The organism is Leisingera sp. M527, from assembly GCF_025141525.1.
In the GTDB taxonomy this organism is placed as follows: domain Bacteria; phylum Pseudomonadota; class Alphaproteobacteria; order Rhodobacterales; family Rhodobacteraceae; genus Leisingera.
Map to the genome: position 1 here is coordinate 2,287,665 of NZ_CP081037.1, position 112,799 is coordinate 2,400,463.

Annotated in this window: 108 protein-coding genes, 2 tRNA genes and 11 pseudogenes (2 of these 121 cut by a window edge); 80 read left to right on the forward strand and 41 right to left on the reverse strand. The window is 59.8% G+C overall.

Annotated features, from left to right (window positions below; translation table 11 throughout):
- The 4 genes from K3555_RS11385 to K3555_RS11400 all read left to right on the forward strand — a co-directional run.
- Positions 1–18: the end of a DUF1326 domain-containing protein gene (locus K3555_RS11385; RefSeq protein WP_260005168.1), read on the forward strand. 624 nt of this gene lie to the left of the window's left edge; the window shows 18 of its 642 coding nt (coding positions 625–642); its start codon lies beyond the left edge, outside the window; its stop codon occupies positions 16–18.
- Positions 19–25: 7 nt separating this feature from the next.
- Positions 26–850 carry a DUF2182 domain-containing protein gene (locus tag K3555_RS11390; RefSeq protein ID WP_260005170.1) on the forward strand — a complete coding sequence of 275 codons (825 nt, stop codon included), beginning with the start codon at positions 26–28 and terminating at the stop codon, positions 848–850.
- Between the two features lie 146 nt (positions 851–996).
- Positions 997–1,833 carry an alkaline phosphatase family protein gene (locus K3555_RS11395; protein WP_260005171.1) on the forward strand — a complete coding sequence of 279 codons (837 nt, stop codon included), beginning with the start codon at positions 997–999 and terminating at the stop codon, positions 1,831–1,833.
- Between the two features lie 68 nt (positions 1,834–1,901).
- Positions 1,902–2,459, forward strand: coding sequence for a DUF4453 domain-containing protein (locus K3555_RS11400; RefSeq protein ID WP_260005173.1), 558 nt, complete (start codon positions 1,902–1,904; stop codon positions 2,457–2,459).
- Here K3555_RS11400 and K3555_RS11405 read toward each other — a convergent pair.
- The 4 genes from K3555_RS11405 to K3555_RS11420 form a co-directional block, all read right to left on the reverse strand.
- Positions 2,456–3,391 (reverse strand): alpha/beta hydrolase, encoded by a 936-nt coding sequence (locus K3555_RS11405; RefSeq protein WP_260005174.1) that lies wholly within the window; start codon positions 3,389–3,391, stop codon positions 2,456–2,458. The genes K3555_RS11400 and K3555_RS11405 overlap by 4 nt on opposite strands.
- A 116-nt stretch (positions 3,392–3,507) precedes the next feature.
- The gene (locus K3555_RS11410) at positions 3,508–5,400 is read right to left on the reverse strand and encodes an acyl-CoA synthetase (RefSeq protein WP_260005180.1); all 1,893 of its coding nucleotides are present in this window, start codon (positions 5,398–5,400) and stop codon (positions 3,508–3,510) included.
- Between the two features lie 207 nt (positions 5,401–5,607).
- Positions 5,608–7,407: an ABC transporter transmembrane domain-containing protein gene (locus tag K3555_RS11415; protein WP_260005183.1), complete on the reverse strand. Its 1,800-nt coding sequence runs from the start codon at positions 7,405–7,407 to the stop codon at positions 5,608–5,610.
- Between the two features lie 167 nt (positions 7,408–7,574).
- Positions 7,575–7,648, reverse strand: a tRNA-Gly gene (locus K3555_RS11420).
- A gap of 173 nt (positions 7,649–7,821) precedes the next feature.
- Between K3555_RS11420 and K3555_RS11425 the strand changes: the two genes are divergently transcribed.
- On the forward strand, positions 7,822–8,535 hold the full coding sequence (locus K3555_RS11425; RefSeq protein ID WP_260005184.1) for a CbiX/SirB N-terminal domain-containing protein: 714 nt from the start codon (positions 7,822–7,824) through the stop codon (positions 8,533–8,535).
- Positions 8,536–8,640: 105 nt separating this feature from the next.
- A tRNA-Cys gene (locus tag K3555_RS11430) sits at positions 8,641–8,714 on the forward strand.
- Between the two features lie 230 nt (positions 8,715–8,944).
- On the opposite strand, the gene K3555_RS11435 is transcribed toward K3555_RS11430, so the two are convergent.
- The 12 genes from K3555_RS11435 to K3555_RS11490 all read right to left on the reverse strand — a co-directional run bounded on the left by K3555_RS11435 (position 8,945) and on the right by K3555_RS11490 (position 24,833).
- Positions 8,945–10,558 (reverse strand): AMP-binding protein, encoded by a 1,614-nt coding sequence (locus K3555_RS11435; protein ID WP_260005185.1) that lies wholly within the window; start codon positions 10,556–10,558, stop codon positions 8,945–8,947.
- Between the two features lies 1 nt (position 10,559).
- Positions 10,560–11,720 (reverse strand): acyl-CoA dehydrogenase family protein, encoded by a 1,161-nt coding sequence (locus K3555_RS11440; RefSeq protein ID WP_260005186.1) that lies wholly within the window; start codon positions 11,718–11,720, stop codon positions 10,560–10,562.
- Between the two features lie 91 nt (positions 11,721–11,811).
- Positions 11,812–12,618, reverse strand: a complete 807-nt coding sequence (locus tag K3555_RS11445; RefSeq protein ID WP_260005188.1) for an enoyl-CoA hydratase family protein — start codon at positions 12,616–12,618, stop codon at positions 11,812–11,814.
- Positions 12,615–13,067, reverse strand: a complete 453-nt coding sequence (locus tag K3555_RS11450) for a MarR family winged helix-turn-helix transcriptional regulator (protein ID WP_259985037.1) — start codon at positions 13,065–13,067, stop codon at positions 12,615–12,617. Before K3555_RS11450 ends, K3555_RS11445 begins: the two co-directional genes overlap by 4 nt.
- Positions 13,064–13,789 (reverse strand): SDR family NAD(P)-dependent oxidoreductase, encoded by a 726-nt coding sequence (locus K3555_RS11455; RefSeq protein ID WP_260005189.1) that lies wholly within the window; start codon positions 13,787–13,789, stop codon positions 13,064–13,066. Before K3555_RS11455 ends, K3555_RS11450 begins: the two co-directional genes overlap by 4 nt.
- Positions 13,786–16,080, reverse strand: coding sequence for a bifunctional salicylyl-CoA 5-hydroxylase/oxidoreductase (locus K3555_RS11460; protein ID WP_260005195.1), 2,295 nt, complete (start codon positions 16,078–16,080; stop codon positions 13,786–13,788). The genes K3555_RS11455 and K3555_RS11460 overlap by 4 nt, the downstream gene beginning before the upstream one ends.
- Positions 16,081–16,256: 176 nt before the next feature.
- Positions 16,257–18,497, reverse strand: coding sequence for a phosphoenolpyruvate--protein phosphotransferase (ptsP, locus tag K3555_RS11465; protein ID WP_259985043.1), 2,241 nt, complete (start codon positions 18,495–18,497; stop codon positions 16,257–16,259).
- Positions 18,498–18,768: 271 nt separating this feature from the next.
- On the reverse strand, positions 18,769–20,007 hold the full coding sequence (locus K3555_RS11470; RefSeq protein ID WP_129370346.1) for an aspartate kinase: 1,239 nt from the start codon (positions 20,005–20,007) through the stop codon (positions 18,769–18,771).
- Between the two features lie 179 nt (positions 20,008–20,186).
- The gene (locus K3555_RS11475; RefSeq protein ID WP_259985047.1) at positions 20,187–21,635 is read right to left on the reverse strand and encodes a TrkH family potassium uptake protein; all 1,449 of its coding nucleotides are present in this window, start codon (positions 21,633–21,635) and stop codon (positions 20,187–20,189) included.
- Between the two features lie 47 nt (positions 21,636–21,682).
- The gene (locus K3555_RS11480; protein ID WP_260005197.1) at positions 21,683–22,474 is read right to left on the reverse strand and encodes a hypothetical protein; all 792 of its coding nucleotides are present in this window, start codon (positions 22,472–22,474) and stop codon (positions 21,683–21,685) included.
- Between the two features lie 290 nt (positions 22,475–22,764).
- Positions 22,765–23,868, reverse strand: coding sequence for a GTP cyclohydrolase FolE2 (folE2, locus tag K3555_RS11485; RefSeq protein ID WP_259993772.1), 1,104 nt, complete (start codon positions 23,866–23,868; stop codon positions 22,765–22,767).
- A 110-nt stretch (positions 23,869–23,978) separates the two neighbouring features.
- Positions 23,979–24,833, reverse strand: coding sequence for a LysR family transcriptional regulator (locus tag K3555_RS11490; protein ID WP_260005198.1), 855 nt, complete (start codon positions 24,831–24,833; stop codon positions 23,979–23,981).
- Between the two features lie 109 nt (positions 24,834–24,942).
- On the opposite strand from K3555_RS11490, the gene K3555_RS11495 reads away from it, so the two are divergent.
- From K3555_RS11495 to K3555_RS11505, 4 genes and pseudogenes are all read left to right on the forward strand, one after another.
- On the forward strand, positions 24,943–25,731 hold the full coding sequence (locus K3555_RS11495) for a 2OG-Fe(II) oxygenase (RefSeq protein ID WP_260005199.1): 789 nt from the start codon (positions 24,943–24,945) through the stop codon (positions 25,729–25,731).
- Positions 25,728–26,978: a Xaa-Pro peptidase family protein gene (locus K3555_RS11500; RefSeq protein ID WP_260005200.1), complete on the forward strand. Its 1,251-nt coding sequence runs from the start codon at positions 25,728–25,730 to the stop codon at positions 26,976–26,978. The genes K3555_RS11495 and K3555_RS11500 overlap by 4 nt, the downstream gene beginning before the upstream one ends.
- 388 nt (positions 26,979–27,366) lie before the next feature.
- A complete protein-coding gene (locus K3555_RS24985) occupies positions 27,367–27,558 on the forward strand; it encodes a transposase (RefSeq protein ID WP_409201694.1) in 192 nt (63 codons plus the stop codon).
- A gap of 351 nt (positions 27,559–27,909) precedes the next feature.
- Positions 27,910–28,029: pseudogene (locus tag K3555_RS11505) on the forward strand (integrase); the annotation flags it as partial.
- A 60-nt stretch (positions 28,030–28,089) separates the two neighbouring features.
- On the opposite strand, the pseudogene K3555_RS11510 reads toward K3555_RS11505, so the two are convergent.
- A pseudogene (locus tag K3555_RS11510) lies at positions 28,090–28,737 on the reverse strand (hypothetical protein); the annotation flags it as partial.
- 235 nt (positions 28,738–28,972) lie between these two features.
- Between K3555_RS11510 and K3555_RS11515 the strand changes: the two are divergent.
- Positions 28,973–29,104 (forward strand): transposase, encoded by a 132-nt coding sequence (locus tag K3555_RS11515; RefSeq protein ID WP_259985061.1) that lies wholly within the window; start codon positions 28,973–28,975, stop codon positions 29,102–29,104.
- 514 nt (positions 29,105–29,618) lie between these two features.
- Here K3555_RS11515 and K3555_RS11520 read toward each other — a convergent pair.
- Positions 29,619–31,085 (reverse strand): annotated as a pseudogene (locus tag K3555_RS11520) (IS1182 family transposase).
- 198 nt (positions 31,086–31,283) lie between these two features.
- Between K3555_RS11520 and K3555_RS11525 the strand changes: the two are divergent.
- From K3555_RS11525 to K3555_RS11540, 4 genes and pseudogenes are all read left to right on the forward strand, one after another.
- Positions 31,284–32,177, forward strand: a pseudogene (locus K3555_RS11525) (transposase); the annotation flags it as partial.
- Positions 32,178–32,515: 338 nt separating this feature from the next.
- Entirely contained in the window at positions 32,516–33,856 is a 1,341-nt protein-coding gene (locus tag K3555_RS11530; protein ID WP_260005201.1) for a rhomboid family intramembrane serine protease, read from the forward strand.
- 2 nt (positions 33,857–33,858) lie between these two features.
- Positions 33,859–34,446 carry a hypothetical protein gene (locus K3555_RS11535; protein WP_259985067.1) on the forward strand — a complete coding sequence of 196 codons (588 nt, stop codon included), beginning with the start codon at positions 33,859–33,861 and terminating at the stop codon, positions 34,444–34,446.
- Positions 34,447–34,526: 80 nt separating this feature from the next.
- The gene (locus tag K3555_RS11540) at positions 34,527–36,074 is read left to right on the forward strand and encodes a polyamine aminopropyltransferase (protein ID WP_260005202.1); all 1,548 of its coding nucleotides are present in this window, start codon (positions 34,527–34,529) and stop codon (positions 36,072–36,074) included.
- A 422-nt stretch (positions 36,075–36,496) separates the two neighbouring features.
- Here the strand turns inward: K3555_RS11540 and K3555_RS11545 are convergent.
- Positions 36,497–37,127: pseudogene (locus K3555_RS11545) on the reverse strand (tyrosine-type recombinase/integrase).
- Between the two features lie 271 nt (positions 37,128–37,398).
- Here K3555_RS11545 and K3555_RS11550 point away from each other — a divergent pair.
- Both K3555_RS11550 and K3555_RS11555 read left to right on the forward strand, forming a co-directional pair.
- Entirely contained in the window at positions 37,399–38,286 is an 888-nt protein-coding gene (locus tag K3555_RS11550) for a site-specific integrase (RefSeq protein WP_260005203.1), read from the forward strand.
- Between the two features lie 12 nt (positions 38,287–38,298).
- Positions 38,299–39,492, forward strand: coding sequence for an IS91 family transposase (locus K3555_RS11555; RefSeq protein ID WP_260005205.1), 1,194 nt, complete (start codon positions 38,299–38,301; stop codon positions 39,490–39,492).
- A gap of 575 nt (positions 39,493–40,067) precedes the next feature.
- Here K3555_RS11555 and K3555_RS11560 read toward each other — a convergent pair.
- Both K3555_RS11560 and K3555_RS11565 read right to left on the reverse strand, forming a co-directional pair.
- Positions 40,068–40,265, reverse strand: coding sequence for a hypothetical protein (locus K3555_RS11560; RefSeq protein WP_260005206.1), 198 nt, complete (start codon positions 40,263–40,265; stop codon positions 40,068–40,070).
- Between the two features lie 15 nt (positions 40,266–40,280).
- A pseudogene (locus K3555_RS11565) lies at positions 40,281–41,108 on the reverse strand (IS110 family transposase); the annotation flags it as partial.
- A gap of 461 nt (positions 41,109–41,569) precedes the next feature.
- Between K3555_RS11565 and K3555_RS11570 the strand changes: the two are divergent.
- Entirely contained in the window at positions 41,570–45,487 is a 3,918-nt protein-coding gene (locus tag K3555_RS11570) for an Ig-like domain-containing protein (RefSeq protein WP_260005209.1), read from the forward strand.
- Between the two features lie 215 nt (positions 45,488–45,702).
- Here K3555_RS11570 and K3555_RS11575 read toward each other — a convergent pair.
- The 4 genes and pseudogenes from K3555_RS11575 to tnpA all read right to left on the reverse strand — a co-directional run.
- A pseudogene (locus tag K3555_RS11575) lies at positions 45,703–46,015 on the reverse strand (integrase core domain-containing protein); the annotation flags it as partial.
- Between the two features lie 20 nt (positions 46,016–46,035).
- Positions 46,036–47,601, reverse strand: a complete 1,566-nt coding sequence (gene tnpC / locus K3555_RS11580; RefSeq protein ID WP_260005211.1) for an IS66 family transposase — start codon at positions 47,599–47,601, stop codon at positions 46,036–46,038.
- A 68-nt stretch (positions 47,602–47,669) separates the two neighbouring features.
- Entirely contained in the window at positions 47,670–48,023 is a 354-nt protein-coding gene (gene tnpB, locus K3555_RS11585) for an IS66 family insertion sequence element accessory protein TnpB (RefSeq protein WP_260005213.1), read from the reverse strand.
- On the reverse strand, positions 48,020–48,457 hold the full coding sequence (gene tnpA, locus K3555_RS11590) for an IS66-like element accessory protein TnpA (protein WP_260005214.1): 438 nt from the start codon (positions 48,455–48,457) through the stop codon (positions 48,020–48,022). The genes tnpB and tnpA overlap by 4 nt, the downstream gene beginning before the upstream one ends.
- A 209-nt stretch (positions 48,458–48,666) precedes the next feature.
- Here tnpA and K3555_RS24990 point away from each other — a divergent pair, with 209 nt between their 5' ends.
- Positions 48,667–48,903 (forward strand): IS3 family transposase, encoded by a 237-nt coding sequence (locus tag K3555_RS24990; protein WP_409201695.1) that lies wholly within the window; start codon positions 48,667–48,669, stop codon positions 48,901–48,903.
- A 47-nt stretch (positions 48,904–48,950) separates the two neighbouring features.
- Positions 48,951–49,664 (forward strand): annotated as a pseudogene (locus K3555_RS11595) (integrase core domain-containing protein); the annotation flags it as partial.
- Between the two features lie 56 nt (positions 49,665–49,720).
- Here the strand turns inward: K3555_RS11595 and K3555_RS11600 are convergent.
- Together K3555_RS11600 and K3555_RS11605 are read right to left on the reverse strand one after the other, a co-directional pair.
- Positions 49,721–50,580 (reverse strand): annotated as a pseudogene (locus tag K3555_RS11600) (IS5 family transposase); the annotation flags it as partial.
- Positions 50,525–51,283, reverse strand: coding sequence for a transposase (locus K3555_RS11605; protein WP_260005215.1), 759 nt, complete (start codon positions 51,281–51,283; stop codon positions 50,525–50,527). The pseudogene K3555_RS11600 and the gene K3555_RS11605, both read right to left, overlap by 56 nt.
- Before the next feature lie 379 nt (positions 51,284–51,662).
- Between K3555_RS11605 and queC the strand changes: the two genes are divergently transcribed.
- From queC to K3555_RS11635, 6 genes are read left to right on the forward strand one after another with little or no spacing between them, the layout of a single operon-like run.
- Positions 51,663–52,364 carry a 7-cyano-7-deazaguanine synthase QueC gene (gene queC / locus K3555_RS11610; protein WP_259993779.1) on the forward strand — a complete coding sequence of 234 codons (702 nt, stop codon included), beginning with the start codon at positions 51,663–51,665 and terminating at the stop codon, positions 52,362–52,364.
- A complete protein-coding gene (gene queD / locus K3555_RS11615) occupies positions 52,364–52,729 on the forward strand; it encodes a 6-carboxytetrahydropterin synthase QueD (RefSeq protein ID WP_260005216.1) in 366 nt (121 codons plus the stop codon). Before queC ends, queD begins: the two co-directional genes overlap by 1 nt.
- Positions 52,726–53,433, forward strand: a complete 708-nt coding sequence (gene queE / locus K3555_RS11620) for a 7-carboxy-7-deazaguanine synthase QueE (protein WP_260005218.1) — start codon at positions 52,726–52,728, stop codon at positions 53,431–53,433. The genes queD and queE overlap by 4 nt, the downstream gene beginning before the upstream one ends.
- 16 nt (positions 53,434–53,449) lie before the next feature.
- On the forward strand, positions 53,450–53,914 hold the full coding sequence (gene queF / locus K3555_RS11625) for a preQ(1) synthase (RefSeq protein ID WP_259985085.1): 465 nt from the start codon (positions 53,450–53,452) through the stop codon (positions 53,912–53,914).
- Complete coding sequence (locus K3555_RS11630) at positions 53,911–54,132, forward strand: hypothetical protein (RefSeq protein ID WP_260005220.1); 222 nt, start codon at positions 53,911–53,913, stop codon at positions 54,130–54,132. The genes queF and K3555_RS11630 overlap by 4 nt, the downstream gene beginning before the upstream one ends.
- 21 nt (positions 54,133–54,153) lie before the next feature.
- Positions 54,154–54,840: a hypothetical protein gene (locus tag K3555_RS11635; protein WP_259985087.1), complete on the forward strand. Its 687-nt coding sequence runs from the start codon at positions 54,154–54,156 to the stop codon at positions 54,838–54,840.
- On the opposite strand, the gene K3555_RS11640 is transcribed toward K3555_RS11635, so the two are convergent.
- Positions 54,817–55,566 carry a helix-turn-helix transcriptional regulator gene (locus tag K3555_RS11640; RefSeq protein WP_259993786.1) on the reverse strand — a complete coding sequence of 250 codons (750 nt, stop codon included), beginning with the start codon at positions 55,564–55,566 and terminating at the stop codon, positions 54,817–54,819. The two genes, K3555_RS11635 and K3555_RS11640, sit on opposite strands and share 24 nt — an antisense overlap.
- Before the next feature lie 85 nt (positions 55,567–55,651).
- Here K3555_RS11640 and K3555_RS11645 point away from each other — a divergent pair, with 85 nt between their 5' ends.
- Entirely contained in the window at positions 55,652–56,218 is a 567-nt protein-coding gene (locus K3555_RS11645) for a GPW/gp25 family protein (protein WP_260005222.1), read from the forward strand.
- 102 nt (positions 56,219–56,320) lie between these two features.
- Here K3555_RS11645 and K3555_RS24995 read toward each other — a convergent pair whose 3' ends face one another.
- From K3555_RS24995 to K3555_RS11660, 4 genes and pseudogenes are all read right to left on the reverse strand, one after another.
- On the reverse strand, positions 56,321–56,503 hold the full coding sequence (locus tag K3555_RS24995; RefSeq protein ID WP_409201696.1) for a hypothetical protein: 183 nt from the start codon (positions 56,501–56,503) through the stop codon (positions 56,321–56,323).
- A gap of 6 nt (positions 56,504–56,509) precedes the next feature.
- Complete coding sequence (locus K3555_RS11650; protein WP_260005223.1) at positions 56,510–56,893, reverse strand: transposase; 384 nt, start codon at positions 56,891–56,893, stop codon at positions 56,510–56,512.
- Between the two features lie 48 nt (positions 56,894–56,941).
- A pseudogene (locus K3555_RS11655) lies at positions 56,942–57,691 on the reverse strand (IS3 family transposase); the annotation flags it as partial.
- Positions 57,686–57,916: pseudogene (locus K3555_RS11660) on the reverse strand (transposase); the annotation flags it as partial. The pseudogenes K3555_RS11660 and K3555_RS11655, both read right to left, overlap by 6 nt.
- Between K3555_RS11660 and K3555_RS11665 the strand changes: the two are divergent.
- The 3 genes from K3555_RS11665 (at position 57,879) to K3555_RS11675 (ending at position 60,404) form a co-directional block, all read left to right on the forward strand.
- Positions 57,879–58,133 (forward strand): DUF4376 domain-containing protein, encoded by a 255-nt coding sequence (locus K3555_RS11665; RefSeq protein WP_260005224.1) that lies wholly within the window; start codon positions 57,879–57,881, stop codon positions 58,131–58,133. The pseudogene K3555_RS11660 and the gene K3555_RS11665 overlap by 38 nt on opposite strands.
- 177 nt (positions 58,134–58,310) lie before the next feature.
- Complete coding sequence (locus K3555_RS11670) at positions 58,311–59,198, forward strand: site-specific integrase (protein ID WP_260005203.1); 888 nt, start codon at positions 58,311–58,313, stop codon at positions 59,196–59,198.
- 12 nt (positions 59,199–59,210) lie between these two features.
- The gene (locus tag K3555_RS11675) at positions 59,211–60,404 is read left to right on the forward strand and encodes an IS91 family transposase (RefSeq protein ID WP_260005205.1); all 1,194 of its coding nucleotides are present in this window, start codon (positions 59,211–59,213) and stop codon (positions 60,402–60,404) included.
- 590 nt (positions 60,405–60,994) lie between these two features.
- On the opposite strand, the gene K3555_RS11680 is transcribed toward K3555_RS11675, so the two are convergent.
- From K3555_RS11680 to K3555_RS11690, 3 genes are all read right to left on the reverse strand, one after another.
- Complete coding sequence (locus tag K3555_RS11680) at positions 60,995–63,403, reverse strand: protein kinase domain-containing protein (protein ID WP_260005228.1); 2,409 nt, start codon at positions 63,401–63,403, stop codon at positions 60,995–60,997.
- A 562-nt stretch (positions 63,404–63,965) separates the two neighbouring features.
- Positions 63,966–64,631, reverse strand: a complete 666-nt coding sequence (locus K3555_RS11685; protein ID WP_260005230.1) for an acyl-homoserine-lactone synthase — start codon at positions 64,629–64,631, stop codon at positions 63,966–63,968.
- 61 nt (positions 64,632–64,692) lie between these two features.
- Positions 64,693–65,310: an autoinducer binding domain-containing protein gene (locus K3555_RS11690; RefSeq protein ID WP_260005231.1), complete on the reverse strand. Its 618-nt coding sequence runs from the start codon at positions 65,308–65,310 to the stop codon at positions 64,693–64,695.
- Positions 65,311–65,402: 92 nt separating this feature from the next.
- Here K3555_RS11690 and K3555_RS11695 point away from each other — a divergent pair, with 92 nt between their 5' ends.
- The gene (locus K3555_RS11695) at positions 65,403–65,564 is read left to right on the forward strand and encodes a hypothetical protein (RefSeq protein ID WP_259999712.1); all 162 of its coding nucleotides are present in this window, start codon (positions 65,403–65,405) and stop codon (positions 65,562–65,564) included.
- Here the strand turns inward: K3555_RS11695 and K3555_RS11700 are convergent.
- Entirely contained in the window at positions 65,526–65,870 is a 345-nt protein-coding gene (locus K3555_RS11700; RefSeq protein WP_129370535.1) for a helix-turn-helix domain-containing protein, read from the reverse strand. The genes K3555_RS11695 and K3555_RS11700 overlap by 39 nt on opposite strands.
- A gap of 851 nt (positions 65,871–66,721) precedes the next feature.
- Between K3555_RS11700 and K3555_RS11705 the strand changes: the two genes are divergently transcribed.
- From K3555_RS11705 to K3555_RS11905, 41 genes are all read left to right on the forward strand, one after another.
- Positions 66,722–67,012 carry a hypothetical protein gene (locus K3555_RS11705; RefSeq protein WP_260005232.1) on the forward strand — a complete coding sequence of 97 codons (291 nt, stop codon included), beginning with the start codon at positions 66,722–66,724 and terminating at the stop codon, positions 67,010–67,012.
- A gap of 128 nt (positions 67,013–67,140) precedes the next feature.
- The gene (locus K3555_RS11710; protein ID WP_260005233.1) at positions 67,141–68,034 is read left to right on the forward strand and encodes a ParB N-terminal domain-containing protein; all 894 of its coding nucleotides are present in this window, start codon (positions 67,141–67,143) and stop codon (positions 68,032–68,034) included.
- On the forward strand, positions 68,034–70,166 hold the full coding sequence (locus tag K3555_RS11715) for a transposase domain-containing protein (protein ID WP_260005234.1): 2,133 nt from the start codon (positions 68,034–68,036) through the stop codon (positions 70,164–70,166). The genes K3555_RS11710 and K3555_RS11715 overlap by 1 nt, the downstream gene beginning before the upstream one ends.
- Positions 70,167–70,230: 64 nt before the next feature.
- Positions 70,231–70,974 carry an AAA family ATPase gene (locus K3555_RS11720; protein WP_260005235.1) on the forward strand — a complete coding sequence of 248 codons (744 nt, stop codon included), beginning with the start codon at positions 70,231–70,233 and terminating at the stop codon, positions 70,972–70,974.
- Positions 70,971–71,843 carry a hypothetical protein gene (locus tag K3555_RS11725; protein ID WP_260005236.1) on the forward strand — a complete coding sequence of 291 codons (873 nt, stop codon included), beginning with the start codon at positions 70,971–70,973 and terminating at the stop codon, positions 71,841–71,843. Before K3555_RS11720 ends, K3555_RS11725 begins: the two co-directional genes overlap by 4 nt.
- Positions 71,843–72,217 (forward strand): hypothetical protein, encoded by a 375-nt coding sequence (locus K3555_RS11730; RefSeq protein WP_260005237.1) that lies wholly within the window; start codon positions 71,843–71,845, stop codon positions 72,215–72,217. The genes K3555_RS11725 and K3555_RS11730 overlap by 1 nt, the downstream gene beginning before the upstream one ends.
- A 110-nt stretch (positions 72,218–72,327) precedes the next feature.
- Positions 72,328–73,008, forward strand: coding sequence for a DUF3164 family protein (locus K3555_RS11735; protein ID WP_260005241.1), 681 nt, complete (start codon positions 72,328–72,330; stop codon positions 73,006–73,008).
- Positions 73,009–73,031: 23 nt separating this feature from the next.
- Complete coding sequence (locus tag K3555_RS11740) at positions 73,032–73,286, forward strand: hypothetical protein (protein WP_260005242.1); 255 nt, start codon at positions 73,032–73,034, stop codon at positions 73,284–73,286.
- A complete protein-coding gene (locus K3555_RS11745; protein ID WP_260005244.1) occupies positions 73,286–73,738 on the forward strand; it encodes a gp16 family protein in 453 nt (150 codons plus the stop codon). The genes K3555_RS11740 and K3555_RS11745 overlap by 1 nt, the downstream gene beginning before the upstream one ends.
- Complete coding sequence (locus tag K3555_RS11750; protein WP_260005246.1) at positions 73,735–73,998, forward strand: hypothetical protein; 264 nt, start codon at positions 73,735–73,737, stop codon at positions 73,996–73,998. Before K3555_RS11745 ends, K3555_RS11750 begins: the two co-directional genes overlap by 4 nt.
- The gene (locus tag K3555_RS11755; protein ID WP_260005247.1) at positions 73,985–74,377 is read left to right on the forward strand and encodes a helix-turn-helix domain-containing protein; all 393 of its coding nucleotides are present in this window, start codon (positions 73,985–73,987) and stop codon (positions 74,375–74,377) included. The genes K3555_RS11750 and K3555_RS11755 overlap by 14 nt, the downstream gene beginning before the upstream one ends.
- A gap of 92 nt (positions 74,378–74,469) precedes the next feature.
- The gene (locus tag K3555_RS11760) at positions 74,470–75,354 is read left to right on the forward strand and encodes an N-acetylmuramoyl-L-alanine amidase (protein WP_260005249.1); all 885 of its coding nucleotides are present in this window, start codon (positions 74,470–74,472) and stop codon (positions 75,352–75,354) included.
- The gene (locus tag K3555_RS11765) at positions 75,351–75,881 is read left to right on the forward strand and encodes a hypothetical protein (protein WP_259985130.1); all 531 of its coding nucleotides are present in this window, start codon (positions 75,351–75,353) and stop codon (positions 75,879–75,881) included. The genes K3555_RS11760 and K3555_RS11765 overlap by 4 nt, the downstream gene beginning before the upstream one ends.
- Positions 75,878–76,189: a hypothetical protein gene (locus tag K3555_RS11770; protein WP_260005250.1), complete on the forward strand. Its 312-nt coding sequence runs from the start codon at positions 75,878–75,880 to the stop codon at positions 76,187–76,189. Before K3555_RS11765 ends, K3555_RS11770 begins: the two co-directional genes overlap by 4 nt.
- Entirely contained in the window at positions 76,189–76,545 is a 357-nt protein-coding gene (locus tag K3555_RS11775) for a DUF2730 domain-containing protein (protein WP_259985134.1), read from the forward strand. Before K3555_RS11770 ends, K3555_RS11775 begins: the two co-directional genes overlap by 1 nt.
- The gene (locus tag K3555_RS11780) at positions 76,545–76,841 is read left to right on the forward strand and encodes a hypothetical protein (protein WP_260005251.1); all 297 of its coding nucleotides are present in this window, start codon (positions 76,545–76,547) and stop codon (positions 76,839–76,841) included. The genes K3555_RS11775 and K3555_RS11780 overlap by 1 nt, the downstream gene beginning before the upstream one ends.
- A 3-nt stretch (positions 76,842–76,844) precedes the next feature.
- On the forward strand, positions 76,845–77,411 hold the full coding sequence (locus tag K3555_RS11785) for a DUF3486 family protein (protein ID WP_259985137.1): 567 nt from the start codon (positions 76,845–76,847) through the stop codon (positions 77,409–77,411).
- Positions 77,408–79,090 (forward strand): hypothetical protein, encoded by a 1,683-nt coding sequence (locus K3555_RS11790; protein WP_260005253.1) that lies wholly within the window; start codon positions 77,408–77,410, stop codon positions 79,088–79,090. Before K3555_RS11785 ends, K3555_RS11790 begins: the two co-directional genes overlap by 4 nt.
- The gene (locus K3555_RS11795) at positions 79,090–79,269 is read left to right on the forward strand and encodes a hypothetical protein (protein ID WP_260005256.1); all 180 of its coding nucleotides are present in this window, start codon (positions 79,090–79,092) and stop codon (positions 79,267–79,269) included. The genes K3555_RS11790 and K3555_RS11795 overlap by 1 nt, the downstream gene beginning before the upstream one ends.
- On the forward strand, positions 79,269–80,915 hold the full coding sequence (locus tag K3555_RS11800; protein WP_260005257.1) for a DUF935 domain-containing protein: 1,647 nt from the start codon (positions 79,269–79,271) through the stop codon (positions 80,913–80,915). Before K3555_RS11795 ends, K3555_RS11800 begins: the two co-directional genes overlap by 1 nt.
- Positions 80,899–82,149: a phage minor head protein gene (locus tag K3555_RS11805; protein WP_409201656.1), complete on the forward strand. Its 1,251-nt coding sequence runs from the start codon at positions 80,899–80,901 to the stop codon at positions 82,147–82,149. Before K3555_RS11800 ends, K3555_RS11805 begins: the two co-directional genes overlap by 17 nt.
- A 72-nt stretch (positions 82,150–82,221) precedes the next feature.
- Entirely contained in the window at positions 82,222–82,713 is a 492-nt protein-coding gene (locus K3555_RS11810) for a phage virion morphogenesis protein (protein WP_260005259.1), read from the forward strand.
- Between the two features lie 116 nt (positions 82,714–82,829).
- Positions 82,830–83,924, forward strand: coding sequence for a phage protease (locus K3555_RS11815; RefSeq protein WP_260005260.1), 1,095 nt, complete (start codon positions 82,830–82,832; stop codon positions 83,922–83,924).
- Positions 83,921–84,301: a capsid cement protein gene (locus K3555_RS11820; RefSeq protein WP_260005261.1), complete on the forward strand. Its 381-nt coding sequence runs from the start codon at positions 83,921–83,923 to the stop codon at positions 84,299–84,301. Before K3555_RS11815 ends, K3555_RS11820 begins: the two co-directional genes overlap by 4 nt.
- A 20-nt stretch (positions 84,302–84,321) precedes the next feature.
- Positions 84,322–85,299 (forward strand): capsid protein, encoded by a 978-nt coding sequence (locus tag K3555_RS11825; protein WP_260005262.1) that lies wholly within the window; start codon positions 84,322–84,324, stop codon positions 85,297–85,299.
- A 10-nt stretch (positions 85,300–85,309) separates the two neighbouring features.
- Positions 85,310–85,606 carry a hypothetical protein gene (locus K3555_RS11830; protein ID WP_260005264.1) on the forward strand — a complete coding sequence of 99 codons (297 nt, stop codon included), beginning with the start codon at positions 85,310–85,312 and terminating at the stop codon, positions 85,604–85,606.
- Between the two features lie 61 nt (positions 85,607–85,667).
- Positions 85,668–86,096, forward strand: coding sequence for a gp436 family protein (locus K3555_RS11835; RefSeq protein WP_260005265.1), 429 nt, complete (start codon positions 85,668–85,670; stop codon positions 86,094–86,096).
- Complete coding sequence (locus K3555_RS11840) at positions 86,096–86,524, forward strand: hypothetical protein (RefSeq protein ID WP_260005272.1); 429 nt, start codon at positions 86,096–86,098, stop codon at positions 86,522–86,524. The genes K3555_RS11835 and K3555_RS11840 overlap by 1 nt, the downstream gene beginning before the upstream one ends.
- Complete coding sequence (locus tag K3555_RS11845; RefSeq protein ID WP_024090508.1) at positions 86,521–86,661, forward strand: hypothetical protein; 141 nt, start codon at positions 86,521–86,523, stop codon at positions 86,659–86,661. The genes K3555_RS11840 and K3555_RS11845 overlap by 4 nt, the downstream gene beginning before the upstream one ends.
- Positions 86,662–87,597, forward strand: a complete 936-nt coding sequence (locus K3555_RS11850; protein ID WP_260005273.1) for a phage tail tube protein — start codon at positions 86,662–86,664, stop codon at positions 87,595–87,597.
- A 20-nt stretch (positions 87,598–87,617) separates the two neighbouring features.
- The gene (locus K3555_RS11855) at positions 87,618–87,947 is read left to right on the forward strand and encodes a hypothetical protein (RefSeq protein ID WP_260005275.1); all 330 of its coding nucleotides are present in this window, start codon (positions 87,618–87,620) and stop codon (positions 87,945–87,947) included.
- Positions 87,948–87,967: 20 nt separating this feature from the next.
- Positions 87,968–88,309, forward strand: coding sequence for a DUF1799 domain-containing protein (locus K3555_RS11860; RefSeq protein WP_260005276.1), 342 nt, complete (start codon positions 87,968–87,970; stop codon positions 88,307–88,309).
- A 32-nt stretch (positions 88,310–88,341) separates the two neighbouring features.
- Positions 88,342–90,723 (forward strand): phage tail length tape measure family protein, encoded by a 2,382-nt coding sequence (locus K3555_RS11865; protein WP_260005280.1) that lies wholly within the window; start codon positions 88,342–88,344, stop codon positions 90,721–90,723.
- On the forward strand, positions 90,723–91,376 hold the full coding sequence (locus tag K3555_RS11870; RefSeq protein ID WP_260005282.1) for a hypothetical protein: 654 nt from the start codon (positions 90,723–90,725) through the stop codon (positions 91,374–91,376). The genes K3555_RS11865 and K3555_RS11870 overlap by 1 nt, the downstream gene beginning before the upstream one ends.
- Before the next feature lie 2 nt (positions 91,377–91,378).
- On the forward strand, positions 91,379–91,972 hold the full coding sequence (locus tag K3555_RS11875; protein WP_259992479.1) for a hypothetical protein: 594 nt from the start codon (positions 91,379–91,381) through the stop codon (positions 91,970–91,972).
- Positions 91,972–92,376: a DUF6950 family protein gene (locus K3555_RS11880; protein WP_260005283.1), complete on the forward strand. Its 405-nt coding sequence runs from the start codon at positions 91,972–91,974 to the stop codon at positions 92,374–92,376. Before K3555_RS11875 ends, K3555_RS11880 begins: the two co-directional genes overlap by 1 nt.
- The gene (locus K3555_RS11885; protein ID WP_260005284.1) at positions 92,373–96,473 is read left to right on the forward strand and encodes a DUF1983 domain-containing protein; all 4,101 of its coding nucleotides are present in this window, start codon (positions 92,373–92,375) and stop codon (positions 96,471–96,473) included. The genes K3555_RS11880 and K3555_RS11885 overlap by 4 nt, the downstream gene beginning before the upstream one ends.
- Positions 96,474–96,486: 13 nt before the next feature.
- On the forward strand, positions 96,487–97,536 hold the full coding sequence (locus K3555_RS11890) for a pyocin knob domain-containing protein (protein WP_260005285.1): 1,050 nt from the start codon (positions 96,487–96,489) through the stop codon (positions 97,534–97,536).
- A 10-nt stretch (positions 97,537–97,546) separates the two neighbouring features.
- A complete protein-coding gene (locus tag K3555_RS11895; protein ID WP_260005287.1) occupies positions 97,547–97,879 on the forward strand; it encodes a hypothetical protein in 333 nt (110 codons plus the stop codon).
- Positions 97,876–98,298 carry a DUF4376 domain-containing protein gene (locus K3555_RS11900; protein WP_260005288.1) on the forward strand — a complete coding sequence of 141 codons (423 nt, stop codon included), beginning with the start codon at positions 97,876–97,878 and terminating at the stop codon, positions 98,296–98,298. The genes K3555_RS11895 and K3555_RS11900 overlap by 4 nt, the downstream gene beginning before the upstream one ends.
- Positions 98,299–99,338: 1,040 nt before the next feature.
- The gene (locus K3555_RS11905; protein ID WP_260005290.1) at positions 99,339–100,286 is read left to right on the forward strand and encodes a hypothetical protein; all 948 of its coding nucleotides are present in this window, start codon (positions 99,339–99,341) and stop codon (positions 100,284–100,286) included.
- Between the two features lie 1,155 nt (positions 100,287–101,441).
- On the opposite strand, the gene K3555_RS11910 is transcribed toward K3555_RS11905, so the two are convergent.
- The 5 genes from K3555_RS11910 to K3555_RS11930 all read right to left on the reverse strand — a co-directional run bounded on the left by K3555_RS11910 (position 101,442) and on the right by K3555_RS11930 (position 105,840).
- Positions 101,442–102,350 (reverse strand): XamI family restriction endonuclease, encoded by a 909-nt coding sequence (locus K3555_RS11910; RefSeq protein WP_260005291.1) that lies wholly within the window; start codon positions 102,348–102,350, stop codon positions 101,442–101,444.
- Positions 102,347–103,543 carry a DNA cytosine methyltransferase gene (locus K3555_RS11915; RefSeq protein WP_260005292.1) on the reverse strand — a complete coding sequence of 399 codons (1,197 nt, stop codon included), beginning with the start codon at positions 103,541–103,543 and terminating at the stop codon, positions 102,347–102,349. Before K3555_RS11915 ends, K3555_RS11910 begins: the two co-directional genes overlap by 4 nt.
- Before the next feature lie 497 nt (positions 103,544–104,040).
- Entirely contained in the window at positions 104,041–104,670 is a 630-nt protein-coding gene (locus tag K3555_RS11920) for an acyl-homoserine-lactone synthase (RefSeq protein ID WP_260005293.1), read from the reverse strand.
- A 47-nt stretch (positions 104,671–104,717) separates the two neighbouring features.
- Positions 104,718–105,308, reverse strand: a complete 591-nt coding sequence (locus tag K3555_RS11925; protein ID WP_260005294.1) for an autoinducer binding domain-containing protein — start codon at positions 105,306–105,308, stop codon at positions 104,718–104,720.
- A gap of 187 nt (positions 105,309–105,495) precedes the next feature.
- Positions 105,496–105,840 carry a helix-turn-helix transcriptional regulator gene (locus K3555_RS11930; RefSeq protein WP_260005295.1) on the reverse strand — a complete coding sequence of 115 codons (345 nt, stop codon included), beginning with the start codon at positions 105,838–105,840 and terminating at the stop codon, positions 105,496–105,498.
- A 162-nt stretch (positions 105,841–106,002) separates the two neighbouring features.
- Here K3555_RS11930 and K3555_RS11935 point away from each other — a divergent pair, with 162 nt between their 5' ends.
- The 8 genes from K3555_RS11935 to K3555_RS11970 form a co-directional block, all read left to right on the forward strand.
- Positions 106,003–106,299: a hypothetical protein gene (locus K3555_RS11935; RefSeq protein WP_259992434.1), complete on the forward strand. Its 297-nt coding sequence runs from the start codon at positions 106,003–106,005 to the stop codon at positions 106,297–106,299.
- Positions 106,300–106,618: 319 nt separating this feature from the next.
- The gene (locus tag K3555_RS11940; protein WP_260005296.1) at positions 106,619–106,909 is read left to right on the forward strand and encodes a hypothetical protein; all 291 of its coding nucleotides are present in this window, start codon (positions 106,619–106,621) and stop codon (positions 106,907–106,909) included.
- 128 nt (positions 106,910–107,037) lie between these two features.
- The gene (locus tag K3555_RS11945; RefSeq protein WP_260005297.1) at positions 107,038–107,928 is read left to right on the forward strand and encodes a ParB/RepB/Spo0J family partition protein; all 891 of its coding nucleotides are present in this window, start codon (positions 107,038–107,040) and stop codon (positions 107,926–107,928) included.
- Positions 107,928–110,060, forward strand: coding sequence for a transposase domain-containing protein (locus K3555_RS11950; RefSeq protein ID WP_260005300.1), 2,133 nt, complete (start codon positions 107,928–107,930; stop codon positions 110,058–110,060). The genes K3555_RS11945 and K3555_RS11950 overlap by 1 nt, the downstream gene beginning before the upstream one ends.
- Positions 110,061–110,124: 64 nt before the next feature.
- Positions 110,125–110,868 carry an AAA family ATPase gene (locus K3555_RS11955; RefSeq protein WP_259985113.1) on the forward strand — a complete coding sequence of 248 codons (744 nt, stop codon included), beginning with the start codon at positions 110,125–110,127 and terminating at the stop codon, positions 110,866–110,868.
- Entirely contained in the window at positions 110,865–111,737 is an 873-nt protein-coding gene (locus K3555_RS11960) for a hypothetical protein (protein ID WP_260005301.1), read from the forward strand. Before K3555_RS11955 ends, K3555_RS11960 begins: the two co-directional genes overlap by 4 nt.
- The gene (locus tag K3555_RS11965) at positions 111,737–112,111 is read left to right on the forward strand and encodes a hypothetical protein (protein ID WP_260005302.1); all 375 of its coding nucleotides are present in this window, start codon (positions 111,737–111,739) and stop codon (positions 112,109–112,111) included. The genes K3555_RS11960 and K3555_RS11965 overlap by 1 nt, the downstream gene beginning before the upstream one ends.
- Positions 112,112–112,221: 110 nt before the next feature.
- Positions 112,222–112,799, forward strand: the 5' portion of a protein-coding gene (locus K3555_RS11970) for a DUF3164 family protein (protein WP_260005303.1). The gene runs 103 nt beyond the window's last position; 578 of the gene's 681 nt are visible here — the first part of the coding sequence; the start codon lies at positions 112,222–112,224; the stop codon falls past the right edge of the window.

Below are 112,799 nucleotides of genomic sequence, written 5' to 3' on the forward strand. Positions count from 1 at the left end.
GTTGAGCGCGCGGCCTGAAACGGCCATGGCACCGGTGCTGCGCATAAAGGGAACAGCGGAACGGTTGGCGCGCCACGACCAGGCAGTGGTGCTGGGCGCCGTGGCCATGATCGTGCTGCTTAGCGTGCTTTACACTGTTTTCGGCGTTGGCATGACCATGACCGCGGTAGAAATGACACGGATGGCCGGACCGATTGGCGCACCGATGCAGATGGGTGCGAACAATGCCTGGACGCCTGCCTTTGCCGGGCTGATCTTCCTGATGTGGTGGATCATGATGGTCGCCATGATGACCCCCAGTGCCGCGCCTGTGCTGCTGCTTTACACGGCCATCAAAAAAGCCGGCTCCAGACCGCAGCAGGCACCGCTGCTGAGTTTGGCGTTTCTTGGCGGTTATCTGCTGGTTTGGGCCGTTTTTTCAATTATCGCCACCAGCTTGCAATGGTGGCTGGAATCGTGGGGCCTCTCTGATGGTCCCATGATGTCGCTCAGCAGCCGCGCGCTTGGCGGTGCGTTGTTGCTGGCGGCGGGCGCCTATCAGTTTACCCCCTACAAGCACGCCTGCCTATTTCATTGCCGGATGCCGGTACAATTTCTGACCGCGCATAACCGCACAGGTTTGGCTGGTGCTGTACTGATGGGCGCCCATCACGGCGTTTTTTGCCTCGGCTGCTGCTGGGCGTTGATGCTGCTGCTGTTTGCCGGCGGCATCATGAACCTCTACTGGATTGCCGGGCTTGCGCTGTATGTGCTGGCGGAAAAGCATGTCCGCAACCCGCGCCTGTTTGCCAGCTCCACTGGCGGGCTCCTACTGCTTGCCGGCGTCTATGTCCTTGCCACCGCATTCTAAGCCCGGCCCGGCCCCTCCCCGGCAAAGCAAGGAAACTTCCCGCTGAAATGCCGGTTTCTGACCATCCTTTCGTTTTTTGAATGGCAATTCAAGAAACCGTCACGATGATACGGCACCAAGGTCTGCGCGAAAAAGGGATTCGGCGAATGGACAACAAACTCCTGCTCATCATTCTGGACGGTGTGCCGTGGCGCAACTTCCGCCGCCTGTTCGGCAACCTCGAAGGCTGGGTCGACAGCGGCGATGCCCGCGTCTGGAAACTGCGCGCTGTGCTGCCGTCGATCTCGGCCAGCTGCTATGCCTCGATCCACACCGGTGTGGCGCCCGCCATCCATGGCTGCACCGGCAACGCCAATGTGTTCCGGCTGAAGGAAAAGGACGTATTCTCCCAGGTGCGCGAAACGGGCGGCGTGACGGGGGCTGTTGCTCACAGCTACTGGTCGTCCTTCTTCAACCGGCACCCGTTCGACTACGTGCGCGACATCGAATACGATGAACCCGAAAGCAAGACCATCAACCATGGCCGGTTTCATTCCATGACCGGCTACGGCAAAGATAATCAGATGACCCCGTCGGATGTCGATCTGTTCGGCACCCTGACCAACCTCTGCCTGCGATTTGGCCTGGACTACGGGATGCTGCACACCTGTACCCTGGACAGCATGGGCCACCGGTTCTTCCATGATTGCCAGGAAATGGACCACGCCTGTTTCGTGATGGACGAGATGCTGGCCCCCTTCATCACCCGCTGGCGCGATCTGGGCTATGAGGTGATCGTCACGGCAGACCATGGCCAGGACGAGCGCGGCCACCATGGCGGCCGCGGGCCGCTGCAGCAGGAAACAGCACTGTATTACTTTGGTGATGCCGGAGGCCCCGATCATGACGCCGTGATCGACCAGCGCCAGCTGGCGCCGACCATCCTGAAACGTCTGGGCGCACCCATTGCCGGCACCATGAAGGCAGAACCGTTCCTGAAGTAACGCGAATTCGGCGGTTGTGTGCTAGAATGGTCCTCAGCCGCTGTTTTTATTCGTCAGGAAAGATTGCCATGAAATCCTTTGCTGCCGCGCTGTGCATGCTGGCGTCCCCGGTTCTGGCCAGCGATGCCTGTCACGACCTGTGGTTCACCAGGAACGCTGTTATCGACCGGGCCGGGTATTGTTTCAGCTCGCCGCTGGGCCGGGCGGTGTTCAACAACGGCGATTGCATCGGCAAATCCGTATCCCTGCCGCCGCACGCCGGGCGGATGGTGGCATTGGTCAAGGAAATGGAGGCGCGGTTCGGCTGCCGGGTGAACAACAAGCAGACCTATCTGGACCTGGACGATCTGTTCCTCAGGCACCAGCTGTGGGACCTGCCTGTGCGGGACGAGTTTGAAAGCGCTTGCCTGGGCTGGCTGGGTCCGGTGACCGGCCTGCGCGCGGGACACCGCCCGGAGGCACCGCTGGTCGGTCAGATCGTTGCCGGGGATTATGTCAGCTATTCGCACATCCCGGTTGGCAGCTGGACCTATGTCACAACCTCCGGTCCGGACTGGCAGGCAACCAGCGGCGGCTGGCTGGATACATCGCTGGTTCAGGAGCAATGCCGCGAGGTTGCCGGCTAGGGCGCCTCGTCATCGTAGCTCCAGATCCCCTGCCCCAGTGCCTCGATCGCGACCGAGATCCGCTCAAAACTGTCCCGCGCCCGGCCCACGCTGTGGCGGGCGCGCAGATACCCGTGGATCAGGCCCGGCTCGTTGATCCAATGCGCCTTGCCGCCGGCCTCCTGAACGCGGTCGCTGTAATCGCGGGAGTCATCGCGCACCGGGTCGCAATCAGCTGTCACCAGCACTGTCGGCGGCAGACCTGCAAAATCGCTGTCGGCAAGCGGTGTTAACAGCGGGTCATCCTGCGGCGCCGCGCCATCGGTTCGGATATCCATATAAAACAGCACATCCTCGCGGGTCAGCATCGGCGCTTTGGCGTGTTCGATATAAGACCCCTGGTTCACATCGCCGCCAAAGGCGCCATAGATCAGCACCTGCCCCAGGATTGCCTCTGTCCGGCCCCGGGCATGGGCGGCAACCGCAGCGCACAGGTTCGCACCGGCGCTGTCACCGGTCAGGACAATGCCGGTGCCATAAGCGGCCTCCACCCATTCTAAAGCGGTCCACGCGTCCTCGAAACTGGCCGGGTGCTTGTGCTCCGGCGCCAGGCGGTAATCCACGGCCACTACCCGGTAACCGGTCTGGGCGCAGATCTCGGCGCAGACATCGTCATGGCTGTCGAGCCCGCCAACCACAAAACCGCCGCCATGGCAGAACAGCACTGTGCGGGTGGGATCGCCTGCGGTGTAGACCCGGACCGGCACCCCGTTAGCCGAGGTGTCCATGACCGAAACCACATCCGGACGCGGCACCCGGAACTCGCGTGCCATGGAGTCATAAATCAGGCGCTGCTCTTCAATGGACATCTCAACGGCGTCATCAGGGTAGTGCTCCCCGGTCTTCTGGATAAAGTCCCAGGTCTCTTCGTCGATCAGCCGTTCATAATCCATCCGCGAGCCTCCCTGCGTGTCTGTTTTCAGAGCCTAGGCAGAGATTCCCGTAAATGGAATGCCTGAATGAAAAAGCGCCCCTGAGGGCGCCTTTTATCTCACGTTTACAATCAGGTTCAGCCCGCCGCCGGCTCCCAGGGCCGGGTGAAGCTGGCCAGGACACCGGAAATTTCAGGCTCGGCACTGCCGTTGGCCGCCACCTGGGCCACCAGACCGCGTTTTTTGTCGTCAGTCACGCTGACAACCCGCGCGGCCAGACCGGCCTTTTCCAGTGCGCCGTTGTAAACACGGGTGATCGCATGTTTGCGCAGATCCGGCTTGAATACCTTGCCCACGGCGGTTTTCGGCAGCTCGTCCAGCACCGTCATATGCTTGGGGATCGCCGCCCGCTCATGCACATGGATCTTGCAGTACTCAAGCAGTTCCTCCTCGCTGACCGAGGCGCCGCCCACCAGCTCAACAAAGGCGCAAGGCAGCTCGCCCGAGTGGGCATCCGGCTGGCCGATAGCGCCGGCAAATGCCACCGCTTCATGGCCCAGCAGCGCCTCTTCGATCTCGGCCGGATCGATGTTGTGGCCGCCTCGGATGATCAGATCCTTGGCACGGCCGGTGATCCACAGGTAGCCATCCCCGTCAATCCGCCCCAAGTCGCCGGTGCGCAGGTATTTGTCCTGATAGTAGAGGTCCACGTTCTTGTCGGCTTCGGTATAGGTGCTGCCGGGGTAAACGCCGGGATTGGAAATGCAGATTTCCCCCACCTCATCGACACCGCATTCCAGCGGGCCGTCGGAGGTCTGCTTGACGATCCGCACGTCCGTATAGGGCAGCGGGATCCCAACCGAGCCAACCTTCTTTTCACCGCCCGGAGGGTTGCACGAAACCAGGCAGGTCGCCTCGGTCAAACCGTAGCCTTCGACAATGGTCACACCCGATGCCGCCTCAAACCGCTTGAACAATTCCATCGGCATCGGGGCCGAGCCGGAAAACGCCGTTTTCACCGAGGAGATATCAGCGTCCACTTCCCGCTGCATCAGCGCCGAAACAGCGGTGGGCACGGTGATGATAAAGGTGATCTTCCAGCGTTCGATCAGCTTCCAGAAGTTGTCGAACACCCCCTCGCCCCGGTAACCTTGGGGCGTCGGGAACACTACATGCGCCCCCGAGGACACCGCCGCCATCATGATCACATGCACTGCAAAAACGTGGAACAGTGGCAGCGGGCACATGATGTTGTCTTCTTCGGTGAACAGCAGTGTGTCCCCCAGCCAGCCGTTATAGATCAGGCCCGAGTATTTATGCTGCGCCACCTTGGGCATTCCCGTGGTGCCGCCGGTGTGGAAATAGCAGGCAACCCGGTCGCCGTCGCTGTCGGCGAAATTCAGCGTTGCGGGATGTTTTGCCATCTCCTTGGAGAAATTCAGGTAATCCGCATGGGCCGCTTTGGCCTGATTGTCCAGCTTGGGACGTATCAACGGCACGATCCAGGATTTCGGCGGTGTCAGATAACGGTTCAGGTCCACTTCCAGAACCGTGTTCACCCCAGGTGCATGGCGCACCGCCTCAGCCACCTTCTGGGCCACATCGGTTTTGGGGAAGGGCCGCAGGGTCACCACCACCTTGGCCTTGGTCTCGCGCAGGATCGAGGCGATCTGCTCTGGCTCCAAGAGCGGGTTGATCGGGTTCACGATCCCCGCCACAGCACCGCCGAGCATGGTCACCAGCGTCTCGTGGCAGTTGGGCAGCACATAGGCGACCACATCCTGCTCTCCGATCCCCAGCGCGCGGAACATATTGGCCGCCTGGCTCACCTGATCCTTCAGCGTGCTCCAGGTCAGGGTTTCCGCCTTGTCCCGGGGGCCGGAAAAAATCTGATAGCTGACCGCGTTGCTGTTCGGGAACTTGCCCGCGGTCCGTGACAGCAGCCCATACAGCGTGGCCGGCAGATCCCGCGCCTCATACGGCATTTCGTTCTGCAGCGCGTCGCGGTCTGCGACTCCGGAAAATCCCATAAATCTCCTCCCCGTTCCCCCAATGAATGGGGTGTTCTGTTTGCGCCCAGACTATTGCAAACGCGCAATTGCGCAAGCACCGCAACAGGGTCACGCCAAGGCAGTTTGCGGCATGACGTGGCGCCATTTTGCTGCGATTTGCGGTTTTCCAAACAAAAACACCCCGGAACCAGTCCGGGGTGCAGGGTTTTCTTCAGGAATTGGCGTTTACTCCGCTGCCAGCCCTTCGGTGAACTGCAGCTTGGCCAGGCGCGCATACAGCCCGCCTTGCGCCACCAGCTCATCATGGGTGCCGGTGGCCACAATCCGGCCCTGATCCATCACCACAATCCGGTCCGCCTTTTTGACCGTTGCCAGACGGTGCGCCACAATCAGAGTGGTGCGGCCTTGGCTCAGCTCGTCAACCGCGGCCTGCACCAGACGTTCGCTTTCGGCATCCAGCGCCGAGGTCGCCTCGTCCAGCAGCAGTACCGGCGCATCGCGCAGGATGGCTCGGGCAATGGCAATCCGCTGTTTCTGGCCGCCCGACAGCATCACCCCGCGCTCGCCGACAAAGCTATCATAGCCTTCGGGCAGTTTCGAGATGAAGTCATGCGCGGCGGCGGCTTGGGCTGCAGCTTCGACCTCGGCATCCGAGGCTTCTGGCCGGCCGAACCGGATGTTCTCGCGGGCGGAGGCAGCAAAGATCACCGGATCCTGCGGCACCAGCGCGATGTGATGGCGGAACTCATCCCGCTGCAGCGCTGTCAGCGCCACACCATCCAGTTTCACAGCACCCTGGTTCGGGTCATAAAACCGCTGCAGCAGCTGAATGATGGTGGTCTTCCCCGCGCCGGACGGTCCGACAAATGCAACAGTCTCGCCCGGCTTTACCGCCAGAGACACCGCGTCCAGCGCCGAGACATCGGGGCGCGACGGATAGCGGAACGACACATTGTCGAACTGGATTTCGCCCTTGACCGGCGCGGGCAGCACCTGCGCCGCAACCGGATCCAGCACGGTATCCTTGGCGTTCAACAGCTCAACCAGCCGCTCGGTTGCGCCGGCAGCGCGCTGCAGCTCGCTCCAGATTTCCGACAGCGCTGCCACCGAGCCAGCCACCAGCACAGCATAGATCACAAACTGGATCAGGGAACCCTCGGACATAACACCCGCGCGCACATCATTGGCGCCCATCCACAGCACACCGACAACGCCGGAGAACACCAGAAAAATCACAATTACTGTCAGATAAGCACGCGTCTGGATCCGGCGGCAGGAAACAGTATAGGCGGTCTCGGTCATGTCGCCGAATTTCAGGCGGCTGGCGACCTCATGGGTAAAGGCCTGCACGGTCTGCACCGCCCCCAGCGCCTCGCCAGCATTGCCTGAGGAGGCTGCGATCCAGTCCTGATTTTCCTTGCTGATCGCGCGCAGACGGCGGCCCAGCACCAGAATCGGGACAATAACCGCCGGCACGATCAGCAGCACCATCATCGTCAGCTTGGCCGAGGTCAGCAGCATCAGCACCATGCCGCCCAGGAAAATCAGCAGGTTGCGCAACGCGATCGACACCGAGGACCCCAGCACCGACTGGATCAGCGTTGTATCAGTGGTGATCCGGCTCAGCACTTCGCCGGTCATGACCCGTTCGTAAAACTCCGGGCTCATGCCGATCACCCGGTCGAACACCGCCTTGCGGATATCGGCCACCACCCGTTCCCCCAGCCGGGTCACCAGCGCATAGCGCACACCGGTGCCAGCCGCGAGCAGCGCAGCAATTCCCAGCGCCGCGCCAAAATAGAGGTTCAGCAGTTCAGAATCCGAGACCCGGAAATTATCCACCACCCGGCGCACCGCCAAAGGCAGCGTCAGCGACAGCCCTGCCGTCATCACCAGCGCGCAGGTCGCAGCAAGCATCAGCAGACGGTATGGCCGCATATACGGCCACAGCGCCGACAGTACGCCAATTTTACGGGAGCCTTCGCGCTCCTGTTCCGCATTCGGGGCCGCTTGTCTCCGCGCCATTCCGGATCCTTCTGCACTTTGGGCTGGCGGGTATGAAACCCCGCGCATTCGCCAAGGTTCATGGCCCTGCAGGCTCCGCGCGTCAAGCGCTGAGCCGTTTCAAAAAGCACATGAAAGCGCGAACGTCCCGCGTCACGGTGTAACAGAATGGCAATCGGGGGAAGATCTGGAGCGGGTAGCGGGAATCGAACCCGCACCTTAAGCTTGGAAGGCTCTTATGATACCATTTCACCATACCCGCTCAGAGTGTTTGCTGATTTAGGTGAAGCGCCCGGGAAGGTCAACCTCCCTGGTTTCGTTTCTCGACGCGCCGCAGAAAAAATCCATCCAAGCCTTGCAGTGTTCCCGGCAAGCCCCCCAAATATAGGAACAATCCTGCCAGCTTCCGCAATTCCAACGATCCGGACCTCCGCCTTGACAAAGATCACGCGCACCGCCGTTATAACCGCCCATGGCCAGCCTTCCGGCCCTGCTCCGGCAGAGGCCGCCCTGGCTGGTCTCGCGGCAGAAGTTGCGGCGCATCTGCCGGACTGGGATGTGCGCTCCGCCACCCTCGCCACGCCTGGGCGGCTGGAGCGCGAAATGGCCGAGGACGCCGTGGTCTATCCGTTTTTTATGTCGCAGGGATGGTTCACGGCCAAGGTTCTGCCGGACCGCCTTAAGGGCCGCAGCTACCGCATGGCACCGCCTTTCGGTCTGGATCCCGCCCTTCCCGCCCTCGCGGCACAGGCCGTCCGCCAGACCGTCACAGACCAAAGCTGGCCGCTGGCAGAAACGCATCTTCTGCTTGCCGCGCACGGCTCTGCCCGCGGCCCCAAAGCGGCCGAGGCAGCAGAAGATTTTGCCGCCCACCTGCGTCCCTTGCTGCCCGGCTGCACACTCTCGCCCGGCTATGTGGAACAATCCCCGCGGATTGAAACCGCCGCAACCGCATTATCTGTTCGCTCCATTTGCCTGCCTTTCTTTGCCCAGGCCGGCGATCATGTGAAACAGGACATCCCCCAAGCGCTCGAGGCTGCGGGGTTCAAGGGAATTCTGCTGCCCGTCGCTGGCGCGCTGCCCGGTATTCCAGCCCTGATCGCCGAAGCCATCCGCGCGGCTGCACCCGACCAAAGTGCGGGCAGCTGAGATTTTTCCTAGCCGGAAAGAAAAGCAGTTTTTGGCCCGGACAGAGGCAATACACCTCTTGCACAGTCTGCAAGCATGTGATTAATCACGCCCTACACCACGGCTGGCGAGTTGGCGGAGTGGTTACGCAGCGGATTGCAAATCCGTGTACACCGGTTCGATTCCGGTACTCGCCTCCAAACAAAATCAATGACTTGCGTCATCCCACACCTCCTTCACCGCCATTTTTGAAACAACCGTTGAAACTTTCACGTTTCGGCCTTGCTTCGTTCCATCTGATTTCTTGCCTCTTGAGCGCGCTTCGCGAGCTCCCTTTGCCGGATCGGCCCACCGTACTTTTTCAGCATCTCGACGCCTGACGGCTGCATGGCAGCCGTCGGCAGGATAAGCACTGGGAAATCCCTGGAAGCTAGGCTTTCAGCCTGAACCGCTGGATTTTTCCGGTCTCGGTCTTAGGCAGTGCCGAGGTAAACACCAATGAACGCGGATACTTGTAAGGCGCTATTTCCGCCTTCACGTAATCCTGCAGCAGCTTGACCATTTCATCCGACGGCGCCAGCTCATCGGCCAGCACCACATGCGCCTGCACAATCTCGCCCCGCGCCTCATCCGGGACGCCGATCACCGCGCATTCCACCACCGCTTCATGCGCCAGCAGGGCCGCCTCTACCTCAGGTCCTGCAATGTTGTACCCGGAGGAGACGATCATGTCATCGTTGCGGGCGGCAAAGTGCAGATACCCGGCGTCATCCCGGATAAAACTGTCGCCGGTGATGTTCCAGCCGTCTTGCACGTACCCAGCCTGCCGGTCATCGGCCAGGTAACGGCACCCTGTGGGTCCCCTGACGGCCAGCCGCCCGATCTCGCCGCGCGGGGCCTCGTTGCCGCTCTTATCCAGCACCCTCACCTGATAGCCGCCCACAGGCTTGCCAGTGCAAGCGGGCCGGTGGTCGCTGAACCGGTTGGTGATGAAGATATGCAGCATCTCTGTCGCCCCGATCCCGTCCAGCATCGGCTTGCCGGTTTTCTGCATCCACTCGTCATAAACCGGTGCGGGCAGGGTCTCCCCGGCCGACACTGCCGCCCGCAGCGACGACAGATCCGCCCCCTCCTCCATCGCCCGCAGCATCACGCGGTAAGCAGTCGGCGCGGTGAAGCAAACCGTCGCCTTGTATTTCTCAATGATCTCAATGAGGTTCGGTGGCGAGGCATTTTCCAAGAGCGTCGCCGCAGCACCAAAGCGCAAAGGGAAGATCGCCAGCCCGCCCAGGCCGAATGTGAAAGCCAGCGGCGGCGAGCCGACGAACACATCCTCCGGCTGCACATCCAACACTTCGCGGGCATAGCCGTCAGCGATGATCAGCAAATCACGGTGGAAATGCATGGTTGCCTTGGGTGCGCCGGTGGTGCCCGAAGTGAAGCCCAGCAGGGCCACGTCATCACGCCCCGTTTGCACCGCCTCATAGGCCACGGGTTTTTCCAGTGCCAGCCGGTCCAGTTCAGCATCGTGATTGGACGTGCCGTCAAAGCCGACAACCGTTTTCAGGAATTCTGAATCCTTGGCGCAGGCGACCAGCTCGTCCTTCAGCCTTGTGTCGCACAGCGCATGGGACACCTCGGCCTTATCGACGATCTTGGCCAGCTCCCCCTTGCGCAGCATCGGCATGGTGTTGACCACCACCGCGCCCGCCTTGGTCGCCGCCAGCCAGCAGGCCACCATCGCCGGGTTGTTGGCCGAGCGGATCAGCACCCGGTTGCCGGGCTGCACCCCCAGATCCTCGCTCAGCACATGCGCCAGCCGGTTGGTCCAGTCCGCCAGTTCCTTGTAGGTGCGGTAGCGCCCGTTGCCGATCAGCGCAGTGCGGTCGCCGAACCCCTTTTCAACCATCGCATCGGTCAGCTCGACCGCGGCATTCAGGTGTTCCGGATAGTCAAACCCCTCCAGCAGAAACTCAGGCCATTGCTCCGCAGGCGGCAGGTTGTCCCGGGCAAAACTGTCTACATGCGCGGTTGGTCCCAACATATCACTCCCCTCCCTGAAAGGCACCCATCGCCTGGCGGGCGATCACCACCCGCTGCACGTCCGAGGCCCCCTCGTAGATCCGCAACGCCCGGATATCGCGGTACAGCTCCTCGACCTTCTGGCCCCGGCGCACGCCGTCTCCTCCATGCAGTTGCACTGCCTTGTCGATCACAGATTGCGCCTGATCAGTGGAAAACAACTTGGCCATCGCCGCCTCCCGCGTGACCCGCGCGGCCCCGGAATCCTTGGCCCAGGCGGCACGGTAAACCAGCAGCGCAGCGGCATCCACATCCAGAGCCATATCGGCAATGTGCCCCTGCACCATTTGCAGATCAAACAGCTGCGCGCCCTGCACCTGGCGCTGTGTCACCCGCGCCAGCGATTCATCTAGTGCGCGGCGGGCAAACCCCAGCGCCGCCGCCGCCACGGTGGAACGGAACACATCCAGCACCGACATCGCAATCTTAAAGCCAGCACCCGGCTGGCCAAGCAAAGCCGATTTCGGAATCCGGCAGCCGCTGAACCGCAAGGCTGCCAGCGGATGCGGCGCGATGGTTTCCAGCCGCTCCGCCACCTCGAACCCAGGCAAGCCCGCCGGCACGACAAAGGCACTCAGCCCCTTCGCCCCCGGCGCCTCGCCGGTGCGGGCAAACAGCGTGTAGATATCGGCAATCCCGCCGTTGGAGATCCAGGTCTTTTCACCGTTCAAAACGTAATGATCGCCATCCAGCGTCGCCGTCATGGTGGAATTGGCCACATCCGACCCCGACTGCGGCTCAGTCAGCGCAAAGGCCGATATCGCCCTGCCCGCCCGCGTCAGCGGCAGCCACTCCTGCTGCTGCGCTTCGGTCCCGAACAACGAGATCGCGCCGGTCCCCAGCCCCTGCATGGCAAAGGCGAAATCCGCCAGCCCGTCATGGCGCGCCAGCGTCTCGCGGATCAGGCACAGGCTGCGCACGTCCAATTTCCCGCCGGCCATCGCACCGGAATGCTGCGTCCAGCCACCCGCACCCAAAGCTGCGACCAGCGCCCGGCAGGCCGCATCCGTGTCCGAATGATCAATACCCTCCAGATGCGCTCCGGCCCAGGCCTCCAGCTCCTCCGCCAGCGCCTGGTGCCGGTCCTCAAAGAACGGCCAGTTCAAAAACGACTTGTCCGCCATGGCGCGGCTCTCCCTGTTTCACCTTTGTCCAAATACTCCCGCCGGAGGCTCCCGTACCCTCCTCCGGCACGCGGCCTGCGGCTCAAGCGGCTCAGTCGCCCTCGAACACCGGTTTTTCTTTATTCACAAAAGCATGGAACGCACGCTCGAAATCCGCCGTCTGCATGCAGATCGCCTGCGCCTGCGCTTCAGCCTCAATCGCCTGTTCGATCGACATCGACCATTCCTGCGCCAGCATGGTCTTGGTCATCATGTGGCCAAAGTTCGGGCCTGCTGCGATCCGCGCCGCCCAGGTTTGTGCCTCCGCCTCCAGAGCGTCCGGCGCCACCAGCTTGTTATGAAATCCCCAGGCGTGCCCCTCTTCGGCATTCATCGACCGCCCGGTGTACAGCAGCTCCGCCGCCCGCCCCTGGCCTATAATCCGCGGCAGGATCGCACAGGCGCCCATATCGCAGCCTGCAAGCCCGACACGGGTGAACAGAAACGCAGTTTTGGCCTCCGGCGTGGCAATCCGGATGTCCGAGGCCATGGCGATAATTGCCCCTGCGCCAACGCAAACCCCGTCAATCGCCGCAATCACCGGCTTGCCGCAGGTCACAATTGCCTTGACCAGATCGCCGGTCATCCGGGTGAAGGCCAACAGCTCCTTCATGCTCATCTTCGTCAGCGGCCCGATAATGTCATGCACATCGCCGCCCGAGCAGAAATTGCCGCCATTGGAGGCAAAAACCACCGCCTTGACGCTATCGTCATAGTGCAGATCCCGGAACCAGTTGCGCAGCTCTGCGTAACTGTCGAATGTCAGCGGGTTCTTCCGCTCGGGCCGGTCCAGCGAGACTGTGGCAACGCCATCCTCGATCCGGCACAGAAAGTGCCGCGGGTCCGTGTTCACCTTCATGCCTTGCCTCCCTCGTCCAGCCGCCGTGCCACCGCGTCCAGGCTTTCGGCAATTGCTTGCGCCTCATCCGTTGCAAGCCCGTCAAAGGCCGCATTGATCCAACCCTCATGCGCCTCTGCCTGACGCGAGAACTCAGTCTGGCCCGCCGCCGTCAGCCGCACAAGATTGGCGCGCCGGTCGCCCTCGACCTTCTCGCGCTGCACATGGCCGTCCTCGACCAGACGTTCAACGATTCCGGTCACGTTGCCGTTCGACACTTTCAGAACACCTGACAACTCACTCATTTTCAGCCCTTTTTCATGCTGCATCAGCGCCGCCATCACATCAAACCGCGGCAGCGTGGTTGCGAAGTCCCGCCGCAGGTTTTCGCGCACCTCGCTCTCCACCGCCTTGGTGGCCTTCAGCACCTTCAGCCACAGCCGCAGCCGGTCTTTTGACGTTGTGCTCAAATCTCGCCTCCCGAAACGCTCATCGCGTGCCCGTTAATTGACGACGCGTCATCTGACGCCAGGAACACCGCCGTTGCCGCCACTTCCTCCGGCGCTATCAGCCGCTGCATCGGGTTGCCGCCAACCACCATCTTAAGCGCCTTCTCCCGCGGAATGTCATGCCGGGCCATCAGCCCTGTGATTGCGCTCTCCGCCATTTCGGTATCAACAAACCCCGGGCAGATCGCATTGCAAGTGATGCCGCGCTTGGCCACGCTCTGCGCGACCGAGCGCACCAGTCCCAGCACCCCGTGTTTCGAGGCCGCATAGGCCGGGATATGCGCCCCGCCCTGCAAGGACGCGGTCGAGGCAATGGCAATCAGCCGCCCGCCCGGTTTCATGCCAGCCCGCAGCGCCGCCCGGAAGGTCAGGAATGTGCCGGTCATGTTCACCGTCAGGGTGTGCTGCCAGTCTGCCAGTTCAACATCCTCGATCCGCGCGGCGATCCCGGTGCCCGCATTTGCCACAACCACGTCGTAAGCTGTGTCAAACAGTGTCTCGACCTGGGCCTCATCCGTGACGTCAGCAGGTCTGATTTCCAGATCCGTACCCATCGCTGCCTGCTCCAGCGCGTCGCGCCGCCGCCCCGAAATTGTCACCTGACAATTCTGGGCTGCAAAGGCCTGTGCAATTGCCTTGCCGATGCCGGTGCCGCCGCCTGTTACCAATACCCTGCGTGTCATGCCCGGATCACCTCCGCGTCACGGTCGGCCAGCCGCCAGGCCTGATCCCGGCCCGCCTGATACGGCAGCGGCCAGTCCCCGTGCCGGTCGCCGATCCGCGCCGCCTCGTGCAGGGTCCAATAGGGATCGGCCAGATGCGGCCGGCCCACGCAGACCAGATCGGCCCGCCCCGCCATCAGGATCGAATTGGCATGGTCCGCCTCATAGATATTGCCGACCGCCATGGTGGCAATCCCGGCCTCGTTGCGGATGCGGTCGGAAAACGGCGTCTGGAACATCCGGCCATAGACCGGCTGTGCATTGGTCGAGGTCTGCCCGGCGGAGACATCAATGATATCCGCACCCGCCGCGGTGAACGCCTTGGCGATCTCCACCGCCTCCTCCGGCGTCACGCCTTCGTCGCCCACCCAATCATTGGCGGAGATCCGGACCGACATCGGTTTGCCTTCCGGCCAGACCGCACGCATCGCCCGGAACACCTCCAGCGGATAGCGCAGGCGGTTTGCCAGGCTTCCGCCGTACTCATCCGTCCGAATGTTCGATTTTGGCGATATGAACGAGGAAATAAGGTATCCATGCGCCGCATGAAGTTCGATCATGTCAAACCCTGCGCGCTCTGCCATCTGCGCCGATGCAACGAATTCCTCCCGGATTTGATCCATTTCCGCCCGCGTGATCTCCCGCGGTGCCGGGTTGTTTTCCGACCACGGAATGGGCGAGGCCGAAACCGTTTCCCAGTTTCCTTCCGGCAGCGGCGCGTCCATTTCCTCCCACCCTAGCTGGGTGGAGCCCTTGCGCCCAGAATGGCCGATCTGACAGCAGATCTTCGCGCCGGTCTCAGCATGCACAAAATCCGTCAGCCGTCTCCACGCCGCCTCATGCTCCGGCGCATACAGCCCCGGACAGCCCAGCGAAATCCGGCCCTCAGCTGATACACAGGTCATTTCGGTATAGACCAGCCCGGCGCCGCCCTTGGCGCGCTCGCCGTAATGGATCAGGTGCCAGTCCGCCGGGCAGCCCTCCACCGCCTTGTACTGCGCCATGGGCGAAACCACGATGCGGTTCTGCAGTTCCATCCCGCGCAAGCGGTAGGGGGCAAACATCGGCGGCCGCACCGGTGCATCAGCGGGCGCACCGGCCTTGTCCTGGAACCATTTCTCGGCGCTTTGCAGCCAGTCCGCATCGCGCAGCCGCAGGTTCTCGTGGGAAATCCGCTGCGAACGGGTCAGCAGCGAGTAATTGAACTGCACCGGATCCATATCCAGATAGCGCTCGACCTCTTCAAACCACTCCAAGGAGTTGCGTGCAGCTGATTGCAGCCGCAGCACATCCAGCCGCCGCTCCTCCTGATAGCGCTCAAAGGCGCGTTCCAGCGTCGGTTCGGTGCTCACCAGCTCAGCCAGTGCAATCGCGCTGTCAAAGGCCAGCCGCGATCCCGACCCGATGGAGAAATGCGCGGTGGCCGAGGCATCGCCAAGCAGCACGACATTCTCGTGGTGCCACTTTTCGCACAGCACCCGCGGGAAGTTGATCCACACCGCCGCCCCCCGCAAATGCGCCGCGTTCGACATCAGCCGCTGCCCGCCCAGATGATCCGCAAAGATCTCCTCGCAGGTGCGGACGGTCTCCTCCTTGCTCATGCCCTCAAAACCCCAGGCCTCCCAGGTCTCAGCTGAACATTCGACAATCACCGTCGCAGTGTCCGCGTCAAACTGGTACGCATGGATCCACATCCAGCCGTGTTTGGTCTTCTCAAAAATGAAGGTGAAAGCATCGTCGAATTTCTGATGGGTGCCCAGCCAGATGAACTTGCAGGGGCGCACGTCGATTTCCGGTTTAAAATGCTCCGCGAACTCATTGCGGACATTGGAATTCAGCCCGTCGCAGCCGACCACAAGATCATAGTCTGCTTGATATTCCGCAGCGGATTTGGCGATGGTTTCGAATTGCAGGTCAACGCCCAGTTCGCGCGCCCGGTCCTGCAGCAGCAGCAGCATCTGCCTGCGGCCTATTCCGGCAAACCCATGCCCGCCTGACACCGTGCGGGTGCCGTTATGCACCACCGCGATATCGTCCCAATAGGCAAAGCTTTCGCGGATCGCCTCGGCACTCTGCGGGTCATTGGCGCTGAGATTCTCCAGCGCGTCATCCGACAGCACCACGCCCCAGCCAAAGGTATCATCAGGCTTGTTACGCTCAATCACCGTGACCTGTGCCTCGGGCTGGCGCAGCTTCATCGAGATCGCAAAGTAGAGGCCCGCAGGCCCTCCTCCCAAACAGGCGACTTTCATGATCATCCTTTCCCGCTCAGCGCACATCCTTGCAGATCAGGATAGGCAGGCGCGAGAAAACTTCAAGCATAAAGTTTTAAGCTTGAAGTAAACGGATGCAAAGCTTTGGCGCAGCCCCTGCCGGGTCTGCTCAACTTTCCAATGAAATCATCAGCCAGCCCCAGGCGCGGCGCCCGTCAAAGCTCCCGCAGGTATTTCATCACTGCCGGGCGCACCGCCTGGTCGCCGCGATGGCGTGCATCCGCGATGATCTTGCGCAGCTCGCCCAGATCGACCCGCAGCAGCAGTGACTTGACCGGCCCGATAGAGGCCGGGCGCATCGACAGCGTGCGAATGCCCATGGCGGCCAGGCACACGGCCTCGACCGGGCGGCCCGCGTCCTCGCCGCAAAAGCTGAGCGGCGTGCCAGAGATCGCGCAGCGTTCCACGATGCGCTCGATGAAGCTCAGGAAGCTCACATTCAGCGTATCATAGCGTTTACGCACCCGCTCATTCTCGCGGTCGGCGGCAAAGAAGAACTGCTTCAGGTCATTGCCGCCGATCGAGATAAAGGCCACCTCGTCAAAGAACTTCTGCGGCGCATAGGCCAGCGAGGGTGTTTCCAGCATCGCGCCGATCTCCAGCTCAGCCGGCAGCACGTGGCCCAGAATGCGCTCGCGTTCGATGGTCTTGTCCACCTCGGCCTTGGCTGCGCGGTATTCCTCGAACTGGGCGACAAAGGGAAACATGATCGACAGCGGCCGCCCTTCGGCCGAGCGCAGCAGCGCCTGCAACTGCATCCGCATGATGCCGGGCTTGTCCAGCCCCACCCGGATCGCCCGCCAGCCCAGCGCAGGGTTCGGCTCATCCGTCGGTTTCATATAGGGCAGAACCTTGTCGGAACCGATGTCCAAAGTGCGGAAAATCACTGGTTTGCCATGGGCTGCATCCAGCACCCGCTTGTACAAAGCAACCAGCTCCGAACGCTTTGGCATCTGATTGCGCACGAGGAATTGCAATTCCGTGCGAAACAGCCCCACACCTTCAGCACCAGAGCTATCCAATGACGGCAGGTCCGCCATCAGGCCGGCATTCATCACCATATTGATGCGTTGGCCGTCGGTGGTCACCGCCGCCTTGCTGCGGATCGAGGCATAGCGTTCCTGCGCCTTGGTATGCATCGCGATCTTGTCGCGGAAGGCGCCGACAACCGTGTCATCGGGCCGCAGATGCACCACGCCCTGATCGCCATCCACCATGATGTGGTCGCCGTTCAGCGCCTCGGTGGTGATCCGTTTGGCATTCACCACCAGCGGAATGGCCAGCGCCCGCGCGACAATAGCGGCGTGGGATCCGACCGAGCCTTCCTCCAGCACGATGCCCCGCAGGCCGCGGCCATACTCCAGCAGATCCCCCGGACCTATGTTGCGGGCGATCAGGATAGGGTTGTCCGGCAGCTCGGCACCGGTGTCTGCCCCCTGCCCGGTCAGAATCCGCAGCAGACGGTTTGAGAGATCATCCAGGTCGCTCAGCCGTTCGCGCAAGTAAGCGTCCTGCACCTGGCCCATCCGGGCGCGGGCCTGGGATTGCTCCTTTTCCACCGCGGCTTCGGCGCTCAGGCCTCGGGCGATATCCTCTTCCATCCGCCGCATCCAGCCTTTGGAATTGGCAAACATACGGTAGGCTTCAAGAACCTGCAGCTGGTCTTTGTCGCCATTGCGGGAGACTTCCAGCATCTTGTCAACGCCGACCCGCAGTTCCTCGACCGCGCTGTTCATCCGCTCCAGCTCCCGCTGGGGATCATCGGCAATCGGATTGGTCACAATCACCCGCGGCTCATGCAGCCACACATTGCCCTCTGCCGCGCCTTCCTGGGCCGAGGTACCGTGGATCAGAACCGGCTGCTTGTGCAGTGGCGACAGGGCCGCGCCTTCGCCGACAAAGGCGCCCAGCTCGGTCATCTCCGCGATGACCATCGCCACCACTTCCAGCGCATAGACCGCATCGGCTGAAAACTCGCGCCCCTCCTTGGACTGGACCACCAAGACGCCAAGCATCTCGCCCAGCCGCTGCACCGGCACCCCGAGGAAGGAGGAAAACCGCTCCTCCCCGGTTTCCGGCATATAGCGGAATCCCTTGGCATTTGGCGCATCCGGCGTGTTCACCACCTTGCCGTATCTTGCCACCCGGCCCACCAGGCCCTCGCCGATGCGCATCCGGGTCTGGTGCACAGATTCGGTGTTCAAGCCTTCGGTTGCACACAGCTCCAGCGTCTCGTCATCGCGGAACAGATAGACCGAGCACACCTCGGTCCCCATGCTGTCGGCGATCAGATGAGTGATCTTGTCGAGCCGCGCCTGACCGGCATCGTCACCCGCCATCGCCTCGCGCAGGCGAACCAGAAGCTTCCTGCTTTCGGATTCCGTTGTATCAGCCATTGCCACCCTCTCCCGAGGTCACTTCCCCGCACGCTGCCGCTCTGATTGGTTCACCAGAACAAATACCACTCAAAGCAGTATCCCAGCGTTCTCTCCTCCCCCCACTTGTCCCATTCCAGCAGAAAAAGTCCAAGTGTTTTTGCAGCATTGCCCGCAATCAGAGCAGCCTGACACGGCATTGCGCAAAATACCGCCAGCCACAGGCCAGACACAACAAAGGCGCCGGATCGGCGCCTTTGCAATTTACAGAAAATAGTTTTCCGGCCCGCGCTTAGCCGGCTTTTTCCAGCTCAAACGCGTCATGCAGCGCCTGTACGGCCAGCTCCATGTATTTGCGGTCGATCAGCACCGAGATCTTGATTTCCGAGGTTGTGATCACCTTGATGTTGACGCCCTCATCCGACAGCACCTTGAACATCTTGGCGGCCACGCCGGACTGCGAGCGCATGCCGATACCAACCACAGAAACCTTGGCCACATCCTTGTCGGCCAAGAGTTCAGCATAGTTCAGCTCGCCCTTTTCCTTGATGGCCAGCAGCGCCTGTTCGGCACGTGCAACCTGGTCAGTCGGGCAGGAGAAGGTCATATCGGTGCGGCCCTCGTCCGAGATATCCTGCACAATCATGTCTACATTCACACCCGCATCACTGAGGGTGGTGAAAATGGTTGCCGCGATGCCGGGGCGGTCGGCCACCGATTGCACGGTCAGCTTGGCCTCGTCACGGGAATAGGCCACACCGGCCACAACATTGGATTCCATGATTTCCTCCTCGGCGCAGACCAGGGTACCGGCCTCGTCAGTTTGTTCCTCAAAGCTCGACAGCACGCGCAGCTTAACCTTATAGCGCATCGCCAGTTCAACCGAGCGGGTCTGCAGCACCTTGGCGCCCAGCGACGCCAGCTCCAGCATTTCCTCAAACGCAATCTTGTCCAGCTTGCGCGCCTTGTCGCAAATCCGCGGGTCGGTGGTATAAACGCCGTCCACGTCGGTATAAATATCGCAGCGCTCGGCCTCAAACGCCGCCGCAAAGGCCACCGCGGTAGTGTCCGAACCGCCCCGGCCCAGCGTGGTGATGCGGCCTTCAGGGCTGATGCCCTGGAAACCGGCCACAACCGCCACTTTCATGCCTTCATCAAACTTGGCGCGGATGTTTTCCGGCGGGATCTCTTCGATCCGCGCCTGGCTATGCGCCGAGGTGGTCAAAAGCGGCACTTGCCAGCCCTGCCAGCTGCGGGCGGGAACATCCATTTCCTGCAGCGTCAGCGCCATCAGGCCAGCGGTCACATTCTCGCCCGAAGACACAATCGCATCATATTCGCGCGCATCATACAGCGGCGAGGTCTCATCAACCCAGCCGACCAGTTCGTTGGTCTTGCCGGACATCGCCGACACGATGACGATCACGTCATAGCCCTTGGCCACCTCAACACCGACGCGTTTGGCAGCGCGGCGGATGCGGTCCAGGTTGGCGACGGACGTGCCGCCGAATTTCATCACAAGTACGGGCATATGGAGCGGGTCTCCCTGCGCTTGCGGGTTTCAGTCCCGTGCCTCATATGCGAGCGGTCTCTTAAGGGCAAGAGCGGGCAGCCCCATCGGGCAAGGAAGCTGCGGTTCAGGCCGCCGTTTCAGCGCGGCAAACCGCCACAAGGTCCGGTTTGCGCAATTTCAGCCAATCCGCAGCAGGTTCAGCTGCGCCAGAAGCGGACAGTCAGCATCGCGTAGACCGCCATCAGCTCCAGCCGTCCGATCAGCATCGCCGCGCTCAGGATCCATTTTGCCGGATCATTAAGGGTGGAGAAATTCCCCGCAGGTCCGATGGTATCCCCCAGGCCGGGGCCGATATTGGCGACAGCTGTTGCCGCGCCGGACACAGCTGTCACAAAATCCAGCCCGGTCAGCGCCAGCGCCCAGGCCACAACCCCCAGCGTCACCACGAAAAACATAAAGAAGGATATCACCGAGCTAAGCACCTCGGCATCCACCGGGCGGCCCTCGTAGCGGGTGAAAAATACCCCATGCGGCGACCGGATGCGCTGGATCTGCGTTCTGACCGAGGCCAGCAGCAACTGGTAGCGGAAGATCTTGACGGAACAGGCGGTTGATCCCGCACAACCGCCGATCAGCCCGGTAAAGAAGAAGATCATCACCAGGAAGCTGCCCCATTGCATGTAGTCCGCACTGGCATAACCGGTGCCGGACATGATCGAGGTGATGTTGAACAGGGCCGAGCGCAGCGCCTGTTCACCGCTGTGCGGATTGGCGTAATACAGAACCCCGGCTGCCACAGCGACCAGAATGCCCAGCGTCATCATGAAGCCGCGGATCTGGCTGTCCCGCAGCATCGGCGTGCCATGGCCGTTGATCAGCTGCACATAACGCACAAACGGCAGCGCCGCGAGGATCATGAAAATCGCCGCCGCATATTCCACCGGCCCCGCAAAGGCCCCGAAAGAGGTGTCGTAATTGGCAAAACCGCCGGTGGCGATGGTGGTCATGGAATGCACCAGCGCATCAAACGGCCCCATGCCCATCACCATGTAGACCAGCATGCAGGCCATGGTCAGCGACACGTAGATCAACGAGATCTGCTTGGCGATCGCCTGCGCGCGGGGCAGGATTTTGCCAAAGGTGTCAAAGCTTTCCGATTTAAAGATCTGCATCCCGCCGACCCGCAGCTCGGGCAGGAACACCATCGCCACAACGATGATGCCGATACCGCCCAGCCATTGCAGGATGCCGCGCCACAACAGCAGTCCGCGCGGCAGGTCGTCCAGCCCCGAAATCACTGTTGATCCGGTGGTGGTCAACCCCGACATCGCCTCGAAAAACGCATCAACAAACCGCAGCTCGGTTGCCCCCAGCATCAGCGGAATCGCCCCGAACAGCGGCAGCGCCAGCCATACGGTGGTGGTCAGCAAAAAGGTCTGGCGGATGCTCAGCCCCTCCTTCACGCCATTGGCGCAGCTTAAGGCCAGCAACCCGCCGACGAGAATGGTGAAGAGCGCACTTTCAAGAAACACATGCCATTCGCCACGGCCATCCAACAGATCGACCAGCAGCGGGAACAGCATCATGGCTCCCAAGATGACGACCAAAAGGCCGATGACATATCCTACCGGGCGGAGATCCAACATGCGGGGCAGCGTTGGACCTGCGCACGGTAAGTGTCAAGCCTGCGCCGCTATTCCTTGCCCTCGCCGGCTTTTACAGCGTTGCGTGCGGGCATCTTGCGCGGTTTGGACGGCTTGCGCGGGCGTTTGCCTGGCGCCGCACTCTCTGATCGCGCCGGCTTAGCAGCAGGGGGCGCCGTTTCCGGTGCGGGCGTCTGCACAGCAAAGGACTTGGTCACTGCCGCCACTGCAGCGGACTGCGCAGGGTTCTGCTGCTTTTCAGGGCTGCCGCGGCGGGTAGCGGATCCGCGGAACACCGCAGATGGTTCGGAAACCGCTTCAGCGGCCGTTTTCCCTGTTGCGTGTGCCGTTGCCTGATTTGCCTTCGCCGCCACTGGTTCTGCAACTTCCGGCTTGGCAACTGCTGCCTCGGCCGGCACGGTTTTACCAACAGCTGCCTTTGCTGCAGCAGCCCGCACGGCCGGTTTTTGGTCCGCGGTCTTGCGCTCTGCCGGTTTTACGGCAACCGGATTCTTTTTGGCGGCAGGTTTTTCTGCCGCTTTCCTGGCAGGCGGTTGCGTGGCTTGCACTGCGGCCGCAACTGAAGTGTCTTCTTTCGCAGGCGTTGACGGTTGGGCGGTCTGCGGCAGTGCAGTTTCCGGCCTTGCCTGCAGCGGCACCGCGAAGCCGAGGATTTTCCGCTGCAACTCAAACATGGAATGCGCGGCCCGCATCTGCTCCAGCGGCGCCGTAATCGCCGCTTCGGTCATCTGCCGCCACAGCTTCAGCTGCGTGCCTGCCGTATAACCTGCCCATTCATGCGCCAGGGCTGAGAATGCGCCGTGCTGGTGAAAACTGCTCATCAGATACTCCTTACTTCATGCACTGTTTTTACCCTGCCTGTTGGTGTTGCGGCCGGGCAAAAAAGGAGAGGTGCGGCACCGGAGCAGATCCGGGCCTGCAGCATCGGCAACCGGGTGTAAGATCCCTGCCCCATGCACAACGGCTCCCCTGAACACCTGGAGAATCCTCCAGGCTACAGCCCGGAGTTTACCATGTTTCGCTGCACGGCAGCATAAAAAATGCGGCGGCGCAGAAATTACGGGAGGTCAGCCGTATGCCTGCCTTCAAATCGGGCACGCCGCCCGGCAGGCTAGCCTTGATGGATCAGGGTCGAGAACAGTTTCGGATCCAGGCTCATCGCCTTGAACAGCGGACCCTGGGTCAGCACACTGACCGCGTCATGGCTGTGCAGGCTTTCCTGATGGCTGGCCACCACCCGGAAATCACCGATTCGCGAATCGCCCTGCAGCGCCTCGCAAAACAAACGCGCCGCATCCTCGACAAAGATCGGGTTGGCAGCGTTCAGCTCGGCAAAGGCCTGTTCATCCTCGCGCTTGACCATCACCTGCGTCTCGGTCGGCACCGCCTGGCGGCACAGTTCGATCAGATCCTCGAACCACAGGCAGCCGCTCTCCGGCACCGACTGCAGCGAAATCCGCGCCACCGAGCGCTGCGAATGCGGCGTCGCCAGCTGGCCGCGCGACTGGCGGGCGTGCTCGGACAGTTCCAAGGAGCACGGGCAGGTCGAGGAATAGACATAATCCATATGCATGATCTTTTCGCGCACGCCGTCATGGTCCACCAATTCCAGCGCAAAATCGTAATACTGATAGCCGCTGAGACCGGACCGCAGGCTTTGAACCCGCGCAGGAAAGGAGAACCGCATCTGAATGCGCGCATCGGGGCTGTCCAGATCGCTCAGGTAATCATCCAGCGCCGCGGCCATCACCTCGAAACTGAAGGTGCGCTCGGCGTGTTTATAAAAGGTGCGCATGATCCGGGACATGTTGATGCCCTTCTTGCCGGCGTCCAAGCTGACGGTGCCGGTCACGCTGGTTTCCAGCGTCAGATCGCCGTCATCGCGGGTGTGGAACCGGATCGGCAGGCGGAAATTTGAAATCCCCACATGCTGGATCTGCTCCTGCGCGCCGCGGATCAGGCTGGTCGGCCCGTTCTGCAGATCGGGCAGCGTGGCGCGGTAAGCCTCGTCCGACGTGAAATCTTCGGGGTAGTGCCGCGACAGATCCGGGTAATTGCCCACCTCACGGCCGGGCAGCAGCCGCGCCACAGCAGGGTCCAGCTGGGCGATCTCGGTCTCGGTCACAGTGCCGGCCCAGGCCCGCAGCACATCCAGCGCGGCGGCAGCCGCCTCGCGGTCCGGCGCCTCTGCAGCATCGCGGTTGTGAATGTTCATCGGCGTTACCCCCAGTGATACGGCCCATATAGGGGCCGGCAGGCCACCCTCATATACTGTTAAGCGGCAGTTTTCAAAACGGATCCGCCAAATGCGGCAGAACCGGCGCCTTATCGGACGCCCAGCGCCCCCGCAAGCGCCCGCAATCGCCGTGAGCGCGACTTGTAATGCGCAGTCACCAGCACATAGGGGCGCGGCATCTCCAGCGCCGGACCGGCCAGCCGGTGCAGCCTGCCCGCGCGGATTTCACCGCTCACCACCTGCTCGGGCAGCAGTGCAATACCCAGTCCCGCCTGCACCAGCGGCACGACTGACGGCACCGATTGCGCAATCACTGCTGCCACTGGGTTTTTGCGGGTAATTCCGTGCTGCTTAATATACTGCCGCCAGCCGGGGACCGAGGAAATCGTCTCCCCCCAGCTCACCTCCACCAGCGGCGCTGTCCGCATATCCGCCCCCGGATCAATGCCAACCGGCACCAGGCGGTCGGTGAACATTTCCTGTGTCCGGTAATCCGGATGTTCGCCGCCATAAGACAGCCGGGCATCAATGCCCTCAGCCTCAAGATCGATACTGTCATCCTCGATCCGGAGACGTACAGGCACATCCGGGCGCACGCCCGAAAAGATCTTCAGCCGTTCCGGCAGCCACAGCTGCCCCAGTGCAGGCGTCGCCGAAATCACCAGCGGACGGTACCCGCGGCCCTCGGTCAGCGCTTGGGTGAAACTGGCGATCTCTGCCAGCGACATAGCGGCTTTCTGGTAATAATCGCGCCCCGCATCGGTCAGCCGCACCTGGTTCGCACGGCGGATGAACAGCTTCAGCCCCAGCCAGTCCTCAAGGTTTTTCACCTGCATCGACACCGCCGCCGAACTCACTCCCAGCTCCGCGCCCGCAGCCGAAAAACTCCCGGTCCGGGCGGCGCATTCAAAAGCGCGAAGAGCATTCAGCGGCGGCAGTTTCATGGCTGCACAGTGCAAGATTTTCTTATGCTCGCCAAGATATTTTATAGTGGTCAGATCCCCGTCCAGCGCGCAGGCTTTGTGTAAGCAAAAGAACCCCAAGGAACATCCTATGCACGATATTCTTGATCTGGAGCGTTACCCGCTCGACCGCCCCGGCAGCCCCGGCTGGCAGGCCATGGTGGACCGCTGCCGCGCAGAACTGGCGCAGGACGGCATGTTCAGCCTGGACGGGCTGATGAAGCCGGAAGTGGCCCAAGGCGCCGCAGATGCGCTGCAGGGCAAGTTTAAGACCGAAAGCTTCCACCACAAGCGCGAACACAACGTCTACTTCAAGGACACGGTGGACGGCCTGGCGCCGGACCATCCGGCGCTCAAAAAAGTTGAGACGTCCAATTTTACCCTCTGCGCCGATCAGTTCCAGGGATCGCCAGTGCTGCGTCTGTATGACTGGCCGCCCTTTGCCGCGTTCCTGGCTGCCACCATGGACAAAGAAAACCTCTATACTATGGACGACCCGCTGGCGCGGCTGAACATCATGTCCTATGGGGCCGATCAGGCGCTGAACTGGCATTTCGACCGGTCCGAGTTTACCACCACTATGCTGCTGCAAGCACCGGATGAGGGCGGTGAGTTCATCTACAGTCCCGAACTGCGCAGCGATGACGACCCGAATTATGAGGGCGTCGAGCGGCTGCTGGCGGGCGAAGATCCCAACATGCGCGCCATCACCCTGGCCCCCGGCACCCTCAACATCTTCCGCGGCAAAAACTCGCCCCACCGGGTGGGCACCGTCAAAGGGGCCAAGACGCGCGTAATCGCCGTCTTCACCTTCTACGAACGCCCCGGCGTGCGGTTCACCGACGCGGAAAACATTGGCTTTTACGGCCGTGCGTCGTGACCGAGTTGGCTGTTTTCAAGGACGAGCGCAAACGCGTCTTCCTCAATGCCGAAGGTGCGGACAAACCGCTGAAGTCCCCGCTGCCGCATTCGGTACTGGAACGCGCCCGCGCCTACCGCCTGCAGCAGCTGCGCGACGAGATGGCGCGTCAGGACGTGGCGGGGCTGCTGCTATATGATCCGGTCAACATCCGCTATGCCTTCGACTGTTCCAACATGTCGGTCTGGACCGCCCACAACCCGATCCGCTATGCGCTGATCCTGAACGGCGGCCCCGGCATCATGTTCGAATTCAAGGGCTGCGAGCATCTGAACAATGGCTTGCCCGGCATTGACGAGGTCAGGAACGCCATCGGCTGGATGTTCATGTGCGCCGGTGACAAGGCCGCGGACAGACTGTCCCCCTGGGCGGCGGAGATCGCAGATCTGATCGGGCAATACGGCGGCGGAAACCTGCGGCTGGGCGTCGACCGGATGGAGCCCGAGGGCGTGCATGCGCTGTCGGAACACGGCATTCAGGTGATCGACGGCGGTCAGATTACCGAGACCGCCCGCGCCATCAAATCGGCAGATGAGATCGAACTGATGCGCTGGACCATCCGCGTCTGCGAGGCCGGTATGGCGCGGATCTATGAGCATTCGGTGCCAGGTGTCACCGAACAGGAGCTGTGGGCGCATCTGCATTTCGAGAACGCGCGCTCGGGCGGCGAATGGCTGGAAACCAAGCTCCTCACCTGCGGGCCCAACACCAACCCCTGGTACAAGGAATGCTCATCCCGCGAATGCCGCGAGGGAGAGATGATCTCATTCGATACCGACATGATCGGCCCCTATGGATATTGTGCGGATCTCTCCCGCAGCTGGACCTGCGGCTATGTGCCGATGAATGATACTCAGAAACGTCTGTACACGGCGGCTCGGGAGCAGATCGATCACAACATGGCGCTGCTGCAGCCAGGGCTGAGTTTTGCCGAGTTCAACGCCCAGAGCTGGCAGATCCCGGACGCATATCAACCCTATCGTTACTCATTGGCAGCCCATGGCGTCGGCATGGCTGACGAATGGCCGGTGGTGCCGCTGCATGTGGACTTTGACGGCGCCCACGGCGGGCAGTTCGAGGAAAACATGGTGATCTGCATTGAAAGCCTGATCGGCGAGAAGGGATCCGAGTCGGTCAAGCTGGAAACCCAGGTGCTGGTCACCGCAGACCGGCCGGTGCGGCTCGACACGTTTCCCTGGGAGATGTGAAAAAAGCGGGGGCGCTGCCCCCTCTTGAGCCTGCGGCTCAATTCACCCCCGGGATTATGTGTTCGATATTGCCCTCAATCCAGCTTCTGTCAGATTGAAGGCGGCCGGTTTTCCGGCTGGCCATCCGGTAAACGGGTGGCGGGCGGCCCTGAAGCAGACCCAAAGTCAGTGGTTTTACGGTCGCAAATATCCCGCCACCCGCCGCGCCATATGTCCGGCCAAGATCATTCGGATTGAGTAGAATCGCCTGGAACACACGGCGGTCAAAACGGTGCACTTATCCTTACAACGGCATGTTCAATCCATGCCGCGCTGGAGGGAGGCGTTGGACAAACGGATTTCGGAGCCGGCCGCTGACACGCCCATGTTACGGCACAAGGCGGAACTGATGCTGCCTATCAAAGGCATTGGACCCAAAACCGCAGCCGCGTGTCTGGCGAATCTGCCGGAATTGAACTCTTTAACAAACGGCGAGGCCGCTGCTATCGTTGGCTTGGCACCATATGTGAAAGAGTCCGGAACGTATCAGGGCCCCCGCCATGTCTCGGGCGGGCGCAAGGACGTTCGGGCAAGCCTCTGAATGGCGGCGTTTTCAGCTCTGCGAAGCGACCTGCGGCTTCGGGGCAAGTTGAAGGTGCGGGGAAAACCATCGAAAGTCATCTTTACCGCCATCATGTCCAAGCTCATTGCGATCATGAACACCGTTCTTAAAGAAGGGCAGATATCAACTCGCTACGGCGCAGCATCTTAGCAACTCCCGACATTTGCTGCGCCGCGCACCAAGTCACAGTCTGCGGGACGGGGACGAAACCGCTCACGCGGTCTTGGCGTTTGTGGCGGCTGGATCGCGCTGATTTGTACTGTGGATTTGGCGGATAGGCGTGCCTGTCTGACGATTTGGATCTTCTCAATCTGATGACAGGAGGTTTCGATGTCAGACCAATATGTTCCCAAACTACGCCAGCGGTTTGCCGAAGACGTGCAGATCAAGGGGCTTCAGCCCAAAACACAGACGAAGTATCTGCGTGCGATGCCTGACTTCACGCGGTTTCCGGGGCGCGCGCCTGATAACGCAACGCCGGAGAAATTGCGCGCCTTTCAGCTGGGTATGCTCGGCGAACTGGATGCCGTTATCGGTCTGGATCGTATGTATCCGGTAAGGAACGGCTTTGAGCAGGTGTTCGAGGGGCTCCCAAGCTGTCTTGCGATCTGCCTTGTCCACGAGTTGGGTGATGGCGAACTTGCTGGTCCGGTCTCTCTCGTGACATTCGCGTTGCGAATGCACTGCCGGGCAGTGAATGCCCACGAAGAGATAAAGCTTGCCCTCCACCTTCTGAACCTCGGCGATGCCAATGTGAAAGAAGCCCCCCTCTCATGCATGTGAACATGCACTGCCGGGCAGTGGATGGGGTATCGCTTGAACCGCTGCCGCTTTGGCTTGTCACCCGCGGCATCCGGCAAGCGCGAGATGCCATGCCGCTGAAGGCACCGATGCAGCGCCGGCCGCGTCAGATGCGGGATCGACGGCTGGAGAGCATAAAGGCAATCATCCAGCGGCAGTAGCGTATGCCGCCGGAATGCGGCGATCATTGCCTCCTCCGCTTCGGAGAGAACGGTTGAACGCGGCTCCTTCGGCCCGGTCTTCAAATCCTCCACCGTCGCATGCTTGCGCCACTTCGCAACGGTCTTGGGATTGATGTCCAGCTCCTTACTCAGTGCCGCGATCGAAGCTTGTCCCTTTCGGGATCATGCTTCGCATAACCCTGCCGGGCAGCGGATCGCTGTATTGCTGCTCTGACGGCGTGCGTGCCCTCTCGGCAGATTTGCCATGCAAACCGCCTGCCAGGTGACAGTGCGTGGCGCTCCCGTGACGAACTTGTCCCATAGTGCTTCGTTCCATTCCAAAGAACAGATCCCACCATCAAACCATGGGATCAAACACCTAGGACATGTTGAGCACCATATGGAGGACATTGGCCGACTGGAGTTCATTGTTGGCCCGTCTGGCAAGCGGCTGGAGCAATGCTTACAAGGGGCGCGTTGTTGCTGAAACGCTGGTTCCGGGTGTGACCATGAACGAGGTGGCTGAGCGGCACGATCTGCGTCCCAACCACCTATCGGCGTAGCGGGTGTCTGTAATAAAGGCAAAACTCCTGGCCATCCCAATACAAAGCTTTAGCCGGTCGCCGCGGCGACCCCGGAGGGCAAAAAACGGCACCGCCCGCGGGCTTCTGGCGCAGAACATCCTGGGCAAGGGCTGAAAAACCGCGATGCCTTTGCGCATGTCTGTGACGCCGCAGGCAAGACAACGACGTCGCTAAGCACGTGTCTTAGATCATTAGGAAACAATCAAGCAGGCAAAAGAAACCGGGCGCTTACCATGAAAGTGAACAAATGGGCTCAGTGCCCAATTTCTCCGCTCGCGGCGCATAGGCCGACTCATTGGACGCGAACGACAGCACCGCAAAAGAGACGGCTGAAATTCAAAGGCTTAGCCCTTTTTGCTGATGACCGGTTCCGTCCCACTGCTATCGCGGTGCTTGCGGCGTTGGCATTAGGCAGCATTGAGCCTATTCCGTTGAAAAACCCGGCATTTCCGCGGCCCTGCGGCCTTCTACAACAAAGCGCGTTCTCCGCTCTTCATGCCGGACGCCGCGTTTGCGGCAGGGGTAGCAGCTTTGCGAGCTTTCTGAGGTTCTGGGCGGTGGCTGCGAGGTGGAATTCGTCGCGCGCGCCGCATGGGCCGCGCAATCGGAGCCGTCCCAAACCGAGGATGCGTTTCAGGTGGGCGAACAGCATCTCGACCTTCTTTCTGAGCTTGCAGGAGATCGCGTATTGCGTGGTTTGGGCGATGGCGCGGGCCACGTCGCGAGAGGGCTCGAAGATCGAGCGCGTCACTTTGCGCTGCGGCTCCTTGGGGCAGCACCGCGGCTTCAGGGCACAGGCCTCACAGTCTGGTTTGCGGGCCCGGTAGCGCAGGGTGCCGTCCTTATTGGCGCCCGATCTGGGTGTCGTGAACGCGCGCCGGTATTGCTTGAGCTCCTTACCGCCAGGGCAGATGCAGGCGTCGTTCCCGGCATCCTAGGTGAAGCCGGCCCGTTCAAAGGTGCCGTCCTTGCGCCCGGACTTGTCCCCTCTCGGGACATTGCTGCGCAATGCCCTGCCGGGCAGTGGATCACCGGGATATGCGGGGCGATCCCGCGCTGCCGGTCCAGCCAATCGAGCATTTCGCCGGTGCCGTAAGCGGTATCGGCGATCAGGCGTTCAGGTTTCAGGTCGAAGGTATCGCTCACCCGATCCACCATTGTCCGCACGGCACCGGCCCCGGCTTGCCGGATCGAGCGGGTCGCCTCGACATCGAGGATCACGCCATTGCCGGTGTCGATCAGGTCGTTCGTGGAATAGGCAAAATAGGCGGCTCCACCCCGTGCGCCGGCCCATTGCGAGGCCGGATCGGAATGCGAGGTGAACTTCGGCTTTACCGGGCTGGCCGCGCCGAAGGCCGCATCGCCGAGCGCCGCCAGATCCTCCCTGACAGCGCGCGGCGCGTTCTCGGGGTTGATCTTCTCGGGGGCCCAGTCCGCTTGCGGCGACGAGTTCTGCCGGTTGGCATCGGCCTGGATCAGGCTGGCATCCGCCGCAAAGCGCTGACCACTCGCCAATCCTTCCTCGATGCAGCGCGCGGCCACCGTCTCGAACAGATGCCGCAAGAGATCGCTATCGCGGAACCGGCCGTGTATCACCCGGCAGGCGATGCAAGCATCGCCTAGAGGGCCGGTTCTTTGAGAAGGTCGAATGGCCGGGCACTGGGCCGGTCAGATCGAGGCGGCAGAACCAGCGATAGGCGAGGTTGAGATGCACCTCCTCGCAGAGCCGCCGCTCCGAGCGGGTGCCCATCGTGTAACCGGCCAGGAGCATCCGGATCATCAGTTCCGGATCAACCGGCGGCCTGCCGGCCGGACTGTAGAAAGGAGCCAGGTGCCGCCGGATGCCAGACAGGTCGACGAACCGATCTATCGCCCGAAGCATGTGATCCTGCGGGACATGATCCTCGATCGGGAACTCATAGAACAGCGCGCCCTGCGCTTCCTGCCGTGGCCCCATCATTGCCATGCACCTCCGCTTGCCTCGCGGAAAGTGAATCAGCACTCAACACCCAAAACAACCCGGGTTTTTCAACAGAACAGGCCCTCAGCCGCCGTTGCTGCCGCGCCGGGGTGCCGCACTGGCATTGGGTGGCTCGAAGCCGAGGCTGTGTGGAAACTCCCTAGCATGGTAATCTCCAGACGGGCAGCGGGAGTTAATCTGGCAGGTTTTATCGAGGGCGTAGATCGGGATCAGACAACGCTGCTTCCGGAACGGCTTGAAAATTGGATCTGCGGTGATCATCTGGTCCGTGTGGTCGATCTCTTCGCCGAGGAACTCGATCTGGCTGCGCTGGGTTTCAGCCGTCACGCTCCTGCACGAACCGGGCGGCCGGGGTATCATCCCGCCGTGCTTCTAAAGCTCTTCATCTATGGCTATCTGAATTACATCCCCTCTAGCCGCCGCCTTGAGCGGGAGGCCGGGCGCAACATCGAAGTGATGTGGCTGACCGGGCGCCTTGTGCCTGACCACAAGACCATCGCCGACTTCCGCCGCGACAACGGCGCCGCCGTTCACCGGACCTGCGCTCAAATCCTGGAACTGTGCCGCCGTGCTGGTGTCCTCAAAGGGGCCTGCGTCGCCATTGCCGGAAGCAAGTTCAAGGCGGTCAAAAACGGGGACCGGAACTTCACAAAGCGCAAGATTGCAAGCCGATTGGCCCATCTTGAGGCTGATGTCGAGCGCTACATCGACGAGATGGTCCGCATTGACCGGCAAGAAGCCGGAGAAGCCAGGGTGGAAAGGCTCGCGCATCTAGGTAAGCGCCATGGGCGGCTCCGGCAGGAAGTTAAACGCCTTAAGGCGATGGAGAAGGCTCTGGCGGATGCGCCAAATGGGCAGATTTCCCTGACCGACCCGGGCACGCGCCATGACGACCAGCACGCGTGGCAACGGCCATGTGGGCTACAACGTCCAAAGCGCGGTGATACCGGCACCCATCTGATCGTGGCGCACGAGGTAACCAACCAGGTTTCTGACCGCGATCAGCTGGCTCCCATGGCCAAGGTGGCGAAGACAGCGCTTGGGCAAAAGAAACTGCACGTCGTCGCAGACAACCAAGCCGTCCACTTGCAAGATCAACGACGAAGCTGCTCGGGAACAAGGTCGGGAAAGCTGATAAAGGCGAGTTTTCACACAGCCTCAGCCCAAAGCCGACATCGCAATTCGCATGTAAGAGTAGTAAAGAATCTTCAGAATACTGCGAAAGCAGGTTGGGGAAATTTGTTTCCGACGTCGGCACATTCCCTGTCTGCAGCTTGGTAGCACCGCTAAAGGGGTGCATACTTCTATGCCTGTTTTAGGGTTAAGGACTGCCATGAAGTGCCGACAAATGGCATTGGGCAATGCAGGCGACAGCACTGGGCTGAGTTAATGTCGGATAGTCTTTCATCATGATACAAAGAGTTGGTTCCTTTCTTCTGGTTTCACCGGCATCCCTTGGATTCAATCTATTGATACTTTGGGCGTATCTCCACCTTGGGCCAGTCTCAGGCACGGTAGGGTTGCGGAGCTTTGCTGAGCTTTTGACAGGCGTATTGCGTCACGGATCGGTGCTCCATTTGGCTGTCAACGCTTTGATCATCGCCTTGGCGGGATGGCATGTAGAGCCTCGCCTCGGCCATATGGGCACTGTTTTATTAATGCTAGCATGCGCTGTGTTGGGGACAGGGGCGGAACTCGTCATTGTAGGACCCGGCTATGCGGGAGCCTCTGGTGTGGCCTATGGGCTTGGCAGCTGCGCTGCGCTTTCAGTGGCGTCCAAGAAACAGCGCCCTTGGTTTCTGCTTTGGGGCGCGGCACTGCTTGCAGCCGAGTTGCATTTCGCCGATGAAAGCCTCGCAATTTATTCCCACGCTGTTTCTGCCGCCCTGGGAGGGGTATTCTATATGTTCGAAAATCTCTTTGGCACCAAAGCACCCGCGCTGAAACCTATGATACTCAACCACCTTTCCCGCGTGGTTGAAATCATTGCACAAACGGATGAAGACGACGCGGCAGAAGCCGAGGCCGCAATGCTCAGCCAAGGTGTCAGCAATATGTTCATTCTTAAACAGGGCAGCAGCATTCTTGGTGTGACTGGATATACTCCGGATACCGAAGCCGATGGCGTTGCATGGTTATCCTGGACTTATCTGGACCAGGACTGCGCCGGCCAGGGGCTGGGGCGGCAGATGATGTCAGACCTATTGCAGAAACTTACAGACAGACAGATGCGAAAGCTCTTCATTGAAACCAGTGACTACGCGGAAGACGGTGAACAGATCTATGCAGCCGCGCACCGTATGTATGAGGAGTTTGGTGCGGACCTGGAAGTAACGGTGCCGGATTACCATGAACCGGGAGAAGCCAAGATGATCTATGCGCTGGTCAACCATGATCAGGCCGCCCCACCCGCACCAGAGCTGAAGGTTTCCAATGGGATCCAGTTCACCGGGGCCGAAAAAGCGCCGGAAGGAGACAAGGTAGCTGGTCTAAACTGGCAGGAAACGGGTAAAGGCCTAGAGGGGGCAGAAGCCGTTCTGGCAGATGCTGCCGTCAATGGCGCACGCATGGCTGTGCTGGTGCTGCCGTCAGATCTTTCAACGGCAAATAGTGCAGCTCTTCGATCACAAGGGTTCAAACTTTGCGGCAGCCTGAAAGATTTTTACAGTTTGGGGTTGCAGCAGGATTGGTGGGTATGCTCATTGCACCCGAATGATAAAGACTGCCCCGAATTTCATACAGAGAATTGAATATGCTTGGAAAAGTTAAAACTATCGCATTTATTGGCATTGCCGGTTTTGTTGCCTACTCCATGTTCCTTGCCCCCCAAAGAGAGCAGACAGCGGACCTGGGCCAGGTCTTGGACCGCACCGAGTATGCGCTGATGAACTACGAAGCCTTCTTAGGTGAAAACAATGTTACCACGGCAGGCGATTCGCAGATCAAGGAATTTACTGAGTATCTGACAAACGTCATGAACTCCGAACCTCGGTTCTTTGATCAAACCCTTGGTCTTGAAACCCAGCAGGATGCCAAATTCCTGGGCTTTGCCGATGCAAACGAAAATGGCGTTCAGGACAGTGAAGAGGGTGACGTTTTCACCGTTGAAATCGACGAGGAAAACAAGCGCCTGATCGCCTCGGATGTGAGCGGAAACTCGACCGGCCTGCGGTTCTCCGGGACCGGATTCCTGGCCGGTGCGCTGATCGGCTCGCTGATCAGCCGCCAGCGGTCCGCCGGGGTGACAAAATCAAGCTTCAACAATCGCACAATCACCCCGCGGTCCAGCTACAAGGCACCTTCAAGCGCCCGCTCGGGCGGCCTGCGTGCCGGTAAGTAATCCGGATCGCGAACGCGAACGGCAGGCCTGGATGCGTTTCGGCGTTCGGGCCATTCTTCATTCTACCAAAAGAGGTCGCTATGACGGAGGCTTCCAGCCTGAACCGCTATCAGGATTTACCCCGGAAACAGGGCGCAATTCTTCTGGGTTCGATCCTTGTGGTGGCATTGTGCGGGATCGTCTATGAGCTGATTATTGGAACCGTTTCCAGCTATCTGCTTGGCAACTCAGTTTATCAGTTTTCGCTGACAATAGGGTTCTTCATGTTCGCCATGGGGGTTGGGTCTTATGCTTCACGTTTCATCAATGGGAACCTGATCCAGGCCTTTGTCCAGGTAGAGATTATTCTGGCTCTGGTTGGCGGGCTGTGCAGCATCTCCCTTTTCATGCTCTTTCCGATGGCACCCTGGTTTTATACAGTGGGAATGTTCACCTTCATCTCGGCTATCGGGTTTCTGGTCGGGCTTGAAATTCCTTTGCTGACCCGGGTTCTGTCGGAAGGCTCCACAGTCCGGGAGTCGATTTCAGGCGTGCTGTCACTAGACTATCTTGGCGCGCTGTTCGGGTCAGTGATGTTTCCACTGCTGCTGCTGCCCTCCTTGGGACTGATTTCGTCATCTTTTGCAATCGGTCTGACCAATGCAGCAGTTGCCCTTCTGAACGTATTGTGGTTGCGCGACCATTTGGATGCTCCCCGGCGTATGATGGGCTATGTGCTGGCCACAGTGGCCTTGCTGTTCAGTCTGACTCTGTCTGCAGGCTGGATCACAGCTTTTGCCCAGGACCATCTCTATTTCGACCGCATCGTCTGGCGCAAACAATCACAGTATCAGACGCTGGTTGTGACAAACACCTGGAAGACAAACGATGTGCGCCTCTATATTGATGGGCATTTGCAATTTTCAGAGGCCGATGAATACCGCTATCACGAGGCCTTGGTGCATCCGGTGATGTCCTGGGGCAATCCGGCAAAAAACGTTCTGGTCCTGGGGGGTGGAGATGGGCTGGCGATTCGGGAAGTTCTAAAGCACCCAAGTGTTGAGCGCATTGACCTGGTGGATCTCGACCCTGCAATGACGGACTTGGGGAGAGACTTTGCACCGGTGGTCCGCTTGAACAATGGCAGCATGCAGGCCTCGCAGCTGCACGTGTACAATCAGGATGCCTTTCTTTTTGTGAAAGAAACGGACCAGCGGTACGACCGGATCATTATCGACTTCCCAGACCCCCACAACGAAGCTCTGTCCAAGCTCTATTCTGTGGAATTCTACGCTATGGTCGCTGCGATCCTGACCGAAGATGGTTCGCTTGTGACTCAAAGCAGCTCTCCGTTCTTTTCGCCGCACACCTATTGGACTGTTTCCGAAACCCTCAAAGAGATTTTTCCCGAAGTTGCGAATTACCAAATCCCGATTCCATCGTTTGGCATCTGGGGTTTCAATTTGGCCAGCCGCACTGAAAATCAACCGAAAACCCCCTTCCCTGAGGATCTAAGGTCTTTGAAAACCAAGGACTTCGAGGCCGCCAAGGTCTTCGCGAAGGATTTACTGCCCCAGCGCCCCGTTCAAGTGAATTCAATTTTTAGTCCAGTTATCTATCAGGAATACGCGCTCGACTTGGCGCAATAATGTCCCAACTGTTGAGTTTTGAAAACGGATCCCATTTAGGCGCTTCAGACAACAGCTCGTGGCAAATGTATTTTCACCTTGCTTTTGCAAGTGTCATTTTGTGCATCTGTCTAACTTTGTTAAATCCGCTTTCTGCGCAGAGTGGACGCAGGGGACTTTCCAAGCTGCATGTGCGGCAAAAGCCTGCAAGATCCCGCGACCAGTGAATTCCCGTTTTGCTCCTTGCTGCGGCATGCACGAAGGTCCGGGTCCTCCCGCTGCAATGCGATAAAAAGAACAGCGCGGATGCGGCATTTTTCGCGCTGCGCGCGCGCAGCGTAGTAATCAAATTCACAGTACGGGCTCGATCCGACCCACCGCTCCGCCGCGAACGCAGGTCCGCTCAGGATTGGCGAACGGCAAGAGCCGCCCGCCAAGGTGGTTCAAATGTCGATTTGCTCGGCAATGCTCAGCGCATCTTCGAGTTCGACGCCAAGGTACCCTACTGTGCTGTCTACCTTGGTGTGTCCGAGCAGAAGTTGAACCGTTCTTAGATTTCCGGTTTTGCGGTAAATCTCCGCTGCTTTGGTCCGGCGCAGCGAATGGGTGCCGTATCCGCTGGGTTCCAGCCCAATCGCGGCACCCGCCCCCCTCACAAGCCGGCCATATTGGCCCGTTGAGATATGCGGGCGGTCATGAAACCTGCTGGGAAACATGAAACGGCGGCCGAGCATCTCCGGTGACTTGATCCATGCGGCAATAGTATCCCGCGTGTTTTCAGAGAGTTCGAACTGAACAGGCCGCTTGGTTTTGCTCTGGATCACGGACACTCTTTCGCGAACGCGATCATCCCTCACCAGGTCGGTTACAGCCAGTTTCACCAGATCGCATCCGCGAAGTTTGCTATCTATAGCCACGTTGAACAGCGCAAGATCGCGCAGGTTGCCCGCCAGTTCGAGCGGCGCGGATCGCCCAGACCCGTTTCGGCAACAGTGGTCGTTTCTGGCCGATGACCCGGCCCTTGTTCCAGGCTCTTCGTTTCGGGGTGACAGCGGGAAGTTGGACTCTTGGCATAGTAAGCCCTCCAATCCTTCCGCCAAGCCCAGACATCGGCAATGCGCTGACACCTGAATCTTAATGGCGGATTGAATGGCCGTTGTCCGATTGGGTGTTCTTTGGGAAAAGCCGCGGAAGCATTGGGCCGGTCTGGGCCCATGGACGAAGCCGCTCCGCGGCATTGGCGCGGGTGGCTGATGTTCAGCGATGATCTGACAGTGGTGCATTTGGGGAACGGCATTTCTGCCTGACGATTGAGCCCTTCTCAATCATCAGACAGGAGGCTCCCATGACAGAGGAGAGATCAACCCCGCTTCGAGAGCGGATGATCGAGGACATGCGCATCCGCGGGATGGGCGACAAGGCGCAGAAAGCGCATATCCGGGCGGTCAAGGATTTCGCCATTTTCCTCGGGCACCCGCCGGATACCGCCTCACCGGAGGAACTCCGCGCCTATCAACTGCACATGACGGATACAGGGGTCACGCCGGCGACTTTCAACGCCAGGATCGTGGCGCTCAGATTCTTCTTCGGCATGACCTGCGGGCGCGAGGAGATGAAGCGCTACATGCAGTTCCGCACCCAGCCCAGGAGGTTGCCTGTAGTCTTCAGCGTTGAAGAGGTATCGGACATCCTGATGGCGGCGCCGGGGCCCGGGCTCAAATACCGTGCCGCGCTCAGCATTTCCTACGGCGCGGGGCTGCGGGCCGCCGAGGTCTGTAACCTCAAGATCGGCGATATCGACAGCAACCGGATGCTGATCCATGTCGAACAGGGCAAAGGGCGGAAGGACCGGAAGGTGATGCTGTCACCCGGGCTTCTGAGCTTGCTGCGCGACTACTGGCGCGAGGCGCGGCCGGAGGGCTGGCTGTTCCCCGGCAAGCCGAAGATCAACCCGCTGTCGCCACGGCAGCTGAACCGCGCCTTCACGTCAGCGAAGAACATGGCCGGCATCAAAAAGGCCGCCACTCTGCATACCCTGCGGCACAGCTTTGCGACGCATCTGCTGGAGGCCAACACCGATGTCCGGGTCATCCAGGTGCTGCTCGGCCATGCCAAGCTGAGCACGACGGCCCAATACACCCATGTCGCCACCAAGACGATCCGTGACACGGTCAGCCCCTACGAGATGCTGGAGCAGTTGCAGGATCAGACAATCAAGCGAAGCCTGAAGTGACGGGGCACTGGGGTGTCCCGCCCGGGGCTGGAGATTGCTGATATATTCCGTGCCCATGGTGCCGCGTGGCGGCGGGCCAATGCAGGGCATGTCAGCCTGACCCAGCTCAAGGTGATGTCGGCAATCGAAGCCTGCCGGACCGAAGCGCTCGGCGGGCATGTGGCCGGGTGCGCCAAATGCGGCCATCGCCACATCGCCTACAATTCCTGCAAGAACCGGCACTGCCCGAAGTGCCAAGGGCCAGCGGCGCGCGACTGGATGGAAGCCCGCGCCGAGGACCTGCTGCCCGTGGAGTATTTCCACGTGGTCTTCACCCTGCCCGCAGAGATCGCCCGGATCGCCTCCTGGAACAAGCGGGCGGTCTACGGTCTGCTGTTCCGGGCGTCGGCACAAACGGTCATGACCATCGCAGCGGACTCCAAGCGCCTTGGTGCTCGGGTGGGCATGACCAGCGTGCTGCATACCTGGGGATCGGCGCTGACCCATCACCCCCACATCCATATGATCGTTCCCGGTGGCGGCCTGTCTCTGGACGGCGCGAGATGGATTGCCTGCAAGCCCGGGTTCTTCCTGCATGTGCGGGTCCTGTCGCGCTTGTTCCGGCGGCTGTTTCTGGAGGGGCTGATGGCGCTTCACCGCGCCGGGGAGCTGGCCTTCTTCGGCGACCTGGAACCGCTGGCGCAGGCCGATGCCTTCGCAGAGTGGCTGGCTCCTTTGCGCAAGTCCGAATGGGTGGTCTATGCCAAACCGCCCTTCGGAGGCCCGGAAGCCGTTCTCGCCTATCTCAGCCGGTACACCCACCGGGTGGCCATCTCGAACGCACGCCTCGTCAGCGCCGACGCAGGCACCGTGGCATTCCGTTGGAAGGACTACAGGATCAAGCGCGGCGACAGGCAGAAAGTCATGCGTTTGGCCACGCCCGAGTTCATCCGCCGCTTCCTGATCCACGTCCTGCCCGCTGGTTTCCACCGCATCCGGCACTACGGCTTGCTCGCCTCAGCGCAGCGCAAGGCCAACATCGCCCGGTGCCGTGCCCTGCTCGGGACAAGGTGCCCGGCTCAAGAACCGCCAGAAGCCGCCGAGGTTCTCCCGCTCACCCTGCGTGAGCCATGCCCGTGCTGTGGCGGAACAATGCATATCATCGAGATCTTCCGGCGCGGGCAAAAACCCCGGTCGCGCGCGCCACCGCGGAAGGAGGCGGCATGACGAAACGCCCGTCATTCCGGTATTGTGAACACCGGGCATCCGCAGCCGCCCGGCTGTCTCCATTTACGCCTGTACTCTCCTGCAAGCTCAGAACCACGCCGAAACGCCGCTTTCGTCGCAGCAATTGTCCGGAGGCCCCCGTTAAGAGCATCCCAACCGGCATCGGAATGCCTCCGGCTTGGCCGCTGGCTCCAACCGCAGACCCCGCCGTCTGCGCTCTTTCCCCATAGACAGCCCCAAGAGTCCCGCGGCTTCCACCTTGGGAGGTTTTCCAACGCGGGCCGATGTCGCGCCAAGCCGCACCCTCACACCGCGGCCCGCATCAGAAAACCTTCACCTTAGCAGTTCTCTGTTTGCGGGATTGTCAAGTGCGGGTTCTATTGCCGTTCGGGGTCCTGGTTCTCTACGAAGTCGGTGTTTCCGCTTCCTGATGGCGTCCGGGAGCTGACCGGCCAGAATGTCATTCGCGAAGTGAGCGTTGGCTCCTTCAACCGCTTTAGACTGGCTTGATCCGCCGCCGTCCCGAAGGACGCTGAACCCGCCCTGTCTCTGGTGGGCGGGGTCTCAGTTGATTGTCAGGTGATGAGCTCCTTTTCCGGTTCGAAATCTGTCCCGTCGCGCCAGATGCACATCATGACGACAGCGAGTTTTCGGGATGCCGCCACCGCAGCTTTCTTGAAGCCCTTCCGATCTTGCAGCCTCTTGGCCCACACGCGCAGTTTTGACGGCTTTCTGACCTGGGTGATCAAGCTGGTTGCAGCGGAGTAGAGCAATCTGCGCAGATCACGGTCTCCGCATTTCGATATCCGTCCGGATCAGTCCATGTCTCCGGATTGACGCCGCCGCGGCGTGAGGCCGAGGAAAGCACCGACGTCTCGGGATCTCCGGAAACGGCCTGCATTGTCGAGGGTTGCGATAAAAGACAGCGCCACGACAGGCCCAACGCCCGGGACGGTCATGAGGCGGCGGGCAGGGCCGCTTTGGCGCGCGATGAGCCTGAGATCGCCGTCCATCGCTTCCGCAGCCGCGCACAGGGCCCTGTGGATCGGGATGAACATGCCGGCCATCACGCCGAGTGCCGGGTTGGTCTGACCTGCCTCAGCGAACTGATCACGGAAGCCCTGCCGCAGGTTTTCCCGGCCAACTGAACCCATACAGATCCCGAAAACCTTCAGCACACCGCGAACATGCGCCTCCAGGTCCTTGCGCATCCTGATCAGGCGCTCCCGTGCGCCAATGAGCACGCGGATCCGCTCCGACGCCTCGCTTCTGATGTGAACCCGGCTGAACCATCCGGTGCGGGCCAGATGCGCCAGCCCTTCGGCATCACCGGTATCGGACTTGCTGATCCGCCCGGACCGCGCCTTGTGCGCCAGGCGGGCATCAATGCAGATGATCGGAAGGCCGCGTTTCTCCAGTTCGCGGGTGAGCCAGATGGCCAGAATGCCGCTCTCATGCACAATCCGCTCGGGCTCAGCGGCGTGCTCCGAAATGAATGATGCGATTGCGTCCGGATCCGAGCTGGTTTCGCCACGCGCAAGCACCTTACCCTCTCCATCAACAACACAGATCGACACGGATTTGACGGGCACGTCTAGACCAACATAGTACGGCATGGTCGTTCTCCTTCACGGCTGGTTTTGCTGAGGCTGATCTTATCGGACCTCGTTCGCCCTGGGAGAGCGGCCGCCGAAAACACACCATGTCATTCGCCATGCTTAGGATTTTCGCAGAAGCAGCATACGTGCAAGACGCCCCTCCCGAGATCCATTACACCAGTTCCGCCAATCAGCTTGCTGACCGCTGTAGTGGTATTTGCGACAATACAGCTGGAACCTTCGGTTCTGACCCGGAGCACGCACAGGCTGCCTCTACAGGCATCGCCACAACTTTCAGGAAAAACCTGCACAAGCTCCGTGTCCTACCACCCGGGTGGAATTGGCAGTGTATTCCGCTGAAGACGCGGACATGCGCTGACGTTGTTTCAGGTTGTTGAAATCTTTCAGGACTTTGGATTTTGCGTTGATCTGGCCAAATGTTACTCGCGATCAGGTGGAAAATTTGAGGTTTAGATTTCATGAGTCGCAAAATAGTCGTCGGAACAAACAACAACGATCGTTTGCTGCTTGGGGAGGAGAACTATGATATTTCTGCGCTCAACGGCAATAATTCCATTCTGGTTGGCGACGGGGATAACCGGATCGCAGCTGGTGACGGCAACAACCAAGTCGCGATCGGCGACGGCGATAACGACGTTGAGCTAGGGGGCGGCAAGAACCGGGTTACAGCAGGCGACGGCGCGAATTCGGTTTCCACAGGCGAAGGCCATGACACGATTGTGCTCGGCGATGGCGAGAATTTCATCAGAGCCGGCGCTGGCAACAACCGAATAGCCCTCGGGAGCGGCGACAATTTTGTTGAAGCAGGAGAAGGCAACGACAAGATTCAGGTCGGAGAGGGCTTCAATGTGATCCGCGCAGGCGGCGGCCGAAACAACATTACGGCCACTGGCGACACTGACATTCATACAGGCGATCAAGACGACAAGATTAAATTGGGCGAGGGTCACCACTTAGTCTCAGCCGGTGGCGGGAAAAACACAATCCAAACCGGCGACGCCACGGTGGATATCAAAACCGGGGATGGCGACGACAAAATTTCAGTCGGTGACGGAACCGGTACGATCTCAGCCGGGAACGGCAAAAACAAAATTTCGACCGGGGAAGGTTCTTTTCGAATTTCAACCGGTACGGGCAGTGATCAGATAAGGGCCGGCGATGGCGACGCTACGATTTCCGCGGGGGATGGCGACGACAGAATCTATACGGGCGATGGCAGTTTCACCATTACTGCTGAAGCGGGACGCAACCAGGTCCAGACCGGGGACGGCCAATTTAACATTACGTTAGGTAGCGGTTCCGACAAGGTTCAAATCGGTCAAGGTGAAGGGCAGATTCACGCAGGTGACGGTGACAACAGGGTGTCGGCCGGAGATGGCAGCTATGTGGTTCTAACCGGCAGCGGCAGAGACCAGATTACCTTGGGAGATGGGGATTACCACGTTACGTCGTCCGGCGGAAACAACCGGATCAAAGGCGGCTATGGGTATAACACGATTACCACAGGCGGCGGCGCAGACGACATACGGCTTGGAGAAGGTGACGCGGTCATCAATGCCGGAGACGGGAACAACAAGATTTCTGTCCAAGGCGGGTTTGCAGATATCACAGCAGGGGATGGCAACGATGCAATCTCTGTAGGCGATGGCTCCAGCATCATTGCTGCCGGCGCTGGCAAGAACCGCATTACTGCCGGAGACGGGGATTTGACCCTGACTGCCCTGGGCGGGGACGATGCTATCCGCATGGGCGACGGGCACAGCGAGATCTCTGCCGGAGATGGCAACAACCGGGTGACAGTTGGTGATGGGCAGCATCAGGTCACGGCGGGCGACGGTAACAACCGCGTCGGCTCCGGTGACGCGTCTGTGTTTGTCACAGTGGGGGATGGCAACAACCAGATCAAATTGGGGGAAGGGGAAACCAGGATCACCGCCGGGGATGGCAACAACAAAATTTCCTTGGACGAAGGTGTCGGCTATGTCCAAGTGGGCAATGGCAACAACAATATCTCGGCAAGAGATGGCGAGTACTCGATCCAGACCGGCAACGGAAACAACAACATTCGCCTGAACGAAGGCGGAGGCTTCAATAACTACATCACAACCGGATCCGGGGCCGACAAAATATCAGTTGGGGATGGTGATAATGAGATCTATAGCGGCGGCGGCAACGACAGCATCCGTACCGGGGACGGCAATGTCCAGGTGCTGGCTGGCGCCGGCAACGATACAGTGCGAACCGGTGCTGGCGAAGACTGGGTGATTGGCGGTGCAGGCGATGACCGGCTGGACGGCGGCGCGGGCACCGATTGGGCTGCCTTCCGCGGCTCGGTCCGCGATTACCGCATCGAAGCGCTCAGCCGGTCCACGATCCAGGTGACATCCGCATCAGGTGAAGTGGCTGACATTGGCACCGACCAGCTTCGCAACTTTGAATACCTGTATTTCGAAGGGGACGGCTTCACCTTGGATCTCAGCGACCTGAGCGTCCTGGATACGCTTTACTCGGTGGACCTTCAGGACGACTCTGTCAGTGCCGACATCGAGGGGCCACTGGAAATTTCCCTGGCGGATCTGCTGGAGAATGATGCGTCTCTCGGCACAGGTGACGCGGATTTCTACATTGCGGGCACCAGCGCAGAAGGGCTTTCAATACAGTTTGACGGATCCACGATCACATACAACGATGCAGACGCCTTGCAGCATCTGGCCGAAGGGGAGGTCTTCACTGATAAATTCACCTATGAAGTGGTGGATGAAGAAGGCAATCATGACACCGCAACTGTTACGGTCACGGTGACGGGCGAAAACGATGGGCCAGAGGCGGAAGATGACCGTCTGGATGGCGGCCCGACCGGGCATGATGCCTATGAGGGCGGGGACGAGTTTTCGCTGCTGGGAAACATTCACAGCACCGCCAACGAAGGGCAGACCATTGCCCGGGGCGATGGCGGGTATGTCGCGGCTTGGCAAACTCATTCAGGCAAAGGTTACGAGGTTTCCATTCGCATCGTTGATGGCAACGGGAATGAGGTCAAACCGCTGTTCTTGGCGAATTCCGACACCGAGGCAACCCAGAAACTCGTTGACTTGATTGATCTGGAAGACGGCGGCTTTGCGGTCACCTGGGTGACCACTGGAGGCACCTACGGCCCTAAAACGCATAGCCACATGCGGGTTTTTAATGAAGATGGATCCCCGCGAACAGATGAGATCACCTTGGTCAACAACGACGGACATAGCGAGGGCTACCTCACCTATCATTCCAAATCTGTTGGCCTCAGCAACGGCAACATCCTGGTAACCATGCCGGCGTCGGTCGACGGCACCGATGATTGGGGCTTGTGGGGGCAAATCTATTCGCCACAAGGACGCAAAATAGGGGACAAAGTGCTCCTGACCGATAACCTTTCCAGTTACAGTTTGCATTATACTCTGGACATTGCCGCGCAAGAGGATGGCGGTTTTGTCATGACCTGGAGTCACAGGGCAGGCCAGTTCGGCTCGACCACTCTCTATGCCAGCACTTTTGACAACGATGGCAATGCTTTGCTGTCTGATATCATAGTTGACACCGATCGGACCGAGAATGCGACATTGCGGGACTCTTCAGTTTCCGTGAATGATGACGGCACATTTGTTGTGACATGGTATGAGGCAAGCGATGGATTGGGGACTGAAGCCAGCATCCACGGTAAAGTTTTGGGTGCAGACGGCCGAGATTTGTCCGGTGATTTCGAAATTGATCAGCAAGTGATCACCCATGACCCCAACCGGATTGGAAATGGCGAAGTTACATGGCTGGAAGGGGATCAATTTCTTGTCACCTGGCGAAATCTGGATGACTCCCGGCTTGGCATCTATGCGCAAATTTTCAATGCAGACGGCTCCGAAGCAACCGACCGTTTCCTGGTGAATGAGGAGGAGCATTGGAACCAGACGCAAAGCTACGTCACTTTGCTGGACGATGGCCGGTTCATCATCAGCTGGTGGAGCAACGATGGCGGGCTGTTCCGCAGCAAGGCCCGGATTTTTGAGGGCACCGGAGAAGAAGAGGAAATACCCTATACCAGCGAAGACAGTGCTGCGCTCATCGAGACGTCCGAATTAATGCGGAATGATGAAGATCCAGACGGCGACGAGTTCCTCTTTACCCTGGACAGTACTGTCAGCGAAAACGGTGCCAGCCTGTCCTATGATTCAGACACGGGCCTGATCACCTATGACCCGACTGCTGCTGCTGATATCCAGGCATTGAAACAGGGGGATATTCTCGAGGACACTTTCACCTACACAATCTCTGACGGATCGGGAGGTTTTGATCAGGCCACTGTCACGGTGGTTGTCGGCGGGCTGGACGAAGTTCTCAGTTAACGCATTAACCATCGACCAAACTGGAACTGGTCGAAACCGGGCAGTTTGCCGGAATCGCTGCCGAAAGGCCTGTATTTCTGATTGATCTATTTCTGACCTTTGGCGAACGATCCTCGCCCCCAAAGGCCAGAAATTTCAAGAGTGTCCGCCGTCATATAAAATGGGACTTCAGAGCGGCTTGAGCATTGGAGGCTCTGGTTGGGTTGCGTGATTGATTATGCTGCCTGTTTCTGGTGTTGCAAGCGGCGCTGTCGGATCGTCAACTTCTTGATCTTCTCGCTTTCTCTCAGAATGGCTTTGTCCCTTCCGAAGTAGACGCCGGCGGGTGTGACGTTGCTCAGGCTCTCGTGGTAGCGCTGGTTGTTGCAGTAGTCGACAAAGGTCCCGATTTGGCGTTCGAGAGCACCGGGGAGATAGTAGTTTTCCAGCAGGACCCGGTTTTTCAAGGTCTGATGCCAGCGTTCAATCTTGCCCTCCCTTTTGCGGGGGGAATGGTGCTCCGCGCACATGGGTCATCTTTTGTTTTCCGTAAGCGCTTCGGCGCCCCCCTACACGGCGCGGCTTGACGAGAGAGAGAAGTTCCAGGGCATAAGGTCGTCGATGCGGCTTTTGGGATGACCGTCGAGCAACGCGCGCAGCGTGTCGGAGAGGTAGCTGACCGGATCGACGTCGCACATTTTGCAGTTCGCGATCAGGCTGGCGAGCAATGCCCAGTTTTCAGCACCAACCTCATGCCCGGCGAAGAGCGCATTTTTCCGTGTTAGAGCAATTTTCCTGATCTGGTTCTCGACCGGGTTGGTGTCCAGTTCCAGACGGCCATCTTCCAGGAACCGCGTCAGTCCGGGCCAACGCGTCAGGGTGTAGCGGATGTCCTCGGCAAGCTTGGACGAACGCGGAATGCGCGACAGCTGCGCCTCGAGCCAGGGCCTGAAGGCCGCGATGACCGGCGCGGAGAGTGCGCGCCGGGCGGCAAGCCGGGCTTCAGCAGGCAGGCCGCGCACGGATTTCTCGACGGCATAGAGCTCGGCAATCTGGCGCAGAGCTTCCTCTGCAATCGGTGAGCCGCCCTTTTCGAGCCGCTTCACAAAGCGCCGGCGCACATGCGTCCAGCAATGGACGAGCATCCATGGGCCCTCGGCCCGGTCGACCTTGGTGAGCTTATCATAGGCTTCATAGCCGTCGCATTGCACGAATTGCCCGCGATAGCCCTCGAGGAAACGGAGCGCATGCACGGCGCCCCGGCCGGGCGCGTAGTGGAACATCACCACGGGCGGGTCGGCACCGCCATGGCCCCGGTCATCGGCAACGATGGCCCAAAAATAGCCGGTCTTCGTTTTTCGCCGCCCAGGATCGAGTACCGGCGCGCGGGTTTCATCCATGAATACCCGGTCCGCGCCCTTCAGCCGCTCCTTCAGGTGATCTGCAATGGGGCGCAGGTGGAAACAGGCGCGCCCCACCCAATTGCCAAGCGTCGCCCGGTCCAGCGTGATCCCTTGCCGAGTGTAGATTTCCGCTTGGCGGTAAAATGGAAGGTGGTCGCCGAACTTGGCCACCATGACCTGTGCGATCAGCGCTTCGGTGGGCAGGCCGCCGGGCACGACATGTTCCGGCGCATGCGCCTGGACCACCGCGCCGGAACAGCGGCGGCAGGCATATTTGGGGCGCCGTGTGACCAGCACGCGGAGCTGGGCGGGCACAACGTCCAGCCGTTCGGAAACATCCTCGCCGATCCTGGCCATCTCGCCGCATCCGCAGGGGCACAACGTGCTCTGTGGCTCGATGATCCGCTCCACGCGGGGCAGATGCTTTGGGAGATGCCCGCGGTTGCGGTTCGGCGGGCCGCTCTCGGCAACGCCTTGCCCCTTCAGCGCGCGCCGCGCCTTCTCCTGCGCCGCTTCCAGCACGCCCTGTGCCAGTTCCACATCTTCAAGCGGCAGATTGAACTGCTCCGGATCGAGCTTTTCGGATTTCCGCCCGAACGTCTCCCGGCGCAGCTCGCTGACAATGCTCTCCAGCCGTTTCTGGGCCTCAACCGCATCCGCCAGCGCCGCCTCGGTCTCGGCGAGGCGGGCCTTCAGACGGGCGTTTTCTTCGGCCAGGGCGGTGTCGGTCATGGCTGCGATCAAGCACATGGGCGAGATTGCCACCACCGTCAAAACAAGGCTGAGTCACTCAGCCGCAGCTATCCTGCCAGTTCCGGCCGCCGCACGCGCTCGGGGCGGACAAGCCGCCAGTCGAGCCCCTCGAACAGAGCCGAGAACTGCGCGGGAGACATCTTCATCACACCGTCCTGTGCCTTGGGCCAGACGAACTTCGCGCCTTCCAGGCGCTTGTGGACCAGCACGATACCGGTCTGGTCCCAGACCAGGACCTTGATGCGGTCGGCCCGTTTGGCGCGGAATACGAAAGCCGCGCCGCTGAACGGGTCGAGTCCCATCGTCTCCTGAACCAGCAGCGCCAGGCCGTCTATGCCCTTCCGGAAATCCGTCGGGCGCGTGGCTACGTAGATGCGCAGCCCACCAGCCGGCGAGATCATTGTGTTGCCGCCCGGATCGCGCGGATCATCCGGGTCAAATGCGCTTCGCCGATGTCCGGCGGCACCCGCAGGGTCACGCCGTCCACCACCATCTCGATCCTGCTGGACTTAGCCGCGCCGCCGCGCCGTTTCGGGCTGGGCTCAGGTCGCGCCGGCTTCGGCTCCACAACAAGCGCCGCGAACATCGGTTCGGCAGCCGTCTCTGCGGGCAGAGCCAGCGCGCCGGCCATCAGCTTCTTGCGCCAATCATAGACCTGCCAGCGGGTCACCGCGTGCCGCCGCGCAACATCAGCAACCTTTGTTCCGGGCACCATGCTTTCCACAGCGATCCGCGCCCGCTCAGCCTCGCTTCGGAAACGCCGGCCCGACCGTCCTTCAAAAACTTCCATCCTGCCCGCGTAGCCATCCGTTGAGCCGTCTAAAGAGACGTCCATTTTGCCGTCCTATCCTGTCTCACTTCGACAGCAGGACTCGCACAGCCAGCGTCAGCGCGGCAGGAGGGGATCGACGAAGCGCTTACTGTTTTCCCAACCATTCAGCCAAATCGCCAGAGATGTAGCACGAGCCGCCGCCCATTGGGCGTGACGCGGCATTGCGGCCCGGGATCCTGCGTGTTTTCGAAGAGAACTGGCGGGTCTATGGCGTGCGGAAGATCTGGCGGCAATTGCAGCGGGAGGGTTTCACTGTTGCCCGCTGCACGGTCGCCCGGCTGATGAAGAGCATGGGTATTCAAGGCGCTCGCCATTGTCCTCGGACCAATGGCGGACAAAAGCTCGCTCCGGGGCAAGCCGCACAAAACCACGATGCCCGGCAAAAAGGCCCCGTGCCCGCTCTCGCACATGCTGCGCATGTGCTGCCGGGCAGTGGATGGACAAGGTGAACCGGCAATTCCGTGTCCCCGCGCGCAACATGCTCTGGGTCAGCGATTTCACCTATGTTGCCACCTGGAAGGGGTTCACCTATGTCGCCGCTCGCCATTGTCCTCGGACCAATGGCGCCTTCAATGGCTCGCTTATCGATGCCTATGCCCGCAAGATCGTTGGCCCCCTCTCGGCAGATTTGGCTTTGCCAAATCGCCTGCCGGTCAATGGGTCGTGTCAGCACCTCGGCGCATGCCGGGTTCGTTCTCCCCTCTCGCACATGCTTCGCATGCGCCTGCCGGGCAATGGATGCTCTGGAGCAGGCTGTTCACGAGCGGCGGCCGACAAAGGCGATGGGGCTTGTTCATCACTCCGGCCGCCGTTCTCGGCGATCCTGGCATCGCCTGTCACGCAGTGGGTCAGCCAATACCTTTCGATCAAATACACAGAGCGGTTGGGCGAAGCCGGTATCGAGCCCTCTGCGGGCAGCGTTGGAGACAGCTATGAGTTCAAGCAGATCCGCGCAGCGGATCAAATGATCCGGGGGGATCATTTGAAGGCGCAGAACGCCCTGGCCGAGACGATCAACGGTTTGTTCAAAGCCGAGGTCATTCACCGCCGCGGCCCTTGGCGCAACTTCGAAGACGTGGAATACGCAACGCTCGAATGGGTGGATTGGTTCAACAACCGCCGCCTGCTTGAACCCATTGGGAACATCCCGCCGGCAGAAGCAGAGGCCCATTTCTACGCCGCTCTGGAAACTGAGGACATTGCCGCGTAACTAACTGAAATCAGTCTCCGGCAAACCCGGTGCGGTTCATGGGCATCATTAGGTCCTGTTGACAACTGGCGAAACCAAATGCGGATAGATGTGATATCAACGAAGCCGAGGTAGCTTTCAGCGGTTTTGTCGTATCGCGTGGCGACGCGGCGGGCATTTTTGAGTTTGTTGAAGCACCGTTCAACCATGTTTCTCAGCCTATTTAGCCCACGATCCACGCCGACCCGCATCTTCCGTGTCTTGCGCATTGGGATTTGGGTGAGAATACCGCGCTGGCTCATGGCTTTGCGAATGCGATCAGCGTCATAGCCCCGGTCAGCGAGCAGCCCCCGGGGTTCGGGGAGGTTGTCCGCCATCACAAGATCAAAACCCAGATAGTCCGATGTTTGCCCCGGTGTGATGTCTGTTCTCATTGGTAGCCCATGGGCGTTGACGCGGAGGTGGATCTTGGTCTTGAACCCACCTCTTGAACGGCCAAAACCTTGTCTCGGAGTCCCCCTTTTGCGCCCGCCGCCTCCCTCTCGGGACATTGCCGGCGCAATGCCCTGCCGGGCAGTGGATGGTGGGCTCGAATAACAGTGCTGTCCACTGCCCGGAAGGCGGCTGTGCCGCCGAGAGGGAGCATTTGCAGTGCGTCTGGGACAGCTCCGCTTTGGTTCAATGCCTCAAGAATATCCTCCCAAAGACCCGCCAATGTCCAACGCCGGAATTGCCGGTAAACGCTGGACCATTTGCCGAACTCTTCGGGCAAGTCCCGCCAGGGCGATCCGGTGCGTGCGATCCAGAATATCCCATCTAAAACAAGGCGATGATTGGTCGGCTTGCGCCCATTTGGAGCGCGGGCAGCAAGAATGAAGTGTTCAAACAGCGACCATTCCTCGTCGCTCGTCAGGTCTCGGGGCAAGCGGATCTCCATAGCAGATACCAGCTTGAATCACGGCAGAGCGCCAGTGTGACCCCATTTTGTCAACACGCCCTAGTCTGCAAACATTGTCATCCTTGGCCAGATCACGAATGCGCTTCTCCTGCCGCGCCAGTTGCTCGCGCAAAACAACTCTGGCCGACAGGATTGGCTCTACCGCTGTTTCCAGCATGACATTGCCGTCGGCAAGCTCGCGTACACGGGCTTCGTAATTACCCTTGCTGACAGTGCCGATCTTGAGGCCAAAGTTGCGAAGCAACCCATGAACGGACAGTTCAAGATTAATAATCCCTTGTTTGAGTGCCTTGCGCGAACTCAGCAAAGCCCGCGTTTCCTGGGAAGAAACCGACTTGCAATGAACGGCTCGAAACCAGCCCATTTGCAACAACCGTGCAATCCCTTCCGCGTCCCTCCGGCCGGTCTTGATCGGCATCGCCTTCAATGCGCCTTTGACCTGGCGGGTTTCCATCAGGACAGCCACGATACCAGCATCGGCTAAACCTTTATGCAGCCACTGGGACAACGGCCCGGCTTCGAGGCCAATTCTTGATATGCCGTACTGCAAATTTTGGACAAAGCGCACAAGAGCTTCCGGCTCGCTGGCTTCTGTTGCCTCAACTACAATCTTCCCATGTTCGGTGACGACGCAAATTGCGGTATTTGCCAGTGAGACATCCAATCCGATAAATACATTCATGTTATTGCCCTTCTATTCTCCGGAATTGGGGCGCGCGTAAATGCAAGACCCCGCAGACACGCGGTAGCGTATCAAGGGCAATGACACTCTGTCTCAAACCTATCAGACACCTCTGACGCCGGAGAATCATGCAACGCCCCATTACGGTATCTTGGGAGGGTGCGAAGGCGCCTTCGTCATGCTGAAAGCATGCCTCCGGCATGACAGGAAAGTCAGGTGCGGGCCGTGCCTCTGGCCCGGCCAAAAGACATTTTCAAGAATCTCCAACATCACCTGCAATAAGTGCGCTATCCGCCCGCCTCTTGCGCGATACCACCCGCAGCGCTATATGCGCCGCACCGGTCGCAGCCTACCCGGTCACCAAAACAAGGGTACAAACATGAAGACTATCGTTATCTGCTCGGGCGGGCTGGATTCCGTTTCGCTTGCCCATATGGTTGCTGATGAACATCAGCTGACCCGCCTTGTCTCCTTTGATTACGGCCAGCGCCACAAGAAGGAGCTCGACTATGCCGCCGCCGCCGCTGAGCGGCTTGGCGTGCCGCATGACATCATCGACATGCGCGGTATCGGCGCAGCCCTTTCCGGCTCTGCCCTGACGGATGATATCGACGTGCCGGACGGCCATTACGAAGAAGAATCCATGAAGGTTACCGTGGTGCCGAACCGCAACGCCATCATGCTGACAATCGCCTATGGCATCGCTGCCGCCAATGGCGATGAGGCCGTGGCCACGGCAGTGCATGGCGGCGATCACTTCATCTATCCAGACTGCCGCCCGGCCTTCACCGAAGCGTTTGATGCCATGCAACGCGCCGCGCTGGATGGCTATGCGGACGTGCGGCTCTACACGCCGTTTGTACACCGCTCCAAGGCCGACATTGTGACCGCCGGTGCCAAGCACAATACCCCCTTTGCCGATACCTGGTCCTGCTACAAGGGCGGCGACAAGCACTGCGGCCGCTGCGGCACCTGCGTCGAGCGGCGCGAGGCATTTCATCTGGCGGACATCGCAGATCCGACGGACTACGCCGACCCCGAGTTCTGGCAGCAGGCGATTGCCGCCAAGGACGGTGCCTGATGTTCCGGATCACCAAGGAGTTCCATTTCTCCGCCTCGCATCAGCTGACGCATCTGCCGTCCGGCCACCAATGCGCCCGGCTGCATGGGCACAACTACGTGGTGGTGGTGGAACTTGCGGCCAAGGAGCTGAACGCGGATGGCTTTGTGCGCGACTATCACGAGCTGAAGCCGCTGAAAGAATACATCGACGGAACCTTTGACCACCAGCACCTGAACGACGTGCTGGAAGGCCATTCAACGGCTGAAAACATGGCCAAGCATTTCTATGACTGGTGCCATGCGCGCTGGCCGGAGGTTACTGCCGTGAAGGTTTCCGAAACCCCCAAAACCTGGGCGGAATACAGGCCGGAGTACCGGCCATGACCCTGCGCATCGCGGAAATTTTCGGCCCCACGATCCAGGGCGAAGGCGCATTGATTGGGGAGCCTACGGTGTTTGTCCGTGCCGGCGGCTGTGATTACCGCTGTTCCTGGTGCGACAGCATGCATGCGGTGGACAGCGCCAACCGCCACGACTGGGCGGTGATGGCGCCAGAGGAAGTCATGGGCGAGGTGCGCCGCCTGTCCGGCGGCAAGCCATTGACGGTGTCGATCTCGGGCGGCAATCCGGCGATCCAGGACTTCGCCCCGGTGATCGCCTACGGCAAGACCGAGGGCTACCGCTTTGCCTGCGAGACCCAAGGCTCTGTCAGCAAGCCGTGGTTTGCAGACCTTGATACGCTGGTGCTCAGTCCGAAACCGCCCTCCAGCGGCGAGACCGTGGATTGGAAGGCTTTTGATCAATGCCTGGAGGCGGCCCGGGGCTGCGGCCAGGCGGTGATGAAGATCGTGATCTTTGACGACAGGGATTACGCCTGGGCCAAGGCCGCGGCAGAGCGCCACCCGGAACTGCCGCTGTATCTGCAGCCCGGCAACCCGGAAGTCGATCCCGAGCTGCCGGTCGATCTGAACCAGGCCACCGAGCGCCTTTTGTGGCTGATTGAAAAAGTGACCGGCGACGGCTGGTTCACCCCCCGCGTCCTGCCCCAGCTGCATGTGCTGGTCTGGGGCAACAAACGCGGCGTCTGAACATAGGAACCCTGACATGTCTGACAGCATCTACAGCAATCTGAAACAGCTGGGCGGCGATACCGTGGTGCCGGCCAGCCCGGAACAGGCGGAACTGGAACGGGTGCAGAACCCGCAGGCCGACACGGCCTATAACGTGCGCTTCACCGCGCCGGAGTTCACCTCCCTTTGCCCGATGACCGGCCAGCCGGATTTTGCCCATCTGGTGATCGACTACGTACCCGGTGAGTGGCTGGTGGAAAGCAAATCGCTGAAGCTTTTCCTGACCTCCTTTCGCAATCACGGCGCCTTTCACGAGGATTGCACGGTCTCCATCGCCCGCCGGCTGGCGGACTTCCTGCAGCCGCAATGGCTGCGCATCGGCGGTTACTGGTATCCGCGCGGCGGCATTCCGATTGATGTGTTCTGGCAAACCGGCCCGATGCCTGAGGGCGTCTGGATCCCCGACCAAGGCGTGCCCCCCTACCGCGGCCGCGGTTGACACAACCAAAAGCATCTTTGACACGGTTCAGCCCGGCGGCGCAGTTGCCGGGCTTTTTCTATTTAAAACAAGCGATACCCATTCCAGGCCGCCGGAATGCAAGCGGTGGAGAGTTCAGTTTGAATTTCAAACAATTTACCGCAAAAGTAGTTAAGATTTTAGTGAACCTGCACTCTGAGGCGGCGTCAGGAGACGATCCGGGCTATCCGGATACATAATTTTTATGACGGGGGACCTTTATGAACTTTCTGGATTTGGGCAAAACGCTTTCGGGGTATTTGAACGCGCTTTCGCAGGCCGGCCTTCAGGTCGAAATGTTCACGGATTTTGAGAAAGTGCCCGAGGCCGCCGCCGAAACCGGCCGCCGGTTCCAGATGCCGGGTTTTGCCATCGAACGGGCCGACCACACCCGGAACTCAGCCTTTTGGCTGTTCCTGAAGGAGGGCGACACTTACGTCGGCGGAGCGGCCTCGATGCTGCAGGACCTGGGCCGCGAAACCCTGGCTGAGTTTCTGCTGCGCACCTCGCGGCATCAGTTTCCCAACGATGCAGGCGGCGGCGTTGAAAGCGTCGCCGAACCGCTGGCGCGGGAGGTCAGCGGCCGCCTGGCCTATATCGGCGAGCTGAACTTTCTGCCCGGCCACCGCGGCAGACGGGCGGAGCGGCTGGAGCCCTTCATGCGGATCTTTCAAATCCTAGCGATCCAGAAATGGGATGTGGACTGGATCTACGCCTTCATCCCCGATCGCCACATGCAAGCCCGGCTGGACCTGGTCTACGGCTTCAGCCGGGCAATTCCGCGGGCGCAGAAGTGGCGCGATCCGGAACCGGAAGTGCGCAGCAGCACCGAATGGTTTGTCGGCGCGTCCCGGCTGGAAATGGAGCACATGCTGCAAAGCGACTTAGCCAAATTTGATGTCCTGTGAGAAATTGGCCACCATTAGCTTGCCGTCCGGCAAATATACCGGGGCCAGAACCCGCCGGTACTGCCGGGTAAAGCGGCGCCCGTTCAGCAGGTTCACGTCGATCGACGGATGGGTGATCACCGGCTCGCCGCGGCTGATCGCCTCGCTGTGCGCCAATACCAGATCAGAATTGAGCCTGTCGCTGAACCCGTTCAGGGTGCTCCGCAGCTGCTCGCTGCTTGCCACCTCAAAACAAATCGAGGCCAGGCTGGCCGGACCTGACTTGATCGGCTGAATGCGATTCTTCTCCGCATCCGGCGGGCTGAACAAGTCCACCTGATGCTGCAGCTGGTCAAAGCCTTCCAGGCGGCCGCTGTTGGCAAACCACCAGTCCAGGAAGTCCTGCAGCGACACGTCGCAGCCGCGGTACTGGCGGGAGCGGGCAGCCGATTGCAATTGAGCATTGAGAATTTCAAATGCCTTGCGTCCAGCCTCCTCCGCCCGGCGGTCCGGCAGCAGCTCGAGACCCGCAGTGTCCGACGAGAAATAGTGAAACGACACCCCCAGCCCGCGCGCCAGCGCATCCAGCATGCTCCAGCCGATTTCACGCTCGTTCTTCAGCGCGCTGTTGAAAGTGCCATAGGGGATCCCGCATTTCAGCGCCGCCTGCCGGTTGGACAGGTTCATATCCGTCAAAAGCGCGGAGATCTTTTTGTGAATAAGCGCCATATGCGTAAGATCTTTCATATTTAGCGAAACATCTTGCATAAAACGACCGGCACGGCAATGCAGTGCCCGCGTTGATCTCGGCGGCGGCTTGGAAACCCGGCTCATGCCCTGGATGACCCAGCGGGCCGCAGAAAACCATTCCTGGCGGCCGCTGGAAACAGGCGAATGGGTCAGGGTTGTCGCACCATCCGGAGATCTTCCCGAGGCCGTCCTTCCGGGCGCCATCCCGACCCGCTCCATCCCGCGGCACGGCGCGCCCGGCACCTTCCGGCTGAGCTTCGAGGTTGATGCGCATCAAGCGCGGTCGATCCTTGACATTCTGCCGACCTCCAAAAGCACGCTGGCCATGCTGCGTGACTACGGGTCCCATTTGCCTGCTGTGATCGACCAGCCGTTGAACGGCGGAACTCTGGTTGATGCCTTTCAGCCGGCGGCCGAGGCGCTGCCCCTTTGGAATCCGCGCATCAGCCTGGGCCGGGTGCAAGTTCCGGATGCCCGGCCGGGCTATGCGGAGCTGGAGCTGATCGTAAGCGGCGCCTGGAGAGCACCGGGCTTTCAGCTTGACGGCTGGAAGTTCCAGGGAAGGAGTTCGCCGGCCGGCTGGCAGGGTGACCTGCAGCGATGGCTTCGAGGGTGGCCTGGAGGGAGGCTAAGGGTGCGACGCCGCTGATCTTCGCCGTGGCGATGAGCGAAGCGATGCGGCCCCAGGCGCGGCCGCCTTCGTCGTGACCGGCAAAAAGTGCGTACTTCCTCGTCAGAGCGATCGAGCGGATCAGGTTCTCGCACCACTGCCTGGCAGGCGACTGCGCAGTGATCTGCCGAGAGGGACATTGGAGCCGATCCCGACGCGGCCGTCGCGCAGGAAGGTCTGCAGCCCGCCCCACTGGCGGTGGATGCAGGTCGGCTTCTCTCCGAGGCGGGACTTTGAGGAGATCCGGCGGCGCTGGCTTTGCAGCCACTCTCAGAGACCGGCGGCCAGCGGCGCCGTGCGGTCCTGCCGGGCCGGCAGCCGCTGGCCAGAGCCCCTGCCGCGGATCTCACCCTCGATGCAGTAGAACTCTGCAATCCGGCGCAGCCCCACCTCTCGGACGAAGTCAGGATCGAGCCGGCGCCCGGCACTCCCGCAGCCCGGAATCCGTGCCAGCTGCGCCGCCAGCCAGGCCTCCAGCTCATCAAGCAAAGGCTTTGGTCGGGTTTGGTGCAGTTGAGCGCGATCCTGCGGCGGTAGTCCGCGGGCGTCCTTTTCTACGGCATATAGCTCAGCAATCCGGCGGATCGCCTCTTCGGCAACGGCCAGTCCTTGAGATTGGAAGACGTCAACAAACTTGCGCCAGATATGCGCCATGCAGGCAACTGAACCGCACCGGGTTTGCCGGAGACTGATTTCAGTTAGTTACGCGGCAATGTCCTCAGTTTCCAGAGCGGCGTAGAAATGGGCCTCTGCTTCTGCCGGCGGGATGTTCCCAATGGGTTCAAGCAGGCGGCGGTTGTTGAACCAAACCACCCATCCGAGCGTTGCGTATTCCACGTCTTCGAAGTTGCGCCAAGGGCCGCGGCGGTGAATGACCTCGGCTTTGAACAAACCGTTGATCGTCTCGGCCAGGGCGTTCTGCGCCTTCAAATGATCCCCCCGGATCATTTGATCCGCTGCGCGGATCTGCTTGAACTCATAGCTGTCTCCAACGCTGCCCGCAGAGGGCTCGATACCGGCTTCGCCCAACCGCTCTGTGTATTTGATCGAAAGGTATTGGCTGACCCACTGCGTGACAGGCGATGCCAGGATCGCCGAGAACGGCGGCCGGAGTGATGAACAAGCCCCATCGCCTTTGTCGGCCGCCGCTCGTGAACAGCCTGCTCCAGAGCATCCATTGCCCGGCAGGCACATGCGAAGCATGTGCCTGCCGGGCACGGGGCCTTTTTGCCGGGCATCGTGGTTTTGTGCGGCTTGCCCCGGAGCGAGCTTTTGTCCGCCATTGGTCCGAGGACAATGGCGAGCGCCTTGAATACCCATGCTCTTCATCAGCCGGGCGACCGTGCAGCGGGCAACAGTGAGACCCTCCCGCTGCAATTGCCGCCAGATCTTCCGCACGCCATAGACCCGCCAGTTCTCTTCGAAAACACGCAGGATCTCGGGCCGCAGGGCATCCATCATCTGTTCCCACAACCCCGCCAGCGTCCAGCGTCGGAATTGCCGGTAAACGCTCGACCATTTGCCGAACTCGTCTGGAAGGTCGCGCCAAGGGGCACCGGTCCGGGCGATCCAGAAAATTCCATCGAGAACACGGCGGTGGTTCGTGGGTTTGCGCCCGTTCGGAGCGCGGACGGCCATGATGAAGCGCTCAAAGAACGCCCATTCCTCGTCCGACATCAGGTCTCTCCTGGAAGGCCCCGATGGCTGGATCAAGCTGACGCGCGCGGACCTGGAACAGATCACCGCTGCCGTCGCGGCCCATGTGCAGAGCTGCTTTGATGCGGAAGAAGCCGTGGAGGCGCAGATCGCCGCACTCAGCGATGCGGATCTGGCCGGGTTTGCTGTGCGGGCCGCATTTGATGCAGCCATGGCCGGCCCTGCTGCTGAAAGCTAAAACAAACCGCCTCCCGGAAACGGGAGGCCCGGGCCGGTTGCAGCCCATGGACGAAGCCGCTCCGCGGCATTGGCGCGGGTGGCTGATGTTCAGCGATGATCTGACAGTGGTGCATTTGGGGAACGGCATTTCTGCCTGACGATTGAGCCCTTCTCAATCATCAGACAGGAGGCTCCCATGACAGAGGAGAGATCAACCCCGCTTCGAGAGCGGATGATCGAGGACATGCGCATCCGCGGGATGGGCGACAAGGCGCAGAAAGCGCATATCCGGGCGGTCAAGGATTTCGCCATTTTCCTCGGGCACCCGCCGGATACCGCCTCACCGGAGGAACTCCGCGCCTATCAACTGCACATGACGGATACAGGGGTCACGCCGGCGACTTTCAACGCCAGGATCGTGGCGCTCAGATTCTTCTTCGGCATGACCTGCGGGCGCGAGGAGATGAAGCGCTACATGCAGTTCCGCACCCAGCCCAGGAGGTTGCCTGTAGTCTTCAGCGTTGAAGAGGTATCGGACATCCTGATGGCGGCGCCGGGGCCCGGGCTCAAATACCGTGCCGCGCTCAGCATTTCCTACGGCGCGGGGCTGCGGGCCGCCGAGGTCTGTAACCTCAAGATCGGCGATATCGACAGCAACCGGATGCTGATCCATGTCGAACAGGGCAAAGGGCGGAAGGACCGGAAGGTGATGCTGTCACCCGGGCTTCTGAGCTTGCTGCGCGACTACTGGCGCGAGGCGCGGCCGGAGGGCTGGCTGTTCCCCGGCAAGCCGAAGATCAACCCGCTGTCGCCACGGCAGCTGAACCGCGCCTTCACGTCAGCGAAGAACATGGCCGGCATCAAAAAGGCCGCCACTCTGCATACCCTGCGGCACAGCTTTGCGACGCATCTGCTGGAGGCCAACACCGATGTCCGGGTCATCCAGGTGCTGCTCGGCCATGCCAAGCTGAGCACGACGGCCCAATACACCCATGTCGCCACCAAGACGATCCGTGACACGGTCAGCCCCTACGAGATGCTGGAGCAGTTGCAGGATCAGACAATCAAGCGAAGCCTGAAGTGACGGGGCACTGGGGTGTCCCGCCCGGGGCTGGAGATTGCTGATATATTCCGTGCCCATGGTGCCGCGTGGCGGCGGGCCAATGCAGGGCATGTCAGCCTGACCCAGCTCAAGGTGATGTCGGCAATCGAAGCCTGCCGGACCGAAGCGCTCGGCGGGCATGTGGCCGGGTGCGCCAAATGCGGCCATCGCCACATCGCCTACAATTCCTGCAAGAACCGGCACTGCCCGAAGTGCCAAGGGCCAGCGGCGCGCGACTGGATGGAAGCCCGCGCCGAGGACCTGCTGCCCGTGGAGTATTTCCACGTGGTCTTCACCCTGCCCGCAGAGATCGCCCGGATCGCCTCCTGGAACAAGCGGGCGGTCTACGGTCTGCTGTTCCGGGCGTCGGCACAAACGGTCATGACCATCGCAGCGGACTCCAAGCGCCTTGGTGCTCGGGTGGGCATGACCAGCGTGCTGCATACCTGGGGATCGGCGCTGACCCATCACCCCCACATCCATATGATCGTTCCCGGTGGCGGCCTGTCTCTGGACGGCGCGAGATGGATTGCCTGCAAGCCCGGGTTCTTCCTGCATGTGCGGGTCCTGTCGCGCTTGTTCCGGCGGCTGTTTCTGGAGGGGCTGATGGCGCTTCACCGCGCCGGGGAGCTGGCCTTCTTCGGCGACCTGGAACCGCTGGCGCAGGCCGATGCCTTCGCAGAGTGGCTGGCTCCTTTGCGCAAGTCCGAATGGGTGGTCTATGCCAAACCGCCCTTCGGAGGCCCGGAAGCCGTTCTCGCCTATCTCAGCCGGTACACCCACCGGGTGGCCATCTCGAACGCACGCCTCGTCAGCGCCGACGCAGGCACCGTGGCATTCCGTTGGAAGGACTACAGGATCAAGCGCGGCGACAGGCAGAAAGTCATGCGTTTGGCCACGCCCGAGTTCATCCGCCGCTTCCTGATCCACGTCCTGCCCGCTGGTTTCCACCGCATCCGGCACTACGGCTTGCTCGCCTCAGCGCAGCGCAAGGCCAACATCGCCCGGTGCCGTGCCCTGCTCGGGACAAGGTGCCCGGCTCAAGAACCGCCAGAAGCCGCCGAGGTTCTCCCGCTCACCCTGCGTGAGCCATGCCCGTGCTGTGGCGGAACAATGCATATCATCGAGATCTTCCGGCGCGGGCAAAAACCCCGGTCGCGCGCGCCACCGCGGAAGGAGGCGGCATGACGAAACGCCCGTCATTCCGGTATTGTGAACACCGGGCATCCGCAGCCGCCCGGCTGTCTCCATTTACGCCTGTACTCTCCTGCAAGCTCAGAACCACGCCGAAACGCCGCTTTCGTCGCAGCAATTGTCCGGAGGCCCCCGTTAAGAGCATCCCAACCGGCATCGGAATGCCTCCGGCTTGGCCGCTGGCTCCAACCGCAGACCCCGCCGTCTGCGCTCTTTCCCCATAGACAGCCCCAAGAGTCCCGCGGCTTCCACCTTGGGAGGTTTTCCAACGCGGGCCGATGTCGCGCCAAGCCGCACCCTCACACCGCGGCCCGCATCAGAAAACCTTCACCATACCTGCCGTTGGGTCTGGTTTTCGAATTCTGCGATTACAGACCGCACTGTGGATGTTCGTAAGCGTCCGATGAACCCGACCTAACGCGGCCCTCTACAAGACGTGGATAGACATGTCAGCTTTCAACAAGATGCTGCGTCATGAAAAACGCTTCAATGAAATGACAGCTATAATGGATGCATTGAAAAGTATTAGTGATGGGCGCTGATGCGCCCGTCAACATTCAGCTGAAGTCCAGAAATTACATGTTTCATCCAATATTAGACATAAGCTCGTTGATAACTTGGCGAATGCTGTGAATAGATTTTTCATGATTAGTCAAAAGCTCTCTAACCGGTATCCTAGCTTCTATCGAACGGCTATGATGGCCTCCCCCCTTTTCACACTGCCACCCCTGCTGTTGAAGAGACGAATTTATTCGCGCGACAAGTTCACCAAGTTTGCCGCCAAAGTTCTTTCTATCCGAACCGTCATCTCGCTGCCGCGTAAAGGACAGAACTAGCAACTGACCCTTGGGTCGAAAAGAGAGTGAAAGGTCGATCAAACGAGGTGTCAAAATTTTCCCTGCTATGGCATCCTCACTCCATTCGTAATCATAGCCTATGTCACAAAGGATTTTCTCGACGAAAAGGTCTGGGTCTACGGCTGTCCACTTTTCGCCAATTGCGGACGCAGTCATTTCCAACTCAGTCAGAACAGTTCTGAGGTCTGGACGCTTGTCTGGATCTTCTGATGTCATCGCAATTATTAGCCGTGTCATCCTTTCGGCAATCAGTTGCTCCCGAAGCCGCGACCCCACCTTGGATTTAACATACTGCCTCCAATTTTCCCTCTGCGCACCCCCATCTGGAGGAGAAGCCCCAGAAAGAACGTACAAAATAGTCATCCCATACATATAGACATCGGTCTTTGCAGTTCGTGGACTATCAGAATTTACAAAGTTCCGCTGCTCGGGCGCATAGAAACCCACTTCATCAGCAGAAATTGATTTTGTATTTCCGCTGCTCAACTTATGCCATGACATGTCAAAGTTGATAAACCTCACGTTCGCTTCAACTAGATCTGCCAACTCACATCCGACATATGCCTTTTCGAAAATAATGTTATTTGGTTTCAGGTCTCGATGGAGAACTCCGCCTTCTGACTGATGACAGGTTAATAACGATTCCCCAATCCTTGTAGACACGTCGAGCCACTTTTCTTGAATAACCTCCCGTGCCGAGCCCATGTGTTCAGCGAGTGTAGCGCCCTCAACAAACTCCATTGCTACTGCCATGGGGACATTCGTGTGGAAAAAGTATGTGGGGGCAACTTTCTTATTCTCCCTGCTCAGGAAATAGAGGGATTCGATACCGCGACGAAAACTGGAACGCTCTACATCATCTTTTAATGCCTGCCCACTAAGCGCTTTTATCGCACACAGCGTGTTTCCATCACCCCGCAAGCCAAGCCAAACATTTGAAGATTTTGATGCACTTAGCTTTGAAGTAATGGTGACGCCTTCGATCGAGTTGTAGGGTTTCGTAGTGCCAAGTATTGAGCACAACTCAAAAGGAACTTCAAACTCTCGAGCAAATGCGTTTACAAGTTTTCCATCGAATCCGCTCTCTTGGCCAATCGCCTCAAAAAGGCGATCCACTGATTGCGCCGTTTCCGCTGGATTGGAGGCAGCATTTTTTATCACCTCCTCTTTCTTGGGAACCTCTGTGGAGTTTGAACGCGGTCGTTCGGGAAGAACCACCTGCTCATCTCGAGATTTAAAGCTCTCAATATCGTCGAGAATGGAGCATATCACAGGCGAGTGAACTCTTTGCCCTTCGTCCGTAGTTTCCGGAATGTAGTTTATCACTCGAACGCCGACTGATTGCGCCCACTTATAAGCATCAGGTTTTATTTCGGGAGCAATCCAAAAGTGATCTTGCAGTAGTTTCGCATTATTGATCTCCTCAATAATCGGCGAAATCGCCCCATCCATAATGTTAATGCCAACAAAAACAACGTTGTAGTTCTCAAATATGTTTCGCACAAAGGCGCGATAGTCGCCCCGCTCGAAGCTACTGAATAAGCGCTCTCTTTCCGATTTGTTCATCACCCATGTGCTACGGCTTGAATGAACACCATGAAGATGTAGAAGAACTGGAAAATTTCTGGCAAAATACGTCTTGCTGTCAATTACCGAAGTGCCGGGGTACTCGAAGATTTTCGCACCAGAAGGTTTAAAAGCGGTATCGTAGGCGCGCCTCAACAAACCATCGATGTTGAGCGTGGCAATTTGTCCAGCGTTGCGCATTTTCCACATCTTAATGTAAGAACGCGGGATCTCGCAGTTCTCAAGAAGTTCATCCGAGAACTCTTCCGCCAGAAAGTCCTCGTAATCTTGCCGCCAGTGCTTCTCTGCGAGATCGAATAGCTGCCAATAATCTCTACTCTTGAGGCTTGCTTCAAGCTCATGAAACTCCGCCAGAAGGTTGTCATCCATTGCCGATGTCGGTGTTGCATCATCGATCCGTCGAAAGAGTTTCTCAGCAAGTTCGCCCCATGTTGGAATTCCGACTTCGGCACTACCCCCGGCTCCCACGAAGAACACCGTTCGTTTTGACGCTTCCGCGTATCTTTTGCACAGAATTTTGAGATTCGCTTGGGTGTGATCGTACGGCACTATTCTAAGGCTCCTATTCAATGTGGCTCAACCTAAGAGGGCGCTTCATTGCTATCAAGCGGATAAGTCACTTTCCCCATTTGGAGAGCCGTTTTTTGTCTCCGCCGGTTAACGGGCTGTCGCTTTGCGTCTGATGGGGCCGTTTCCTGCGGTAGTCGGAAGTTAGACTTGTTGCGGTAGACGAAAGCCACCAGCACCATCCACTTGAACATCTGGAACACTACTTCTTGCTCGAGACCTCGCGCGTGAATGTCCGCCTTCTAGTTTCAACCATGTGTTTTGGCGCACGCAGCGAAAGTTTGCCTCCGGCCCGTCGAGCAGGCAGGTAGTTTCATGCAGCTTAAGGAACGGATGTCGTGGTTGACCTGCAACGGTCATGCCGCGGCAGCTAAGTGGCTGACGTGTGCAAGGGCGGCTGTGGGCTCAGAGCTGCGCGAATAGCTCTGAGCCCAACTAACGCCCCATAAGCGCGCTTATGTTCACTCTGGCACCGCCTCCCGGCGGCGCCAGAGGGGCCGTTATGTTAACTTTGCAGCCGCTCTTTTGGCTTGCCGTTTTTGGGTTACGCCGCCCCTTTCAGTTCCTCACGCAACGCAGTAGCAGAACCCGGCGAAAGATAGCGGGCAGCTAGATATTGATTAACTCCTGGATCACACTCCATCCGAAAAGCGCGGTACTGCCGTCCGTCGTCCTCGCAATTGTAGCGGGCCGCCTCCCTGCGGATCTGGTACCCGAATCGCCGCAGCAAAGGCCCCAGCCCTGGCGGCGAAAGCGACATCAGCTCGGATGCCCCAAGCCCGAAGGCAGCCCTGCACAACCCGGCGACGACGAGTTTTGTCTCGATAGAGGGGTGCGCCTGATCTGCTCGGGTCTCATCCATAACAAAGCGGGTGCATTCCCATGTCTGGTTCGTTTCCGGGTAGTCATTGAGCAGCCCGCCAGGGATACCAGGGATTTTGCCGTCTCTGGCGTCCTGCAGCATGTAGGTCCAAAACCCGTCACTGCCTGCGCAGGACGCCGCACGGGCGCCGGCGATCACGCGACCGCCCTGCGTAACGATGGAGTAGACTGCACCTGTTCGGTCATATTGATCCTGCTCAAAGTGGCCATCATGGATCAAACCCCAGCCAAGTTCGTCCACCAGCTTAAGTTTGCGCAGGGCCAGAAACCCTGAATAAGCTGCCTCAAAGGCGCGGCGGTGTTCGAATGAAAAGACGTGTAATTGCATGGCGCTCTCCTAGTTGCAGCGCCATGTTCAAAGAGCCCATTTTGAATGGAATCCTTGGCCTTTAGATAAGCCCGAATTTTATCACTAGTGATATCAACTGCGCGGTGGAGGTAGCCTCAACTGCCTGCATAGCCCCTCTGCGGCGCTGGCGTACAGTTTCCAGCTTTACCCCGAGCCTTTCGGCAATTTCCTGATCTTTAAACCCCGCACACATGAGGCGAAGAACATCCTGCGCCTGCCGTGATATGGAATAGTGCCGGGTTTGTTCGTGATGCAGTGAGTAGAGGGTGTACAAGGCTGCTTTCGCGAGCCGCCGCTCAGTGTCGGTCCACTTGGGTCCGCTGCTGCTCACTATCGACACTTGCCCGTCAACATGAATTGAAAGGGTGTTTCCCTGTGTTAGGCCGTGCCTGGCGGCGTCATCAAAGAACCTCTCGCTTTCTGGATAGCGCACCCTCAGTTCTTCCCAAGTAATAGAACCGGTTCCAGCGACCCCGAATTTTATTGTCGGATCTAAGTCGAGGTATCTTTGCGCGACGTACCGCTCCTGCCATTCTCTCGAGTAGGTCGACTTTAAAAAAGCAATATTTGCACCGTCGAAGCCAACGCCCAGCGAAAAACCGCACTCAGAAATGTTATCCAGCGACCGTAAATGGACGCCCGCTATATCACTAATCATATTGGATGCACACGCTTAGTATGTAATGTGACACATGATTACCGCAATGCGTGAAGTATCACAAGTGATACTTCACCTCGATAGGCAACCAGATGAACGAAGACGGGATCACCGCCGAAACGCTGCAAAGGATTGTTCATGAAGTGGAGCAAGCAAACAAAGAAAAGCCGGGCGAAGGAACCCGGCTGTTCGAACAAGCAATGGATAGGATTAAATCAGCGCGGGCGCGCGCTCTTGATGAGTCGGCTGACTAGCTCGGCATCATTTTCTGAGAGGTCCGCAGCCTTCTCAACCACGGACTGGCTCTCGGATGAAGGGTCATCAGAAAACAACCAAGCCATATCAATGTTTGCAACTTCGCATATTTTCATAAGCTTACCGACTGTCGGATTAAAGCGGCCTGACAGCACCCGGCTTACATACTCAGCGCCGCTATCGCTCTCCAACGACACCTTATCATAGTCAAGGTTACGGTCATCCAGGGCTTGACGCAGGCGCTTCCTCCACGCCTCGACCCCCTCACTCTTTGAGTCTGAATTATTCTTGCCTGGTTTGCTCATGCGCGAACCTTACACGGAATTATTTGTCCAGCAAACGGAAATAAAAGTCCAGCAGGCGGACTTTTAAGTTCATGCATCCAACAAAAAGGGATAAGCCGCCACCTTTTGCGATAACCTTACGACCCTTTACGGCATCTTGTTGGTCTTTTAGGGTTGTTGCACTGGTCTTTTAAGGCTACCGTTTAATCCAACGGAGGACCCGATGGCACCAGAAACAATAATTCACCACTTGAGCGGACAGCAGTTCGCAGGGCTTCTCCGCAAAGAGCTTGACCAGATGAACCGGGGTTTCACCACGGTTTCTTGCGAAAGCTTTGCCAGGTCTTGCGGCCTCTCTGGGAAGCAAATTCGCAGACTGAAGGACGGACAGGTTCCCAACCCGAATACCCTGACTGTCAGGACGGTTCTGTACACCTTGGGGTATCGGGTAGCGAATGCAGGTGACGACGTCGTCCCACACCTTAAAGAAACAGGTAGTTACGACGAGGAAATGCACGGCCCCAAGCGAGATCGTCGCAGTTTATCTGCTGATGATCTGCCCCCTCTCCCCGGCAGGAGAGAGGCAGGCCAGTGACCAGCATTCAGAAACAACACCCGTCCAGCCAGTCCCGCACGCCTGCTAGCAGCGGCCTGGCTCAACTTCCCGGCAGCCATGGGGATGCGCTGCCGGGGCCTTTTTATTCCCGCTTACCACTCGCCGGAACGGGTCCCAGCCTAGCCTCATTTCCGGCGGGCTGGGGCCAAGGATTCCGTGTTGTGCGGCCAAGTCTTTCAGATCTTTCCGACGACTTAATTGGGGGCATCTGCGCCTTCGCCCTGCCCTTCCTGTTCTTGTTTGGAGCCTTTTTGAGATGACCGGCAACGATGTTTTTAAGAAGAAATCAGTTTCAGAACGGATCACTGAACTCCGGGCCGCTGCGGCTGATTATGCAGAGCAGCGCGAACGCCTAGTTATCGCTGCAAGCCGTCATAGGATGGCTCAGGCACGCCGCTGGAAAACGGTCGGCGAACGTGCCGCAGAAGTGGACGCAGCAGTTGAAGCCCTGGCCGAAACACAGCGCAGGGTGGCAGATCTAGTCGCCAGCCTGGCCGGTGACGGCGCCCTGGACGATTTCAACGGCTTCCTGGCTAGCAAGCACTGATGCCCGGTGCGCAGATCCTGACGGGCAGTTTCAAACCCCGCCTACGCGTTGAAACCGCCGGCCATGCCGCAAAGAACGGCAAGCCATCTATTGAAGCCCCTGAATTCAATCAAAGTGGAGCATCCCCAATGACCCCTCCAAATTGGCAGAAAATTCAAACCCTTCCGGTTGCTGATATCCAGGTGGAAGAACGCCTGCGCACGGCCTCCCCCACGGCGGTTGCCAGCATTGTTTCGTCCATCCATGAGGTCGGCAGCATCCTGCAGCCGCTGCTGGTGCGCAGGGTCAAAGACGGCTACCGGCTGATGGATGGCCTGCACCGCCTGACCGCCGCCAAGGAAGCCGGGCTGGAAGAAGTGCCGGTCAAGGTCAGCGATTGCACCAACGACCAGGCCATCCGGATTGAAGTTGACGCCAATGTGGCCGGCGCCCCGCTGACACCGCTGGATATGGCCGTGTTTTTGGCCGCGCATAAAGAGCTGTATGAGCGGGAAAACCCCGAAGCAACAAAGGCGTACAAAGCGGCCAATGCTAGAAACGCCGATCAAACGGACATTATGTCCGTTCGATCCTTTGCCGCTAACGCGGCCGAGACGTTCGGCAAAGGCGACCGCCACATCCGCCGCCTGATCAGCGTCGGTGAAAAGCTGTCCAAAGAAGAAATCGCCCAACTGCGGGACGCACCGAACAAGGTGCAATTCAAGGACCTGGAACACATCGCCAAATGCGGCGCACAGGCCGACCGCAGTGCGATCTGCGCGGCCCTGGGCAGCGGTGAAGCCAAATCTGCCAAAGAGGTGCTGGCCCGCAAAAAGGCCCCCGGAGCGGCGGTGCAATCCACCACGGACCAGCAGGCCGCCAAGATCACCGACGCCTGGCTGCGCGGTTCCAAAGCTGCACGGACGCAATTTGCGGAGAAGTTCCGCGATGAGCTGCTGGAGCTTCTGCAGGACGCCGAAGACAGTGACACGCCCGCCTCTGAAGTTGTGATGTTTCAAGCCCACAACCGGGAGGCCGGCTGATGGACAGCGGCATCACACCCGAAAAGGAATGGTGGACGGCAGCGGAGCTTGCCGAGGCCAAGCTGCCGGGATTGCCGGGCAGCGTGCGCGGAGTGAACGCTTTTGCAGAGCGCTGGGGCTGGAAAAATAACCCGGCAGCGTTGCAACGCAGGCCGGGGCGCGGTGGGGGGCTGCTGTTTCATTGGTCGGTGCTGCCGTCTGCTGCTCGTGAAAAACTGGCGATACAGGAAGCCGCCGCGCCAGTAGAGCGCCCTGACCGGACTACCGCCTGGGTGACCTATGAAAAGCTGTCCCAGAAAGCCAAAGACGAGGCTGCGATGCGGCTGGATGCAATCCGGAAAGTTGAGCTGCTGCATGGCAGCGGAACAGCCCACGTTCAGGCTGTGGCAACAATTGCGGCTGAGTTCAACGCCAGCCCGCGCACGATCTATAACTGGCTGGCGCTGATTGAGGGCATTCCGGCGGTAGATCAGCTTGCCTACCTGGCGCCTCAGCCGCCCAAAAAGCGCACCCGGAAAGAAGACCGCGCCAAATTTAAGCCGTTCATGGACTGGCTGAAGAGCGTCTTCCTGCAGTTTGAGGGGCCGACGTTTTCCCAATGCTACAGGAAGGCGAAGCTTAAAGCCGAAAAAGAAGGCTGGCCCTTCCCCATCCAGAAAACCGCCAAGCGGTGGGTAGATGCTGAGGTGCAGCGCACCACCCAGATTTATACTCGTGAAGGCCCGCGCGGGCTGATGCGCTGTTATCCGGCGCAGATCCGCGACCGGTCTTCGCTGACGGCGATGGAAGCCGTCAACGCCGACTGCCACAAGATCGACGTCTTTGTGGAGTGGCCGGACGGCACCGTAAACCGCCCCCAAATCATCGCGTTTCAGGACCTTTATTCCAACAAAATCCTGTCCTGGCGGGTGGACCATGACCCCAACAAAGTCATGGTGATGGCGGCCTTTGGCGAAATGATCGACACCTGGTGCATTCCCAAGCGGTGCCTGTTCGACAACGGCCATGAGTTCGCAAACAAGTGGATGACGGCGGGCGCACCCACCCGGTTCCGGTTCAAGATCCGGGAGACAGATCCGGTGGGCGTGCTGCCGCTGCTGGGCATCCAAATGCACTGGGCAACCCCGGCGCATGGCCAGGCCAAGCCGATTGAACGGGCCTTCCGGGATATTGCCAGCGACATTGCAAAAGATCCCCGCTTTGCTGGTGCCTATGTCGGCAACCGCCCCACTGCCAAGCCGGAAAACTACGGCAGCCGCGCTGTGAAACTGGCTGAGTTCCTGGAAGTCCTGGCCGAAGGCATTGAAGAACACAATTCCCGCCCAGGCCGCCGGTCCGCCAACGCCAACGGCAGGTCTTTTGATGACACCTTTGCAGACAGCTACGCCACGACCACCCTGCTGAAGGCGACCGAAGAACAGCGCAACCTTTGGCTTATGGGCCAGGACACTGCCAAGCTGCACAAGCACAACGGCAGTCTGAACTTCCACGGCAACGTCTATCACTGCGACTGGATGAGCCAGGAGGCCAACCGCAACATTGTTGTGCGCTTCGATCCTGAAGACCTGCACAGCGGCGTTCATATCTACAGTGCCGAAGGCGCGCACCTTGGCTTTGCCGAATGCCAGCAGAAAATCGGCTTCTTCGATCTTGAGGGCGCGCGTTCGACGGCGAAGCGCAAGCGCCAGATTGCCAAGGCTGAAAAGAAGCTCGCAGACCTGCACCGGCCGCATACACCGGAACAGCTCGGGGCCGATCTGAACGAGATCCGCGAGGAAACCACGGCACTGATGGAAGCCAAGGTGGTGAAGCTGGCACCCGCGAAGCCCCCTAGGGTCTCAACCTTCAGGCAGCATTCGGACCCCAGTGCCGAGGCGGCCCAGGACGCCCTCATTCTGCAGATCGGCGACAAGCGGAAGAAACCCGAACCATCCCCCAAACAGGAGGCCTTCAAGGTGGCCGCAACAGCAGACGACCGCTTTGCCCAGGCGCAGGAAATCGAGCGCAGACAGCAAAACGGCGACCCGGTCGGGGAACGCGAGGCGGGCTGGCTGAAGGGCTACCAAACCCATTCGGAATACGAGGCGCTGGCAGCGCTGAAACAGGCATTCGGCGGCAATAACGCCGGGTAGATCACAAAAAAACCGCCGCCTGAATGGATCCCATGGCGACGGCATTGATTGACTAGGAGCGAGCATGACACAGACCTTGGAAATCGGCAATAGCGTACAGCCGTTGACCAACGTGGCGACAATGGCTGAGCTGGTAAAAGAGCTGCAGAAGCGGACCTTTGGAATGCCGGGCTTGGGGGTGTTTTACGGCTACCCCGGATATGGCAAGACCTTTGGTGCCATCTTCTGCGCTTCCGCATTTGACGTCATCCATATTTCCATGCAGGGCGATTGGACCAAAAAGACCTTTTTGGAGCGGCTGCTGAACGAGCTGGGTGTGGCGCCCAAGCGGGTGGTGCCAGATATGGTTCTGCAAGCCTGCGAAGAACTGGCGCTGGATGGGCGCACGCTGATTGTCGATGAAGCGGATTATGCCTTCCGGCGCGGTGTGATTGAGCTGATCCGGGATTTGCACGACGGGTCGGACACCCCGGTTGTCATGATCGGCATGGAAGAATTCCCGCAGAAGCTCCGGAAATATGAACTCATTGACAGCCGGGTCATGTCCTGGGTCGCCGCGCAGCCGGCCACCCTGAAAGACGCGGGCCTGCTGGCAAGCGTTTATGCTGAAGGCGTAGACGTTTCTGAGGATCTGCTGGACGCCATTCTGGACCGCAACACCGGCAACGTGCGGCGCATGGTGACCGATCTTGCCCAGGTCAAAGGCGAGGCAAACAAGCTTGGCCAGACCAGCATGACGCTGCAGGACTGGGGCGGCATTGAATTCCGCCGCAAGGATGCTCCCAGCCCGCGCAGGGGGTTGAAATGAGCCAAGCCGCAACCCGCAACGCCGCCGAAAAAGAGATCCTGGAATTCATCCGGACCCGGCTGCGGTTTACCCACCATGACGTTGCCACCTACTGCGAGGCTGGCGATTGGACCCGGCAGAACTTCCTGCGCGCCTTGCAGCGCCAGGGCGTTGTCACCGAATGCGGCAATGAAGGCACCACCAAGTTCTTCACTGTTTGGGGTGTTGATGAAGCCAAGGAGATCATGGCGGCGGCAAACGGGCATGAGCTGGACACGGCCTGGTCCCGCAACCGGCTGGACCATCTGCTGAGCAAGATGCGCGAGTCCGGTGCGGATATTGAGCTTCCATCGGCTGAACCGCGCAGCCTGGAAGAACAGCAAATCTGGAAATACATTTCCGAGCGGCCTTATTTCACCAACGCGGATGTTGAAACCATCTGCGCTTCGGAAACCATCCGGACGCGGTTTCTCAGCCGCCTGAAACAAACCGGCGTCATGCGGGTCTGGGGCCGCAGCAAGGGCAAGGTGTTTTTCTCGGTGAAGTCGCCGGAAGAGGCCCGCGAAGATGCCAAAGGCAAACGCGGTACCAAAGAAGGCGCCGTCTGGACTGCAATCCGCCACCAGAAACGGTTCAGGCCGGTTGATATTTTTGCCGCGCTGGCACCGGCCCGCCCGGATATCCCCCAGCGGTTCATTGTGGAATACTGCCGGATTTTGCGCCGCGCCGGCTATCTGCGTACCGCCGCCCGCACCCGGAATTTGATGGCGGACACGCCGCTGTTCCTGATGAAGAACACCGGCCCGCTGCCGCCTCAGAAACGCAGCATGACCGTCATCATCGACAGCAACGACGACAAGATTGTCTATGCACCGGGAGGGCGCCTGTGATGAGCGACCGTCTGATACTTGCCCAGGACGGCTGGGGCGATGTTCTGCCCGATTGGGTGGAGGTCCTGGTGCGCGAATGCGACCAGTCTTCGCAGAATTCCGTTGCCGGTAAGCTTGGCCTCAGCGCCACAGTTGTCAGCCAGGCCATGCGAAACCGCTATGGCGGCTCGCTTGTCCGTATTGAAGCCGCCGTGCGCGACGTCTTCATGAGCGCCCCGGTCCTTTGCCCCGCCCTGAAAACCGAGATCCCCAGCGCGGCCTGCCTGGCCCACCGCCGCCGTGCGGAAAAATGGACCCATTCCAGCCCGTTCCGGGTCCGGATGATACGCGCCTGCCGCGCCTGCTCGAAGTTCAACAAGGAACCCGAAGAATGAAAGCGCGGCTTCCCTTCAAAACCCGGCTTGGGATTTTCCTTCGCCGCATTGCCGACCGCCTGGACCCGACAGGCGCCTGACTTCCCCGCCCTCACTGAAAGCCTGCACTTATGACCGAACCGACCCCTGAAACACCCCGCACCAGCCAGTTCAGTCCCGCCCCTATTCCTGATGGCCGGGTTGTCGCCAACGGCAACACTTACATGGCCAACGCCAAAGGCGGACTGGACCCAATTGAGACGGTAAACGCTCAAGATCTGCTGATGGATGAAACCGTCCGCAAGATCGTCAGCTTTGCCCTGCCGCTGCAGGAGCAAATCGCCCGTTTTAAAGCTCACACCAACAGCGACATTGTCGCTCTGGAAGAGCTTCTGGCGCAGGAATACGGCGCCAAGATCGGCGGGAAAAAGGGCAATATGACCCTGCTGTCTCATGACGGCCTGTTCAAGGTCACGGTTTCCGTTGCTGACAGGATCGACTTTGGCCCCGAACTGCAAATTGCTAAGCAACTGCTGGACGAATGCCTGAATGAATGGGCTGCTGATGCTGGCCCGGAACTCCGTTCCATCGTCACCCGCGCGTTCAACACCGACAAAACGGGCCAGATCAACCGCTCTGAAATCTTCATGCTGCTGCGCCAGGATATCGCCGACGAGCGCTGGCAGCAGGCAATGAAAGCCATCCGCATGGCGATGCGCGTTGTCGGCACAGCATCTTACACCCGCTGCTACCGCCGCATGAGCGTGGATGCCCCCTGGCAGTACATCGCCATCGATCTGGCCAAAGCCTAACCCCTCATATCAGGAACACATCCATGGCAATGACCGAAGACGAAATTCGCGATGCAGCGCGGCGCAGCTTCCGTGTTTACACGCAGAAACAACGCTGGGCCGGCCGTGTGCTGGGAAACGCGGTGGCGCTGCTGAAACAGGGGGCAGAGGTCTCCCGCATTTCCCCGGAACGCTTTGACGCCATTGTGCGGGAAGAAATGGCCGAAGCGCGGCAGCGCCTTGAAGCCGACGAAGCTGCAAGCCACCCGGTTGCGGCCGTGTTGAGCGAAGCCTCCTGATGACCCGAGCGCTTCAGCAGAAGATCCACGTCGGCTGCCGCGAGCTGGGCCTGGACAGTGACGGCCGCCGCGATCTGCAGCTTGCCGTCACCGGCAAAGCCTCCATGAAAGACATGACCGAGGCGGAACTGAACAGCGTTTTAAGGCGCCTTAAATCGGATGGTTTCAAGGCCAGCAGCGGCGGCAAGAAACACAAACTGGCGCCCCGTGCTGATCTGCGCCTGATCCATGTTCTGTGGCGAGGCCTGGGAGCAGCCGGCGAACTGCGCGACCCCAGCCGCAAAGGCCTGAACAAGTTCAACCGCGCCCGGTTCGGAAACACCTGGCAGTCGGTTCCGGCCGACGTGGATATGCTGCGCCAGCATGATCAGATCGACCAGGTTATTCAGGCCCTGAAAAGCTGGGGCAAGCGGGCGGATATCGACTTCGCCTGGGAGGATCATCAGCGATGAAAAAGCCAAGCCGCCCGCAAGTATCCGACCACGCTGTCCTGAGGTTCCTGGAACGCGTTAAGGGTGTGAACGTCAACGCTGTCCGCCGCCGGATCGGCAAGGCCGTGACGCTTGGCGATGCGTTTCCGGACGCCACAGGCGTTATCCATGGCGGCCATGTCTACAAGGTCCGCAACGGCGTGGTGACCACTGTTTTGCCGATCCGGGGAAAACGAACCAACCGCAAGCCGCCAAAGGGCCGGGTAAATGGCAAAGGATGAGCTGAACTTTCCCAAGCCGCCTGCCCAGGTGGAACCCTATATGGAAGCCCTGGGGCTTGAGGACACCTTGCGTTTCCTTGAAGCCTTTGGCGGTGTTGAAACCTATATCGCCACCCATCCGACCGCCCGGTCCAAGGTTGTTGAGCTGATCGGCTACCCGAAAGCCCGGATGCTGGCGGCAATTGAAAACCGCTTGCAGCGCCGTGTTCCCCTGGTCAAGGAATGGCGGGCGGCGGTCTACCACTCTCAGGGCTTGCCAACCGTGCAAATTGCTCTCAAGCTTGGCGTGACCGACGTCAGCGTCCGCCGCTGGCTGCAGAAACCGGGTGTGCGGCGCAAGTCCGACCCGAACCAGCCTTCCCTGTTTCCCGGCGTATAGCGCCAACTGACCCGCACATAGGTGCGGGTGTATTGCCCCTCCCCGACCCGTCAATTTGAACCCCATTGAAATGGGGTTTTAAGGGGCCGGAAATGGGCATCCAATACGGCAAAGTCACTGGGGTAGATTTCAAGGAAGCGCGCTGGATTGGCCGCGAGATTGTACCCAGCCTGGTCATTCTTCACGACACCGCCAGCCGGATCGAAAAGGGCAACGCCGCCCGCTACCTGCAGAATAACGACGCCAAGGTGTCGGTCCAGTTTGTGATCGAGCGTGACGGGCACATCGAGCAGCAGGTCCCGGTCAACCGGAAAGCCAGCCACGCCGGAAAATCAGAGTATCATGGCCGCGAATGGTGCAATGGGTTCTCCATCGGCATCGAGATGGTGAACCCCGGCCGCATGACGCGGGCATCGGAGCAATCCGCCCGCACCTGGTTCGGCCAGAAATTCAGCATTCTGGAATACGGCATTGAAGAAGCCGAAACGCCTCAGCACGGGCACGGCCTGTGGATGCCCTACACCGAGGAACAAATCACAGCGCTGGTGGACCTGCTGCAGACGCTGTTTTCGTCCATTCCATCACTCGAAGACATTACCACGCATTGGTACGTCTCCCCCGGCCGCAAGGTGGACACCAACCCGCTTTTCCCGCTGGAACATATCCGGTCGCTTATCCTTGGCCGCACCGATCCGGCCGAGGCGGAACTGGGCGATGCGGAAACCCCCGCCGCCGATGATTTTGTGATCATCAGCACACCCGGCGACACGCTCAATATGCGCCGCTGGCCCAGCTTCAATCCCAACGTGATCGCGCAAATCGCCGATGAAACCCGCGTGCCGGTCATCGCCTCTGTGACCGTCGGCGGGCGCGAATGGCTGAAGATCATTTTTGGCGGCATCGCGGGGTGGATCGTGAAGAGCTACGCGGCCCCCGTCACCTTTTCCCGCCCTGGTTTCCGAGGAGCTGAGACATGAAGAACAAAGCCAAAATCATCCGGTTTCTGGGCGCTGTTGCACCGACCGTCGCGGCGGCCCTGGGCGGGCCGATGGCCGGGGTGGCTGTTGATGCCCTTGCCACGCAGTTCATGGGCCGCCAGGGCGCCTCCGCCGACGAGGTGGAACAGGCCATCCTGGGCGCGTCTGCCGCTGATCTGGCCAAACTGAAACAGGTGGACGCCGAGTTTGCCGCCCAGCTTCAGGCCGCCGGCATCGAGCTGGAACGCATCGCCGCCGATGACCGCGCCAGCGCCCGCGCCCGCCAGGTTCAAACCAAGGACCGCACACCCGGCATTCTGGCCGCGGTGGTGATTGTCGGGTTCTTCGCCGTTCTGGCCTATGTGACCCTGAACGGCTTGCCCGTAGACAGCGGCCCAGTTCTGGCGCTGCTGATCGGTTCGCTTGCCACCGGGCTTAGCCAGGTGCTGAACTTCTATTTCGGCTCGTCGGTCGGCTCCAAGAACAAGGATGCGGTGATCGCCGGTATGAAAGGCGGTGCCGCGTGATCAGGGTTCTCGCCCTCACCGCCGCCATAGCGCTGGGGCTGTTCGCCCAGCCTATTGCTGCGGCTGCACAGTGCTATGCCCGTTTCGATGAACTGGCCGCTGTTCTGTTCGAGCATCACGGCGAAGCCCCGGCGGCTGAAATGCTCGCCAAGAACGGCAACGCCATCCATCTGTTCGTTTCTCCGGACACCGGCGCCTGGACGATATCGGCCACCGCGCCAGGCGGCGCGGCCTGCGTCCTTGGGCACGGCAATGAGTTTCAGGCCATCGGCCTGGCGGAACCGGAACCGGCGGGGGAGCTTCACTGATGGAGTTCGACCCCACATTCACGTGGTCCAATGTTCTGGCCCTGGTGACATTTTCCGGTTCTTTGGGAACCGCAGTTTACGTCTGGATCAGCGGTCGCCGGACGAACGTTGACGAGCGTTTTAAGCAGGGTTCAGACAGGATGGACCGGCACGAAAACAGGCTGATTTCTGTCGAGCAATCCATCAAGTCGATGCCCACCCGCGAAGACGTTCACAAGATAGAACTCGCCATGGAGCGCATCAACGGAACCATGGGCCGGATGGAAGCGGTCCTGGAAGGAAATCAGCAAATCATGGGCCGCTTGGAAAACGTTGTGACCAGGCATGAAGACCATTTGCTGAACGGGAGCAACTGATGAACTACAACGAAACTCTGCGGGAACATGCCCGTATCGCAATTCTGCGCTTCATTGAGGATGCGCCCGGCTACACGTCGAATGTGTCGATGCTGTCCAGCCAACTGCCGCGCGTCGGTATCGCCTACACTCGCGACCAAACCGAAACCGAACTCGAATGGCTACAGGAGCAAGGCCTGGCTCAAATCGAGCGGAACGGCAGTTTCGTAGTGGTCACCGCCACCACACGCGGCGTTGAAATTGCCCAAGGCATCGCCCGCCATCCGAAAATTCAGCGCCCCCGCCCTGGGAGCTGACACATGCCGCCTCCCAAGAAACTTGACCTTGTCCCGCTGGAGATCCGCCAACGGCTTGCCCTTGCGCTGCAGGAGCGGGGCTTTGGTGACATTCACGGCGTCACTGAGGATCTGAATTTCTGGCTGGATGAAAAAGGCCTGGAACTCCGCGTCGGAAAATCAGCGGTCGGGAATTTCTCCCAGCTCCTGAAAACCCAGCGCGATGCCTTCGCGATTGCAGAAACCCTGCTTGCGGACATGGATATTGAAGCCGAAAGCGGAATGCACCGGGCGCTGATGCAGATGATTGCTGCGGCGATGTTCCAGCTCATGCAAGCGGTGGCAGAAAAAGGCGACCAGATTGACGCCAAGAGCCTGGCCAACCTCGCCCGCACACTGAAAGATCTGATGCATTCGGCCGGTCTGCGGGAAAAAATGCTGGAAGAAGAACGCCAGCGTGTCGCCAAGAAAGCCCGCGAAGAAGCGCAGGCTGAAATGGCCGGCCGCCTGGATGAAGCGGTTTCCGAGGCCGGGCTTTCGCCGGAACGGGCAGAGAATATCCGCAACCGCGTGCTGGGCCTGCGCACATGAAACCCGAAGCTGATCTGGCCCCGCAGCAACCGATCCTGTCGCGCGATGCGGAAACACTTCCGGACGGGTTGCGCCTGGGTGCGGATCTGCCGGAGGACCTGGACCCGCTCGCCGACGGCATTCTGATGGAGCATCAGAAGACCTGGCTGGAAGATAACAGCGATCTGAAAATCGCTGAAAAAGGCCGCCGCACCGGCATTACCTTTGCTGAGGCCCTGGACGACACGCTCACCGCCGCCAGCACCAAGGCCGCAGGCGGCGACAACGTGTTCTACATCGGGGACACCAAGGAAAAGGGCCGGGAATTCATCGGCTATGTTGCGCATTTCGCCAAGGTAGTCGCCGGTGAGCTGGTCGATATTGAAGAACACCTGTTTGAGGATAAGAAAGAGGACGGCACCAGCAAGTTCATCACGGCTTACCGGGTCACCTTTGCCAGCGGTTACCGGGTTGAGGCGCTGTCTTCCAACCCGGCCAACATCCGGGGTTTGCAGGGCATCGTTGTTATTGATGAGGCCGCCTTCCACAAGGATGTGCGCGAAGTCATTGACGCGGTAAGCGCGATGCTGATCTGGGGCGGCAAGGTCCGGATTATCTCCACCCACAACGGCATTCTGAACCCGTTCAATGAGCTGATCCGGGAAGCCAGGGCCGGAAAGACCCCCTACCAGGTTCATCACATCCCGTTCGGCGATGCCGTTGAAAACGGCCTGTACCGCCGCGTCTGCCTGATGCGGGAGAAAGAGTGGAGCCAGAAAGGCCAGGACGCCTGGGAAAAGACAATCCGCACCGCCTACGGGTCCCGCACCGCTGCCATGCGCCAGGAACTGGACGCCATCCCGGCCGAGGCCGAAGGCGCCGCCCTGACCCGCGTCCAGATCGAAGCCTGCACCAAACAGGGCGTGCCTTATCACCGCTGGAAACAGCCGGACGAGTTCAAGAACGCTCCGGATGAGGTGCGCAAGAGAACAGCTCTGGACTGGTGCGAAGAACACCTGAAGCCAGTGCTGGAAGGGCTGAACGAAAACGGCAAACATGTGATGGGCGAAGACTTTGCCCGCTCCGGCGACGCCACCGACATTGTCATTCAGGAAATCACCGGCACCCTGGTCCGGGAAACCAAGCTGCTGGTGGAGTTGCGCAACATCCCGTTCGATCAGCAGCGGGACATTCTCTATTACATCTGCGACCGGGTGCCGAACTTCATCAAAGGCGCGCTGGATAAAACCGGCAACGGCGCCTACCTGGCCGAAAAAGCGGCCCAGCGGTACGGCGAGCGGATCATTGAAGTGAGCTTCAGCCGTGAATGGTTTTCGCGTGAAATGCCCCCCTACATTGAGGCATTCGTCGACAAGACTATTGTGCTGTGCGCCCACGAAGACGTGGTGCAGGACCACCAATCCCTTCAGTACGTGAACGGCATCATCAAGGTGCCCGACAATTTCCGCATGAAAGGCACGGACGGGCTGGACCGGCACGGCGACAGCGCCGTGGCCAGCGCCCTGGCCTATTTCGCCAGCCGCCAGGATTATTCCGAAATCGCCTACCGCGGCGCCAATACGCAACATGCAGACGGCAGCCTGGACAGCGATGGCGGCCACCCGTTTGGCACGCCGCAGGGCGTTGGCAAAGGGTGGTGGCGCCAGCCTCTGGGCGCAAAATTGAGAGGGGGGATTTGATGGCCCGCACCAAAAAAGAGCGCAAGCGGAGCAAAGCACGCCGCGCGCAGCAGCAGGCAAAGCAGTGGAATAATGAGCGCGCAAAACTTGCTCAAGCAACCTTGCCGACCGCATCCGGCCGGGTGCGCGGCACCGGCTGGTTCGGCAATTTCCGGTTTTGGCTCTGGGGAGGCCGCTAATGGGCCGCAAACCAAAAGTTCTGGACCAATACGGACGTCCGGTGAAGCGCGCAGAGCTGACCCAGGAAGTCGCCGCCGCCACAGTTGGCGGCGCGCGTTCGCCGGTCTTTGGATATCCCGCTGATGGCTTGGACCCTGTTGTCCTGGCCAGCATCCTGCGGGCGGCGGATCACGGCGACCCGATCCGCTACATGGGCCTGGCGGAAACCATTGAAGAACGCGACCCGCATTACCTGGCCGTTTTGGGCACCCGCAAGCGGGCTGTCAGCCAGTTGGAAATCACCGTGGAACCCGGTGCCGACACGCCCGACGCAAAGAAGCACGCCGAACTGATCCGGGCCTGGCTGAAGCGGGACGAGCTGACCGAGGAAATCTTCAACATCCTGGATGCCGTGGGCAAAGGCTATTCATTCACGGAAATCATCTGGGACTACTCCGAAAGCCAGTATCAACCGGAGCGCCTGGAATGGCGCGATCAGCGCTGGTTCCGGTTCGACCGCACGGATCTGCGCACCCCGCTTCTGCTGGATGACAAAGGCCGGGAAGTGCCCTTGTCTCCTTTCAAGTTCATCTTTGCCCCAATGCCGGCAAAGTCCGGTTTGTATCTCCGGTCCGGTCTGGCCCGGATTGCAAGCTGGTCCTGGATGTTCAAGGCCTACACTCAGCGGGACTGGTCAATATTCACCCAGACATTCGGCCAGCCGATCAGAATCGGAAAATACGCGCCTGGCACGTCGGACGCCGAGAAAAACACGCTGTTCAGAGCTGTCGCTGATATCGCTGGCGACTGCGCCGCCATCATGCCGGCCAGTATGTCGGTGGATATTGTTGCGGCCCCGAATGTCGGCGCCTCGTCCGACCTTTACGAAAAGCGCGCCGACTGGCTGGACAAGCAAACGTCAAAGGCCGTCCTGGGACAGACCTCGACCACCGATGCGGTTACCGGCGGGCTTGGGTCCGGCAAAGAGCACCGCGAAGTGCAGGAGGATATTGAACGCGCTGATGGCCGGATGCTGGCAGCGATCCTGAACCGCCAACTGGTGCGCCCTTTCATTGATCTGAACCACGGGCCGCAGAAGGTTTACCCCCGCCTGGTCATCGCACGCCCTGAGGCAGAGGATTTGAAAGCCTGGACCGATGCGACCGTGCCTTGGGTTGCTGCCGGGCTGCAGGTTTCTCAGAAAGAGGTTCTGGACAAGCTGGGGCTGTCTGCACCGAAGGCGAAGGACGCGATACTGGGCAAACCGCCGGAAACCCCGCCTCAGCCGGGAATGCAACCGGGCGCAGGCAACGGGAATACCCCTGAGAGCATTTTTAAAGGGGGGTTTTATACCCGGAAAGGGAATTCAGGGGGCGATACCGCCCTGCAGTCCGAACAGCCCTCTACGGGCGATTTTTCGGGGGTGTCGCCAATTCCGGATCTGACCGCCCGGCTTGAGCTGGAGGCAGGCCCGGCGGTGGACGGGATGCTGGATCAGATTGAAGCCATGCTTGAAGCCGCGTCCAGCTTTGAGGAGTTCCGGGAAATCCTGCTGAACGCCTATTCCGATCTGGATGCATCCGGCCTGTCCGCTGCCCTGACCGATGCCATCACGGCGGCGGCGGCTGGCGGGCGTGCCGCTGCAGAGGATGAAGCCGGTGACTGATGCGCTGGCCGCCACCTTCCGCCGCCCGTTCAAGGAACAGGCCGCGGCCTTTCGTCTGCGGCTCGGCAACCTGGTCCCCACAGCGGCATGGGATGACCTGGACGGCGCGGCCCATGACCGGACTTTTGCCGTCGCGGGAGCCACCAAGGCCGACTTGCTGGCAGACCTGGCCGCCGCGGTGGACAAGGCGATTGTGGAAGGCACCGGCTTTGAGGCGTTCAAAGACGATTTCAGGGCCATTGTACTCCGCCGCGGCTGGACCGGTGAAAGCAGCGAAAAAGGCCGCAACTGGCGGATGCGGACCATCTACCGCACCAATATGCGCACCAGCTATATGGCCGGACGCTGGGCGCAGCTCCGCGACGGTAACTTCCCGTTTCTTGTCTACCGGCACGGCGGATCCTTGGAGCCGCGCCTGCAGCACCTGTCCTGGGACGGGCTTATCCTTCCCTCAAGCCACGGCTTCTGGCTGATTGCCTTCCCGCAGAACGGCTTTGGCTGCAGTTGCAATGTCTTTGGCGCCCGCTCAATTGCCGGGGCGATCCGGCGCGGCGGCAAGCCCGGTGTAAAGCTCCGGGACGGCTGGGATGCCCCCCTGGCCGAAACCGGCGCGCCCGCCGGCATAGATGAAGGCTGGGGCCATGCGCCGGGCGCGTCTGTTGCGGACCTGGTGCAGGCCATGGCCAAGAAGACGGTAAACTGGCCCTACTCTATTGCCCGTGCGTATCTGGATGATTTCCCGGCCGTCCAGCAGGATGCACTGTCCAGCGCCTACCGCAATCTGCCGTCGCTGATGACCGACCTGCGCCGCTATGCAAAAGCTGTGCAGGAGGGCCGCGCGGTTCAACCGGTCCGGACCATGGGCCGCCTCACCCAGGCGCACCGGCAGCGGGTGAATGACCTGCTGGGCAGCGATCTTGAGAACTATCACTTCACGCTGGACGCGCCTGCAGTGCGCCACATCCTTTCGGGACACGGCGCCGCCTCTGAAGCCCTGCGCGGCCAGATCCCGATCAGTGCGGAAACTTACGCGCTTCTGCCCCGCATCCTGAATCAGCCTGACGTCATCGAGGCGGCGGGCGAAACACGCGCCGGATTGCCCGTGGTCCGATTTTCCCGCCGGATCGGCGCGGTGACCTACACAGTGGCCATGGAGATCCGCGGCAAGAAGCGCCGGATGCTGGCAGTTCAATCCATGTGGGGAAGAAGAGCTTCCGATGGGTCCCCGACCTGAACGCCCGAACACGGTTCCAGGTTATGAGCCTGGCGGTCTGATGCCCCCAACGAAAGCAGGTAGAATATAGCCATGAGCGGACTTGTTTACAACACGGACACCCTGGACCCGATGCTGGAAGCGCTCCGGGATGCGCTGGCTGACCCATCCGAGGCGATGGCGGATCTGGGCGAATACCTGGTCAACTCCACTCAGGACCGGATGTTGAAGGGCGAAAACCCCGACGGCAGCCCCTTTGCGCCCCGGTCCCAGACGACAATCGACCGCTACGCCAAACTGGGCCTTTCCTATGGCGCGCCGTTGAATCAATCAGGCGACATGCGCAACAGCCTCTTTTATGAGGCCAGCAAGGACGGGCTGGAGTACGGCTCCAATGCCATCCAGGCCGCTGTCATGCAGTTTGGGGCTGCCAAAGGCGCCTTTGGCACCGCTTCAAACGGGTCTTCAATACCCTGGGGCGGCATCCCCGCCCGCGAATTCATCGGCCTTTCCGATGAGGACCAGGACAATATGGCGCTCGAACTGGAAGAGTGGCTGGAAAGCGCGGCAAACAGCCGGGGTTGACCTGGCATACCTGCCCCGCCAACCTGTCCCGAACCGCCCCCCGAACACTTCCGCTCCATTGACCCGCACATAGGTGCGGGTATTTCGGCGCGCGCCCGCCTGCGACATTCGCTGGCATGGGAAACACGTATCAGACCACCGCAATTGCGATCCAATCCGAACTCCCCAGCGCCGACGGCGCCGGGGTTCCGGAATGGGTGCATCTTCTGCCCACAAAATCCGGCCTGGTGCAAACCAACGACAGCCGGGGGCCGTATCATGTAACCGACGCAGAAAAGATCATTGCAGCCAGCTTTGACGGGGCCAGCAAGCTGCCGATCGACGTCAATCATGCGACCGATCTTGCCGCCCCGAAGGGCCTTCCCGCCCCCGCACGCGGCTGGATCACCAGGATGCAGGCCCGTGAAGACGGCATCTGGGGCCAGGTCGAATGGACCGGCAAGGGCCGTGAACTGCTCGAAGACCGCGCCTTTGCGGGCATTTCCCCGGTTGTCGCCCTGCTGCAGCCGGCCGGGCGGGAAATCGTCGCCATCCCGCGGGCGTCCCTCGTCAATCAGCCAAATCTGCGCGGGCTGACCGCGCTTAACCAGGAGAGTGAAACCATGCCGTTCCGGGAAACCGTCGCCAAGCTGCTGGGCCTTGCGGCCGATGCCAGCGAGGAGGACATCACCAAAGCGCTGAAGGCACGGAAGCCCAGCGAGAAAAGCACTGAATTGCAATCCCAGCTTGGCCAGATCGGCATTGCCCTGGGCTGCGCTGAAGATGCGGGCGCTAAAGATATTCTGACTGCCGCCCAAAGCGCCAACGCCGACACCACCGGCAAGGATGCTCAAATCATCGCCTTGCAGTCTTCATTGAAAGGGTTGTCGGATGAATTCAGCACCCTGAAGGAAGGCAACAAGAAAGCCGCCGCCACCAGTTTTGTGGACGGCGCCATTGCCGACATGCGCATGGGCGTAAAGCCGCAACGCGACACCTTCATCACCATGCACCAGGAAAACCCGGAACGCACCGAGGCGATGATCAATGGCTTTCCCAAGGTGGAAGGCGAGTTGCTGCCGGATACACCCCCCGGCAGCGGCACCAGCCTGGCGCTGAATGCCACCGAACTGGCGGGCAAAGCCACCGCCTACCAACTGCAGCAGGCCAAGGCCGGTTTTGAAATCAGCATCACCGAAGCGGTGCACGCTGTGCAGGAGGGCAAAGCATGATCCCGGCCTTCATCCGCGGCTATGAAGCCGCTTCTGAGATCACCGGCCGCCGCATCGTCAAATTTGCTGATCCGGCAAACGGCCAGACAATTGACCTGGCAGACGGCAATACCGCCGCGTCCCTGGGCGTTTCGGACAGCATGGGTGCTGCGGCGGGCGGCATGTGCGACGTGCACCGCGCCGGTCTGGTTCCCGTGATCCTGGGCGGTCCGGTGAGTGCCGGTGACCCGCTCACCTCTGATGCCGACGCCGCCGCCGTCCTGGCCGTGGCCACCGCTTCCACCACCCTGCGCATTGTCGGCTTTGCCGATGAACCCGGCATCGCTGGCGACACCATCATGGCCTTCCTGGCCCCTGGCCTGCTGCACGAAGCCTGATTTCCTGAAAGGACCTGACCATGGCGCCTACCCGCCCGTTTCAATCTGACCCGATCCTGACCGCCATTGCGGTCGGCTACAAAAACCCGGAGGCCTCCCGCATCGCCGATGAGGTGATGCCCCGCCATACCGTGCCCGGCGAAAAGTTCAGCTGGACTGAATACCCTGTTGAAGAGGCATTCAACACGCCCGACGCCCGTGTCAGCCGCAAAGGCCGGGTCAACCAGCTCGAATTCGGCGGCACTCAGCGCACGTCTGAAGTGGAAGACTACGGCCTGGACGCTCCCGTACCGATTTCCGATATTGATGCCGCTGCCGCTGCCCGTGCTGCAGGCGTGTCAAACTTCGACCCCGAAGGCCATGCAGTGGAAATGGTTTCCGAGACCATTGAAAACATCCGGGAAGTCCGGGTGGCCCGTACCGTCCATAATGCTGACAACTATGCGGACGGCCGCAAAACCACTCTGGCGGGCGGCGACCAGTTTTCCGACTACGCCAATTCCGACCCGATTGGCATCATCAAAACCGGGCTTGAAAAAACGCTGATCATGCCCGCCAACACGATGGTGATGGGGCGCAAAGTCTGGACGGCACTGTCTTCGCACCCGAAACTCGTCAACGCCGTCAAAGGCAACCTGACCAGCGAAGGCATTGTGACCCGCCAGCAGTTCCTTGAGCTGTTTTCCGGCGAAGGCATCAAGCGGTTGCTGATTGGCGATGCCTATTTCAACGCCGCAAAACCGAACCAGCCCGCCAACCTGCAGCGTGCCTGGGGCAACAATATCTCCCTGCTGCACATCAACAAGATGGCCACGTCCCAGGGCGGTGGCATCACCTGGGGGTTCACCGCCGAGTTCGGCGGCAAGATCGCCGGGCGTATTGAGGACAAGGACATTGGCCTGCAGGGCGGCTACCGCATCCGGCGCGGCGAACGGGTGAAAGAGCTGATCGTCGCCAAAGACGTCGGCTACTACATCCAGAACGCAGTGGCGGCATAAGGGGGCGGTCATGAGTGAACGCAAAGCCCTATTCACGCGCGCCAAGGAGCTGAAGCTGGATCTTCCCGGCAACATCTCGAACGACAACCTGAAGGCAGCCATTGCGGCGGCTGAAGGGCGCGCCGGAGGCACCACTGCACCGCCAAAGGATGATGCAGAAAAGGTCAGCGCCCGTGTTCTCAGCGAGCTGAAATACAACGGCGAAACCTACGCCCCGGACACCGAGAACGACACGGTTGAACTGACCCCGACGGAGTTCAAGACGCTCGAAGGCCTGAAGGTCGTTCAAGCGCTGGACAGCGAGTAAACCGGCAGCGCCCCTTTGGCGCTGCCATCCCTTCCCCTTTTCCTGATCATTTGAGGGCACCATGGCCTACACCACTCTGGGCAAGCTGGCGAAACGGTACGGCGACAGCCTGCTGATTGAGCTGACAGACCGCGCAGACGAACCGACCGGCCAGATTGACGACACCGTGGTTGTCGGCGCCATCGAAGGCGCTGATGCGCTGATCGACGGTCATTTGCAGGGCCGCTACGTTCTGCCGCTGGCCGTGACCCCGCCGCTCATTGAGGAGCTGGCGGAAGCCATCGTTATCTACAAGCTGCACACCTACTCGCCCGAAGGCAAAATCAAGGACGAGTACAAGGAAGCCAAAGAAACCCTGGACAAGATTTCCAGCGGCAGGGTCCGCCTGCCCGTTGCCGGTGTGGAACCCGCGACCCAGCCCGGCAATGGCGTGCGCGTCACCGACCGGGAACGCCCGCTGACTGCCAAGAACCTGAAAGGGTTCATCTGATGCTGGATGCGATTGTCAGCCGCTTGAACGATCAGGTTCCCGCACTTTCAAACCGGGCAAAGCCTGTTGCTGACCTGGTCGAAATGATCCGGAGCAACCGCCTGCCGCAGAATGCCACCGCGACGGTTTCCCCCGCAGGCCTGAAAGGCGGCAAAGCCGAGGCGGGCACCGGGGTTTTCGCCCAGCCGCTGGCCCGTGCCTATTCCGTTCTGCTGATCGCCCCCAGCCAATCCAAGACCGGCGCCAAAGCGCTGGAAGAGGTGGATCCGCTCATTACCAGCGTTGCCTCTGCCCTGGCGGGCTGGGCGCCGGAGGCTGGCCCCGGCGTGTTTCAGGTGGACCGCGGCCGCCTGCTGTCCATCACCGGCGGCCGCCTCCTCTATGAGCTGGTCTTTTCCATCAACACCGAACTGAGGGTCACATCATGAGCAAGCCTCCCCTGCCCCAATCCGGCGGCAGCTTTACCCGCCAGCCTGACGGCAAACTGAAGCAGGTTGAAAAGCCCGCTGCAGATCCGAAGCCGAAGGCCCCGGCCAAACCCGCCCGCAAGGAAAAGGAGGCATAAATGGCCGCCCCGAAATATTGGCGCGACAAGCGCATCCTGTTCAAGTTGGAAAGCACCTACGGCGATGACGCCACCCCGACCGGCGGCGCCAATGCCATCCGAGGCTTTGATGTGACCTTCAAGCCGATGGAAGGCCAGGACCAGGACCGCGACCTGGAACAGCCCGGCATGAGTGCCAACGGCACCATTCCCACGGATATTCACGCCAAGCTGGCCTTGACTGTGGACCTCAGCGCGTCCGGCGTGGCGGGCACGCCCCCGGCCTGGGGGCCGCTGCTGCGCGCCTGCGCCGTTGCCGAAACCATCACCGCGGGCACCTCCGTTGTGTACAGCCCCATCGTTGACGGCCAGGAGGCCGGGACCGTGCATATCAGCATCGGCGGCACCCGCTATGTCATGCGCGGCATCCGCGGCACCGCTGATTTCATGCTTGATGCCCAAGCTACGCCCAAGATCAAATTCGACCTCACCGGGCTGTTCACGCTGCCCACCGACACCGCGCCGCCAACTGTTGACCTGGCGTCCTGGACCGAGCCGACAATTGTCAGCCACAACAACACCCCGGTGTTCACCATCGGCGGCACCAGCCTGGTCATGAAGACCGCCAAGCTGGCCCTGGGCAACAAGGTTGAACCGCGTTTCCTGGTCGGCTCCGAAGACATTCTGATCACCGACAAATCAGAACTGTTTGAAACCACCGTGAACGCCATGCCGCTGGCGGATTTCAATCCGTTCCAGATGGCCATGAACATGGACCAGCCCGCCGTGGTTCTGACCCACGGCACCGAGGCCGGGAAGATCGCCACCCTCAACCTGCCGACTGCCCAGATGCAGCGGCCGGGCCTGTCGCAGTCCCAGGGCATCAAGGAATGGCCTCTGCGTCTGGTGCCCCGCGCTGCCGCCCTGAACAGCCAGTGGTCGCTGACCCTCACCTGATCCCAAAGGAGCAAACCCCAGTGTTCAATATCATCGAACGGCCCACCTTTACCCGCATCGTGAAAGTCCGTGTGCCCAAAGACGACGGCGTAGACGAGCAGGACTTCAAGGCCACTTTCAACGCCATGGACGATGACGCACTCAACGGTCTCGGCATGGCGGATATTGAGGGCACCAAAGAGTTCCTGCGCCAGGCTGTGGCTTCCCTGGATGACCTGGCCGGAGCGGATGGCAAGCCCATTCCCTACAATGATGAGATCCGCGAGACCGTCTTCAAACTGCCCTACGCCCGGATCGCGCTGATGGCGGCCTATCACAACGGCATGAACGGTCTTCTGCCGGGAAACTGATCTGGGCCGGGCGGGCGTGGGTGCAGGGCAAATTGTTCAGCACCTCGCCCGCCCGGTGCGAGGAAGACGAAGACGCCGAAACCCTGGGCATCCCGAAAGAGCTGATGTCCGCAGGGCGGCCGGGCCGGACAGATCCGGAGGGCGTCTGGCGGCAAAACACGGTGGCGGTGGAAGCCTTTCTGGACGCCGCAACCCAGTTGAACCGGATCGCCCTGGCAGACGGCCGCAGCCGCATCACCGGATTGAACTACCCCGGCGCCCAGGCCGCCTGGGCATTCAGCGGCACCGAAATGACCCCGGACCTGTTTGCCAAGGTCCAGATGATTGAAAGCGGCGTTCTGGCCGAAAGCAGCGGAAACTGATCATGCCCTTCGTCCTCTCCGGAAAAGTCTTGATGGATGCCTCTCAGGGCATTCAAGAGCTGCAGGAGCTGAAAGGGGCAAAAGACGCTGCCGGGAAATCCGCCAAAGTCCTCAGTTTTGAGGAAGCCAAGGCCGCGCGGGAAATCAAGCAGCTCGGCACCGCCTCCGGAGCGGCCGCAAGCCGGACGCAAGCCCTCAGCGCAGCGGAAGCCTCTGTTGCCAGGGACGCTGTCACTGTTGGCGCCAGCCACCAGCTTGCAGCGGGTCAGGTCGGCAACCTGACGGCCCAATTCAACGACATTGGCGTCATGCTTGCTGCCGGGCAAAACCCGCTTCAGCTCGCCATTCAGCAGGGCACTCAAATCACCCAAGTGTTCGGCAACTCCGGGGCGGCGAATGCGGCAAACATGATGCGCCAGGCATTGGTGCGCATGATCAGCCCACTGAACCTGATCACCATCGGCGGCATTGCTGCGGGCGCAGCGATGATCCAGTGGATGACCGGTTCTGCCGAGGCCGCCGAAACTCTGGAAGACCGGATCGAAGCGGCCGGGGACGCCATCGAGGCGTTCAGTGACAAGTCGCAGAAGACCCGTCTCAGCGTTGCTGAAATGGTCGAGGAATTCGGCTCGGCCTCCCCCGAACTGCGCCTGGTGCTGGCCGATATGGCGGCCCTGGCTAAGCTCGACGCGCAAAAGGCAATTGACGCCACCGCCGAGAGTGTCCGCAACCTGGTTCTTGAAACCTCGTTTTTTGATGAACGCAATTCCCGCGGCATGGCCCGTGATTTCCTTGGCCTGAGTTCGATGCTGTCCACGCATCGGGAATTGAGCGATGTTTTTGCCCGTAATCTGGAACTGCTGGACAGCAGCGAAGACCCTGCCAAGCGGCTGGCCGCCGCGCTGGATGTGCGGGAAATGCTGCTGGAGGCTGCTGGCGGCCTGGACGGGCTGAACGCCAGCCAGCGGGAATTCTATGAAGGCCTGGCGGCTGTCATCCGCGATCTGGAAGTCTTCGCCGGTCGCGTCCAGGCGCCCTGGCAGGAGCTTCAGGCCACCGGCAGCGAGCTGTGGCAGAACCTGCAGAATTCGGCCAAGGGTTATCTGGACGAGCGCCTGAAGATCGAGACCGCCGCCCGCAACACAATTGCCCAGCTTCAGACCGAAGAGGCTTTGCAGGAGGCCATTGCAACGCATGGCGACGGCAGTTTACAGGCCGCAGAACTGCGCCTTCAGGCAGAGCGGCGCGCCTATCAGCAGCAGGTTGATGCCCAGGAGATTTCCGAGGAGCTGAAGGCCGAGCTGATGGCGGCCTGGGATGCTGCCAACGGGGTGGCCGATGCCGATATGGCGGGCAATATCACCCTGGCCGCAGATGAAGCCCACCGCCTGAAAACCAATCTGCTGGAAGCCCAGGGCAACGAGATCATGGGCCGCATCCGCGCGAACCCGGATTTCAACGACCCGCGCGGCGAAGGCGCAGGGGCCGGAAACCCGGATTACATTTACCGCGATCAGGGCCTGCCGGACGTGGATCTGCCTTCGAACCCGCGGAAAAAGCGGGGCGGCGGTGCCGGTCAGCATGACTCTGAGCGGAAAGCCATTGAACGGCTGATCGCGCGGGAGCGGGAGCGGCTGGACGTCCTGAAAGAAACCGACCCGGTTATGCAGGAAATGATCCGGCATCGGGATGTTCTGAAGGACGCCACCGATGCAGAACGCAAGGCGGTTGAAGCCATCATCCGCAAGCGGCTGGAAGAAGAAAAGGCACTGGAGCAAACCAAAGAGGCCGCTGATTGGCTGAAGGCAACCGGCCAGGATCTGGGCGATGCGCTGACGTCCAGCGGCGATGCCGCCGCAGACGCCTGGGACCGCGTGAAAGAAGCAATCATCCGCGCCGCCGCTGAAGCCGTGTTCTTTGGCAAGGGGCCTCTTGCCGAGCTTTTCAACATCGGCGGCGGCCTGTTTGGCGGCGGTGAAAGCACCGGCAGCGACGGCGGGAATATCATCCTGAATGCCTTGGGTTTCGCAGACGGCACTGTTGGCATGGTTCACGGCGATGGCGGCAACCGCGATGACAAGGTCCCGGCTTGGCTGTCTGCCGGTGAAAGCGTCATCACCGCCAAGGCCACCCGCCGCTACCGCCCGATCCTGCAGGCGATGAATGACGGCGTTGAAATCCCCGGTTTTGCAAGCGGAATTGTTCCCGGCGGCGCTGCCGGTTCGCCCCCGGCGGCAGCGGCGGCCGGGCAAGCCCGCCCCTCAGTGACAGTCCGCCTTCTGCCCTCACCGATGTTCGAGGCGGTGGTGGAAGAACGCGCCTCGGAAATCAGCGTCGAGGTGGTCCGGGACTATGACCAAGGCCCCGCCCGCTCGACCGTGAAAGACACTCTTGAAGATCCATACAAGGTTTGATGATGGCACTGGTCTGGCCCCTCCCCCTCAGCGAGTTTTTTGACACCCTGCCCATCGCCCGGATCACCTCCCGGCCGGGTGCTGCCAATACCACGTCGGAAACCCACGGCGGCGACGTGATCAAGCACCGGCTCGGCAGCCGCCTGTGGGGCGGGCGCATTGTCCTGGACAAGGACCACCACAGCGCCATTGCCGCCATCGAGGCGCGCCTGTCGCTGCTGGACGAACCCGGCGCATCCTTTCTGCTGTGGGACACCCGCCAGCCGCACCCGGCGGCCGACCCGGAAAAATTCATCCTTGGCAGCTCCGCGCCTGTCATCGAGGCGCTGAACCCGAACAACCGCGAGCTGGATATTTCCGGCCTGCCTGCGGGCTACATCCTCAGCCGCGGCGACCTGCTGGGCTTCACCTATGGCGCCAATCCAACCCGCTACGCCTACCACCGCATTGCGACCGGCGCGGTGGCCTCTGGTGCCGGTGTTGCCGCAGACATCGAGGTCACCCCGTTCATCCGGCCGGGCGCTGCCCTTGGCGCCGCCATCACGCTGGGCAACCCGGTCCTGAAGGCCACCCTCACCACCGCCCAGTACGGCGAGGGCCGTTCGGCTGTGACCGAAGGCGGCTCGTTCAACTGGCTGCAGACGCTGAGGTAACCATGAGCTATTCCGCACAGGCACAGCAGCAGCTCGCAGAACGCCGCGGCACCGACGCCCGCGTCCTTCTGTGGTTTCAGGCCAGGAACCGCACCACCGGCGCCCCGGAAACCCTGGGGTTCTGGACCGGCGATGATCATCAGGAATTCCTGATCGACGGCGAAATCCGCACCTATTACGGCGCGGGTGCCGTGATCGATGTTCCGCCCATCATTGCCGCGCCGGGGTTCCAGGTGCGGCAGTACCGGGTCAAGCTGCCGCCGATGCTGGACGAGGTGAAACAGCTCCTGCAGCAGTATGACCCCCGCCACGCCGAAGTGCAGATCCATTCCGCCGTCTTCGACCTGGACACCGGCAACCTGATGCCCCCGGTTAAACGCATGTTTAAGGGCGTTTTAAACGAGGCGCCGGAGGAGCTGGGCGGCAAGGGCAGACCCAGTTTCACCCAGCTTGTCCTGGTATCGCCCGCCCGCAAGCTGACCCAGGGCCTGCCGCTGAAACGCTCAAACTCTGAACTGCAGCGCCGCAACGCGGATGACCGGGGCCGCGAATACAGCGATGTGGCCGGTGAATGGCCGGTGCCATGGGGGACCTGATGCAAAACCGGGCGGAACTCCTGCTGGATTATCTGAGCGGCATCCGGGCTGCCAAGCGCGTGCTGAAGCCGTCGCAATTCGACTGCGCGTTCTTTGCGGCAGGCTGGGTGAAAGCCTGCACGGGCGTTGATCCGGCCAGCGCCTGGCGCGGCAAATACCGCAGCCTGGACGAAGGCCGCGCCATGCTGAAGGGCGCCGGCTACCGGGATCTGGACGGCCTGGCCGCGGCCCATTTGGCGGAAATCGACGGCTGGGGCAGTTCCCGGCCGGGCGACATTGCCGCAATCAGCGAGGGCGGCCACACGGCACTGGGGATCATCGGCGGCCCGCAGATCCATGTTCTGGGCTTCAAAGGGCTGGACTACCTGCACCTTGACCGGGCGGAACGGGTGTTCCGGCCATGAAGCTGCTGTCTTATGCCCTGCTGTTCCTGCTGGCGCTGAGCCAGCCCGCCGAGGCCGCCTCGGTCGGGGCTGTCCTGGTGGCACTTGGCACCGCCTTCAAGGCCTATGTTGCCGCCAATGCAATCGCGGCCTTTGCGCTGCGGACGCTGGTTTCCACCGGCATTTCGCTGCTGCTGAAGAAGTTCCAGCAGCGCAAACAGCGCCGCCCCGGCATTCAGACTTCGGCGACCACGACCGGCGGGACAGATCCGCAAGGCTCGGTTGTTGGCCGCTTCGCCACGGCAGGCCATCTGGTCTATCAGAACAGCCATGGCGAAAACCGGGTTTATCTGACCCATGTGATTGAGCTGGGCGACCTCCCCGGCGCCAGCCTGCGCCGCCTGATCATCGACGGCGAATATTCGGAGATCGGCACCGACTGGGACCCGAACGTCGGCTACCAGATCCTGAACAAAGTCGCGGATGACGGCTGGGGATACGGCTGGATCCGGTTTTATGACGGCAGCCAACTGGCGGCGGATCCGCGCCTGGTGGCGCTGTACGGCGCGGACCCGGACCGGCCCTGGACAAATGACCACATCCTGACCGGCCTTAACTATGCGGTTCTGACCTTTTACCGCAGCGACAAGCAGTATCCGAACGGCAGGCCGCAGGTCCGCTTTGAGCTGAACGGGCCGGGCTTTTATGACGTGCGCCAGGACAGCACCGCCGGGGGCAACGGACCCCAGCGCTGGGAGGATCAAACCACCTGGCAGCCCACCGAAAACCTGATGGTCATGGCCTATACCGTCATGCGCGGTATCACCCTGCCCTGCGGTTCTGTCTGGGGCGGCGGCTTTCCGGCCGGGGACATGCCTTACACCGAATGGGCGGCCGCACTGGACGCCTGCGATCTGGGCGTGGGCAGCAACAACCGGCCTCAGTTCCGCGGCGGCATGGAGATCCGCTTTGAAGAACCGCCGGCCGATTTCCTTGAGGAGATCTTTGCCGCCGCAAATGCGGAAATTGTCGAGCTGGGCGGCTATTGGTATCCGCTGGTGGGATCGGTCGATACCTATGCGGCCGATCTGACCGAAGACGACCTGCTGGTCTCTGAAGGCTGGAAGCATGACCCTTTTCCCGGCCTGGAAAAGGCCTTTAACGCCGTCACAATCACCCATCCGTCCCCGAATGCGCTGTGGAACCCGTCCGCGCCGGTCACGCTGACCCGGCCGGAATGGGAAGCGGAAGACGGCGGCGAGCGTGTGTTCGATCTGAAGCTGCCGATGGTGTTCAACACCCCGCAAGCGCGCCAGATCGGCAATGCGCTGCTGAAGGAGAACCGCCGCTTCCGTACCCACCGGCTGCCGCTGCCGCCGGAGTATTCCAGCCTGCGGCCTCTGCTGAAGACCCGTTTCACTTCTGGCTGGTACGGCTACAGCGGCAAGACCTTCACCATCACCGAGATGGCCTATGACCTGCTGAAGCTGAATGTTTCGGTAAGCCTGCGGGAATGGGACCACAGCGATTTTGATCCGGACCTGGCCCTGGAAACCCCGGACCTGCCGCAGGTCACCGCGCCCATCGTCACCCAGGACGCCGGGGTGCCGGGCTTTGGCGTCTCCGGCATTGAGATCAAGGACGCAAACGGCATTGTCCGCGGCGTTGGTATCCGCGCCGTCTGGACCCCTTCCCTTGCCTTCACGGCGGACGGCGTTTCTTTCCAGGTCCGGGTCAAGGACGGCGACGACGAGCGCTTCAGCGCCAGCACCGCCGATCTGGAGCTGGGCACCTTCCGCCTGGAACCGATGCAGGGCAGCACCGAATACGAGGCCCGCCGCAGGGCCATCTCAAAGACCAGGGACACCAAGTGGACCGCCTGGCTGCCAGTCACCACGCCCGCGTTCAAGCTGCTGCCGGACATGCTGGCCGAAGAGACCTGGCAGGCAATTTCCGATGATGCCACTGCCGCCGCTGCCGCGCTGGATGACCAGCTTGTCCTGGACAAGATCGCGCCGTTGGAAGGCGCGGTGCAGCGGGATCTGGAAATCCGCGATGTGCAGAGCTTCCATGCTGCCGAAGCGCTGGGGGTCATCGGGGATAAAGTGCTTTGGGCGCTGACCAAGCTGTCTGAAATCGACGGGCGCATGGCAGACGCCGGGATCTATCAGGACCCGGACACCGGCACGGTACGGATCTATGGCGTGGTTGCGGAAGCGGAACGGATCAGCGAGGCGGAAATCCGGCTGTCCGCTGCCGAAGCCACTATCACACTGTCGGCCACGCAAGCCTGGGTCAATCAGCAGATATCCAATGCGGTACTGGACCCGAGCCAGATCCCCGTCGTGGGCGACTTGCAGGTGCGGGTCAATCAGGTTGAGGCGGATCTGGACGCGGCGGAGGCGGCAATCGCCCTCAAGGCCACGCAAACCGAAGTGGACGGGATGGATGCCCGCCTGAGTTCGGCGGAAGTGGATATCGACGCCGCGCAAGAGGCCATCACCCTGAAGGTGGATCAGGCGGATTTTGACGCCGCCGAAAGCCGCCTGTCCTCGGCAGAGGTGCAGATCAGCACCCTGGACGGCCCGGCAATCACCCAGTCGGTGAGCGACGTGCGGACCCTGCATGATCAGCTTGGCACTCAGGATGTTGCCACCCTGGAGCAATTGCTGCTGGCCTATGAACAGCGCGAAGCCCTGAAAACCCAGATTGCCTATGCCACTCAGGACATCCGGGCGCGGGTGGATGATGACCGCAGCGCAACAGCAGCCATCACCGCAAGCCTTGGTGTGGCGATTGAAAACAGCGTGGCGCTGATTGAATCGGAAAAGCTGGTGCGCGCCAGCGGCGATGCGGCACTGGCCAGCAGCATTGATGCTTTGGAAGTCCGTCTGGATGGCGACATCGCCGTCCAGGCCTCCGCTTCCAGCGCGCTGACAACCCGTGTCAGCACTGCAGAAGGTGCGATCACCAGCCACAGTCAAAGCCTGATCAGCCTTGAAGCCCGCCTGGACGACGCGGAAGGGGGTATTTCCGGTCAGGCAACCGCGCAATCGCAACTGGATGCGCGGGTCACAAGTGCGGAAGGCGTGATCACCAGCCACGGCCAGAGCCTCATCAGCCTGGGCAGCCGTCTGGATGATGCGGAGGGCAATGCTGCCGGACAGGCCACCGCCCTCAGCCAGTTGGACACCCGTGTGAGCGATGCCGAAGGGAATGTGTCCAGCCAGGCCACGGCGATCACGCAATTGCAATCGGATGTTGGCGGCAACAGCACCAGCATTCAGCAGACCATGCAGACTGTGGACGGCGTGATGGGGGAATACACCCTGCGCATCGACAATAACGGCCATGTGGCGGGCATGGTGGTGCGGTCTGATCTGGATGACGAGGGAGAACCCGCATCCGAGATAGCGTTTCAGGCGGATAAGTTTGCAATCGTCTCGCCGGATGGCGCGCAGAAACGCAGCCCCTTTGTGGTCTATACTGAGGACACCATGGTCGGCGGAATTTTGGTTCCCGAAGGTGTTTACATACGCAAGGCGGCGATCCGCGACGGCTCAATCGGCAATGCTGAGATCGCTGGAAGCCTAAAGTCTTTCGACTACGCCGAAGACGAAAACGGGTTCCCGACTGAAGGCGTGAAGATCGACTTCAAGAACAACGCGCTGAAAGTGGCCGGCGCAGTGTTTTCCCGGCCCATGGTGCTGGCGCAGGGATCATTCACGGTTTCGGGGGCCGTTGGCAATGGCGCCCGCTGGGCCTTTGTGAATACCGGCATCCGGGTCGGCAAACTGGACGTCTGGCAGGCACAGCGGTTTGCCCTGGCCGCTGCCGCTTCGGTCACCACCACCGGCACTGCACCGGGCGGCATGGACCCCAACAACACATTCTGGACCCTCAACACATCAATCCAGCCCGGCGCGCGCTGGAATGGTTTCGGCGGCGCCAACCCCGATCCGGCAGCGTCTTGGAGCAAAGACCCCTCGGAGTTGGTGAACCCGCATTGGGCCAGCGGCAGCGATCAGCGGGTGTTCCTGGCAATCGATCTGGAGGCCCAGGGCGGCGTTTATTTCAACAACCCGAAAATCGAATGGACAGTGTTCCAGGTAACATAAGGAGAGCAGCCCTATGGCATGGCCAAAGGCAGGAACAGTCAGCGTTGTGAACGGCAGCGCAATCGTCACCGGAACCGGCACCAGCTTCTTTGGCAGCGCGCAGGCGGGCTGGGGCTTTGTCGGCCCGGACGGGCGGGTCTATGAGGTGCTGGCGGTCAGCAGCGGCACTGGCCTGACAATCACCCCTGTGTACCAGGGCGCAACGGCGGCAGGGCAGATCTATGCGCTGTTCCCCACTATGTCGCTGGCGCATGATGTGGTGGCCAGCGTGCAGGCGCTGACCGGCACGTTTCAAGCCGTTGCGGACGGCCCCGGACAGGGCAAATTCAGCACCGATGTGGTCAAGCTGGGCGATGAAGACACCGGCCTCGGCTGGCCGTCCAGCAATGAGGTGGCGCTGAAAGCCGGGGGCGATTGGCAGCTCCGCCTCAAGGAAGGTGCTGCCAGCGGCGCGGCGGTGCAGTCCAGTTCCGCAGATACCGCCGAGGGTAAGCTGCTGCGCCTGTTCTCCGGCTCGGGTGTCTTTGGTTTGGGCGTCGATGGTGAAAACCTGAGCCAGCCTCCAGGCAACAATCTGGACACCCTGACTGTCTCAGGCGAGGTGCGGTACGCCTCTGAGACTGTAGGCGCCCCCAGCACGGCGGGCATTGTCATGCACCGCATTCGTCTTGCGGGCGATCACATGCAGCTGGCCATTTCCCATGACGGCGCGATGTTCCTGCGGACAGGTGCCGCTGGTGGCTGGAGCGCTTGGCGGCGGATGGACCCGGATCGTGGCAGCGGCCCCAATGGCGAGTATGTGCGCTTTGCTGACGGCACGCTGATTTGCACCCATACTGTCACGCCCAGCTCCACTGCGGCGGACAGCACTTGGAATTTCCCGGCTGTGTTTGCAACTGCTTCCGGCCTTGTTGTGTACGGCGCGGGCCGGACAAACTCAGATGCCACCTTCGTTTCCGCACGCCCGCCCACAAACCTAAACGTCGCTTTCAACCACTGGAACACCAGTGATGCCCGAGTGGGGGGCGCTGTCAGCCTGACCGCAATAGGCCGTTGGGAATAAGGAGATTATCGTGAAAGTAACCTGCATCTGTGTCGCCGGTCTGCCCGGCCAGCCTGAAACAAACGCCAGCGTGAGCGGCGATGTACTCACTTACGGCGGCACTGCCTTTGACCTTTCCGAAGTGCCTGACGGGGGCTTTGCTGAACCGGAGGGCGCTGGCCATCCCTTTATAGGTCGCATCGAGCGGATCAATGGCGAGCTGCATGTGCAACTGCGCTGGATCTATTCCGATGCAACCGCAGAGCGGGTCCAGCCCGCTGTTCCGCCGACGTTCACCGTCGCCAGCGGCCCCGTGCCTGATCCGATTGTCCGCAAGTCCCTGACCAGCGAGGTTGAAGCATGACGTTCTCCCTGAAAATCACTACGGCTGCGCAGGTCGCGGCGGCGGCCCGCGCGGCGCTCCTGTCCAGTCTGGCCGACACCCGGTGGCAGATCCAAAACGGCGGCATCACACTGCCCAATGGCTTCCACGCCCGCACAGACCGCACAACCCGCGCGGACCTCACTGAAGCCTTGAGCGCTCTGCAAATTGGCATCAAAAGCGAGCCGTTCTCCTGGAAGGCCCCAGATGGCTGGATCAAGCTGACACGCGCGGACCTGGAACAGATCACCGCTGCCGTCGCGGCCCATGTGCAGAGCTGCTTTGATGCGGAGGAAGTCGTGGAAACGCAGATCGCCGCACTCAGCGATGCGGAACTGGCGGCGTTTGACGTGCGGGCTGCTTTTGATGCTGCCATGGCCGCCCCTGCGGCTGAAACCTGAAACAACCCGCCTCCCGGAAACGGGAGGCCCGGGCCGGTTGCAGCCCCAATCTGCCTTTGTTCCTCCCAGCAGCGGTTCCCGGATGCGAGCACAGAATATTTGCCGCACCCATCTGCAGCAAAAACTGCCACACCGCGGCGCAGCGGCCTGCCAGTGGCAGCAACTTCACCTAAAGCGTTGAATCGCAACCACTGCAACTTCGACAAAAGTAATCAATGTGGGTATTGCTAAGAACGCTGCACCGACGCCGTAAAATGTTAAGCTTGCCCACCGCCACCCGGCCTGGCACTTGTTCCTTGAGTTATAGTAGGCAGCCATTGGTCCAGACAATACATGTATCTCGTTCTGACCGATAACGGAGCCTTTGTTGGTCAGGTCTACGAGATTTAGCCCATCTTCGTAGTCTCGGCCTAGCATTTTCTCGATATCATCCAGAAGCCATCGAAGATTATGATGGTGGGCATAGAATTCTCTACTGGTCTTGAAAAATTCACGAGAAGTCGAATACCTTTTTATGATATCTGGACACCGGAACGTGAAGACTGCAGCACCCAAAGCTGCGAAGCATAGCCCAAAATAAAAAAAGAAGATACGCCAGCCGACACGGCACTCGTGCGCAGGACATGTGTCTATTGTAAGTCGAAGGTATTGAGAGATGTTTTCATTAAATAGAATAAAATACCCAAAGACAGGTACGAGCATTGTCATCTTTGACAGTGATGAATTTCCGATTGACCGCAAGCTACTCCAGTTAGCAACGCTGTCTGCGGTACGGTATTCTGAACCTGGCGAGTTTCTCGGCATCCCCAAATGTCCTCCTATTCTATCACGAGGGTCACTCAATCAAACCATGCGTTCAAACAGGTCAATATCCTGCGCGCTTCTGCCGAATCAGTTCGCGCACTAACTGCTCGCTTCCTACGCAACGCGTGCGGGTCCCGCAACTTACAGGCATGACCAGACCAGCCCGAAGCGGAACTTCGTTGAACGCCCCAACTATGTTGTGGAGGGGTATCAAGGTCAGATACGCAGTGTTATGGATGCTCAGATATCAGAGAGGCGCACAGCAATTGCAAATCGGATCACCACGTTACAAAAGAAGTATTGCTGGACATCAGGTCGTTCACATTCAATGCCTTGATCGAGATCAAAATGAGATCGACGGAGCATACGGAACGGGATTCTTCATCAAGCAAGGGCAAACTGTTTTTCTTTGCACTTGTTGGCATGTGGTTACCGGATACGACCCACTTGACGTGAAGATTCAGCCTCCGGGAAAAATTCCACCAAGAAGGGAATTTCTCAAAGTAACATTGAGGAAAACCGAACCCCTCCCACCTGGATTTCCACCTCATTTAGCTGGAGAAATATCGTACGGAAACCATTCATTCTATGTCAATTTGTATTCAGAATCGGAAGACGGTCCTTTGCCGATATGGCAGCAGGATCAAGAGGGGCCACCAAACGGGAGCCTAGAAAACGTAGGTATCTATGTTCCAGCAGTGGATTTCGTACTGATTCCCATAGATTCTATTTTGCGCGTTCAAGATATCATGCTGGGCAAAGAGCAGTGTTTTCAATCTGAAGACCTGATTTTTCGAAAGATGATTCAAGGCGACAAACTTATGACCGTTGGCTTTCCTTTTGGCTATGGTTCTGCGTTGAACACTTCCAACTCCCCAACACCGATAATGGTCACCCGGCACCTTGCATCAGAGCATTCCGAGAGTGATCGAATGTACGCACTTATGGATGGCCCCTGTTCTGAGGGCATGTCTGGAAGTCCTGTTTTTGCAGAGGTAGAAGGAGAGTTCGTTTTCGGTGGGATTTACACAGGAACAATCCTGCCTGATTTTGGATCACTTGGTGAGGCGAGGCTGAGAAAAGAGCAGGTTCTTTTACGCAAGCTAACTGCTTTGGGAAGGTTTCATAGCTCAGGTTTACTAGGAAGTGTGATGACCTATTTGGATGAAAAATACGCTTCTTGAACAAGACTGGATAGTAGCTCTCGACGAAGAGCCTCACGAAATCTGACAGACTTTGCAAAGTCCGCTTACTGCGCATTGCCGCCACACGGTTCCGCCTGGGCTGCACCTGCTGCGAACGGCGGCAAGGTCCCGCCCAACCCGTAAAACACTCCCTTTAAACACCCTCTAAAACCCTCCGCCGCCCGGCGTTTTTTTACGTTTTGGGCGGCGGATTACCGGGTATTGCAACGGGAAGTGTCCCGTACTGCAACGCGAAGTGTCCCAAAATTCCGGCGTCAAATCGCGGAACCGGCGCAGATCCGGGCTGGCTAAACCCCGGTTTCAGGCTTAAAAATCAGGGAAATTGCAAAAATGAGTTGCTGCAACGGGAAGTGTCCCGCACTGCAACGCGAAGTGTCCCGCTACAGTCCCGCTTGTTAGGGGACACTTGATATTGCAGTAACCGGAAGAGGCCGGACAAAGCCGGAAGAACCCGGATAGAGGCATATAAAAAAGGGTATTCAGGAAGGTCTAAACCTGGAAAGTGGCTTGGGGCATTTGTCCTTCAATACCCGGAAAAATGGCCCCTACAGCGCGCTCAGCAGATTTTGGGACACTTCCTGTTGCAAACTCTCTCCCCTGCCCCAGACCTTGTAGAATAAGGGAAAACAATCCCTCACAGGGGCGATAATGCCCCTTATGTTAACTTTCAGGCGGCCCGCTTGAGCCGCCGAACTTGGAACTAAGGTGCTGGACCGAGTTGTTGCTTCCCAGAATGGGATTCTCGTCATAAAACCAACAAGGTATGTAAATTTCACACACAACGGCAGCTCTCTGAACTAGGAACGGATTTCAGAAGAGCTGCGGGACCAACCGGGCTTTCGCTGCGGATGCAGCGGGACCGATCCTGCGCGTCTGCCTTGTGCGGATTGCGATCTTTGCAAAGCCCTAACTTCGCCCTGACAGCACAACCTGAAACCGCTGCGTTGCCGCGTGTGTCGCCGACGCATTCGGCTGACTGCAGTCAGCCCAGAGAGGGCCTTGGCACAGCGATCAAACGCTGCCCGCGTCTTCCCCAGACCGTACATTCGCTGCAATGGAACGGTTTCAGTTCGGGTCAACTACTCGCAAGACGGAAAAAGACGTCAGTTCACTGCGGTTGTTCTAACAGCTGACTTATTGGTTTCGCCCTTCAACCCAATCGGAAAACGCGTTGAGATCGTGAGACCAGAAAACCATTACGCCATCGTCGGTCAATCGTTGCACATCCGATGGTTTGATGACCCCTTGCAGAAGAGCTGCTGTCTCAACGAAGCTTCCCCAGTGATCTTTCCAAGCTTTTGCCTTTTTGAGAATATCGTTTACCCTCTTAACCGAGTTGGTCGCATCGTTTGTGACCTTGCACTCCATTGCAGCGACAATACCTTGCTTTAAGCCGCATGCAATGTCTACCTCCTGCGCATTGGTCGTCGCAGTGGCAAATCTAGCCTTGTGCAAGAACGTCCTCGGTTTGATCAAAGACAATTCATCAATAAGGAATGATTTGGCCTGCGTCCACCCAAGGCCCTTGAGCAACTGGATGACGGCATTCTCTTGGTCATTAGATAGTCTGTTTCGCTTTTGTGTTTCCGTCAATTTTGGCGCAATAAATGAAACGATTCGCTCAACTATCAGTGCTTTCTCTACCTGTGTCGGCAATCTCTGTTCGTCAAGCCATGGGGCAATTGAACGGTCTTTCCAAATATCTAGCACTTGTGAAGTTACGAGCGCCTTTTCTTCCTTTAGAGCATTTCCAGACTTTTCCGAAGCCTTGGACCATTCGGGGCAGAGCAAGGAGAACTGGTCCTGACTTTTTGGTGGGGCCAAGAGGTGTCGAAAAATGAGCATGTGGCTTCCGGAAACTTTTAGAGCGGCTTCAAAATCTCGAAGGTAATTGGAAGCTTCCAGCGCAGCATACGCAGCGTCTCGAATTTCGCCCACTGCATGGCCCCAATCCCTGGCTTCGCCAACTGGGTCGGTGTTTTCTAGGTAGTAACGCTTAGCCAGCCGCGAGTTTTCTTCATTTTCTTTTGAAATAATGCTCAAAGATTTGCCGTCCTTTTAACGCGGCGTGCAGGAGCCGAACGGCGAGAGTTGCCGTTCCGGGCTTCTTCTTTCATGGTGTAATTTATAGCCCCTTGTAATTCCGGTGCGAGTGGTTCGAGTTCTACAATCTTACTAATATCGCTTCGCACAACATGTGTGCCCGCAGAAACTGCGAGTGTGGTGGCAATTCTCTGGGCAAGTTTTGGCGGAACTGCATTTCCAATTTGGCGGTACATTGAAGCCTTCCCACCTGCCCATTTCCAACGCGGGGGGAATGTCTGTATCGCAGCACATTCTCGCGGACAAAGCCTCCGAAGACCCCTTTGGGGGTCAATGATCCAATCTTGCGCGGTGCTTGCAGTTACAGTTCTCGCTGGAAGGCTCATGTCAGCAACAAAAGCACCTTGTTTGTATCCCCAGTGACCGCCGGGGCGTGTCGTCTCAGCTTTACCGGGAGACTTAACACCGCTACCAGGAGGAATGCCGATCAACTCACTGGCAAGCTTACCGGTGGGCCTAATAATCTCGTCTTCACCCAAAGCTCGAATGGTTGAAAGGCAACTTCGCATAGACACCCATTTTTCTTCCCCATTGCTGGGAGACTTCGAATGCGTAGGCTCTGGGAAATGAAGGCTGTCTCCATTGCGATGTGCAATGATAAATAGTCGAACACGCCTTTGGGGGACGCCAAAATCGGCTGAATTTAATACACTAACAGAGGTCTGCCACCCTTCTTTTCGCAAGTCCTCTCGAATAAGAGCCAATGCAGAACCAGGCTCTCCGTCAGGTCCTCTTGCTGTAAGCAGGCCTCGAACATTTTCCATAACGATAAAACGAGGATCAAGTTGGTTTGCCAATTTGATGAAGTCGAAGAAGAGCCTACCGCGATCGTCCGCCATACCCAGTTGGTGGCCAGCACTAGACCAAGATTGGCAGGGAGGGCCACCAACGATAGCGGTTACTTCCCCACGAGAGACGCCTCCTGCGCGTGCCATTAGTTCACTCGCAGTCTGTTCGCGAATATCACCTTCGAGAACGGTCTCTCTCGCTGCCTTCTTTGTGTTCAACCTAAGCGTCGCAGCCGCATCGCGGTCAATGTCAGACGCAAGTAGACGTCTCCACCCAGCTAGTTCGAATCCATGATCCAAGCCACCCGCGCCAGAAAAAAGGGATATGAAATTAGGTGCTGTCACTGCCGCCCCGGCCTCAGAATCTGTGTATTTTTTTTATGAATAACACTCAGAACGTATGTGGAACAACTCCCTTAGAGACGAATTTGGGTGTGAAGACGAGTGCTCCGCCAGCCTTAGGGCACAGCGATACGGTCGGCATTTTGCCGCTGACGTAGGCGAGATAAAGCCTAACATGAAAATGCCGTGCATATTCATGTCGTTGCCTTATTCATAGCACGACGGAGCGGGTGTTTGGATCGAGAACGGGTGTTGGGTGGGTGTTTGGGCCTCCCCTTGCCATCTGCGTAGCGAATAGCCGCTTTCCCTAATCTCACTCTTCGTTTCGCAGATGCAGCGAGTGACAGCTACTTGCCGTATAGCCAGATCGCCACGTCCGCATTGGGCTGTTCACGACATGCTGCGGCAGCGAAGGCTAATCTGGTACCTAATGTTCGGTGTGGCCTCAGAGTCACGCGAGCAGCTCTAAGCCCAAGTTCACTCCATAAGCGTCACTATGTTCACATCGCGGGTGCGGTAGATCGCGCAACCGAACCGACATCATCTGAACCAGTTTCAAAATCCCACCGAAGAACACAAATTCGCCCATCCCGTTGGTCGGCAACCGGGCCAAACTGCCTAACGGCAAACCCAGCCCTGCGGAATGTCCGCAAGAAGATCGGGTTCATAAGCCCCAACATTGTTGCGCCTCCTCGCGAGACGACATGACTGCGTGCTGCAGTAATCAATGCCACCAACACGCTATTCCTCATTCGCATCTCCACTGAAGGAGAAACCGCTAGGCGGGACGCCTCCCAGGCACTGCCGGAAGCCAACTCTTCCTGCATAATGTTTGCAGGCAAGTTCGGAATGTTCCCGCGGTGCGCATCCAGGATCATATAAGTGATGCCGCTATGCTCGCTGTCGGTTCGAAGCAACCGCAGGCAGCCCACCAAGTTCTCGCCTTCAACGGCGGCAATGTGGACTGAGGCCGGTATGTCGTATTGATCGAACTCGCAACCGAAACTCTCGTGCAAGTTCCACCCCATAGATGAAATGAAGACTTCTCGCCGCAAGCGCAGGCAATCGGTGTACAGGTCCAGCCGGGTTTCAGGGTTAGTCAGGTCGATTAGGTGTGTCGCAACCATCATTCAGAGCCGTTATTCATAATTCATTATGATGATACCCAAGCTACTCACTAAATCACAGGGATGATCCCACTCCACTTCCTTATGGAGTATAGGGACAACGCTGCTCTGAAATTTGAAACGCCGAGCTTACTGCATATCACCTTCTTCCTTTGCGCGATTGCGGAGATCGACACTCTCAACTCGCTAGCAACTTGCTTATCCAGCATGCCTTCCTCGCACATTTCCATAAAGTCGATCTGACCGTCGGACAGGTTATCCACCCCCTCAAGCAGGACAGTCTTGTGCGCTGCCTGGCAAGCATGGTGCAAAGGCGATGCAGCTCGCCCATCAAGGTCATGATTTACACCGCCAAATATCATTCTGTTGCCTCCAAAGACTGATACGGAAATGAAGTTACTGTCAGCACCGAATGGCCGGGCCTCTTCGAACAGAGGCGAATACATTTCCTCTTGAGAAAGAAGCTTCGACGCCGACCTGCCCCCGCACTGCTTTGTGAAGTGAAAGACCGGGTCAACCGCGTGAAACTTGCGATCAAAATATCTCTGGTGCCATTCCTCACTGAAACTTGTTTCCGCTGATGTTGGCACCTCGCCGGGGGACAGGATCACAAATCCAAACCCCGAAAAACTTTCTTGCATAAAGTGCATCACTGTGAAAATAATCCCTTTAGAGACGTCATTTTCATAACCAAACGTGAAAAATCATAATATGTCAACAAAAATTCAAATTTCACGATGAGGTCGTCACGCGATGACGTGGTCGCAAAAATAGAGCGCCTCCCGAAGGAGGCGCTCTCAATGGCCATCATTGCTGTCTTGGATCTTGCTAGTCTTGCTGAGACTCAAGGTGCTCCGCAAAGCGAACCTCAAGCTCACGTACCAGAGCCGGCAGCACCTCATCAGGCAGATCGTTAATAAGCTGCCGCAGGACTGCTTTTGGATTACTCAGCGGGTTATCAGTATCCAAATCCGAAACTGAAGAAAGGCCAAGCGCCTCTACCACTTTATCAATCGAGCGCTGGCTAAGTTCTGCAGTAGCCCCACTCGTGAACTTTGACAGCGTATTTGGCGAGAGCTTTACAGAGTTCGCAACCCTCGTGGGGTTTGTTCCCTGGGCAGCCATCAAGATGCGAATATTTCGCCGCCGCCGCTCCCAATCCACTCTAGTCATTACCAGTCTCCGTAGCCTGATCTTGGTTATCATACTGCAGTATGATTTCCTCAACCTGTATTTTTTTACAGGTGGTCCCTCAGTGTGATTTTTCGCATAACTTTATGTTGTAAATCATAATTGATTATGATTTACTGTCTCATAACATAATGTGAGGCAAAGATGATCAACGCACCCGAACAGCATATTGTTCCAGTCATCCCCTCCCCAGAGCAGTTTGCAGAGTGGGTGAGTGGGTCATTGGAACGTCTCAAAAAGCGGCCTAGCCACTACCTCTTGGAGGAAGGGGTGCCGGGTTCCAAAAACCGGGTCTCTAACTTCATCAAAAACCCTGAGTTTTTACGGCTTCACTTGGCCTGTGAATTGCAGCGCCAAATTCTGACTGATGCAGTCCGGTACGGCGTGAACCTAGACCCCATTAAAATACAACAACTTAGCTCAATTATCCGTTCTAATTGACCCGGAGCTATACTTTGATGCGCCTTCTGATTTTGGCGGGTATTTCAAGCCGCTTCTCCAACCTTTTCAGCCAGTCTCGCACGCCTGCTAGCAGCGGCCTGGCTCAACTTCCCGGCAGCCATGGGGATGCGCTGCCGGGGCCTTTTTATCCCCGCTTACCACTCGCCGGAACGGGTCCCAGCCTAGCCTCATTTCCGGCGGCCTGGGGCCAAGGGTTCCGCGCTGTTTGGCCAAGCCCCTTGGACCTTTGCGACGACCTAATTGGGGGCATTTGCGCCTTCGCCCTGCCCTTCCTGCTATTGTTTGGAGCCTTTTTGAAATGACCGGCAACGACTTTCTTACCAAGAAATCTGTACCTCACCGGATCACGGAACTGCGCGCCGCAGCGGCCGAATATGCAAAGCAGCGCGAACGCCTGGTTATCGCTGCAAGCCGTCACAGGATGGCTCAGGCACGCCGCTGGAAAACGGTCGGCGAACGTGCCGCAGAAGTGGACGCAGCAGTTGAAGCCCTGGCCGAAACACAGCGCAGGGTGGCGGATCTAGTCGCCGGCCTGGCCGGTGACGGCGCCCTGGACGATTTCAATGACTTCCTGGCTAGCAAGCACTGATGCCCGGAGCGCAGATCCTGACGGGCAGTTTCAAACCCCGCCTGCGCGCTGAAACCGCCGGCCATGCCGCAAAGAACGGCAAGCCACCCCTTGAAACCCCTGAATTCAATCAAAGTGGAGCATCCCCAATGCCCCCTCCAAATTGGCAGAAAATTCAAACCCTTCCGGTTGCTGATATACAGGTGGAAGAACGCCTGCGCACGGCCTCACCCACGGCGGTTGCCAGCATCGTTTCGTCCATCCATGAGGTTGGCAGCATCCTGCAGCCGCTGTTGGTGCGCAAAGTCAAAGACGGCTACCGGCTGATGGACGGCCTGCACCGCCTGACCGCCGCCAAGGAAGCCGGGCTGGAAGAAGTACCGGTCAAGGTCAGCGAATGCACCAACGACCAGGCCATCCGGATTGAGGTTGACGCCAATGTAGCCGGCGCCCCGCTGACACCGTTGGATATGGCCGTTTTTCTGGCCGCGCACAAAGAGCTGTATGAGCGGGAAAACCCCGAAGCAGCCCAGGGCAAAGCCGGTGCTCGGGGCCGCTGGAATGCAACTGACAAAATGTCAGTTGCATCCTTCGCCGCAAATGCCGCCGAGACATTCGGCAAGGGAGAACGCCAGATATTCCGCCTGATCAGCGTCGGCGAAAAACTGTCCAAAGACGAAATCGCCCAACTGCGGGACGCACCAAACAGGGTGCAGTTCAAAGACCTGGAACACATCGCTAAATGCGGCGAACAGACAGACCGCAGTGCGATCTGCGCGGCCCTGGGCAGCGGTGAAGCCAAATCCGCCAAGGAGGTTCTGGCCCGCAAAAAGGCCCCCGGAGCGGCGGTGCAATCCACCACGGACCAGCAGGCCGCCAAGATCACCGACGCCTGGCTGCGCGGTTCCAAAGCTGCACGGACGCAATTTGCGGAGAAATTCCGCGATGAGCTGCTGGAGCTTCTGCAGGACGCCGAAGACAGTGACACGCCCGCCTCTGAAGTTGTGATGTTTCAATCCCACAACCGGGAGGCCGGTTGATGGACAGCGGCATAACACCCGAAAAGGAATGGTGGACGGCAGCGGAGATTGCCGAGGCAAAGCTGCCGGGATTGCCGGGCAGCGTGCGCGGAGTGAACGCTTTTGCAGAGCGCTGGGGCTGGAAAAACAACCCGGCAGCGTTGCAACGCAGGCCGGGGCGCGGTGGCGGGCTGCTGTTTCATTGGTCGGTGCTGCCGTCTGCCGCCCGTGAAAAACTGGCGATGCAGGAAGCCGCCGCGCCAGTCGAGCGCCCTGACCGGACAACCGCATGGGTGACCTATGAAAAGCTGTCCCAGAAGGCCAAAGACGAGGCTGCGGCACGGCTGGATGCAATCCAGAAAGTTGAGCTGCTGCACGGCAGCGGCACAGCCCATGTTCAAGCCGTGGCTACCATTGCGGCTGAATTCAACGCCAGCCCGCGCACGGTCTATAACTGGCTGGCGCTTATTGAGGGTATCCCGGCGGTGGATCAGCTTGCCTATCTGGCGCCTCAACCGCCCAAGAAGCGCACCCGGAAAGAAGACCGCGCCCAGTTCAAGCCATTCATGGACTGGCTGAAGAGCGTCTTCCTGCAGTTTGAGGGGCCGACGTTTTCCCAATGCTACAGGAAGGCGAAGCTTAAAGCCGAAAAAGAAGGCTGGCCCTTCCCCATCCAGAAAACCGCCAAGCGGTGGGTGGATGCTGAGGTGCAGCGCACCACCCAGATTTACACCCGTGAAGGCCCGCGCGGGCTGATGCGCTGTTTTCCAGCGCAGATCCGCGACCGGTCTTCGCTGACGGCGATGGAAGCCGTCAACGCCGACTGCCACAAGATCGACGTCTTTGTGGAATGGCCCGACGGCACCGTAAACCGCCCCCAAATCATCGCTTTTCAGGACCTTTACTCCAACAAAATCCTGTCCTGGCGGGTGGATCATGACCCTAACAAGGTCATGGTGATGGCGGCCTTTGGCGAAATGGTCGACACCTGGCGCATTCCCAAGCGGTGCCTGTTCGACAACGGCCATGAGTTCGCAAACAAGTGGATGACGGCGGGCGCCCCCACCCGGTTCCGGTTCAAGATCCGGGAGACAGATCCGGTTGGCGTTCTGCCGCTGCTGGGCATCCAAATGCACTGGGCCACCCCCGCGCACGGCCAGGCCAAACCGATTGAACGGGCCTTCCGGGACATTGCCAGTGACATTGCAAAAGACCCCCGCTTTGCAGGCGCCTATGTCGGCAACCGCCCGACGGCAAAACCGGAAAACTACGGCAGCCGCGCTGTGAAACTGGCTGAATTTCTGGAAGTCCTGGCCGAAGGCATTGAAGAGCATAATGCCCGCCCCGGCCGCCGCTCTGCCAACGCAAACGGCAGGTCTTTTGATGAGACTTTTGCAGACAGTTACGCCACGACCACGCTTCTGAAAGCCACCGAAGAACAGCGCAACCTTTGGCTTATGGGCCAGGACACCGGCAAGCTGCACAAGCACAATGGCAGCCTGAACTTCCACGGCAACGTCTATCACTGCGACTGGATGAGCCAGGAGGTCAACCGCAACATTGTTGTGCGCTTCGATCCTGAAGACCTGCACAGCGGCGTTCATATCTACAGTGCCGAAGGCGCGCACCTTGGCTTTGCCGAATGCCAGCAGAAAATCGGCTTCTTTGATCTTGAGGGTGCGCGCTCGACCGCGAAGCGGAACCGTCAGATCAAAAAGGCTGAAAAGAAACTCGCAGAGCTGCACCGGCCGCACACACCGGAACAGCTCGGGGCCGATCTGAACGAAATCCGCAAGGAAACCACTGCGCTGATGGAAGCCAAGGTGGTGAAGCTGGCACCCGCGAAGCCCCCTAGGGTCTCAACCTTCAGGCAGCATTCGGACCCCAGCGCCGAGGCGGCCCAGAACGCCCTCATTCTGCAGATCGGCGACAAGCGGAAGAAACCCGAACCATCCCCCAAACAGGAGGCCTTCAAGGTGGCCGCAACAGCAGACGACCGCTTTGCCCAGGCGCAGGAAATCGAGCGCAGGCAGCAAAACGGCGACCCGGTCGGAGAGCGCGAGGCAGGCTGGCTGAAGGGTTACCAAACCCATTCTGAATACGAGGCGCTGGCAGCGCTGAAACAGGCATTCGGCGGCAATAACGCCGGGTAGATCACAAAAAAACCGCCGCCTGGCTGGACCCCATGGCGACGGCATTGATTGACTAGGAGCGAGCATGACACAGACCTTGGAAATCGGCAATAGCGTACAGCCGTTGACCAACGTGGCGACAATGGCAGCGCTGGTAACCGAGCTGCAGAACCGGACCTTTGGAATGCCGGGCTTGGGGGTTTTTTACGGCTACCCCGGATATGGCAAAACCTTTGGTGCCATCTTCTGCGCTTCCGCCTTTGACGTGATCCATATTTCCATGCAGGGCGATTGGACCAAAAAGACCTTTTTGGAGCGGCTGCTGAACGAGCTGGGTGTGGCGCCCAAGCGGGTGGTACCCGATATGGTTCTGCAGGCCTGCGAAGAACTGGCGCTGGATGGCCGCACGCTGATTGTCGATGAAGCGGATTATGCCTTCCGGCGCGGCGTGATTGAGCTGATCCGGGATTTGCATGACGGCTCGGACACGCCGGTTGTCATGATCGGCATGGAAGAATTCCCGCAGATGCTCCGGAAATATGAACTCATTGACAGCCGGGTCATGTCCTGGGTCGCCGCGCAGCCGGCCACCCTGAAAGACGCGGGCCTGCTGGCAAGCGTTTATGCTGAAGGCATAGACGTTTCTGAGGATCTGCTGGACGCCATTCTGGACCGCAACACCGGCAACGTGCGGCGCATGGTGACCGATCTTGCCCAGGTCAAAGGCGAGGCAAACAAGCTTGGCCAGACCAGCATGACGCTGCAGGACTGGGGCGGCATTGAATTCCGCCGCAAGGACGCCCCCAGCCCGCGCAGGGGGCTGAAATGAGCCAAACAGAAACCCGCAACGCCGCCGAAAAAGAGATCCTGGAATTCATCCAGACCCGTATGCGGTTTACCCACCATGACGTTGCCACCTACTGCGAGGCTGGCGATTGGACCCGGCAGAACTTCCTGCGCGCCTTGCAGCGCCAGGGCGTTGTCACCGAATGCGGCAATGAAGGCACCACCAAGTTCTTCACTGTTTGGGGTGTTGATGAAGCCAAGGAGATCATGGCGGCGGCAAACGGGCATGAGCTGGACACGGCCTGGTCCCGCAACCGCCTGGACCATCTGCTGAGCAAGATGCGCGAGTCCGGCGCGGATATTCAGCTGCCATCGGCTGAACCGCGCAGCCTGGAAGAACAGCAAATCTGGAAATACATTTCCGAGCGGCCTTATTTCACAAACGCGGATGTTGAAACCATCTGCGCTTCGGAAACCATCCGGACGCGGTTTCTCAGCCGCCTGAAACAAACCGGCGTCATGCGGGTCTGGGGCCGCAGCAAGGGCAAGGTGTTTTTCTCGGTGAAGTCGCCGGAAGAGGCCCGCGAAGATGCCAAAGGCAAACGCGGTACCAAAGAAGGCGCCGTCTGGACTGCAATCCGCCACCAGAAACGGTTCAGGCCGGTTGATATCTTTGCCGCACTGGCACCGGCCCGCCCGGATATCCCCCAGCGGTTCATTGTGGAATACTGCCGGATTTTGCGCCGCGCCGGCTATCTGCGTACCGCCGCCCGCACCCGGAATTTGATGGCGGACACGCCGCTGTTCCTGATGAAGAACACCGGCCCGCTGCCGCCTCAGAAACGCAGCATGACCGTCATCATCGACAGCAACGACGACAAGATTGTCTATGCACCGGGAGGGCGCCTGTGATGAGCGACCGTCTGATACTTGCCCAGGACGGCTGGGGCGATGTTCTGCCCGATTGGGTGGAGGTCCTGGTGCGCGAATGCGACCAGTCTTCGCAGAATTCCGTTGCCGGTGAGCTTGGCCTCAGCGCCACAGTTGTCAGCCAGGCCATGCGAAACCGCTATGGCGGCTCGCTTGTCCGTATTGAAGCCGCCGTGCGCGACGTCTTCATGAGTGCCCCGGTCCTTTGCCCCGCCCTGAAAACCGAGATCCCCAGTGCCGCCTGCCTGGCCCACCGCCGCCGTGCGGAAAAATGGACCCATTCCAGCCCGTTCCGGGTCCGGATGATACGCGCCTGCCGCGCCTGCCCGAAGTTCAACAAGGAACCCGAAGAATGAAAGCGCGGCTTCCCTTCAAAACCCGGCTTGGGATTTTCCTGCGCCGCATTGCCGACCGCCTGGACCCGACAGGCGCCTGACTTCCCTGCCCTCACTGAAAGCCTGCACTTATGACCGAACCGACCCCTGAAACACCCCGCATCAGCCAGTTCAGTCCCGCCCCTATTCCTGATGGCCGGGTTGTCGCCAACGGCAACACTTATATGGCCAACGCCAAAGGCGGACTGGACCCAATTGAGACGGTAAACGCTCAAGATCTGCTGATGGATGAAACCGTCCGCAAGATCGTCAGCTTTGCCCTGCCGCTGCAGGAGCAAATCGCCCGTTTTAAAGCTCACACCAACAGCGACATTGTCGCTCTGGAAGAGCTTCTGGCGCAGGAATACGGCGCCAAGATCGGCGGGAAAAAAGGCAATATGACCCTGCTGTCTCATGACGGCCTGTTCAAGGTCACGGTTTCCGTTGCTGACAGGATCGACTTTGGCCCCGAACTGCAGATTGCTAAGCAACTGCTGGACGAATGCCTGAATGAATGGGCTGCTGACGCAGGCCCGGAACTCCGTTCCATCGTCACCCGCGCGTTCAACACCGACAAGACGGGGCAAATCAACCGCTCTGAAATCTTCATGCTGCTGCGCCAGGATATCGCCGACGAGCGCTGGCAGCAGGCAATGAAAGCCATCCGCAT

Bases quoted from the DNA above. Each gene is read 5' to 3' on its own strand.
- K3555_RS11390 (WP_260005170.1), top strand. From the start codon at position 26: ATGGCACCGGTGCTGCGCATAAAGGGAACAGCGGAACGGTTGGCGCGC.
- K3555_RS11395 (WP_260005171.1), top strand. From the start codon at position 997: ATGGACAACAAACTCCTGCTCATCATTCTGGACGGTGTGCCGTGGCGC.
- K3555_RS11400 (WP_260005173.1), top strand. From the start codon at position 1,902: ATGAAATCCTTTGCTGCCGCGCTGTGCATGCTGGCGTCCCCGGTTCTG.
- K3555_RS11405 (WP_260005174.1), bottom strand. From the start codon at position 3,391: ATGGATTATGAACGGCTGATCGACGAAGAGACCTGGGACTTTATCCAG.
- K3555_RS11410 (WP_260005180.1), bottom strand. From the start codon at position 5,400: ATGGGATTTTCCGGAGTCGCAGACCGCGACGCGCTGCAGAACGAAATG.
- K3555_RS11415 (WP_260005183.1), bottom strand. From the start codon at position 7,407: ATGGCGCGGAGACAAGCGGCCCCGAATGCGGAACAGGAGCGCGAAGGC.
- K3555_RS11435 (WP_260005185.1), bottom strand. From the start codon at position 10,558: ATGTTGGGACCAACCGCGCATGTAGACAGTTTTGCCCGGGACAACCTG.
- K3555_RS11440 (WP_260005186.1), bottom strand. From the start codon at position 11,720: ATGGCGGACAAGTCGTTTTTGAACTGGCCGTTCTTTGAGGACCGGCAC.
- K3555_RS11445 (WP_260005188.1), bottom strand. From the start codon at position 12,618: ATGAAGGTGAACACGGACCCGCGGCACTTTCTGTGCCGGATCGAGGAT.
- K3555_RS11455 (WP_260005189.1), bottom strand. From the start codon at position 13,789: ATGACACGCAGGGTATTGGTAACAGGCGGCGGCACCGGCATCGGCAAG.
- K3555_RS11460 (WP_260005195.1), bottom strand. From the start codon at position 16,080: ATGAAAGTCGCCTGTTTGGGAGGAGGGCCTGCGGGCCTCTACTTTGCG.
- ptsP (WP_259985043.1), bottom strand. From the start codon at position 18,497: ATGGCTGATACAACGGAATCCGAAAGCAGGAAGCTTCTGGTTCGCCTG.
- K3555_RS11470 (WP_129370346.1), bottom strand. From the start codon at position 20,007: ATGCCCGTACTTGTGATGAAATTCGGCGGCACGTCCGTCGCCAACCTG.
- K3555_RS11475 (WP_259985047.1), bottom strand. From the start codon at position 21,635: ATGTTGGATCTCCGCCCGGTAGGATATGTCATCGGCCTTTTGGTCGTC.
- K3555_RS11480 (WP_260005197.1), bottom strand. From the start codon at position 22,474: ATGAGCAGTTTTCACCAGCACGGCGCATTCTCAGCCCTGGCGCATGAA.
- folE2 (WP_259993772.1), bottom strand. From the start codon at position 23,868: ATGAACATTCACAACCGCGATGCTGCAGAGGCGCCGGACCGCGAGGCG.
- K3555_RS11490 (WP_260005198.1), bottom strand. From the start codon at position 24,833: ATGAAACTGCCGCCGCTGAATGCTCTTCGCGCTTTTGAATGCGCCGCC.
- K3555_RS11495 (WP_260005199.1), top strand. From the start codon at position 24,943: ATGCACGATATTCTTGATCTGGAGCGTTACCCGCTCGACCGCCCCGGC.
- K3555_RS24985 (WP_409201694.1), top strand. From the start codon at position 27,367: ATGCTGCCTATCAAAGGCATTGGACCCAAAACCGCAGCCGCGTGTCTG.
- K3555_RS11530 (WP_260005201.1), top strand. From the start codon at position 32,516: ATGATACAAAGAGTTGGTTCCTTTCTTCTGGTTTCACCGGCATCCCTT.
- K3555_RS11535 (WP_259985067.1), top strand. From the start codon at position 33,859: ATGCTTGGAAAAGTTAAAACTATCGCATTTATTGGCATTGCCGGTTTT.
- K3555_RS11540 (WP_260005202.1), top strand. From the start codon at position 34,527: ATGACGGAGGCTTCCAGCCTGAACCGCTATCAGGATTTACCCCGGAAA.
- K3555_RS11550 (WP_260005203.1), top strand. From the start codon at position 37,399: ATGACAGAGGAGAGATCAACCCCGCTTCGAGAGCGGATGATCGAGGAC.
- K3555_RS11570 (WP_260005209.1), top strand. From the start codon at position 41,570: ATGAGTCGCAAAATAGTCGTCGGAACAAACAACAACGATCGTTTGCTG.
- tnpC (WP_260005211.1), bottom strand. From the start codon at position 47,601: ATGACCGACACCGCCCTGGCCGAAGAAAACGCCCGTCTGAAGGCCCGC.
- tnpB (WP_260005213.1), bottom strand. From the start codon at position 48,023: ATGATCTCGCCGGCTGGTGGGCTGCGCATCTACGTAGCCACGCGCCCG.
- tnpA (WP_260005214.1), bottom strand. From the start codon at position 48,457: ATGGACGTCTCTTTAGACGGCTCAACGGATGGCTACGCGGGCAGGATG.
- K3555_RS11605 (WP_260005215.1), bottom strand. From the start codon at position 51,283: ATGAATGTATTTATCGGATTGGATGTCTCACTGGCAAATACCGCAATT.
- queC (WP_259993779.1), top strand. From the start codon at position 51,663: ATGAAGACTATCGTTATCTGCTCGGGCGGGCTGGATTCCGTTTCGCTT.
- queD (WP_260005216.1), top strand. From the start codon at position 52,364: ATGTTCCGGATCACCAAGGAGTTCCATTTCTCCGCCTCGCATCAGCTG.
- queE (WP_260005218.1), top strand. From the start codon at position 52,726: ATGACCCTGCGCATCGCGGAAATTTTCGGCCCCACGATCCAGGGCGAA.
- queF (WP_259985085.1), top strand. From the start codon at position 53,450: ATGTCTGACAGCATCTACAGCAATCTGAAACAGCTGGGCGGCGATACC.
- K3555_RS11635 (WP_259985087.1), top strand. From the start codon at position 54,154: ATGAACTTTCTGGATTTGGGCAAAACGCTTTCGGGGTATTTGAACGCG.
- K3555_RS11640 (WP_259993786.1), bottom strand. From the start codon at position 55,566: ATGAAAGATCTTACGCATATGGCGCTTATTCACAAAAAGATCTCCGCG.
- K3555_RS11645 (WP_260005222.1), top strand. From the start codon at position 55,652: ATGCCCTGGATGACCCAGCGGGCCGCAGAAAACCATTCCTGGCGGCCG.
- K3555_RS11650 (WP_260005223.1), bottom strand. From the start codon at position 56,893: ATGGCGCATATCTGGCGCAAGTTTGTTGACGTCTTCCAATCTCAAGGA.
- K3555_RS11665 (WP_260005224.1), top strand. From the start codon at position 57,879: ATGAAGCGCTCAAAGAACGCCCATTCCTCGTCCGACATCAGGTCTCTC.
- K3555_RS11670 (WP_260005203.1), top strand. From the start codon at position 58,311: ATGACAGAGGAGAGATCAACCCCGCTTCGAGAGCGGATGATCGAGGAC.
- K3555_RS11685 (WP_260005230.1), bottom strand. From the start codon at position 64,631: ATGCAATTACACGTCTTTTCATTCGAACACCGCCGCGCCTTTGAGGCA.
- K3555_RS11690 (WP_260005231.1), bottom strand. From the start codon at position 65,310: ATGATTAGTGATATAGCGGGCGTCCATTTACGGTCGCTGGATAACATT.
- K3555_RS11695 (WP_259999712.1), top strand. From the start codon at position 65,403: ATGAACGAAGACGGGATCACCGCCGAAACGCTGCAAAGGATTGTTCAT.
- K3555_RS11700 (WP_129370535.1), bottom strand. From the start codon at position 65,870: ATGAGCAAACCAGGCAAGAATAATTCAGACTCAAAGAGTGAGGGGGTC.
- K3555_RS11705 (WP_260005232.1), top strand. From the start codon at position 66,722: ATGACCGGCAACGATGTTTTTAAGAAGAAATCAGTTTCAGAACGGATC.
- K3555_RS11710 (WP_260005233.1), top strand. From the start codon at position 67,141: ATGACCCCTCCAAATTGGCAGAAAATTCAAACCCTTCCGGTTGCTGAT.
- K3555_RS11715 (WP_260005234.1), top strand. From the start codon at position 68,034: ATGGACAGCGGCATCACACCCGAAAAGGAATGGTGGACGGCAGCGGAG.
- K3555_RS11720 (WP_260005235.1), top strand. From the start codon at position 70,231: ATGACACAGACCTTGGAAATCGGCAATAGCGTACAGCCGTTGACCAAC.
- K3555_RS11725 (WP_260005236.1), top strand. From the start codon at position 70,971: ATGAGCCAAGCCGCAACCCGCAACGCCGCCGAAAAAGAGATCCTGGAA.
- K3555_RS11730 (WP_260005237.1), top strand. From the start codon at position 71,843: ATGAGCGACCGTCTGATACTTGCCCAGGACGGCTGGGGCGATGTTCTG.
- K3555_RS11735 (WP_260005241.1), top strand. From the start codon at position 72,328: ATGACCGAACCGACCCCTGAAACACCCCGCACCAGCCAGTTCAGTCCC.
- K3555_RS11740 (WP_260005242.1), top strand. From the start codon at position 73,032: ATGGCAATGACCGAAGACGAAATTCGCGATGCAGCGCGGCGCAGCTTC.
- K3555_RS11745 (WP_260005244.1), top strand. From the start codon at position 73,286: ATGACCCGAGCGCTTCAGCAGAAGATCCACGTCGGCTGCCGCGAGCTG.
- K3555_RS11750 (WP_260005246.1), top strand. From the start codon at position 73,735: ATGAAAAAGCCAAGCCGCCCGCAAGTATCCGACCACGCTGTCCTGAGG.
- K3555_RS11755 (WP_260005247.1), top strand. From the start codon at position 73,985: ATGGCAAAGGATGAGCTGAACTTTCCCAAGCCGCCTGCCCAGGTGGAA.
- K3555_RS11760 (WP_260005249.1), top strand. From the start codon at position 74,470: ATGGGCATCCAATACGGCAAAGTCACTGGGGTAGATTTCAAGGAAGCG.
- K3555_RS11765 (WP_259985130.1), top strand. From the start codon at position 75,351: ATGAAGAACAAAGCCAAAATCATCCGGTTTCTGGGCGCTGTTGCACCG.
- K3555_RS11775 (WP_259985134.1), top strand. From the start codon at position 76,189: ATGGAGTTCGACCCCACATTCACGTGGTCCAATGTTCTGGCCCTGGTG.
- K3555_RS11780 (WP_260005251.1), top strand. From the start codon at position 76,545: ATGAACTACAACGAAACTCTGCGGGAACATGCCCGTATCGCAATTCTG.
- K3555_RS11785 (WP_259985137.1), top strand. From the start codon at position 76,845: ATGCCGCCTCCCAAGAAACTTGACCTTGTCCCGCTGGAGATCCGCCAA.
- K3555_RS11790 (WP_260005253.1), top strand. From the start codon at position 77,408: ATGAAACCCGAAGCTGATCTGGCCCCGCAGCAACCGATCCTGTCGCGC.
- K3555_RS11795 (WP_260005256.1), top strand. From the start codon at position 79,090: ATGGCCCGCACCAAAAAAGAGCGCAAGCGGAGCAAAGCACGCCGCGCG.
- K3555_RS11800 (WP_260005257.1), top strand. From the start codon at position 79,269: ATGGGCCGCAAACCAAAAGTTCTGGACCAATACGGACGTCCGGTGAAG.
- K3555_RS11805 (WP_409201656.1), top strand. From the start codon at position 80,899: ATGAAGCCGGTGACTGATGCGCTGGCCGCCACCTTCCGCCGCCCGTTC.
- K3555_RS11810 (WP_260005259.1), top strand. From the start codon at position 82,222: ATGAGCGGACTTGTTTACAACACGGACACCCTGGACCCGATGCTGGAA.
- K3555_RS11815 (WP_260005260.1), top strand. From the start codon at position 82,830: ATGGGAAACACGTATCAGACCACCGCAATTGCGATCCAATCCGAACTC.
- K3555_RS11820 (WP_260005261.1), top strand. From the start codon at position 83,921: ATGATCCCGGCCTTCATCCGCGGCTATGAAGCCGCTTCTGAGATCACC.
- K3555_RS11825 (WP_260005262.1), top strand. From the start codon at position 84,322: ATGGCGCCTACCCGCCCGTTTCAATCTGACCCGATCCTGACCGCCATT.
- K3555_RS11830 (WP_260005264.1), top strand. From the start codon at position 85,310: ATGAGTGAACGCAAAGCCCTATTCACGCGCGCCAAGGAGCTGAAGCTG.
- K3555_RS11835 (WP_260005265.1), top strand. From the start codon at position 85,668: ATGGCCTACACCACTCTGGGCAAGCTGGCGAAACGGTACGGCGACAGC.
- K3555_RS11840 (WP_260005272.1), top strand. From the start codon at position 86,096: ATGCTGGATGCGATTGTCAGCCGCTTGAACGATCAGGTTCCCGCACTT.
- K3555_RS11845 (WP_024090508.1), top strand. From the start codon at position 86,521: ATGAGCAAGCCTCCCCTGCCCCAATCCGGCGGCAGCTTTACCCGCCAG.
- K3555_RS11850 (WP_260005273.1), top strand. From the start codon at position 86,662: ATGGCCGCCCCGAAATATTGGCGCGACAAGCGCATCCTGTTCAAGTTG.
- K3555_RS11865 (WP_260005280.1), top strand. From the start codon at position 88,342: ATGGATGCCTCTCAGGGCATTCAAGAGCTGCAGGAGCTGAAAGGGGCA.
- K3555_RS11870 (WP_260005282.1), top strand. From the start codon at position 90,723: ATGATGGCACTGGTCTGGCCCCTCCCCCTCAGCGAGTTTTTTGACACC.
- K3555_RS11875 (WP_259992479.1), top strand. From the start codon at position 91,379: ATGAGCTATTCCGCACAGGCACAGCAGCAGCTCGCAGAACGCCGCGGC.
- K3555_RS11880 (WP_260005283.1), top strand. From the start codon at position 91,972: ATGCAAAACCGGGCGGAACTCCTGCTGGATTATCTGAGCGGCATCCGG.
- K3555_RS11885 (WP_260005284.1), top strand. From the start codon at position 92,373: ATGAAGCTGCTGTCTTATGCCCTGCTGTTCCTGCTGGCGCTGAGCCAG.
- K3555_RS11890 (WP_260005285.1), top strand. From the start codon at position 96,487: ATGGCATGGCCAAAGGCAGGAACAGTCAGCGTTGTGAACGGCAGCGCA.
- K3555_RS11900 (WP_260005288.1), top strand. From the start codon at position 97,876: ATGACGTTCTCCCTGAAAATCACTACGGCTGCGCAGGTCGCGGCGGCG.
- K3555_RS11905 (WP_260005290.1), top strand. From the start codon at position 99,339: ATGCTCAGATATCAGAGAGGCGCACAGCAATTGCAAATCGGATCACCA.
- K3555_RS11920 (WP_260005293.1), bottom strand. From the start codon at position 104,670: ATGATGGTTGCGACACACCTAATCGACCTGACTAACCCTGAAACCCGG.
- K3555_RS11925 (WP_260005294.1), bottom strand. From the start codon at position 105,308: ATGCAAGAAAGTTTTTCGGGGTTTGGATTTGTGATCCTGTCCCCCGGC.
- K3555_RS11930 (WP_260005295.1), bottom strand. From the start codon at position 105,840: ATGACTAGAGTGGATTGGGAGCGGCGGCGGCGAAATATTCGCATCTTG.
- K3555_RS11935 (WP_259992434.1), top strand. From the start codon at position 106,003: ATGATCAACGCACCCGAACAGCATATTGTTCCAGTCATCCCCTCCCCA.
- K3555_RS11940 (WP_260005296.1), top strand. From the start codon at position 106,619: ATGACCGGCAACGACTTTCTTACCAAGAAATCTGTACCTCACCGGATC.
- K3555_RS11945 (WP_260005297.1), top strand. From the start codon at position 107,038: ATGCCCCCTCCAAATTGGCAGAAAATTCAAACCCTTCCGGTTGCTGAT.
- K3555_RS11950 (WP_260005300.1), top strand. From the start codon at position 107,928: ATGGACAGCGGCATAACACCCGAAAAGGAATGGTGGACGGCAGCGGAG.
- K3555_RS11955 (WP_259985113.1), top strand. From the start codon at position 110,125: ATGACACAGACCTTGGAAATCGGCAATAGCGTACAGCCGTTGACCAAC.
- K3555_RS11960 (WP_260005301.1), top strand. From the start codon at position 110,865: ATGAGCCAAACAGAAACCCGCAACGCCGCCGAAAAAGAGATCCTGGAA.
- K3555_RS11965 (WP_260005302.1), top strand. From the start codon at position 111,737: ATGAGCGACCGTCTGATACTTGCCCAGGACGGCTGGGGCGATGTTCTG.